Source organism: Klebsiella terrigena (genome assembly GCF_006539725.1).
In the GTDB taxonomy this organism is placed as follows: domain Bacteria; phylum Pseudomonadota; class Gammaproteobacteria; order Enterobacterales; family Enterobacteriaceae; genus Klebsiella; species Klebsiella terrigena.
Window position 1 is genome coordinate 1 of record NZ_BJNO01000013.1, and the last position, 112,961, is coordinate 112,961.

Consider the following 112,961-nt stretch of genomic DNA (forward strand, 5'->3'; position numbering starts at 1 on the left):
GGCACCGGGACCGCATGTTCTGCCAGACGTATGGTGAACGGAACACCTCCGACTGACTGACTGACTGACTGACTGACATCCGCACCGGCCACAAACGTAAAAAAGCCCGCTCTAAGAGCGGGCTTTTAAATTTGGTCGGTGATAGAGGATGACTTCGCCACTACGTGGCTCGCCCTGCGGGCCGTTGCTAAAGCAACGTTCTCTCGCTGCGCTCGAGTCGAACCTCTGCCCCCGGAGGTTCTCATCCTCGTCGGGCCACAAACGTAAAAAAGCCCGCTCTAAGAGCGGGCTTTTAAATTTGGTCGGTGATAGAGGATTCGAACCTCCGACCCCTTCGTCCCGAACGAAGTGCGCTACCAGGCTGCGCCAATCACCGAATGCGGGCGCATCTTACTGCTGAGACCCACACCCGTCAATGCCTTATTATGAAAAAATCACTCAAGCGGCGAGAAACTCATCACTCTTGCGACTCCTTCACGGCTTTGCTCGCACCGGGAACGCGACACCAGTTGTTATTCTCGTTAATCCCGCCGTCCGGCGAGGTGTAGCCGAGACAGCCCATAATAGTATCGTACAGCTCAACGTGACGACGCGGGACCTTCATCGCCGCCTGCTGCTTGAGTCGGGCAAACGAAGCCGCATGGTCGGGCGCTTCCAGATACTTATCCGACATCCACACCATCATCGGCACGCGGAACTGCTCCGGCGGCGCCATCTTGCGCGGCGTGCCGTGCAGGTGCTCGTGCTCGTTAATCGACTCACCGTGATCGGCGGCATAGAAGACAATCGCTTTCTTATCGCGCAGCTGATCCAGCACGCTAACAATAAAGTGGTCGACATAGCTCACGCTGTTATCGTAGGAGTTAATCAGCTCTGCTTTCGAACATTTGCTATCCACGCCAACGCACTCCGGCTTCCACTGGGCAAAGCTGCGCGGGTAGCGCTGGGTATAGTTAAAGTGCGAACCCTTGGTATGCAGAATAATCAGGTGCTTGCCGTGGGTGTTCTTCACCATCGAGCGCTTAACTTCATCGATAAGCAGCATGTCATCAACGCTCTTACCGCGGTTACGCGGCTCGGCGCCAATCTGCTCGCGATAGGCGATGGTGTTCACCATCGTATTGCTGTAGAACCACATCTCGCTCTGCATGGCGTAGAGATCGCCGGTGAAGCCCAGCTGGTGCAGAACGGAAAACACGTTTTGCTCTTTCAGCGTACGCTGGGGGTTATCTTCCGCCCCGCCTTCGCGAACGAACATACAGCGTAACGAGAGCTTGGTCGCGGTATCGCAGGAGTAGCCGCGGAAGGCCACGAGATTTTTCTCCTGGGCCAGCTTCGGCGTGGTGTTGCGGCTATAGCCCAGAATCCCCATGTGATCCCAACGGGTCGTCTCGCCGATGATAAACACCACGTAAGTATCATCCAGCCCCTGCGGCGCAACGTAGGTGAATTTCTTCGCCGGGTTAATCAGGGAGCCGTTATCGGAGGATTCATCGACCTGCGCCCAGGCGTACAGCCCCAGCGCGGAGAGCCAGTTCGAGGGCAGATAGGAGTTCGCAATCACCCCGCCGTAGCTCGGCATATCCACTTCTGAATTTCGCTCAACGTTCTTCTGGCGAACCTCAAGCAGGCGAATCGGACCCCAGACCATCAGCCCGGCGAGCAGCACAATGGCAATATTCTTCACCCTCTGGCCCGGCGTGCGGATCTGCCGCAGCAGGGTGTCGCGGCAGCGGTTATTCCAGATAAACAGCAGCGGCAGCGCGCTAACCAGCACCAGCCAAAGAACCAAATGCCAGCCGATCACTTCCTGGGAAAGATCGATATCCGTGGTCATCACCGAGGCAATAATACCGTAGCCAATGACCACGTTGAGGAAGGTCATATAGTAGCTGGCGGCGGCGGAGAACAGCACCACCAGCGTGGCTAATATTCGCCATAACCGCCGTCCCGTCAGCGACAGAATACGCAGCAGGAAGAAGGTCACCAGCACGGTCGCAACCAGTTCCACAAGCCCGGAAAGTCCTTTCCAGAAGGTAAATTCCTGAGCATAACCGTCGAAGCGACGGATAAAAACGGCAACGTTCATAAACCAGCCGATGTACAGCGCCAGCCATATACTGAGCGTCTGCTGCGTCATCGTTCTAATATATTTCATGCAAGAAAACCTGGAAAAAGATGAGATAGAACACCCCTCACTTACGCGATATAAGCAAGCAGGTTAATAGAGTGCGTTAAGGTTGGTTATGAGAAACCTCTACAAAGCGCGGTAAGTAGACCACAGAGGAAGGGAAAAGTATCAGGAGGGAATGTGATCCAACCAAATATTTACAAAATATCTGGTCGGATTGGCATTATTAGCTTAGTGAATTGGTAGCCCGTCGCCGAATGACACGCCGTCAGGCGTGTGCAGCGCTGTAAACTTCATTTTTTGGCTGGCGGATCGTCGTGGAAAGCGCCAGCGAAAGAATCAGCAGCGCGAAGATCACGCAGAAGGTGACGTAGAATCCGCCGAACAGGGACGCAATCAGCGACCCGCAGATGCTGCCGATACCGAAGCCCAGATAAATCACCCCGTAGTTTTTCGCCAGGTTGTTCAGGCCGAAGAATTCGCTGATCAGGGACGGGAACACGGTGATCGTACCGCCGAAGTTAAAGGCCACGCAGGCAATCGCGGCAAAGAAGGTTGTGGCGTTCAGCGGGGCGAACAGCAGCGCCGCCATGCCGACCAGCGAAACGACCTGACCGATAGTGATCACACGGATGCGGGAAATTTTATCCGACAGGATCCCCAGCACCAGGCGTCCGCTCAGGTTAGCGATAGAGATAATGGTCACCGCATTCGCCGCCGTCGCCACGTCCAGATGCACCATCCCCTGCGCAATATCCTTCGCCACGCCGATAACGTACAGGCCGCTCATGCAGGCGGTCAGGAACATCACCGCGAGCATCCAGTACTGTGGTTTACGCATCGACTGCGCCAGCGTGAAGTCATTCTCCACCACCCCATTGCGGGTGCTGGCGGTATGGTTCGGCGCATCTTTCATCAGCGTGGCGCCAAAAACAATCATCACCAGCACAATCGCGCCCCAGATGATAAAGGTCTTCTCCAGCCCGACGGTGGCCAGCAGATGGCTATCAATAAATTTAAACCCGAGGCTGCCGAGGCCGTAGGCGCCGATGGAGAAGGCGGAAATCAGCCCTTTACGCTCGGGGAACCACTTCACGCAGTTGGAGAGCGTCAGCAGATAGCCGGCGCCGTCGGCCAGGCCCACCAGCAGACCGGCGCTCAGCCACAGCATCATCAGGCTGTTGGCGTGGGCGGTGAGGAAAAAACCGAGCCCGAGCAGCACGCCGGACGCCATCGTCACGCGTTTTACGCCAAAGCGTTCCTGCAGCTTACCGGCGACGGAGGAAGAGAGCGCCAGGCCAAGACTCAGCAGGCCAAAGGAGAACGCCACCTGGCTTACCGGCTCGTCCAGCTTTGCGGAAAGAGAACTATTGAACAAACTCCAGGTATAAACCGATCCGAGCGCGAACTGCGTCACGATCGTGCCGAACAGCGTGAGCCAGCGGGTATATTGAGTAGTGGTAGCGTTCATGGCAGATGTCCTGAAATATTAACTGCCGCCACAATAGCGAAGTCCCCAAAAGTCCAGGGGAGAAAAAGCATGAAATGCCGTCAGCAGGGAATGAAATGCATAAATGCCGGAATGAATGACATGGAGAAACGGGCGCGGGCTCGACGGCAGGGAATAAGTTAGTGCCTGCTATCTCACCACGCCGCGCCAGTTCTGTGATCGCGAAGTTAAAAAGTGGTGCCAAACATGCTACATATGGACGACATAATTCACATTACAGAAGCAAAATAGCCACAGCGTAGCCGAGCGGCACGCCCGGCGATCTTATGCCAGCGGCGTGCGCGCAGGTCGCCGGAAGCCGTCCGGAAAGAGGGCTTAAAAATTGGCGCTGACCCCCATCAGGTACTGATAGTTTGCCCCGGTTGGCAGGTTATCCGCCTGCGAGAGCGCCGCCCATGCCGCAAGGTGCGAATTGAGCGACATATCCGCCCCAAAGGTGACATCCCGCCAGCCGCCGTCCTGGGTACGGGTTGGCCAGGGCAGCTCTGAAGAAAGCGCCTGGTTGTAGCTCACCTGCGCCCAGGGATGAATACCCCACAGCTGCTGATAATCCACGCGCCAGCCGAGCGTGTTCACGTAGCTGCTTTCCGCCGCTCGGCGAACGGGAGGCGGCTGCAGATCGCTGCGCAGGCTTGCCACCGGCCCTGAAGTCACGCCGTTGGCTAAGGTAAAGTTCCAGCCCACGCTCATGCCGTGCCCGGTATCCGGCGGTGCCAGCGCCTGGTTAAGGGCGAATCCGGCGGCCTCGCCGGTTGAATTGATGCGCTCAGCCAGAATGTCCTCATAGCGCGGTTGGTGATCGCTATCCCACGTATAGCGTTCAGGTGTATTACTTTTTGTATCGATAGCGATATATTCCTGTTGCCAGGCATTCGCCGTACTGACGCACGATACCCACACGGATACGCACGCCGGGAGGAAGTATCCCCACAAGCCATTGCATTTCTTTATTATCATTAAAGCGACTCCATAAAGAGCCAAACCGGAAGTATTGCTGTGTTTTTTATGGGATCTGATACCCCTGTATTTGGGAGTGGTATCCCTGTATTAACTATTATCTTTATCTTTCAGCCGTCAAGGTGAACGCGTAAGTTTTATTACTAAGGGAGAAAGACATGCAGCGTTGCGGATGGGTTAGCCAGGACCCTCTCTATATTCAGTATCACGATAGCGAATGGGGCGTAGAGCAAAGAGACGCCCGGAAGCTGTTCGAAATGATCTGCCTTGAAGGCCAGCAGGCCGGGCTTTCATGGATTACGGTGCTAAAAAAACGTGAGAACTATCGCCGTGCGTTTCACCAGTTCGACCCGGTTCGCGTCGCCGCGATGGATGAGGCCGACGTCGAGCGTCTGCTGCTGGATGCCGGTATTATTCGCCATCGCGGAAAAATTCAGGCCATTATCGGCAACGCGCGGGCCTTTCTTGCGCTGGAAGAAAAGGGCGACTCCTTCAGCGATTTTGTCTGGTCCTTTGTCGATAACCACCCGCAGATATCGCACGCCGCTACGCTGGCGGAAATCCCAACGACAACCCCCGCCTCCGACGCGCTGTCGAAGGCGCTGAAAAAACTCGGCTTCAAGTTTGTCGGTTCGACTATCTGCTACTCCTTTATGCAGGCCTGCGGGCTGGTGAACGATCACGTCACGAGCTGCTTCTGTTACCCCGGAGGTGCGGATGATCCGCAAGTGGGAAACTAAAGAGATCGGCCCGCTGCTGGCGCTATGGCTGGAAAGCACGATTCATGCGCATCCGTTTATCAAAGAGGCCTACTGGCATGAAAGCGTTGCGGTCGTGCGCGACGTTTACCTTCCCGCCGCCAGTACCTGGGTGTGGGAAGAAGACGATGAGATAAAAGGCTTTATCAGCGTGCTGGAGTCACGCTTTGTCGGCGCGCTTTTCGTCGCCCCTACGGCTCTGCGCCGGGGGATCGGCCGCGCGCTGGTGGACGAGGTCAAGCGGCACTATGCCTGGCTGAGTCTCGAGGTGTACCAAAAAAACCTACAGGCGGTGAATTTCTACCATGCGCAGGGCTTCCGGATAGAAGACTGCGCATGGCAGGACGATACCCTGCAGCCGACGTGGATTATGCGTTGGCCGGTGGATCAAACGCCGTTAACGTAAGCGCCGGGCCGGTGTATTTCTCCAGCCACGCCAGCGCCGTGTTTCCGGCGCAGCCGTTACCGAGGCGCGAAGTCGGAATATCTTTGGTCAACACGTTCACCGCGCCATTTTTACAGATCCCTACCTGCGGGTCGATATCCGGCCAGGCGCCCTCATGCAGGCAGATAACCCCGGGGCGGATCCCCTCCGTCACCACCGCGCCGGCCAGAACCTGGCCGCGCGAATTCCATACCCGCACCAGATCGCCGTCGGCAATCTGCCGCGCCTCGGCATCCAGCGGGTGAATGGTTAACGGCTCGCGGCCGGCAACCGCGTACTGCTCCCGCAGAGCCGTGTGATTCAGCTGGCTGTGCAGACGATGCGCCGGATGGGCGGAGAGCACCTGCAGCTGGCCCGGCTGCGCGTTGCCGTGCCATTCGTCCGGCGCCAGCCACATCGGGTGCGGCGGGCAGTCGGGATAGGCAAAACCGGCAATCGTCGGTGAGTGGATCTCGATTTTTCCGCTCGCCGTTTTCAGCGGATTAGCCTGCGGATCGGCGCGGAAGGCGGCAAAGCGGGCGAAACGGGCGTTGTCGGGATTTTCCGGCATCTCAATCAGCTGATTATCCTGCCAGAACTGCTCGAACGGCGGCAGCGTAATCTGCTGGCTCGCGCCGCGCTGGGCCGCGGTGCGGTAGAAGCTTTCCAGCCACTGGATATCGCTTTTCCCCTCAGTAAAACGCGCGCGGCCGCCCTCTTCCCAGCGCTCGCTGAGATCGGCAAACACCTCAAAGTCATCCCGGGCCTCGTCGCGCGGCGCAACCACGCGTTTCATCGGCACCAGATGCTGGTTGCTGTAATCGCCGGTCATGGTCATGTCGTTGCGTTCAAATGAGGTCGTCGCCGGCAGGACGATATCAGCGTGGCGGGCCGCAGCGGTCCAGAAGCATTCCGAAATAACGATAAGCTCCGGCTTCTGCCAGGCGCGGATCAGGCGGTTGGTATCCTGATGATGGGTAAAATTGGCGCCGCCCGCCCACCAGATAAAGCGAATATCCGGGAAGCATCGGTCCATGCCGTTGTGCTGATAGGGCGCGCCGGGGTTTTCCAGCGCTTCGACAATGCGCGCCACCGGAATTTTTTCCACCGCCTCAATACCGTCCGCCACGCAGCCCTGCATGGAGGCCAGTACCGCCGCCCGCCGGGTCGGATTGCCGCCGTTAGCAAAATGGTAGGAGAGGCCAAAACCGCCGCCCTGGGTGCCAATTTGCCCCAGCATCGCGGCCAGCGTGACCAGCATCCAGTGCTTTTGCTCGCCGAACTGCTGACGCTGCATGCCCCAACCGGACATCAGCATCGTCGTATTTTCATGGAAGAGTTTCGCCAGTTCGCGGATTTTAGCCGCACTTACGCCGCAAATCTCTGCGGCCCACTCGGCGGTTTTCGCCACGCCGTCGCTTTCGCCGGTCAGGTAGCGGGCGAAAATCTCATAGCCGCTGGTATAGCGCGCCAGGAACGCATCGTCCTGCCAGCCGTTTTCGACCAGAGTCGAGGCGATCCCGAGCATCATCGCCACGTCCGTTCCCATATGCGGGGCCACCCAGTCGATATCCTCGCCAAAGAAATCAACGGTTTCCGATCGCATAGGATCGATGCAGATCACCCGCTTGCCGCTCTTGCGCAGCCGATCGAACCACGTCACTCCCTGCTCATCGGAGGCATTCCAGGCAATCTTCAGCGTATTCAGCGGATTAGCACTCCACAGCACCACCACGTCGCTATGTTCCAGCACCATTGGCCAGCTGGTTTGCTGCTGATACACCTCATTTCCGCCCACCACGTACGGCATGATCGCCTGCGCCGCGCCGGTGGAGTAATCCCCGAGGTGGCCGGTATAGCCGCCGGCCAGGCTCATGTAACGCTGCAGCAGCGTCGCCGCTTTATGCAGTACGCCGTTTGAACGCCAGCCGTAGGAGCCGGCAAAGATCGACGTCGGGCCGTAGCTCTCGCGGATCCGCTGATGCTGGGCATGAATAAGATCCAGCGCCTGCTCCCAGCTCACCCGGACAAACTCATCCTGTCCGCGTACGCCCTGCGGGCTATCCGGCGAGGCCAGAAAGCCTTTTCGCACCATCGGGTAGCGCACGCGGGTCTTGCTATGAACCTGGTCCCGCACGGCGGTTTGCAGAGAGTTTGCGAAGGGGGTTTCCAGCGCGCCGCGGGAGGAGAGGACATTTTCACCATCGGTTTCAACCAGCATCGGTCCCCAATGGGCCGCGGTGAGGATGGTTTCAGTTGCAGATGAGGTTGGCAAAGCGAGCTCCTGGTTAGCGAATGCAGGTGTTGTGGCGGCCTGTTATTCGGCCGTTCAAGGTTACTTACAAATAGAGACGTTATCCGGGGAATTTTCTCCGCATCCGGGCGTCATAATCAACCGTCACGCGCGCTGTGACAAAGAATAAAATGGATTAAGGAAATAATATGAAAAAACGCGTACTGATGATTGCGGCTATGGTTAGCGGCACACTGGCCATTTCTGGCTGTACAACCAACCCCTATACCGGCGAACGTGAAGCAGGAAAATCCGGCGTCGGCGCGGGCATCGGCTCCCTGGTCGGCGCAGGTATTGGCGCGCTCTCCTCTTCCAAACACGACCGCGGTAAAGGGGCGCTGATCGGCGCGGCGGCGGGCGCGGCGCTTGGCGGCGGCATCGGCTACTACATGGACGTACAGGAAGCCAAACTGCGCGAGAAAATGCAGGGAACCGGGGTCAGCGTGACGCGAAATGGCGATAACATCGTGCTGAATATGCCCAATAACGTCACCTTTGATAGCAGCAGCGCCAACCTCAAACCGGCGGGAGCCAATACGCTCACCGGCGTCGCGATGGTGCTGAAAGAGTACGAAAAGACGGCGGTTAACGTGGTCGGCTATACCGACAGCAGCGGCGGCCAGGATCTGAATATGCGCCTCTCGCAGCAGCGCGCGGATAGCGTTGCCAGCGCCCTTATCACCCAGGGCGTGGCGGCAAACCGTATCCGTACCAGCGGCATGGGCCCGGCCAATCCGATTGCCAGCAACGGCACTGCGGAAGGCAAAGCGCAGAACCGTCGCGTGGAAATTACCCTCAGCCCGCTGCAGTAATCCCGTTTCATCGCTCCCTCCTGCGCCCGGTAAGACACGCTTACCGGGCAAAATGCTTGATATAGCGAATTTTCGCGCTAAGGTGTTCTCCAGATTTCAGCAAAGGAAGCCATCATGGCGAAAGCGGCGCGAGCAACCATTAGCGATGTGGCAAAAGCCGCAAAGACCGGTAAAACCAGCATTTCACGCTACCTCAACGGCGAAAAGCATCTGCTTTCCGATGACCTGCTGGCGCGCATTGAAAAGGCAATTGCCGAACTTAACTATCGCCCCAGCCTGATGGCCCGCGGCCTTAAGCACGGCCGCACCCGGCTGATTGGCCTGATCATCGCCGATATTACCAACCCCTACTCGGTTAACGTGCTGAGCGGCATCGAGGCCGCCTGCCGCGAAAAAGGGTTTACCCTGCTGGTCTGTAACACCAACAACGAGCTGGACCAGGAGCTGCACTATCTCGACCTGCTGCGCAGCTATCAGGTTGAGGGGATTGTGGTCAACGCCGTCGGCATGCGCGAAGAGGGGCTCAATCGCCTGCAGCAGTCGGCGCTGCCGATGGTGCTAATCGACCGAAAAATTCCCGATTTTGCCTGCGACGTGGTCGGGCTGGATAACACCCAGGCCGCCACCACCGCCACCGAGCATCTGGTGGAAAAAGGCTTCGAGGCGCTGCTGTTTCTGAGCGAGCCGCTGGGCTCCGTCAACACGCGGCGCGAGCGGCTGAGCGCCTTTCGCACCACCCTTCAGCGCCACGCCGGGATCGTCGCGGAAAATGCCGAAGTCCCGCTCAACGACGGCGCGATGCTGGACAGCGTGCTGCGCCAGTTTCACTCCGGCCATCGCGGGATGCGCAAAGCGGTTATCTCCGCCAACGGCGCCCTGACGCTGCAGGTCGCACGCGCGCTGAAGCGAGTTGACCTGATTTGGGGAAGCGATATCGGCCTGCTCGGGTTTGACGAGCTGGAGTGGGCGGAGCTGGCGGGCGTCGGCATCACCACCCTCAAACAGCCGACGTGGCAAATAGGCTACGCCGCCGTTGAGCAGGTGGTACGCCGCATCGAAGGCAGCCATGAGCCGATCTGTGAGCGGGTATTTTCCGGGGAGCTGATCGTCCGCGGATCGACCTCCCGTTAGCTCTCCTTCGTGATGGTGATCATAAATTAGACATCCTCCCCTTTCCTTTGGAACCGGTCCCATCTAGCGTAATAGAGAGATTCGCTACAGAACCACCGGGAGTTTGTCAGATGGCCAGAAAAATCATTGTCGTGACCGCCGCTTATGGCAACGATCGCGTTAGAGAGCTTGGCGGACAGTCCGCCGTACTGCCGTTCATTGCCGGTTCCGGCGCCGACGGCGTGGAGATCCGCCGCGAGTTATTCAGCGCAGAGGAACTGAACCGGCTGCCGGCCCTCGCCGCGGAGATTGAAAGCCACGGCCTGCTGGTCTGCTACTCCGCGCCGGAAGCCCTGTTCGCCGCCGACGGGTCGCTTAACCCGAACCTCGCGGCGCTGCTGCAGGAAGCGCAAACCCTCAACGCCTTATGGTTAAAACTCTCCCTCGGCCACTTCATCCATAACCATCAGCTGGAGACCCTGCGCAGCACGCTGCAGGCGAGCGGGATGGCGCTGGTGGTGGAAAATGACCAGACCGATTGCGGCCAGCTGGCGCCGATGCAGCGGTTTAAAGCCATCTGCCGGGTCAATAACCTACCGGTGACGCTGACGTTTGATATGGGCAACTGGCTGTGGGTCGGCGATTCGCCGGAAGAGGCCGCCCGCCATCTCGCGCCCGCCGTCAGCTATATTCACGTTAAGGCGGCCCAGCCGCATCACCAGCAGTTCCGCGCCGTTCCGCCCGATGAGGCCGCTCCGCGCTGGCTGGCGCTGCTGGATAACCTGCCTGCTGATGCCCCGCGCGGTATCGAATTTCCGCTGGTCGGCCATGACCTGACGGCCGTTACCCGCCGCTATGTCAATCTTTTACGCGAGGATTAAGCCATGGAAAACAACCTGGATGTCATTACCATCGGCGAAGCGATGGCTATGTTTGTGGCGACCCAAACCGGGGATCTCGCCGAGGTTGAACGCTTTATCAAGCGCGTCGCCGGTGCCGAGCTGAACGTCGCCACCGGCCTGGCTCGCCTGGGGCTGAAGGTCGGCTGGGTCAGCCGCGTCGGCGAGGATAGCTTCGGTCGCTTTGTGCTTAATTCTCTGGCAAAAGAAGGGATTGACGCCCGCGGCGTAGCCCAGGACTCGCGCTACGCAACCGGCTTCCAGATGAAATCTAAAGTCGAAAATGGAACCGATCCCATTGTGGAATATTTCCGCAAAGGCTCGGCGGCCAGCCACCTGTCGCCGGATGATTTCCACCCCGATTACTTCGCCAGCGCTCGCCATCTGCACCTCAGCGGCGTCGCCGCCGCGCTGTCGGAGAGTTCATATGCGCTGCTGGATCGTGCCGCTGGCGCGATGAAGGCTCAGGGAAAAACCATCTCCTTCGACCCCAACCTGCGCCCGGTGCTGTGGAAAAGCGAAGGCGAAATGGTGGAGAAGCTCAACCATCTCGCCTTCCAGGCCGACTGGGTTTTACCCGGCCTGAAGGAGGGGACAATCCTGACGGGTCAGCAAGCGCCGGAGGCTATTGCGGACTTCTATCTCAACCGCGGCGTGCGCGCCGTGATCATCAAAACCGGCTCCGACGGCGCCTGGTATAAAACCGCCGCGGGTGAGCAGGGTGCCGTCGCGGCCGTTAAGGTCGATAACGTCGTCGATACCGTCGGCGCGGGCGATGGCTTTGCCGTCGGGGTCATTAGCGCCCTGCTGGAAGGCAAAACCCTGGATCAGGCGGTACGGCGCGGGAACAAAATCGGCTCGCTGGCGATTCAGGTTCAGGGCGACAGCGAAGGATTACCGACGCGCGACGCGCTGGGCGAATAACGTTTAATGCAACGATGGTAGCCACTCTGTACCCTACATACAGCGCGGCATAAGACACCTTCTATCGGTGAGTGTTACCTCACATACAGAGGCAAGCCTATGAACAGCTTAACCAATGCAACAAAACGCTGGTGGTACATCATGCCTATCGTGTTTATCACGTATAGCCTGGCGTATCTCGACCGTGCCAACTTCAGCTTCGCCTCCGCGGCGGGCATTACCGAAGATTTGGGGATCACTAAAGGGGTCTCATCGCTGCTGGGCGCCCTCTTCTTCCTCGGCTACTTCTTCTTCCAGATCCCTGGGGCAATCTATGCTGAACGCCGCAGCGTGCGAAAACTTATCTTTATCTGCCTGATCCTGTGGGGTGCCTGCGCTTCGCTGACCGGCATGGTGCACAACATTCCGGCCCTGGCCGCTATCCGCTTTATTCTCGGCGTCGTCGAAGCCGCGGTGATGCCCGCGATGCTGATTTACATCAGCAACTGGTTTACTAAATCCGAACGCTCGCGCGCCAATACCTTTTTAATCCTCGGTAATCCGGTCACGGTGCTGTGGATGTCGGTGGTGTCCGGCTACCTGATTCAGTCCTTTGGCTGGCGCGAGATGTTCATTATTGAAGGCGTGCCGGCGGTGCTCTGGGCCTTCTGCTGGTGGGTGCTGGTAAAAGATAAGCCGTCGCAGGTGAACTGGCTCTCCGAGAGCGAAAAAGCCGCGCTGCAGGAGCAGCTGGAACGCGAGCAGCAGGGCATCAAAGCCGTGCGTAACTACAGCGAGGCCTTCCGCTCACGTAACGTCGTGCTGCTGTGCATGCAGTATTTTGCCTGGAGTATCGGGGTGTACGGCTTCGTGCTGTGGCTGCCGTCAATTATCCGCAGCGGCGGTGAAAATATGGGCATGGTTGAGGTTGGCTGGCTCTCCTCGGTACCTTACCTCGCGGCAACGATTGCGATGATCGTCGTCTCCTGGGCCTCGGACAAAATGCAGAACCGTAAGCTGTTCGTCTGGCCGCTGCTGCTGATTGGCGGGCTGGCCTTTATCGGCTCCTGGGCGGTCGGCGCGAACCACTTCTGGGCGTCTTATACCCTGCTGGTGATTGCCGGCGCGGCGATGTACGCCCCCTATGGCCCCTTCTTCGCCATCATCCCGGAGATGCTGCCGCGCAACGTAGCGGGCGGCGCAATGGCGCTGATTAACAGCATGGGCGCGCTAGGCTCCTTCTTTGGCTCGTGGTTTGTCGGCTACCTGAACGGTTCGACCGGCAGCCCGTCCGCCTCGTACATTTTCATGGGAGTGGCGCTTTTCGTCGCGGTATGGCTTACTTTAATTGTTAAGCCTGCTAATAATCAAAAACTTCCGCTTGGCGCTCGTCACGCCTGACATCCTAATACTACGGAGATCCGCATGAAGCCGTCCGTTATTCTCTATAAAACGCTTCCCGACGACCTGCAGCAGCGTCTGGAAAAACACTTTGCCGTCACCCGGGTGAAAAACCTGAGCGCCGAAACCATCGCGCAGCACGCCGAGGCGTTTGCCCAGGCCGAGGGCCTGCTGGGCTCCAGCGAAAAAGTTGATACCGCGTTACTGGAGAAAATGCCCAATCTTCGTGCGGCCTCAACGGTCTCCGTGGGCTACGACAACTTCGACGTCGCGGCGCTGAATGCCCGCAGGGTCCTGCTGATGCATACGCCCACCGTGCTGACCGAAACCGTTGCCGATACGGTGATGGCGCTGGTACTCAGCACCTCGCGCCGGGTGGTGGAAGTCGCTAATCGCGTGAAGGCGGGTGAGTGGACCAAAAGCATCGGGCCGGACTGGTTCGGCAGCGACGTGCACCACAAAACGCTGGGTATCGTTGGCATGGGACGCATCGGCATGGCGCTGGCCCAGCGCGCGCATGCCGGCTTCGGGATGCCGATCCTCTATAACGCGCGCAGCCAGCATCCGCAGGCGGAAGAGCGCTTCAACGCTCGCTACTGCGATCTCGATACGCTGCTTGAGGAAGCCGATTTTGTCTGCCTGATCCTGCCGCTGACCGCTGAGACTCATCATCTGTTCAATGCGGAGAAGTTCGCCAAAATGAAGCCATCCGCCATCTTTATTAACGCCGGACGCGGTCCGGTCGTTGATGAGAAAGCGCTGGTTGCCGCGTTGCAGAATGGCGAAATCCATGCCGCCGGTCTCGACGTGTTTGAACAGGAGCCGCTGGCGCAGGACTCCCCGCTGCTCAGCATGCCTAACGTCGTCGCGCTGCCGCATATTGGTTCCGCCACCCATGAAACGCGCTACAACATGGCGGCCTGTGCGGTGGATAACCTGATTGATGCGCTGCAGGGCAACGTCGATAAGAACTGCGTGAACCCGCAGGTAAAATAGGCAGGAAAGGGACATTCTCGCCCGGCTGAGCGTCGCGTCAGCCGGGAAGAAACCCGGATGATGGCGCGATAAGCGCCTTCACCGGGCTCGGTCAGCGGCTAGCGCGTCGCGTTAACGGCTGCCGTCCACGCCTGATTGAACGCCTGGTGCTGAGCCGCCAGCGGGCCAATCAATGCGTTGTACTGGCTGGCCTGCTGCGAGGTCGGGAACTGGATCCCGTTTGCCACGAAGCTCACCTGGGTATTTTGCTGGGCAACAAAATCACCCACCTGCACCAGCTGCTGAGTAAAGACCTGCGCCGCAGGGATCAGCGGCTGCAGGGCATTTGCCGGGCCGGTAACCACTTTGTTGTAAACCTGGTCAAAGACCGGCTTGAGATCGTCACCCTGCTTCAGCGCGCTATGCGCACCGTCGGCCTGCATTTTGGCATTTTCCAGCTGCTGGCTCAGTACGCCGAGCGCGCCGTTTGCCTGACGCAGCGGTTCACGCTGGGTGATATAGTCCTGCGGGACGCGAATCGCGTTCACGCTGTCTACCACCGGGCGCAGACCCGCATCCATCGCCTGACTTACCTGCTGCGAATAGCCGTAAATCACCGCATAATCGGACACAAAAGGTCCGAACTGTTTTTTCTGATCGGCGGTCAGCGTCGGCAGACGTTCGCCGCTCCGCATAGCCGTATTTTGCAGGAAGTCGATGAACGCTTTGCGCTGATCGCCTTCTTTATCAAAACACCCACTCAGGCTAACCACCATTAATAAGGCCGCAACAGCCGCAAACCAGCGAGAGCAGGACTTTCCTGTCGCCATTTTTTTACTCCTTTCAGCCAAAAAAAGCGCAAACAGACACACACGTGCCAGACGCTGACAAGGATAGTCCAGGTCAGCCTCGCAGGATACACTTTCCTGACAATCTTCCGCAGGAAATAGCCCGCTGGCGGCGTTTTATCGACAACCGCTATCGTCTGTTAAGCACATCACAATTACCGCCATAACCAAAATCTCAAAAATAAGATACAACACATTGATTTAATTATACTTAATTTTCAACCATTGCGTTTAAATCCCTGAAAAGAACGATAATCGCACGCTTCCTGGCCGGACCGCGTTGCCTGCTGTCGGGTTCAGTGTTTTGATTAATGAGCGATTAACGGCATTGCGTTCGATTATCGCACAAATACGATTAACGACAGCGAGGGAGGCGTGAACAGCCGTTTCGTCCCCCGCTCTGCCTGCCAGGAATGCCGTATGAATAAGACAACCATCGATATTCAGGCTTTTATCAATGAACATCCGTTCACGAAGTACCAGTGGATGATTCTGGCCTTATGTTTTATCACCGTTGCTATGGACGGTTTCGATACCGCGATAATCGGTTTCATCGCCTCAGACCTCGTGCAGGAGTGGGGCGTAGAAAAATCGGCATTGGGCCCGGTAATGAGCGCTGCGCTGGTCGGCCTGGCGGTGGGCGCCTTGACCGCGGGGCCGCTGGCCGACCGCATTGGCCGCAAGAAGGTCCTGCTGATGTCGATCGTGGTGTTTGGCAGCTTTAGCCTGCTTACCGCTTTCGCTACCAGCCTGAACCAGCTGACGCTGCTGCGCTTTCTGACGGGGCTGGGGCTGGGGGCCGCGATGCCGAACGCCGCGACGCTGATGAGCGAATACGCGCCGGAGCGCCGCCGGGCCTTAATGGTCAATCTGATGTTCGTTGGGTTCCCGATGGGATCGTCGCTGGGCGGTTTTCTTTCGGCCTGGATGATCCCGCATTACGGCTGGCAAAGCGTGCTGGTACTGGGCGGCGTGATGCCTCTGCTGCTCGCCGTGGCGCTTATCTTCCTGCTGCCGGAATCGGCGCGCTACATGGTCGTTAAGCGCCAGCCCGCACAGCGTATTGCGGCAATCCTCCGGCGTATTGCGCCGCTGCCGGAAGGGGTGGAGTTTGAGCTGCGTGAGGCCGGCCAGGTTAAAGAGAAATCGGCTCTGGCGGTCATTTTCTCTCCACGCTATCTCGTCGGTACCGTGATGCTGTGCCTGACCTACTTTATGGGCCTGCTGATCTTCTATCTGCTGACCAGCTGGCTGCCGCTGCTGATTCGTGAAACCGGCGCAACCATGAGCCAGGCGTCGATTATCACCGCGCTGTTCCCGCTGGGCGGCGGTATTGGCGTGCTGATCCTCGGCGCGCTGATGGATAAGATCAACCCCAATAAGGTCGTCGCCGTCGGCTGGCTGCTGACCGGTATTTTCGTTTGCCTCGTGGGCTTCTCCACCGGCAGCCTGGTGCTGATGGGGGTGATGGTATTTATCGCCGGCAGCATTATGAACGGCGCGCAGTCTTCTATGCCGGCGCTGGCGGCCGGGTTTTATCCCACTCAGGGCCGCGCCACCGGCGTCGCATGGATGCTGGGGATCGGGCGCTTTGGCGGCATTCTCGGCGCCTTCAGCGGCGTATTCCTGATGCAGGCGCAGCTCTCTTTCACGACTATTTTCAGCCTGCTGGCGATCCCGGCGTTTTTATCCGCCCTCGCCCTGCTGGTTAAATACAAAATGAGCCTGCGTCAGCCTGCCCCGCCCCAGGCCGATGCTGAAAATCTGCAGAAAGCCTGACCGCAAGGCCAGCGGGAAGCCGCTGGCCTCGCTTTTTCTCTGCCGTTTACAAATATTTTCCAAAGCCGCGCGTATGATGATTAATCATCGGCTTACCCCCCGCTGCCGCTGGGCTATCCGACGGTAAACGAAAGCCTGCTGGCATATAATCACCCCCGTTACCGTTCTTGACGCTTTTTCCTGACTATTCTTAATAAGCAGCGACAAACCCTACCCTTTACTGTACGACAGGAAGGAGTTCTCAATGGAATATAAAGATCCAATATTTGAATTACTGAGCAGTCTGGAACAAATTGTTTTCAAAGATCTGCCCCGAACGACCGCCCCAGCCCGCAAGCCAACCGCTTTCAGCGAATTTGACCTGCTCCGTAAAGGGACCGGGCTGAAAATTGACGATTTCGCCGATGCCATGGGCGTCAGCGTGTCGATGGTTCAGGAGTGGGAATCAAGACGCATCAAGCCCTCTTCGACTGAGCTCAAGTTAATGCGTCTGATCCAGGCAAGCCCAAAGCTTTCAAGGCAGATTCTCGAGTGAAGTTCTATAATGTTATTGGACACTGATTACGGTCCTGATTTGGGACCGTTTTAATTTCTATGAAAAAAACGTTTGCTATCGCACCTCAAAAATGAGTTAATGCTCGCAGGTTTGATGTACAGACCACAGAGCATTAGTATAGAGTAGTCCTTGAGCGGTTATCCTAGATACCCCGGTAGTGAACTTTCCCTTTATAGCTTCAAATCTGTAGTCCAGACCGTATCGCCGAAAGGTTAATTTATTATTTAAAGGTATTTCGCTATGTCCGGTAAAATGACTGGTATCGTAAAATGGTTCAACGCTGATAAAGGTTTCGGCTTCATTACTCCTGATGACGGTTCTAAAGATGTGTTCGTACACTTCTCCGCTATCATGAACGATGGCTACAAATCTCTGGATGAAGGTCAGAAAGTTTCCTTCACCATCGAAAGCGGCGCTAAAGGCCCGGCAGCTGGCAACGTTACCAGCCTGTAAGCTTAAATAAGCTCAGAATTCAAGATCCCTGCCTCGCGGCGGGGATTTTTTTTATCTGAATATCAGGAAACCGCCACTTCGCATGGCGGTTTTTTCGTTTTAATACGGCTCAAGCTGCCAGCCGCCGTCTCGCCACGCTAAAGCGTGGGTAAGCTTCAGCCCCTGCAGGAATGCCTCGTCATGCGACACCACCAGCATCGCGCCGGGGAATCCCCCCAGCGCCGCTTCAATGGCCTGGGCTGAGGCTAAATCCAGGTGGTTAGTCGGCTCATCGAGCAGCAGAAGCTGAGTCGCGTCCCGCCGCCACAGTACGCAGGCCAGCGCCGCCTTCAGCCGTTCTCCGCCGCTCAGGGCCGCCAGCGGCAGATTGATTTTATCCGCCCCCAGCTGCAGCTGTGCAAGCCGGCTGCGCAGCACGCCCTCTTCCAGTGGCGTATCGTCAAGATTAAGGTGCGTTAAAACCGATAGCGACAGGTCCAGCTGCGTCAGGTGCTGATCCAGCCACGCCGCATGAACCGACAGTCGGCACGCTCCAGAAACCGGCTGCTCGAGACCGACCAGCGTTTTCAGTAACGTAGTTTTTCCACAGCCGTTAGGCCCGCGCAGCGCTACGCGCATCGGCCCATCAAGACGCCAGCTCAGCGGCGCTGCAGCCGAGTGTGCCAGGCGTAGATCCTCCAGCACCAGGACCTGTTTACCGGCGGCGATCTGACTTCCCGGCAGAGTGAACATCACGGATGCCTCATCTTCTACCCGCTCGTGCGCCTGAGCGACGGCGGTATTGAGCGCGCTATTTTGTTCCCGATGCTGCCGATGGAGCGTTCCGGGGCGCTCCTTAGCCGCGCCTTTGTACTTCACGCGTTCAAACGAGGCAATATTCAGCGTATCGACAACCCGCAGCGTCTGCGCAGATCGCCGCTGGCTGGCATCATGCTCTTTTTGCATTCGCGCCCGGGTGCGGCGGCGTTCGGTCGCGGCATGCTCCAGCGCGGCACGTGCGGCCTGCTGCTCGGCATCGCGCTGCTGCCGATAGTCGGCGTAGCTCCCGCCATAGCTTCGCAGCGCCGTCGGCGTGAGCTCAAGGATGCGCGGCATTCGCGCCAGCAGTTCACGATCGTGGCTGGCGATAATTCCCCCGCCGCGCCAGCGCTCCAGCTGCCGATACAACCATTCGCGGCCCTGCCCGTCGAGGTGGTTGGTCGGCTCGTCCAGCAGCAAGTAGTCCGCGCCCGAGAGAAAGGCCCCGCACAGCAGCGCTTTCACCCGCTCGCCGCCGCTCAGCGACGAGGCGAGACGCTCGGGAGAAAACGCCGGCAGGCCGGCATCGGCGAACGCCGCGCTCAGACGCTCGCGCAGATCCCAGAAACCCTCCAGGCTCTCGACGTCGTCAGCGAATCCTTCCCCGCGCTCAAGCCGCCGCAGGGCGGAGAAGACGGGCTCGTAGCCCAGCAGGTCGGCCAGGGTAGTGCTGGAAGCAATTGCCGGATGTTGGGCAACATAGGCCAGCGAGGTAAAGCGTTCGATATGTCCGCCGGAAGGAGAGTCGACGCCCGCCAGCAGCCGAAGCAGGCGAGTTTTGCCGACGCCATTACGGCCGACCAGGCCGCAGAACGATGCCTCTAACGATAAATTTAGCGGGCCAAACAGCGTGTCTCCCGTCGCAAACTGACAGGTGAGCTGATGAAAAATAAAAGCGGGGGATTGGGCACAATGGGCCATAAGCACTCCTGAATGAAATCGATACTTCCCCTGCCGCACATGGTGCTGGCAAGGAGTGAATTCAGCAGGCGTGGTTATCCATTTTCGGTGTGCTCTCAGTAAGACGAGGGATTCGTCGGGACACAGAATAGCCACACCGTCCCCCACATTTCAAGATTATTTTTTCAGCGCCCGCGCCGGTACGGGGCAAAAGTAGCCGCGCCGATGGGCCAACTGACGGACACATTTATCGCCGGTCATAACGATGAGCGCCCGGGATTTATCGATCAAATTTTGTTCTATTTTTTTGAACAAGATACGCAAATTGTTCCGATTTTAATCACCCGACGATCGGTCTATTATTTATCACATCAGGGCACAACGCCCTATTACAGACAAACAACCACAGGAATACGACCATGAAATCTATCAAAACTTTCGTTGCAGTTACCGCACTTTCTCTGATGTCCTTCGGCGCATTTGCTCAGAGCATCAGCACCACCGCCTCTACCCTGGACCGTGCAGAAGCTAAAATTGCTGCCCAGGCCGCTGAGCAGGGTGCGTCCTACAAAATTACCAGCGCCCAGTTCAACAACCGCGTTCATATGACCGCAGAACTGACCAAATAAGTCGCATTGATGGCGCTTTTTGAGAGTGCCGGCCGCCGGAATCAAGCATACAGGCGACAACGACAACACGATGAAAAGGAATCTAAAATGAAAAATATCAGCGTGATGACCGCCCTGTTTCTGGCAGCCTCACTATCAACCGGCGTCATGGCAGCAGAACGTCATGCCGTACCGCCGGAAGCGGGCTCCAGCATCGATACGTCGATGCATCAAAACCGCATTAACGTCAGCCATGCTTTCGATAAAGAGAGCCTGACGGCAGGCAACCTGGAGTAGTTAAGGGCCAGCCTGTAGGCGAGCAGATGGCGCCATGAGCATCTTCGCGCCATAAAAAAACCTGCCAGAAGGCAGGTTTTTTTGTTGCCAAAAGGCGCTTACTGCAGCAGAGAAATATCCGCTACCTGCAGGAAAAGCTCGCGCAGTTTGGACAGCAGCGTCAGTCGGTTGATACGCACGTCCCGATCTTCGGCGTTGACCATCACGTTCTCAAAGAACTCATCCACCGGTTCACGCAGTGAGGCCAGCTCGATCAGCGCTTCCTGGTAGCGGCCTTCGGCGAAGAACGGCTGCAGCTTATCGCGCAGCACGACCAGATGGGTAGCCAGCTTGATCTCTGCGGTTTCTTTCAGCACGGAGGCGTGAACGGTATCGTTCAGCGTCTCTTCAGATTTTGCGAGGATGTTGGAGACGCGCTTGTTGGCTGCCGCCAGCGCCGAGGACTCTTCCAGCGTACGGAAGTGCGAAACCGCCTTCATGCGCGCATCGAAATCAGCCGGACGGGTCGGGCGACGAGCCAGTACCGCCTGGATGGTATCAACGCCGTAGCCTTCGTCCTGGTACCAGGCACGGAAGCGACCGAGCATAAAGTCGATAACCTCATCAACAACCCTGGCGTTAGTCAGCTTGTCGCCATACAGACGTACCGCTTCTTCGGTGAGGGTTTGCAGATCCAGAGAGAGGTTCTTCTCAACGATGATACGCAGCACGCCCAGCGCAGCGCGGCGCAGTGCGAACGGGTCTTTGTCCCCTTTCGGGTGCTGACCAATGCCGAAGATACCGGCAAGCGTATCCATCTTATCGGCAATCGCCACCGCACAGGCAACCGGGTTAGACGGCAGATCGTCGCCGGCAAAACGCGGCTGATACTGCTCGTTCAGCGCCACGGCAACGTCTTCCGCTTCGCCATCATGGCGCGCGTAGTGCATGCCCATCACGCCCTGAGTATCGGTGAACTCGAAGACCATATTGGTCATCAGGTCGCACTTCGACAGCAGGCCCGCGCGGGTCGCGTGGTTGACGTCTGCGCCAATCTGACCCGCAATCCAGCCGGCAAGGGCCTGAATACGGTCAGTTTTATCGCGCAGGGTGCCCAGCTGCTGCTGGAACAGGACGGTCTGCAGACGCGGCAGATGATCTTCCAGGCGCTTTTTACGGTCGGTGTTGAAGAAGAATTCGGCATCGGCCAGACGCGGGCGCACAACCTTCTCGTTACCGGAGATGATCTGCTGCGGGTCTTTGGACTCAATGTTTGCCACGAAGATGAAGTTCGGCAGCAGTTTGCCGTCGTCAGCATAAACCGGGAAGTACTTCTGATCGCCTTTCATGGTGTAAACCAGGGCTTCAGAAGGCACCGCGAGGAATTTTTCTTCGAATTTCGCCGTCAGCACCACCGGCCATTCCACCAGCGAGGTGACTTCTTCCAGCAGGCTTTCGCTCAGATCGGCGTTGCCGCCAATCTTGCGGGCCGCTTCTTCCGCGCCAGCTTTAATGGTGGCTTTACGCGTTTCGTAGTCAGCAATAACTTTACCGCGCTCCAGCAGGATTTGCGGATACTGTTCGGCGCTATCGATGGTGAACTCCGGCTCGCCCATAAAGCGATGGCCGCGGATCACGCGATCGGAGTCGATGCCGAGAATGGTCGCCGGCACGACTTTGTCGCCAAGCAGCAGGGTCACGGTGTGAACCGGGCGCACGAACTGCACGTCCGACGCGCCCCAGCGCATCAGTTTAGGGATAGGCAGCTTGCCGAGGGAGGTCGAGACCATGTTCGGCAGCAGCGCTTCCGCGCTTTCGCCTTTCACATGGGCGCGATACAGCAGCCATTCGCCTTTATCGGTCGCCAGACGCTCGGCCTGCTCGACGGTGATACCGCAGCCGCGCGCCCAGCCTTCGGCCGCTTTGCTCGGTTTACCTTCCGCGTCAAACGCCGCAGAAATCGCCGGGCCGCGTTTTTCGATTTCGCGATCCGGCTGGGAAGCGGCCAGATTAGCCACCTTCAGCGCCAGACGACGCGGGGCGGCAAACCACTCAACGGTGCCGTGGGCGAGGCCAGCGCTATCCAGTTCCGCGGTAAAGTTCGCAGCAAAAGACTCAGCCAGGCTGCGCAGGGCTTTTGGTGGCAGCTCTTCGGTGCCGATCTCCACCAGGAAAGTTTTCTCAGACATGGCCGCCTCTTATTTGTTTTTGTTGCACATCGGGAAGCCAAGGGCCTCACGGGAAGCGTAGTAAGCTTCTGCCACCGCTTTCGTCAGGGTGCGGATGCGCAGAATATAGCGCTGACGCTCGGTGACGGAGATGGCTTTACGCGCATCCAGCAGGTTGAAGCTATGGGCGGCCTTCAGAATGCGCTCGTAGGCGGGCAGCGGCAGCGGATTTTCCAGCGCCAGCAGCTGCTGCGCTTCTTTCTCATACTGCTCAAAGCAGGAGAACAGGAAGTCCACGTCAGCGTATTCAAAGTTATAGGTTGATTGCTCGACTTCGTTCTGATGGAACACGTCACCGTAGGTCGTTTTACCCAGCGGGCCGTCGCTCCATACCAGGTCGTAAACGCTGTCTACGCCCTGAATGTACATCGCCAGGCGCTCCAGACCGTAGGTGATCTCGCCGGTGACCGGCTTACATTCCATACCACCCACCTGCTGGAAGTAGGTGAACTGCGTCACTTCCATACCGTTCAGCCACACTTCCCAGCCCAGACCCCAGGCACCCAGCGTTGGGTTTTCCCAGTTGTCTTCCACGAAGCGGATATCATGAATAGTCGGATCCATACCCAGCTCTTTAAGAGACCCGAGGTACAGCTCCTGGATGTTGTCCGGCGATGGCTTAATGACCACCTGGAACTGATAGTAGTGCTGCAGGCGGTTCGGGTTTTCACCATAGCGGCCGTCGGTCGGACGACGCGAAGGCTGCACGTAGGCAGTCGCCATCGGCTCTGGCCCCAGCGCGCGCAGGCAGGTCATTGGGTGGGAGGTGCCGGCGCCAACTTCCATGTCCAGTGGTTGAACAATGGTGCAGCCCTGACGAGCCCAGTAATCCTGTAAGGTCAGGATCAGGCCCTGGAAGGTCCTGGTATCAAACTTTTGCATATTATTTCGTGCTGGATACGTGTGGATTTAAAGGAAGGGATCAGTATACCCGCTGGCTGCGAGATATACAGTACGAAACGGCGTTGTTTAAGCAAAATTGGGGAAATTAACGCCATCATGCGGCAGCTGCGGGGCATTTAGCGCATAGAAAGATGTAAAAACTGCCCGTCTGGATCGAAAGAACAGATAAAGCGCTCATTCTGCTCGGTATGGCCCGACAGCTCATAGCTTCCCTGGAACTGTTCAAAATGGCTGACGTCAACCAGCCGGGTCCCGGTGCTGTAGCGTCTTGCCGCCTGATCCTTACACAGCTGCTCCATATTCAGGGTAATTTGCGGCGTAATCCGCGCTCTTTGCGCTTTTTGTGGCGGCTGAGACGGCGTCTGGCTGCAGCCGGCGAGCACAAGCAGCAGCAGTCCAGAAAAGAAACATTTCATCACCATTTTCCTCGACCGCCTTGTTAGCAAATTGTTATCGTTCAGATTACGTGAAATCACCCGGACATTGTGCGAATCTCTCCACATCTCTACAAGCATGCGGCGGCAAACTCAGAATATTCCATTGCGACACCGCGGTATCAGGGAAGTCAGACCCTGTTTAAGAAGGAACCACTGAGGTACTGATGCAGGAAAAAATAAACTGGATTACGAGTTTGCGCGGTATCGCATGCATGATGGTGGTGATGATCCACAGCACCACCTGGTACATCACCCATCCCCACGCCATCAGCCTGGTGGAATGGGATATGGCCAACCTGCTCAACTCCGCCTCTCGCGTCAGCGTCCCGCTCTTCTTCATGATGTCTGGGTACCTGTTTTTCGGCGAACGCAGCGCCCAGCCGCGGCACTTTCTGCGTATCGTGCTGTGCGTGCTGTTTTACAGCGCCGTGTCGCTGCTCTACATCGCCCTGTTTACCCATATCAACGTCGAGCTCTCGCTAAGAAACCTGCTGCAAAAGCCGGTGTTCTATCACCTGTGGTTTTTCTTCGCGATTATCGTCATCTATCTGCTCTCGCCGCTTATTCAGGTTAAGCAGGCCAGCGGTAAAATGCTGCTGGCGCTGATGCTGGTCATCGGCATCCTCGCCAACCCCAATATGGTCAGCGTAAAAGCGGGTGGTATCGAATGGCTGCCGCTCAATCTCTATATCAGCGGCGATGCCTTTTACTACGTGCTGTACGGCGTACTTGGCCGGGCGATTGGCATGATGGAGACGGATAAAAAATGGCTGACTCTGCTGTGTGCCGCGCTGTTCGTCAGCGCCGTCTGGGTGATATCGCGCGGAACGCTGCATGAGCTCAAGTGGCGCGGCGACTTCGGCGATACCTGGTATTTATACTGCGGGCCGGCGGTGTTTGTGTGCGCGGTAGCCCTGCTGACGCTGGCGAAAAACACCCTTAACGCGCGTCAAATCCCCATTCTGGCGCTCATCGCCCGCCACTCTCTGGGGATCTACGGCTTTCATGCGCTGATTATCCACGCGCTGCGGGCCAGCGGCCTGGAGCTCACCCGCTGGCCGCTGCTGGATATTCTGTGGATCTTTAGCGCCGCCCTGCTGGGCAGCCTGCTGCTGTCGGCGCTGGTGCAGCGCATCGACACGCGTCGGCTGGTGAGCTAGCGCCACGGTCAAACCCGCTCCCGCGCGGGAGCGGATCGCCGCTACGACATCAGCGGGAGAAGCTGCTGATAAATCTGGCGGAAGGTTTCGCGACGCGGAGCATAGAGCGCGACGCGTTCGCTATTCGGACGGTGAGCCTGCTCAAGCGGCAGCTGGGGCAGCAGATCCGCCCAGGACTCCCCTTGATGCAGCGCCAGCTGCGCGAGTCTCGCGGCGCCCAGCGCCGGTCCAACGTCGCCGCCGGTACGGTAATCCAGCTGCTGTCCGCTGATGTCAGCCAGCATCTGCCGCCACCAGGGGCTGCGCGCGCCTCCGCCAATCAGGGTGATGCTCTCGGGCCTGATGCCGCAGGCGTGGACCGCATCCATACCGTCCGCCAGCGCATATCCCACCCCTTCCAGCACCGCACGCGCCAGCTCCGCCGGGCCATGCTGATGCGTCAGGCCGAAAAAGACGCCCTTCGCCTGCGGGTTGTTATGCGGCGTACGCTCGCCGGAAAGATAGGGTAGAAACCACACCGGGCCCGCGCGCTCATCGGCGGATTCGGCCGCGCCGATCAGCGCCGGAACCGTACCCAGGCCGGTCAGCTTAGCCGCCCAGTCGAGGCAGGATGCCGCGCTGAGCATGACCGACATCAAATGCCAGCGCCCGGGAAGCGCGTGGCAGAAGCTGTGCACCGCGCTTTCGGGTTTGCTGAGAAACCCTTCGCTGACGGCAAAGTAAACGCCGGAAGTCCCCAGCGATAGCATCGCCTGTCCCGCGTCCGCCATGCCCACGCCAACGGCACCGGCGGCGTTATCCCCGCCGCCGGCCACCACCAGCGCCTGCGGCATATTCCACGCCCCGGCGATAGCCGGGCGCAGCGCTCCCGTCACCTCGCTGCCTTCAAATAGCGCGGGCATGTTATCGCGGCTCAGGCCGCAGGCGGCGAGCATCTCGTCGCTCCAGTCGCGCTTTGCCACGTCCATCCACATCGTCCCGGCAGCGTCAGACATATCGCTGGCGAACTCGCCGGTCATGCGTAAGCGTAAATAGTCTTTCGGCAGCAGGACCTTATCAACCTGGCTGAAGACGTCCGGCTCGTGTCGCTGAACCCACAGCAGCTTCGGCGCCGTAAAGCCGGGCATCATCAGGTTGCCGGTGATCTGCCGCGACCGCCCGACCCGCTCTTCCAGCAGGGCGCACTCTTCGCCGCAGCGCCCGTCGTTCCATAAAATGGCCGGACGCAGCACCCGCTGCTGCTTATCCAGCAGCGTGGCGCCATGCATCTGCCCGGCGATACCGATAGCCTTCACGTCGCGCAGGGAGTGCTGCTCTCCCAACGCTTTGATCGCGCTATCCGTTGCCTGCCACCAGTGCTCGGGATCTTGTTCGGACCATAAAGGGTGCGGGCGCGATACGCTGAGCTTTTCCGTGTGCGAAGCCAGTACCTCACCCTGCTCATTGAGCAAAATGGCCTTCACGCCCGAGGTACCTAAATCAATCCCGATGTACATACCGACTCTCCTGAACAGCGCGCCACGGCTGAGCGTGGCGCGAAAAGCGTGCTAAATAGCCTATGCCCGGACGCGCCGGGCATTGTCATCACTTATCAAAAAGATAGTGATTCACCAGATTTTCCAGCTGCTCCTGGTGTCCACTCTGGTGCTGCGGTGCCAGATTATGCTGCGCGGCATGCTGAGCAATTTCCGTCAGCGTCATCTGCCCCTTGAGGATTTGCTGGCCCAGATCGCCGTTCCAGCCGGCATAGCGTTTTGCTACGCGCTTATCCAGCTCACCATCTTCAATCATCCGCGCTGCCACCTTCAGCGACAGGGCCATCGTATCCATCGCCCCAATATGACCATAGAACAGATCGTACTTATCGGTGCTTTGACGACGTACTTTGGCATCGAAATTCATCCCGCCGGTCGTGAAACCGCCGGCCTTGAGAATTTCATACATCACCAGGGCGTTTTCTTCCACGCTATTCGGGAACTGATCGGTATCCCAGCCCAGCTGCGGGTCGCCGCGGTTGGCATCGACGGAGCCAAACAGGCCCAGCGCGATGGCGGTGGCAATCTCGTGGTGGAAGCTGTGACCTGCCAGCGTCGCGTGGTTCGCTTCGATATTCAGCTTAATCTCTTTTTCCAGGCCGAACTGCTTGAGGAAGCCATAGACGGTGGAGGCGTCGTAGTCGTACTGATGCTTGGTCGGCTCCTGCGGCTTCGGCTCAATCAGCAGCGTCCCCTGGAAGCCAATTTTATGTTTGTGCTCAACCACCAGCTGCATAAACCGGCCAATCTGCTCACGCTCCTGGCGCAGGTCGGTATTGAGCAGCGTCTCATACCCTTCGCGGCCGCCCCACAGGACGTAGTTTTCCCCGCCCAGCTTGTGGGTGGCATCCATGGCGGTCACGACCTGCGTCGCCGCCCAGCTGAACACTTCCGGATCCGGGTTAGTTGCCGCACCTGCGCCGTAGCGCGGGTTAGTAAAGCAGTTCGCGGTGCCCCACAGCAGCTTCACGCCGCTGTGCTCCTGTTTTGCCGCCAGCACATCGACCATCTGTGCGAAATTGTTGAGATACTCCTTCAGCGACGCGCCTTCCGGGGAGACGTCAACGTCGTGGAAGCAGTAGTACGGGACGTTCAGCTTGTGGAAAAACTCAAAGGCGACATCGGCTTTACGTTTTGCCATTTCCAGGGCGTCGCCCGGCTGCTGCCACGGACGGTTGAAGGAACCGACGCCAAACATATCGGCCCCGTTCCAGCAGAACGTATGCCAGTAGCAGGCCGCAAACCGCAGGTGTTCTTCCATGCGTTTACCCAGCACCAGCTCATCCGGATTGTAGTGACGGAAAGCCAGCGGGTTAGTGGATTTAGTGCCTTCATAACGAACGCGATCGAGTTGATCGAAATAGGTCTGCATAATGAACTCCATATTCAGGGATGCGGCGGGTAATAATTCATAAGCCAATATAGAATTGCTGTTTTACTTTCCTCAATTACGTTATTTCACACCGCCGTTAAGAGAATCCGCAAACGTGCGCCAGATCGCAAAAATAACCGGCTTATTCGCTATTTATGGCCTATCCCAATGAAAGATCGGCACAATCCCTGAGGCCTTAAAGATTAAAATAAGATCGCGGTCATAAATCAGCAAATAAACTAAATTTCATAACGCCAAAATAAGCACAGGTAATTGCCAGCACCCATTTCCCCGTTAAGAATCTTCAGCGTATCAGGCCGTCTGCTTTTACCGCTCGTTTTATCCTGCACTTTACAAAAAGGTATTATTATTATGAAGATAAAGAACCTTTGCCTCACGCTCTGCGCTTCACTCATTCTGACCAGCATGGCGGGTATTGCTAAAGAAGTTAAAATTGGTATGGCCATTGACGATCTTCGACTGGAGCGCTGGCAGAAAGATCGCGATATTTTTGTCAACAAGGCTGAATCATTAGGCGCAAAAGTATTTGTACAGTCTGCCAACGGCAATGAAGAAACGCAAATGTCGCAAATTGAAAATATGATAAATCGCGGCGTTGATGTTCTTGTCATTATTCCTTACAACGGTCAGGTGTTAAGTAACGTTATTAAAGAAGCGAAGCAGGAGGGAATCAAAGTTCTCGCCTATGACCGTATGATTAATAACGCAGATATTGATTTCTATATTTCATTCGATAACGAAAAAGTCGGCGAAATGCAGGCCAAAAGCCTGGTCGATAAAGTCCCCCAGGGAAACTATTTCCTGATGGGCGGCTCGCCTGTAGATAATAACGCCAAGCTCTTCCGCGCCGGGCAAATGAAGGTGCTCAAGCCCTATATCGATCAGGACAAAATTAAAATTGTCGGCGATCAGTGGGTCGACGGCTGGCTGCCGGAAAACGCGTTAAAAATAATGGAGAACGCGCTGACCGCCAACAATAACAAAATTGATGCGGTCGTGGCCTCAAACGATGCCACCGCCGGCGGGGCAATCCAGGCGTTAAGCGCCCAGGGGCTGGCGGGGAAAGTGGCGATCTCGGGTCAGGACGCCGACCTCGCCGGAGTGAAGCGCATTATCTCTGGTACCCAGACGATGACGGTTTATAAGCCCATCGTGACGCTTGCCACCACCGCGGCAGAAATTGCCGTTGAGCTCGGTAACGATAAGGTGCCGCACGCTGACACTACCTTAAACAACGGCCTGAAAGACGTCCCGTCGCGTCTGCTGACGCCAATTGAAGTGAATAAAGACAATATTGAACAAACGGTGATTAAAGACGGTTTCCACAAAAAGAGCGAACTGTAACCCCCGACGCCCCTTAACCGGGGCGTTATTCTCGTCCAGCCGGATATCGCTTATGCGGAGCATCTATGTCCTGGTTACTTGAAATGAAGAACATTACCAAATCTTTCGGCGCGGTGAAGGCCGTTGATAATGTCAGCCTGCGGCTTAACGCCGGGGAAGTTGTCTCATTGTGTGGCGAAAATGGTTCCGGAAAATCCACCCTGATGAAGGTGCTGTGCGGCATTTATCCGCACGGCAGCTATGAGGGCGAGATTATTTTCTCTGGCGAAACCCTGCAGGCTGCCCATATTCGCGACACCGAGCGTAAGGGCATTGCCATCATTCACCAGGAGCTCGCGCTGGTAAAACATCTCACGGTGCTGGAGAATATTTTCCTCGGCGCTGAAATTTCCCGTCACGGCCTGCTGGATTATGAAACCATGACCCTACGCTGCCAGAAGCTGCTGGCTCAGGTCAATTTGGCGATATCACCCGATACGCGCGTCGGGGATTTAGGTCTTGGCCAGCAGCAGCTGGTTGAAATTGCCAAAGCGCTCAACAAGCAGGTGCGCTTATTGATTCTCGATGAGCCCACCGCTTCATTAACCGAACAGGAAACGGCAATCCTGCTGAACATTATTCGCGATCTGCAAAATCACGGCATCGCCTGTATTTATATCTCCCACAAGCTCAACGAAGTCAAAGCGATCTCCGACACCATCTGCGTGATTCGCGACGGCCAGCATATTGGTACCCGCGACGCCAGCGGCATGAACGAAGATGATGTTATTACCATGATGGTCGGCCGCGAGCTGACCGCCCTTTACCCCAGCGAGCCGCATACCCGCGGCGACGAGATTTTGCGCGTTGAGAATTTAACCGCCTGGCATCCGGTCAATCGCCATATTAAACGAGTAAACGATATCTCCTTTTCGCTGCATCGCGGTGAAATCCTCGGCATTGCCGGACTGGTCGGCGCCGGGCGTACCGAGGCCGTCCAGTGCCTGTTTGGCGTCTGGCCGGGCCGCTGGGAGGGAAAAATCTATATCGACGGCCAGCCGGTGGCGATTCATCACTGCCAGCAGGCGATTGCTCAGGGTATCGCTATGGTGCCGGAGGATCGTAAAAAAGACGGCATCGTGCCGGTGATGGCGGTCGGCAAGAACATCACCCTGGCCGCGCTGGACCAGTTTAGCGGCCCGCTAAGCAGCCTCGATGACGCCGGGGAGCAGCTGTGCATTCAGCAGTCTATCCAGCGCCTCAAAATCAAAACCTCATCGCCGGATCTGGCCATCGGCCGGCTCAGCGGCGGCAATCAGCAGAAGGCGATCCTCGCCCGCTGCCTGCTGCTGAACCCGCGCATTTTAATTCTTGATGAGCCAACTCGCGGCATTGATATCGGCGCGAAATACGAAATCTACAAGCTGATTAATCAGCTGGTGCAGCAGGGGATCGCCGTTATCGTTATCTCGTCGGAGCTTCCGGAGGTGCTCGGGCTCAGCGATCGGGTGCTGGTCATGCACGAAGGCAAACTGAAAGCCAACTTAATCAACCAGGGTCTAACCCAGGAAAAGGTAATGGAAGCCGCATTGAGGAGCGAACACCATGTCGAAAAACACGCCGTCTGAGATAAAACTGGCCCCATCAGCCTCCGCCGCCCTGCCCGGATTAAAGAGCCTGAACCTTCAGGTTTTCGTCATGATCGCCGCCATCGTGGTCATCATGCTGTTCTTTACCTGGGTTACCGACGGCGCCTACCTGAGCGCGCGCAATATTTCTAACCTGCTGCGGCAGACGGCCATTACCGGGATCCTCGCGGTGGGAATGGTCTTCGTGATTATTTCCGCCGAGATTGACCTCTCCGTCGGCTCAATGATGGGGCTTCTCGGCGGCGCGGCGGCCATCTTCGACGTCTGGCTCGGCTGGCCGCTGCCGCTCACTATTGTGGTGACGCTGGCGATGGGGCTGCTGCTGGGCGCCTGGAACGGGTGGTGGGTCGCCTATCGCAAGGTGCCCTCGTTTATCGTCACTCTTGCCGGCATGCTGGCATTCCGCGGGATTCTGATCGGCATCACCAACGGCACCACGGTCTCCCCGACCAGCCCGGCGATGTCGCAAATCGGCCAAAGCTACCTGCCGGACGGCATTGGCTTCGGTATCGGCGTTGTCGGCATGGCCGCCTTTATTATCTGGCAGTGGCGCGGCCGCCTGCGCCGCCAGGCGCTGGGGTTAACCACCTCCACCTCAACCGCTGCCGTCGGCCGCCAGACTCTTACCGCCGTTTTTGTCCTCGGCGCAATCTGGCTGCTGAACGACTATCGCGGCGTCCCTACGCCGGTGCTGATCCTCGCCGCGCTGCTGCTGGCCGGTATGTTTTTGGCCACCCGCACCGCCTTTGGTCGGCGGATTTACGCCATCGGCGGCAACATTGAGGCCGCCCGCCTGTCGGGCATCAGCGTAGAGCGGACCAAGCTGGCGGTATTCGCCATTAACGGCCTGATGGTGGCGATTGCCGGGCTGATCCTCAGCTCGCGTCTGGGGGCCGGCTCTCCGTCCGCGGGCAACATTGCCGAACTCGACGCCATCGCCGCCTGCGTTATCGGCGGCACCAGCCTTGCCGGCGGCGTAGGCAGCGTGGCCGGGGCGGTGATGGGAGCCTTTATCATGTCCGCGCTGGATAACGGCATGAGCATGATGGACGTCGCCACCTTCTGGCAATACATCGTTAAAGGCGCCATTTTGCTGCTGGCGGTGTGGATGGATTCCGCCACCAAGCGGCGCGCCTGAGGCGCTGGACAGCAGAATGCCCGAATTATTTGCGCTACCGCCAGATTTACGCATAAGTAGCTTGTAATAGTTCGGGCATTGGCCGGTATTGTATGGCCAGCAAGAGAGACCAGGGAACGAGATTATGTTTGAAAAGCGTCACCGTATTACGCTGTTATTCAACGCCAACAAGGCCTACGATCGGCAGGTTGTGGAAGGCGTTGGCGAATATTTACAGGCGTCGCAGCTGGAGTGGGACATTTTTATCGAAGAGGACTTCCGCGCCAGGATAGAGAACATCAGAGAGTGGCTGGGAGACGGGGTGATCGCCGATTATGACGATCCCGAAATTGAAAAGCTGCTGGCCGGCGTCGAGGTACCAATCGTCGGCGTGGGCGGCTCCTACTATCGCCCTGAGGACTACCCGCCGGTTCACTATATCGCTACCGACAACGCCGCCCTGGTTGAGAGCGCCTTCCTGCATCTGAAAGAGAAAGGGGTTCATCGTTTCGCCTTTTACGGGCTGCCGACCTCCAGCGGCAAGCGCTGGGCCGTCGAGCGCGAGCACGCATTTTGCCAGCTGGTGGCAAAAGAGAAGTATCGCGGCGTGGTTTATCAGGGGCTGGAGACGGCGCCGGAAAACTGGCAGCACGCGCAGAACCGCCTGGCGGACTGGCTGCAAACGCTGCCGCCGCAAACGGGGATTATCGCCGTTACCGACGCCCGCGCGCGCCACGTTTTGCAGGCCTGCGAGCTGCTGCATATTCCGGTACCGGAAAAGCTGTGCGTCATCGGCATCGATAACGAAGAGCTGACCCGCTACCTGTCGCGCGTGGCGCTATCGTCAGTGGCCCAGGGAACCCGCCAGATGGGCTATCAGGCGGCAAAGCTGCTGCACCGCCTGCTGGATAAAGAAGCGCTGCCGCTGCAGCGCAGGCTGGTTCCCCCCATGCGGGTCATTGAGCGACGCTCGACGGACTACCGCTCCCTCTCCGACCCTTCGGTTATCCAGGCCATGCACTACATCCGCAATCATGCCTGCAAGGGCATCAAGGTTGAGCAGGTGCTGGACGCCGTCGGGATCTCGCGATCGAACCTTGAGAAGCGCTTTAAAGAGGAGGTGGGCGAAACCATTCATACGGTCATTCACAGCGAGAAGCTGGAGAAGGCGCGTAGCCTGCTGGTTTCGACGACGCTGTCGATTAATGAAATCTCGCAGATGTGCGGCTACCCGTCGCTGCAGTATTTCTATTCCGTGTTTAAGAAAGAGTACGACGTCACGCCGAAGGAGTACCGCGACCGGCACAGCGAAGTGATGATGTAGCGGGAAAAGAGCGAAAAAAATGCCCGGGCAAGCGCACCGGGCATTTTTCATTATAGGGTTTGCATTACATATGTGCGGCAATCAGACGCTGGTTATCCTGATACATCGCGAAGAGATAGTTGTTATAGCTCGACCCTTTGGTCGAATAACCCTTCAGCTTATGAATCATCGTGCTGGCGGTCACTTCCTGGTCCGTTTTACGCAGCTGCGCGCGGGAGGTGCGGAAGGATTTGTACGCCGGATGCGTGTTCAGGTTGGTCACGTAGGCCTGCACCGACTGCTCTACAGAATCAAACTGAGAATAGCCTTTCATCGCACCGCTGCAGTTGCCGCCACCGCACTTCATACCAAACAGATTGTTGTTTACGCGCGCCAGCTTAGACGTACCCCAGCCGCTTTCGGCCGCCGCCATGGTGGCAACCATGCTGTTAGGAATAATGTCGACGCGATCCATCAGCGTATTCCAGGGAATACGGCGCGTGTTGCCAGACCATTTCACCTTATAGCGAGAGGTTATATCTTTCAGACGCGTGCGCTCGCTCGGCGACCAGCGGGAATCATACTGCTTGGTAACAAGCCAGTTACGATCGGCGGTAATCACCTGATTCTGTTTGGTAATATAAGGCATCACTGTCCGGAGAAACGCTTTTTTCCTTGGTGTTCCGGAAGGGTATTTTCGCAAATCAGGAAGTGAACTGCTCTTTACACTATTGCGAGAATACTCTTGTTTACTGCTGACCTTAACACTACTGCTTTTCTTTACTATCGGGGCTTTATGACTCGTTGTTGCCGTGTGGGTTGTTGCCAACACACTACCTGAAAATATGCAGGTAAGTAACATGAGTATCGCAGCCCCATATCGTCGAATGGGAATCGATATCATTAGATCTCCTGGTCGGATATATGCATTCCAACACCTTGTTTTATGCGAAAAAACGTTAATTGAATCGCGAATAGTATCAAAAATACCCAGTGAGAGCACTAACAGAAATAGTCCAATTCCTAAAAGCTGTCACCTGAAATCGGTTTCCGTACGCTGAAAAGGTCGCGAAAATGCTAGCGCCGTCGCATTTTTTGGCTATTTTTTGAACTGAATCACTCACCCCTTTTCATCCTCCCCGTAAAAGCACGAGTGGGATGAGTTCATCCCGCGGTCGGACGGGCAAACTGAACAAAAAACCGCTTACAGGACTTCGGCATGAAACTCGCTGCTCTCGCGTCGCTACTGTTGCCTGGGATGGCCTTCGCCGCCTGGACCACCCCTGACTTTCCCACCTTTACCGAAGAAGGCACCGGCAGATTTATTAGCCAAAACGAGGTGGCGAAGGGTACACGTCCGCTGCAAATAAATTTTGACCAACAGTGCTGGCAGCCGGTCGGAACCATAAAACTCAACCAAATGCTCTCCATGGAGCCCTGCCGCGGCGCGCCCGCGCAGTGGCGAGTTTTCCGCGAAGGCCTGTACACCCTCGATGTCGATACCCGCTCCGGCACGCCGACGCTGATGATCTCCCTCAAAGAGACCGAAACGGCGTCAGCGGCGGCGCCCCAGCTGCGCCAGTGCCCGAAATGGCAGGGCCAGCCGCTGACGATTGCCGTCGGCCAGACCTTTGCAGAAGGCAGCAAGGTGCGTGATTTTTACAGCGGCAACATCGCGACGGTGAGCGGCGGGAAGGTTACCCTCCAGCCGGCCCCCAACAGCAACGGCCTGCTGCTGCTCGAACGGGCGGAAACCGACGCCACCGCGCCGTTTAGCTGGCATAACGCCACGGTCTATTTCGTGCTCACCGACCGCTTCGTTAACGGCAACCCCGCCAACGACAACAGCTACGGGCGGCACAAAGACGGCATGCAGGAGATCGGCACCTTTCACGGCGGCGACCTGCAGGGCTTGACCAGCCGGCTCGACTATCTCCAGCAGCTGGGCGTCAACGCGCTGTGGATAAGCTCCCCGCTGGAGCAGATTCACGGCTGGGTTGGCGGCGGAACCAAGGGAGACTTCCCGCACTACGCCTATCACGGCTACTACGCCCAGGACTGGACGAAGCTGGATGCCAACATGGGTACCGAAGCCGACCTCCGTCGCCTCGTCGATGAGGCCCATAAGCGCGGGATGCGCATCCTGTTTGATGTCGTGATGAACCACACCGGCTACGCGACGCTCGCCGATATGCAGGAGTTCAAATTTGGCTCCCTGTATCTGCAGGGCGATGAGCTGAAAAAGACGTTCGGCGAACGCTGGACCGACTGGAAGCCCGGCCCGGGCCAGAGCTGGCACAGCTTTAACGATTACATCAACTTTAGCGATAAGGCCGGCTGGGAAAAATGGTGGGGGAAACAGTGGATCCGTACCGATATCGGCGACTACGACAACCCCGGCTTTGACGATCTGACCATGTCCCTGGCCTTCCTGCCGGACCTGAAAACGGAATCGACAACCCCTTCCGGCCTGCCGAACTTCTATCATCAGAAAGCGGATACCGCCGCCAAAGAGATCCCCGGCTTCACGCCGCGCGACTACCTGACCCACTGGCTCAGCCAGTGGGTGCGTGATTACGGTATTGACGGTTTCCGCGTCGATACCGCCAAGCACGTCGAGCAGGCCGCCTGGCAGCAGCTGAAAACCCAGGCGACCGCGGCGCTGGCGGAGTGGAAAAAGGCCAACCCCGATAAGGCGCTGGATAACGCGCCGTTCTGGATGACCGGCGAGGCCTGGGGCCACGGCGTCATGCAGAGCGACTACTATCGCCACGGTTTTGACGCGATGATTAACTTCGATTATCAGGATCAGGCGGCGAAGGCCGCCGATTGCCTGGCCAATATGGACCTGACCTGGCAGCAAATGGCGGACAAGCTGCAGCAGTTTAACGTCCTGAGCTACCTCTCATCGCACGATACGCGCCTGTTCCGCGAAGGCGGCAGCTCGGCGGCCGAACTGCTGCTGCTCGCCCCTGGCGCGGTACAAATCTTCTACGGCGATGAGTCCTCGCGGCCCTTTGGCCCGACCGGCTCAGACCCGCTGCAGGGCACGCGCTCGGATATGAACTGGCAGGACGTCGCGGGCAAAGCCGCGCTTAGCGTGACGCACTGGCAGAAGCTCGGCCAGTTCCGCGCCCGCCACCCGGCTATCGGTATGGGCAAGCAAACCACCCTCACCCTGCCGCAGGGCTACGGTTTTGTACGCGAAAACGGCGATGATAAAGTGATGGTCGTTTGGGCAGGCCAGCGCTAGCCCACGGATAAGCGGCACCTTCGGCTATCGAGGGTGCCGCAACAGAATAAATCGCTATAAAAAACAGACAACTCAGCACAATAACAAAACCCTCTCCATTTCCGCAGATTTGCACCTCGCCAACGCTGGCGTTATGGTTACCCACTTTCCAGACATACCGACAGATTATTCGCGATGACATTTTCACTTTTCGGCGACAAATTCACCCGCCATTCGGGCATTACCCGTTTGATGGAAGACCTTAATGACGGCCTGCGTACGCCGGGTGCAATCATGCTGGGTGGCGGTAATCCCGCGCAAATCCCGGAAATGAATGACTACTTCAAGGACCTGCTTGCCGACATGCTGGCTAACGGTAAAGCCCTTGATGCGCTTTGTAATTACGACGGTCCGCAGGGCAAAAGCGAACTGCTAAGCCTGCTGGCGCAGATGCTGCGTGATGAACTCGGCTGGGAGATTGAACCACAGAATATTGCACTGACAAACGGCAGTCAGAGTGCATTTTTCTACTTATTTAACCTCTTTGCCGGACGCCGTGCTGATGGCACCACCCGTAAGGTGCTGTTCCCGCTGACGCCGGAATATATCGGCTACGCCGATTCGGGTCTCGAAGAGGATCTGTTCGTCGCCACCCGCCCGAATATCGAACTGCTGCCGGAAGGCCAGTTTAAATATCATGTGGATTTTGAGCATCTGCAGGTGACGGAAGAGACGGGGATGATTTGCGTCTCCCGCCCGACTAACCCTACCGGCAACGTGATTACCGACGAAGAGCTGATCAAGCTGGATGCGCTGGCCAATCAGCACGGCGTGCCGCTGGTCATTGATAACGCCTACGGCGTTCCCTTCCCGGGGATTATTTTCAGCGACGCCAGGCCGCTATGGAACCCCAATATCGTGCTGTGCATGAGCCTCTCCAAGCTCGGTCTGCCGGGCAGCCGCTGCGGGATTATCATCGCCAACGAGAAGATCGTTACCGCCATCAGTAATATGAACGGCATTATCAGCCTTGCTCCGGGCGGCATGGGCCCGGCGATGATGTGCGAAATGATTAAGCGCAACGATCTGCTGCGCCTGTCGGAGTCGGTAATTAAGCCGTTCTATTACCAGCGGGTTCAGGAAACCATCGCCATTATTCGCCGCTATCTGCCGGCGGAGCGCTGCCTGATCCATAAGCCGGAAGGCGCCATTTTCCTCTGGCTGTGGTTTAAGGATCTGCCGATTTCCACCGAGCTGCTCTATCAGCGCCTGAAAAAGCGCGGCGTGCTGATGGTGCCGGGCGACTACTTCTTCCCGGGCCTTGATAAGCCCTGGCCGCACACCCACCAGTGCATGCGGATGAACTACGTGCCGGACCCGCAGAAAATTGAAGCAGGCGTGAAAATTCTCGCCGAAGAAGTTGAACGCGCGTGGGGCGAACAGGACGCGTAATCGCGCGCTGTCGTCCCGCTACATCGCCAGCGCCGTCAGCCGACGGCGCCCGGCGCTTAATCTCTCCAGCTCCTCCGCCGTCATGCAGCGCAGCGCCTGGGTCGGACAGGCCGCCACGCAGGCCGGGCCGTCCTCGCTATGGCTGCACAAATCGCACTTCAGCGCCTGCACGCCATCGTCGGTCATCATGACGGTCATCGCGCCGTACGGACAGGCCACCATGCAGCTTTTGCAGCCAATACAGCGCCGCTGATCTACCCGCCACACCGCGTTTTCCCGCCGGATCGCGCCCTGCGGACAAACGTTGGCGCAGGGCGCATCTTCGCACTGTCGGCACAGCGTCGCCGTGGAGAGCTCACCGCTCTTTACCACCCGAATGCGTGGCGCAAACTGCGTTGCAGAAACGGTCGAACAGCTTCGGTCGTGCTGATGGGAGACCACGCAGGCCACTTCGCAGGTACGGCAGCCGATGCATTTGGCCGAATCCGCAGTGATAAAACGGTTCATTTTCCACCCCGCATAACGTTGATTACCGTCAGAGTGCCAGAAAATGAGCCACCTTCGCTTTGATCCCGGCGGGGATTGTTGCCAGATCTGTCATCTGCCTAACGACATCCGGCTTTTTGCCTACACGCGCAAGGTAAATCCCAGCTCGTCGTACATCGCAGGTAGCCCCGTAATGGTGTTGCGCGTCAGCGGCGGCATATGCTGGCCGATATAGGCGCGGGTACGCAGCATCCCGGTCGTCGGTTCCAGCTTATAAATCAGAATGGCGTGATCGTCCTCGCGACTGGAGAAGTTGATGGTTTCCCCGGTAGAGAGGTTTAGCGCTTCAAGATGCGGCGCAGCCACGTGGATAATATTCAGCGAGGTCAGGGCTTTTTGCCCAACGGCGATAAATTTGGTGATTAAGCGGTAACTCCCGGCGGCGGGCGCGGCACGCGCCTCCTCCGGGAATTAGCCGGTGACGCTCAAAGAAACAGCGCCTTATCGCGCAGAATATGATCGTTTCCGCGCCGGCGGGTGAAGCCAATGCGGTCAAAATACTCGAGAATTTGGATCGCCAGCTTTCTGCCGACGTTCAGCTTATCGCGGAAATCAGCGGCGCAGGTCGATCCCCTTTCGAGATCCAGCTCGCGGATCAGCCCGGCGAATTCAACAATCCGATCGTTACGGTAATAACGATCCTTAACGATCGCGGTAATCATGCCCTGCTGTGCCGCCTGGCGCAGCACCGCACGCATTAAGGACTCTTCAACGCCGCTCTCTTTTGCCAGATCGCGTACCCACCAGGGCTCATCGGCAAACAGATCGACCACCCGGAGCCAGATGGCCTGCTGCTCATCGGTAAAGCCCGCCTTGTGCTCCGGCAGATGCAGCCAGCCGTGGTGGCTGTGGATAACCCCGCTTTCGCGCATCTGCTCAATCAGCAGCAGCACCAGCCCTTCGTCCTCCATCGGCAGGGCAATGCGCCGCAGGCGCTCGCGCCCCGTACCCGGCTCATCGCGATGCTGATCGTGATAGCGCGTCAGCGCGTCGATTAATTTGCTCTGCCAGCGCGCCGCCAGCGGGGCGCTGAGCAGGCTGCTGCCCGCCTGAAGATAGCCGGGCTGGCCCATCAGCGCGGCCAGACCGGTTTCGCTAAGCTGCCGGGCCCAGGCAAACTCGCCGAGACGCACCGCATCACGCTGAAGATGCACCTCCAGCGCCAGGGCATCGTCGTCGGCGCTCGCCAGCGTATGCAGCCACTGCAGGTATTCCGGCTTACGCTTGCCGCGGCGCGGCGGATTGAGCGTCACCACTCTGGCGCCAGCCAGGGTGCTGCGGGCGGAGATATCGCGCAGCACCAGGCGATCGTTATCCGCCAGCCACAACGGGCTATCAAGCACCAGCTCGGCCAGCTCCCCCTCCAGCAGCGACACGCGGCCGGTAATATGCCGGGCGGCATGATGGATATGTAACGACTGCCACTGGGTGAGCGGCGCGTGGCGCTGCAGTTCGACAATCACCCGCTCGGACGGTTCGGGAGGCTGAACCGACAGCAGCCAGTCGCCGCGGTTTAGCGCCTCTTTTTGCGCATCGCCAACGATATTGAGCGCAATGCGCTGGCCGGCCCACGCCTGCTCGACCGGCTGGTTCTGCGCATGCAGACCGCGCACGCGCACGGGCTTATCGACGCCGGTAAGCCACAGCGTGTCGCCGACCTTCACTTCGCCGCTGAGCGCCGTACCGGTGACCACCAGCCCCGCGCCCTTAACGGTAAAGGCGCGGTCGATCGCCAGGCGAAAGCGCTGATGCTGCGGATACCCGCGCTCAGAGAGCTGCAGCAGATGCTCACGCAGGGCGCTAATTCCGCGCCCGGACGGTACGGCGGTGACAAACAGTGCGGCGGGCGTAAAACCAAACTCCGCCAGCACCGCTTCTGCGTCGGCGCGCACCTCGTCCACGCGCTGCGCCTCCACGCGATCGGCCTTGGTTAGCGCAACGGTCAACGACGGTTTTCCCGTCAGCTGCAGGATCGCCAGATGCTCGCGGGTCTGCGCCATCACGCCATCGTCACAGGCCACCACCAGCAGCGCGTGATCAATACCGCCCACCCCCGCCAGCATATTGGACAAAAACTTTTCGTGGCCCGGCACGTCGATAAAGCCCAGCACCCGGCCATCGGGCTGCGGCCAGTAGGCGTAGCCCAGATCGATAGTCATCCCGCGGGATTTCTCTTCCGGCAGGCGATCGGCATTCACGCCGGTAATCGCCTGCAGCAGCGTGGTTTTACCGTGGTCAACGTGTCCGGCGGTAGCAATAATCATGGTAATAACATCTCCATAAACCTCGATTCATCTTCAAGGCAGCGCAAATCCAGCCACAGGCGGCCATCGCTAACTCGCCCAATCACCGGCACCGCCAGCGTCCGCCAGCGGGCTGCCAGCGCCTCCAGCCGGCTACCCCGGCCATCGCGCGGGGTGAAGGTCAGCGCCGCGCCGGGCAAGCGATCCACCGGCAGCGAGCCGCTGCCGATTTGTGACAGGCAGGGCTCTATCCGCACCTCAAAGTCAGCGTAGTGCGCGGCAAGCCGCGGCTGCAGGCGCTCCGCCTGAGCGTGGATGGCTTCGGCGGTGCGGGTCAGCAGGCGCAGCGTGGGCAGGCGCTCGGCAAGGGTTTCCGGATGCAGGTAGAGGCGCAGGGTGGCCTCCAGCGCCGCAAGAGTCATTTTATCGGCGCGCAGCGCGCGCTTGAGCGGGTGCTGCTGCAGGCGGGCAATCATCGCCTTTTCACCGACGATAATCCCCGCCTGCGGGCCGCCCAGCAGCTTGTCGCCGGAGAAGCTCACCAGGCTGACCCCGGCGGCAATCATCTCCTGCGGCATTGGCTCCTTCGGCAGGCCGTACTCGCTCAGGTCCACCAGCGAACCGCTGCCCAGATCGACCACCAGCGGAATATCCAGCTCGCGTCCCACCGCCGCCAGCTCCGCCTCATCCACGGTTTTAGTAAAGCCTTCAATGCTGTAGTTGCTGGTATGCACCTTCATCAGCAGGCCGGTATTCTCCCCCACGGCCTGGCGATAATCTTTCGCGTGGGTGCGGTTGGTGGTACCCACCTCGTGTAAAACGCAGCCCGCCTGACGCATCACGTCAGGAATGCGAAACGCGCCGCCAATCTCCACCAGCTCGCCGCGCGAGAGAACGACCTCTTTGCCGCCGGCCGTTGCTGCCAGCATCAGCAGCACCGCCGCCGCGTTGTTATTGACGATGCAGGCATCTTCCGCGCCGGTCAGGCGGCACAGCAGATCCGCCAGCGCGCGGTCGCGGTGGCCGCGTCCGCCGTCGTCGAGGCTATATTCAAGAGTAACCGGCGCCCGCATCGCCTGCGTAACCGCCTCCACCGCGGCCTCGGCCTGAATCGCGCGGCCTAAATTGGTGTGCAGTACCGTTCCCGTCAGGTTGAAAACCGGGCGCAGCGCGCTTTCCGTCGTTTGCGCCAGCCGCCGTTCGGCCTCCCGCGCCCAGTCGCCGCACCAGTCGGGCAGCGCCTGGCTCAGGCGAATATGCTGCCGCGCCTGCTCCAGCATCTGGCGCAGGAGGGCGACAACCTGGGCATGGCCATATTGAGCCAGCACGGATGAAAAGGCGGGATCGCGGAGCAGACGGTCGGTGGCCGGAAGTTGGGTGTAAAGCGCACGAGTATCGGTTGTCATGAATGAGCCTGGCGATAGGTTATTTTCCCCCCTCCCGACGGGAGAGGGAGTCAACAATTGAGCGACGATTGTAACGCCTGCACGCGCAAACTGTTACCTGCCTGGGTCAAGTCCTTGGCGGTTCCGTGCGGGCAAAGCTGGCGCGCTGAAAGAGCGCCTCAACCAGCGCAATCAGCCGAGGCCTCGTCGCGCACCAGCCCGGCGCCACGCGGCGGAAGTTAAGATAGGCGATAGCACAGGCCGCTGAGATCGACGCCAGGTTAATCTCATCGCCGCGCAGGGTGCCGTCGGCCGCGTACCCCTCCAGCGCATCCAGGCCGCGGGCCACCTTCTCGCGCTGGCGCAGCAGCTCCGTTTCCGACTGCTGCGCCGGCGGACGCGCCTTTTCTCGCACCAGCGCCTGCGCCGCCTCCATCACGCCGTCAGCCAGCGCCTCCAGCTGGCGTATTTTCAGCGCCGCCTTCGGATCGCTCGGCAGCATATCCGGCATCACGCCGAGCAGTTCCAGATATTGCGCGATAATCGGCGAGTCGAACCAGCACTCACCGTCATCGGTGACCAGCGCCGGGACCTTGCCTAACGGATTATATTTTGCGACGCCGCTGGCCTCGCTGTAGGGAAATTCATTGACGAACTCGAAGGGAATATCTTTTTCCAGCAGTATGACGGAAATTTTGCGCACAAAGGGACTGGTGTAGCTGCCGATCAGTTTCATTGCCTGCTCCTTTCGCCAACAAAAATCTAAGTATGGTTCAGGAGCAGGCAAATGGCAGGGAGACTTCGCGCCCGCCTGCCGGGACTCGCCTTAATGGTCCAGATAGAGATAGTGCATCCAGCTGGTCATACGCAGCAGGACTTTTCGCATCACCGAAACGTGGGTGAAATGGTCAGAGTAGACCGCAACCTGGGCAAAAATACCGTCCGGGAGCGCCTCGACGTCGGCATTCGGATCGAGCTCAATCGTTGCCAGAACGCCATCGGAGCCCGGCGTCATGGTCAGCGACTGCAGCGCGCCCTGCGCCTGATAGCTGCCGCCGGGCACCACCGGTAAAATAGCGGTCAGCTTGCCGTGAAAGACCTGCCCTGGCAGGGCGCTAAAGACCACCTCAGCGTCATCGCCGTTTTTCAGCCGCAGCAGCGAGTTTTGCCGGAACTGCGCCACGATCAGCCGCTTCTGTTCGGGGATAAACACCATCACCGGGCGCAGCGGTAGCGACGCCGCGTAGGTTCCGGGACGAATCAGCACCTGGGTGATGTAGCCGTTGCTCGGCGCGCGAACAACGGTCTGATCGAGGTTATATTTTGCCTCGGTCAGCTGCGCCCGCAGGCTGACGACCTGCGACTGCTCTCCGCCAACCATACTGTCCAGCTGGCTTTGTATCTGCGCCTGTTCCGCCACCGAGCCTTTCACCATCGCATCCTGAGCGAGGTAGTTTTGGCGGGCGTTATCAATGTCGCTTTCAGAAAACGGATTCACCCGCGCCTGGCTGCCTTTCAGGTAGCGCTGATAGTCTTTGTAAAGCCGGTCACGTTCTGCGGAAACGCGAACGGTATTGGCCTGCGCCTCCGAGAGCTGCGCCTTGAGGTTGTTAATACCGTGCAGCGCGGTGACCAGATCGGCCTGCAGCCTGTCCACCCTTGCCTGATAGCGCACGGGGTCGATAGTGAAGAGCACCTCGCCTTTACTCACCCGCTGGTTCGCTTTATCCGTCACGCTGCTGACCACGCCGGTGACCTGGGGCGTAATAGGGATAGAGACAACCGCCTTCTGCGCGGTGAAAGTATAGGGATGGTTGTAGTTCATTAATAAGATTAGCGCACTAACAATAAATATACCGCCGAGCGCTGCGGTGGGTACCGTCCATTTATTTACCGGGATTTTAAATATTTTAAATATTGACCAGGCGAGCGCCACGTACGTCAAAATAATCAGCAGATCCATGGTTATTTCTCCGGGGATCGGGCGGAAGAGTGGCGTTCAGCGACTCTTTTCTCAAGGTCGGCAATACGCTGCTGGAGCTGCGCCAGGTCCTGTTCTTCTGTCGTTTCTGCAAGGCTTCCGTCCGGGCGATGCTGCATGCCCCAGCCGCGCTCGGGCCGATAGAGCGTGGCCCAGATCCACAGGAATGGCCAAATAACGTGGAGGGTAAAAAGGCTTACCCAGCCGGCGACGTGAATAGCATCTGCATGTGGGTGGTTACGCTTCTTCGCGATCAGGTAAGGAATATCATGCAGGATGATAATTCCATAAAAGATGACCAGAAATACGAAGATCAGAACGCCCAGCGCAAAATAATTGAGAAACATATTTTCCTCGAATTTACGCTAATAAATTATATCAATGTGTAGACAGTCAAATAGAACCCTGACTGATGATTTGATCATAATTCACGCATCTCATTTTTACCATATGGCGCAAAAAATCGATCGCCAGCGCGAGGCGGGTTGCCGTTACATTTCGACGGATGAAACGATGGCGAATCTGTCTGAGATCACAGGCGCTAAAAACAAGTCACGATATTTTGTGATTAACATCACATATAAACAATTATTCACAGATACAAAATTGCGATCTTTGTCACATTAAAGCGCATTTTCGGCACCAAATTATCCCTAAGCCGCTTTTTTGCACAGCCATTATGTGACGAATGTCACTATATACACCGCGCGATAGCCTATATTCACGTGACACAGATCACACAAAGACCCGGTCACTGGACAGTTCTCCGATTCAGTGCCAGATTTCGCTTTATCAATCAGGGCCCGGCTTCCTCTGCCGCCACATTAACAACAAGCCTCAGGCTTTTAGCCTACGCGATAAGCAAAACAGAAAAAGGGGTGTTTTATGTCATCCGATATCAAGATCAAGGTGCAAAGCTTTGGTCGTTTCCTTAGCAATATGGTGATGCCAAATATCGGCGCGTTTATCGCGTGGGGTATCATCACCGCCCTATTCATTCCGACAGGATGGCTGCCAAGCGAAACGCTGGCGAAGCTGGTCGGCCCGATGATTACCTACCTGCTGCCGCTGCTGATCGGTTACACCGGCGGTAAGCTGATTGGCGGCGAGCGCGGCGGCGTGGTCGGCGCGATTACCACTATGGGCGTGATCGTCGGCGCGGATATGCCGATGTTCCTCGGCGCAATGATTGCCGGTCCGCTGGGCGGCTGGGCGATTAAGCATTTTGACAGCTGGGTAGACGGTAAGATTAAGTCCGGCTTCGAGATGCTGGTGAACAACTTCTCCGCCGGCATCATCGGGATGATCCTGGCGATTCTGGCGTTTCTCGGCATTGGCCCTGCGGTTGAAGTCCTGTCCAAAATACTGGCGGCGGGCGTTAACTTCATGGTGGTGCACGACATGCTGCCGCTGGCGTCTATCTTCGTAGAACCGGCGAAAATCCTGTTCCTCAATAACGCCATCAACCACGGTATCTTCTCGCCGCTGGGCATTCAGCAGTCCCACGAGCTGGGCAAATCAATCTTCTTCCTGATTGAAGCGAACCCGGGTCCGGGGATGGGCGTGCTGCTGGCGTACATGTTCTTTGGTCGCGGTAATGCCAAGCAGTCAGCAGGCGGCGCGGCAATCATCCACTTCCTCGGCGGTATTCACGAAATTTACTTCCCGTACGTGCTGATGAATCCGCGTCTGATCCTCGCCGTTATCCTCGGCGGTATGACCGGCGTGTTCACGCTGACTATCCTCAACGGCGGCCTGGTGTCTCCGGCTTCTCCGGGCTCCATCCTGGCGGTGCTGGCAATGACGCCGAAAGGTGCCTATTTTGCCAACATCGCGGCGATTGTTGCCGCTATGGCCGTCTCCTTCGTGGTCTCCGCCATTCTGCTGAAAACCAGCAAAGTGAAAGAAGAAGATGATATCGATGCGGCCACCCGCCGTATGCAGGATATGAAGTCAGCTTCCAAAGGCGCGGCGACTCCGCTGGCCGCCGGCGATGTTGCTAACGACCTGAGCCACGTGCGCAAAATCATCGTTGCCTGCGACGCCGGTATGGGTTCCAGCGCCATGGGTGCAGGCGTGCTGCGTAAGAAAGTACAGGATGCGGGACTGGGCAATATCTCCGTCACCAACTGTGCGATTAACAACCTGCCGCCTGACGTTGACCTGGTGATTACCCACCGCGACCTGACCGAGCGCGCCATGCGCCAGGTACCGCAGGCTCAGCATATTTCGCTGACCAACTTCCTCGACAGCGGCCTGTACACCAGCCTGACCGAACGCCTGGTCGCGGCGCAGCGTCATACCGATAACGAAGAGAAGGTTCGCGGCAGCCTGCAGGACAGCTTTGACGCTGCCGATACTCACCTGTTCAGGCTCGGGGCGGAAAATATCTTCCTCGGTCGTCACGCGGCGACCAAAGAAGAAGCCATTCTCTTTGCCGGTGAGCAGCTGGTTAAAGGCGGCTACGTTGAACCGGAATACGTGCAGGCGATGCTGGATCGCGAAAAGCTGACCTCCACCTATCTGGGTGAGTCCATCGCGGTACCGCACGGCACTATCGAAGCGAAAGATCGCGTTCTGAAAACCGGCGTGGTGTTCTGTCAGTACCCGCAGGGCGTGCGTTTTGGCGAAGAGGAAGATGACATTGCCCGTCTGGTCATCGGCATCGCCGCCCGCAACAACGAACACATCCAGGTCATCACCAGCCTGACCAACGCGCTGGACGATGAGACGGTGATTGAGCGCCTGACGCACACCACCAGCGTAGAAGAAGTGCTGGCGCTGCTGAACAAAGCGTAGCCCGTTGCCCGGACGCCGGCGTCCGGGATAACGAGAAAGAGACAAGCCTCTCTCCGCATGCGGAGAGAGGGTTAGGGTGAGGGAAAAGCCTCACCCCAGCCCTCTCAGGTAAAAACATTAATTGAAGGTTAATACTATGAAAGCATTACATTTTGGCGCAGGTAATATCGGGCGTGGCTTTATCGGTAAACTGCTGGCCGACGCGGGAATCACCTTAACATTTGCCGATGTGAATCAGGTCGTTCTGGATGCCCTTAACGCCCGTCATAGCTATCAGGTTCACGTGGTCGGCGAAAATGAGCAGGTGGATACCGTATCCGGCGTCAACGCCGTGAGCAGCATCGGCGATGAGGTCGTTGAGCTGATTGCCAGCGTTGACCTGGTCACCACCGCCGTCGGCCCGGTCGTGCTGGAGCGCATCGCCCCGGCCATTGCTAAAGGGCTGGTAAAGCGCAGGGCGCAGGGGCTTGAAGCCCCGCTGAACATCATTGCCTGTGAAAATATGGTACGCGGAACCACCCAGCTGAAGGGCCACGTCTTTAACGCGCTGGCCGAAGAAGACAAAGCCTGGGTTGAAGCCCACGTTGGCTTCGTCGATTCCGCCGTTGACCGTATTGTGCCGCCGTCCGCGTCCGCAACCCACGATCCGCTGGAAGTCACCGTGGAGACCTTCAGCGAATGGATTGTCGATAAAACCCAGTTTAAGGGCGCTCTGCCCGCCATTCCGGGCATGGAGTTAACCGACAACCTGATGGCATTTGTCGAGCGTAAGCTATTCACCTTAAACACCGGACATGCTATAACCGCCTACCTCGGAAAACTGGCGGGTCACCAGACGATTCGCGACGCGATCCTCGATGAGAAAATTCGCGCCGTCGTCAAAGGGGCCATGGAAGAGAGCGGCGCGGTACTGATCAAACGCTACGGCTTTGATGCCCAGAAGCACGCCGCCTATATCCAAAAGATTCTTGGTCGTTTCGAGAACCCGTATTTGAAAGATGACGTTGAGCGCGTTGGCCGCCAGCCGCTGCGTAAACTCAGCGCGGGCGACCGCCTGATTAAGCCGCTGCTCGGCACGCTGGAATACGCTCTGCCGCACCGAAACCTGGTGCAGGGGATCGCCGCTGCGATGCACTTCCGCTGCGCTGAAGACCCGCAGGCGCAGGAGCTGGCGGCGCTGATTGCCGAGAAAGGCCCGCAGGCTGCGCTGGCACAGATTTCCGGTCTGGATGCCGCAAGCGACGTGGTGCTGGAGGCCGTTAACGACTATAACGCCATCAAATGAGGCACGAACAGGCGCGGCACGAACCGCGCCCACTACTACTCCTGTCAGATATGCAGGCAATAATGGAAGAAACACAGGCATTTGAAAACCGCGTGCTTGAGCGTCTGAATGCTGGCAAAACCGTACGAAGCTTCCTGATCGCCGCCGTCGAGCTACTCACTGAGGCGGTTAATATCCTGGTGCTTCAGGTATTCCGCAAAGATGATTACGCGGTGAAATACGCAGTGGAACCGTTGCTGGACGGCGACGGGCCGCTGGGCGACCTTTCCGTACGCCTGAAGCTGATTTACGGCCTTGGGGTGATTAGTCGCGCCGAATACGAAGACGCCGAGCTGCTTATGGCCCTGCGCGAAGAGCTCAACCACGACGGCAACGAGTACAGTTTTACCGACGACGAGATCCTCGGGCCTTTTGGTGAGCTGCACTGCGTCAGCGCGCTGCCGCCTCTGCCGCTGTTTGATGAAAGTGATGAAGAACTGCTGGCAATGCAGAAGCTGCGCTACCAGCAGGTTGTACGCTCAACGATGATGCTGTCTCTGACCGAGCTGATTTCGAGAATCAGCTTAAAAAAAGCTTTTCAGAAACTAACGCTCTGACTCCCGCTCATGCTCATCGCAGGTTGGCCGATACAGCTGCCTGTAATACTCCAGACGACTGAGAAACAGCGCCTCTTTATTTTGCGGAATATCGCGCGGCACGTGCTGCAAGCGCGGGCATTTCTTCAGATACTCCATAAAAGCCTGGCTTGAAGCCATAAAATCAACCGTCTTATCGATAATATGCGGTACGCCGTCGCCAATTTTCGCCATTATGCCCTCCTCTTCTTAAGGATACTCTTATTAAGAATTAGCTAAAAAAAGGGTCGAGGTTAAGGAAAACGTGCTTATGTTTCGTCGAGCTTCACAGAATCGAAACTCAGCGCTATTTTATTAATAATACTTTTAGTATTCAAGTGATTAGAATTTACTTTGCAGGATACTTCGCGGGGAAAAGCCGCGGGATTTCGATAAATAACTACCCACAACAGCACTCACAGCCCATACTATATGGCGTCGAACCCCCTTTATTAATAGATTAAATCACCATGAATGAAGTCGAAAAGAATGAAATCAAGCGTTTGAGCGACCGTCTCGACGCCATCCGTCATCAGCAGGCCGATATGTCGCTGGTTGAAGCTGCGGACAAATACGCCGAGCTGGACAAAGAAAAAGAGACCATTGAAGCGGAAATCGAGCGCCTGCGCGACGTTCAGGGCCAGAAGCTGAGCAAAGAAGCGCAAAAGCTCATGAGCCTGCCGCACCGCCGCGCGATCACCAAAAAAGAGCAGGCCGATATGGGCAAGCTGAAAAAAAGCGTGCGTGGCCTGGTTATCGTGCACCCGATGACCGCGCTGGGTCGCGAAATGAAGCTCACGGAAATGACCGGCTTCTCTAAAATCGCCTTCTGATCCCCCTTCCCTCTCCGCCCGGAGAGGGGATTTTCCATTCTCAAGACGCTCCCTCTTCACACCGCTCTGATTGGCCCAACCAATTATTTCTTAAACCGTCAAATAGTTCACATATCCATCATTTTTCGTCACAACCATATTGCTCATTAATAACATTTGGTTAACCATTCGTTGTCGCTAACCCTACAACCCCCTATTGGCTGGGCCAATTTTACAAACGATGTGACCTGCAAGGAGCGCAGACTCAGCACAGCATCGTGGTGGCCCGATGGAGACCTGCATGAGCATCTGGCAACAAAATTACGATCCGGCCGGTAATATCTGGCTCTCAAGCTTTATCGCATCGCTACCGATTCTGTTTTTCTTTTTTGCCCTGATAAAGCTCAAGCTCAAAGGGTACGTTGCCGCTACCTGGACCGTCGCGATTGCGCTGTCGGTGGCGCTGCTGTTCTATAAAATGCCGGTCGATCGCGCGCTGACCTCGGTGGTTTACGGCTTCTTCTACGGCCTGTGGCCTATCGCCTGGATTATTATTGCCGCCGTATTCGTCTACAAAATTTCGGTGAAGACCGGGCAGTTCGAGATTATCCGCTCGTCCATTCTCTCCATTACCCCCGACCAGCGCCTGCAGATGCTGATCGTCGGCTTCTCCTTCGGCGCCTTCCTTGAAGGGGCGGCGGGCTTTGGTGCCCCGGTGGCGATTACCGCCGCGCTGCTGGTGGGCCTCGGCTTTAATCCTCTGTACGCCGCGGGCCTGTGCCTGATCGTTAACACCGCGCCGGTCGCTTTCGGGGCGATGGGGATCCCCATTCTGGTCGCCGGCCAGGTCACCGGTATCGACAGCTTCGCCATCGGCCAGATGGTCGGACGCCAGCTGCCGTTCCTGACGATCATCGTGCTGTTCTGGATTATGGCGATTATGGACGGCTGGCGCGGCGTCAAAGAGACCTGGCCTGCGGTCATGGTCGCCGGCGGCTCCTTTGCGATTGCGCAATACCTCAGCTCAAACTTCCTTGGCCCGGAGCTGCCGGATATCATCTCCTCGCTGGTGTCGCTGGTCTGTCTGACCCTGTTCCTCAAGCGCTGGCAGCCGGTGCGCATCTTCCGCTTTGGCGATATGGGCGCCGCGCAGGTCGATCAAACCCTGGCGCGCACGCATTACACCGCCGGACAGATCGTTCGCGCCTGGTCGCCGTTCCTGTTCCTGACCGCCACCGTCACGCTGTGGAGCATCCCGCCGTTCAAGGCCCTGTTTGCGCCGGGCGGGGCGATGTACGACTTCGTGATTAATATCTCCGTGCCGTTCCTCGATAAGATGGTCGCGCGCATGCCGCCGGTGGTCAGCGCCGCGACGCCTTACGCCGCGGTGTATAAATTCGACTGGCTGTCGGCGACCGGTACCGCCATTCTGTTCGCGGCGATACTTTCCGTGGTCTGGCTGCGCATGAAGCCGAAAGATGCGCTGATCACCTTTGGCAGCACGCTCAAGGAGCTGGCGCTGCCGATTTACTCCATCGGCATGGTTCTGGCGTTCGCGTTTATCTCCAACTACTCCGGACTGTCGTCGACGCTGGCGCTCGCCCTGGCGCATACCGGCCACGCGTTTACCTTCTTCTCGCCGTTCCTCGGCTGGCTGGGAGTGTTCCTGACCGGTTCAGATACCTCGTCGAACGCGCTGTTCGCCGCGCTGCAGGCCACCGCGGCCCAGCAAATTGGCGTCTCCGATATCCTGTTGGTTGCCGCCAACACCACCGGCGGAGTCACCGGGAAGATGATCTCCCCGCAGTCCATCGCCATCGCCTGTGCGGCGGTAGGCCTGGTGGGCAGGGAGTCCGACCTGTTCCGCTTTACCGTCAAACATAGCCTGATCTTTACCTGCATGGTCGGCGTCATCACCACGCTGCAGGCCTACGTCTTAACCTGGATGATCCCGTGATAGTGATGCCAAAGCGCCTCGCCGACGACGTAGCCCAGCGCGTGCGGGAGCTGATTGAAGAACAAAACCTCGAGGCGGGCATGCGACTGCCCGCCGAAAGGCAGCTGGCCGCCCAGCTCGGCGTGTCGCGTAACTCGCTGCGCGAGGCGCTGGCGATGCTGGTTAACGAAGGGCTCCTGCTGAGCCGGCGCGGCGGCGGAACCTTTGTCCGCTGGCAGCACGAGGCGTGGTCGGAACAGAATATCGTGCAGCCGCTGAAAACGCTGCTCGCCGACGACCCCGACTACAGTTTTGATATTCTCGAAGCCCGCCACGCCATTGAGGCCAGCACCGCCTGGCATGCCGCGATGCGGGCAACCGATGCTGAAAAAGAGAAAATCCGCCTGTGCTTTGAAGCCACCCAGAGCGAAGACCCGGATCTGGCCTCCCAGGCCGACGTCCGCTTCCATCTGGCGATTGCCGAGGCGTCGCACAACGTGGTGCTGCTGCAAACCATGCGCGGCTTTTTCGACCTCCTGCAGTCGTCGGTCAAGGAGAGCCGCCAGCGGATGTACCTTGTGCCGCCGGTTTTCGCCCGCCTGACCGAGCAGCATCAGGCCGTGATGGACGCGATTTTTGCCGCTGACGCCGAGGGCGCGCGGCAGGCGATGATGGCCCATTTGGGCTTCGTGCACGCCACGATTAAACATTTTGATGAAGACCAGGCCCGCCAGGCGCGCATTACCCGCCTGCCCGGTGACCACAATGAAAATTCCAGGGAGAACTCGTGATGATTATTTCAGCCGCCAGCGACTACCGCGCCGCCGCCCAGCGTATCCTGCCGCCGTTCCTGTTCCACTATATCGACGGCGGTGCCTACGCCGAGCACACGCTGCGTCGCAACGTTGAGGACCTCTCCGACGTGGCGCTGCGCCAGCGGGTGCTGAAAAATATGTCGGACCTGAGCCTGGAAACCACGCTGTTCAAAGAGAAGCTCTCCATGCCGGTGGCGCTGGCGCCGGTCGGGCTGTGCGGAATGTACGCCCGTCGCGGTGAAGTGCAGGCGGCGGGTGCGGCGGATGATAAAGGCATTCCCTTTACCCTTTCTACCGTTTCCGTGTGCCCGATTGAAGAGGTCGCCCCGACCATCAAGCGGCCGATGTGGTTCCAGCTGTACGTCCTGCGCGATCGCGGCTTTATGCGCAACGCGCTGGAGCGCGCGAAGGCTGCGGGCTGCTCCACGCTGGTCTTTACCGTAGATATGCCAACGCCGGGAGCCCGTTATCGCGACGCCCACTCCGGAATGAGCGGCCCAAATGCGGCGATGCGCCGCTACTGGCAGGCGATGACCCACCCGCAGTGGGCATGGGACGTTGGCCTGAACGGCCGCCCGCACGACCTCGGCAATATCTCCGCCTATCTCGGTAAACCGACCGGCCTTGAGGACTATATCGGCTGGCTGGCCAACAACTTCGATCCGTCAATTTCATGGAAAGACCTGGAGTGGATCCGCGAATTCTGGGACGGCCCGATGGTGATCAAGGGGATCCTCGATCCGCAGGATGCGCGCGATGCGGTGCGCTTCGGCGCCGACGGGATCGTGGTTTCTAACCACGGTGGCCGCCAGCTCGACGGCGTTCTCTCATCCGCCCGCGCGCTGCCCGCCATCGCCGACGCGGTGAAGGGCGATATCGCTATTCTTGCCGACAGCGGAATTCGCAACGGTCTCGACGTGGTGCGGATGATTGCGCTGGGCGCCGACAGCGTGCTGCTCGGCCGCGCCTATCTGTACGCCCTGGCGACGCACGGCAAGCAGGGGGTCGCGAATTTGCTGAACCTGATTGAGAAAGAGATGAAGGTGGCGATGACCCTGACCGGAACCAAAACCATCGGCGAAATCAGCCGCGATTCGCTGGTGCAAAACGCCGAAGCGCTGCAGACCTTCAGCGCGCTCAAGCCGGGTAACGCCGCGTAATCCGCCCGCCCGGCGCTCTCCCGCAGGGATGAGGGCCGGGGAAATATCTGCTATTCTGCCCTCGCCATCAAGAGCCTAATGAGACAGGGCAGCATGCTGAACATTGTACTATTCGAACCAGAGATCCCGCCGAACACCGGCAATATTATCCGCCTGTGCGCCAACACCGGCTTTAGCCTGCATATCATCGAGCCGATGGGCTTCGCCTGGGACGATAAACGTCTGCGCCGGGCCGGACTGGATTACCACGAGTTTACCGCCGTTCAGCGGCATCGCGACTATGCGGCGTTTGTCGACAGCGCCAGGCCGCAGCGCCTGTTTGCGCTGACCACCAAAGGCACGCCCGCCCACAGCGCGGTGAGCTATCAGGACGGTGATTTTTTGCTGTTTGGCCCGGAAACGCGCGGTCTGCCGGCCAGCATTCTTGATGCCCTGCCGGCGCAGCAGAAAATCCGTATTCCGATGATGCCGGACAGCCGCAGCATGAACCTGTCAAACGCGGTGTCGGTGGTGGTGTATGAAGCCTGGCGCCAGCTGGGGTATCCGGGCGCGGTGCTGCGTAGCTAAGCTGGGCCATTCCTCGACTGCGGCGCGCTGCGCGTTATGCGGGTTAAGTCGCCCGCCCGCAATGCTCGGCGCAGTCAGATTGAAAGGGGCCGCGCATCGCCGCCACGTGCACGCAACGCGTAAGGATGGCGAGCACCGCCCGGGTTCAGGCGGGCAGCTAAGATAGCCTGACGCTAGATCCCGTCGCCGTACTCAAACGTATGGTGGATGCCGTTAAAGTGCTGATCCATATCCATCGCCGGCTTATCGCTCTCCGGCTTGCCGACGATGCGCGCCGGAACGCCGGCGGCGGTGGTATGCGGCGGAACCGGCTGCAGCACGACGGAACCGGCGCCGATTTTGGCCCCGCGTCCCACTTCGATATTGCCGAGGATCTTGGCTCCGGCGCCAATCATCACGCCTTCACGGATTTTCGGATGGCGATCGCCGCTGGTTTTACCGGTACCGCCAAGGGTAACGGATTGCAGAATTGAGACGTCGTTCTCGATCACCGCCGTTTCACCAACCACAATGCCGGTGGCGTGGTCGAGCATGATCCCACGGCCAATATTCGCCGCCGGGTGGATATCGACCTGGAAGGAGACTGAGACCTGGTTTTGCAGGAAAATGGCCAGCGCACGCCGGCCCTGATTCCACAGCCAGTGCCCGATGCGGTAGGCCTGCAGCGCGTGGAATCCTTTGAGGTACAGCAGCGGCGTGGAGTATTTATCGACCGCCGGGTCGCGAGTACGCACGGCCTGAATATCACAGGCGGCGGCGGCGATCATTTCCGGGTCGGCGGCATAGGCCTCTTCCACCACTTCACGAATCGCGATGGCGGGCATAATCGGCGAGGCCAGCTTGTTCGCCAACATATAGCTCAGGGCGCTGCCGAGGTTTTCGTGCTTAAGCAGCGTGGCGTGGTAGAAACTGGCAAGCATCGGCTCACAGTCAGCTAAAGCCCGGGCTTCGGCTTTAATATTATTCCAGACGATATCCAGTTCTTCACACGGCATTGCTGACTCCAGGCGATAGCATAATGACCGGCCAGTTCTATGCTGACCGGGTCATCGAGGTGACAAAGGTTCCTTTAAGGCTAATTGCTGCGCTCGTCCTTGCGTGCGCGACCTAATAGGGTCAATGCTGCCTCGCGCGCAATTTTTCCGCAATACAATACCTGATAAATTTCCTCGGTTATTGGCATTTCGACACCTAAACGCTGTGCCAGAACGCGAACTTCCTTGGTATTGCGGTAGCCTTCAACCACCTGACCAATCTTATCCTGCGCGCTTTGTACATCCATACCCTCACCGAGCATCATGCCGAAGCGACGGTTACGCGACTGGTTGTCGGTACAGGTCAGTACCAAATCGCCCAGACCCGCCATCCCCATAAAGGTTTCCGGATCGGCGCCCAGCGCCGCGCCCAGGCGAGACATCTCGACCAGACCACGGGTAATCAGCGCGGTACGCGCATTGGCGCCAAAGCCGATACCGTCGGACATCCCGGCACCAATGGCGATAACGTTTTTCACCGCGCCGCCAAGCTGGACGCCAATAAAGTCCGGATTGATATAGACGCGGAAGCTTTTACCGCAGTGCAGCAGGTGCTGGAGATCGTCGGCAAACTGCGGATCCGTCGCGGCCAGGGAGATGGCCGTCGGCAGCCCTGCGGCCAGCTCTTTCGCAAAGGTTGGGCCGGAGATCACCGCCAGCGGAATATCTTCCCCCAGCGCTTCCCGCGCGACGTCCTGCAGCAGGCGACCGGTTTCAGCTTCGAGACCTTTCGTCGCCCACACCAGGCGCGCATCGGCACGCATCAGCGGCTTAATCTGGCGCAGAACCTGACCAAATACGTGGCTCGGAACGACAACCAGAATATCGCGACTGGCGGCCAGGGCGGTCGACAGATCGCTCTCCAGATGCAGCGTATCGGGGAAGGAGACGTCGGGAAGAAAAGCGGCGTTGCAGCGATCGTTTTGCAGAGTCGCGATGTGCTTAGGGTCATGGCCCCAGAGCACAACGTGATGGCCATTTCTTGCCAGGGTGATGGCAAGAGCGGTGCCGTAAGAGCCGGCACCGATCACAGTCATTGCAGCATTAAGTTCGTTCATCAGGCATCCTGATGTTGTTCGGCACCTTCGCCAGCCTGCTGCTGCAGATAGTTCATGAACAGCGCATCGAAGTTCACTGGCGCAAGGTTCAGTTGCGGGAAGGTACCGCGAGAAACCAGGCTGGTAATGCACTCACGCGCATACGGGAACAGGATGTTCGGGCAGTATGCACCGAGGCAATGTGCCATCTGGTTGCCGTCAATGCCTTCGATGGAGAAAATGCCGCCCTGCTGTACTTCACACAGGAATGCGGTTTCTTCGCCCAGCGCGGCGGTTACGGTCACACGCAGCACCACTTCATAGACGCCTTCAGCCAGCTGGCTGGAAGCGGTATCCAGATCAAGTTTAACTTCCGGCTGCCAATCTTTCTGGAAAACTTGCGGAGCATTCGGCGCTTCGAAGGAGATATCCTTGGTATAAATACGCTGGATCTGGAAAGTCATTTCGGTGCTGTTTTGTTCTGACATAGTAAAACCCTTTCGTGTTGTCCTTAAATACGCCTACCCGGCCTGGGTGGACGCAAAATTAGCGCAGCAGGGGATCAAGTCCACCACGTGAATCAAGCGCATACAAGTCGTCACAGCCGCCAATGTGCTGTTCATCAATAAAAATCTGCGGGACCGTTGTCCGACCGCTGCGTTGGATCATCTCTTCACGCTTCGTCGCGTTGCCATCGATCGGCAGCTCGTTGAACGTCACGCCTTTGCTGTTCAACAGTGCTTTAGCACGCACGCAGAACGGGCAGGTCGCTTTGGTATAGATATCAATATTGGCCATGACTTCACTCCTGTTTTTACCCTGAGGATTTTAGGCCGCAGGCAAGGCGCTCCCCCAGCGGCTAGCCGCAAGGAGGGAACCCTGCTACGTCATAAAGGCGTGGGGTAAATTATTTGCCGCGTACCAGCGGAAGGTTTTCACCACTCCAGCCGGCAATGCCTTCTTTCAGTACAAAGACCTTCTCGAATCCGGCTTTATTCAGCGCGCTCGCAGGGTCTTGCGCCTGCATACCGGAACCGTCTACCACTATAATGGGTTGTGCTTTGTGCTTTTCCAACTCACCCACGTTATTTGCCTTGATATCGCTCGGCAGCAGGTTGAGGGAACCGGCAATGTGGCCTTTACGGAAATCGTCACGCTGACGCAGGTCGACAACGACCGCATCTTCTTTGTTGATCAGACGCGTCGCTTCACCACGGGTAATGACTTTAATTTTCGACGTCAGCCCTTTAAAGGTGGTGAACAGCACCGCACCCAGCAGCGCGATCCACGCGATGCTCAGGACGGGGTGACGGCCGACGAATTGCATAATTTCTTGCATGGGGGGTTACAACTCCCGACTAAGTGATAAAAAAACCAGGCAAGGAGTATACCTGTGCATTGCGGCAAATACAGCCAGTGAGCGTGATGTAATGCATTTTCTGCGGCACGCCACGAAAAAAATTCCCCCTTGCCGCTCCCCTGCGGCGCGGCCGCTCTCTTTCTTTGATCTTTTACGGTGATTTGATCGATTCAGCTGTAGTAAAATTACGCAAATTTTCTGTCTTTGAGCATGAGGTTGTCGCAATGTCGGTTTCTAAAAAACCTATGGTACTGGTCATTCTGGATGGCTATGGCTACCGTGAAGAGCAGCAGGATAACGCTATTTATAGCGCAAAAACCCCCGTTATGGACGCGCTGTGGGCGAAACGCCCTCATCTGCTGATTGATGCTTCAGGCCTCGAAGTGGGCCTGCCGGATCGCCAGATGGGCAACTCCGAAGTGGGCCACGTTAACCTTGGCGCCGGTCGTATCGTTTACCAGGACCTGACCCGTCTCGATGTTGAAATCAAAGAGCGGACGTTCTTTGCTAACCCGGTACTGACCGCGGCGGTAGACAAAGCGACGGCTGCGGGCAAAGCGGTTCACATCATGGGCCTGATGTCTCCCGGCGGCGTTCACAGCCACGAAGACCACATCATGGCGATGGTTGAACTGGCAGCGGAGCGCGGCGCGGAAAAAATCTACCTGCACGCGTTCCTCGACGGCCGCGATACTCCGCCGCGCAGTGCGGAAAAAACGCTGGCGAAGTTCGAAGAAAAATTTGCCGCCCTCGGCAAAGGCCGCGTGGCCTCTATTATCGGTCGCTACTACGCAATGGACCGCGACAACCGCTGGGATCGCGTCGAGCAGGCGTATAACCTGATGACCCTGGCGCAGGGCGAGTTCCAGGCCGATAGCGCCGTTGCCGGTCTGCAGGCCGCCTACGCCCGTGATGAAAACGACGAGTTCGTTAAAGCCACCGTGATCCGCGCCGCCGGCCAGGCCGATGCGGCAATGGAAGACGGCGATGCGCTGATTTTCATGAACTTCCGCGCTGACCGCGCCCGTGAGATCACCCGCGCCTTCGTCAACGCTGATTTCGACGGCTTTGCGCGTAAGAAAACGGTTAAGCTCGATTTCGTGATGCTGACCGAATACGCCGCGGATATCAAAGTCGCCTGCGCCTACCCGCCGGCTTCTCTGGAAAACACCTTCGGCGAATGGATGGCCAAAAACGATAAAACGCAGCTGCGTATCTCCGAAACGGAAAAATACGCGCACGTCACCTTCTTCTTTAACGGCGGCGTCGAAGAGCCGTTTAAAGGCGAAGAGCGTATTTTGATCAACTCCCCGAAAGTCGCGACCTACGATCTGCAGCCGGAAATGAGCTCCGCCGAGCTGACTGAAAAACTGGTTGCGGCCATCAAAGGCGGCGAGTACGACACCATCATCTGCAACTATCCAAACGGCGATATGGTCGGCCACACCGGGGTCATGGAAGCGGCGATTAAAGCCGTTGAAACGCTGGATAACTGTGTCGAACAGGTGGTTAACGCAGTCGAAGCCGCTGGCGGCCAGCTGCTGATCACCGCCGATCACGGCAACGCTGAGCAGATGCGCGACCCTTCTACCGGACAGGCTCATACTGCCCACACCAACCTGCCGGTACCGCTGATCTACGTCGGTGATAAAACCGTGAAAGCGGCCGCAGATGGCAAACTTTCCGATATCGCGCCGACCATGCTGTCGCTGATGGGAATGGAAATCCCGCAAGAGATGACTGGCAAGCCGCTGTTCATCGTGGAATAATCCTTCCCCATGAGGGGAAAGGCGACTTATTCAAATACATGGATCGCAACCACGGTGCGATCCGTTCTTTACGCCAGCGCGTTCAGCGCTGGCGTATTGCTGTGCGCCGTACCTGCCCACGCGGACGATCGCGATCAGCTAAAATCCATTCAGGCCGATATTGCCGCTAAACAGCGTGCGATACAGCAGCAGCAACAGCAGCGCGCTTCCCTGCTCGCTCAGCTAAAGAGCCAGGAAGAAGCCATCTCCGCCGCCGCCCGCAAGCTGCGCGAAACCCAGGCCACCCTGACCCAGCTGAACAAGCAGATTGACGAGATGAACGCCTCTATCGCCAAACTGGAGCGTCAGCGCGCCTCGCAGGAGCGCAACCTCTCCGCCCAGCTGGACGCCGCGTTTCGCCAGGGGCCGCACACCGGCATGCAGATGATCCTCAGCGGCGAAGAAGGCCAGCGCAACCAGCGTATCCAGGCCTACTACGGCTATCTCAACCAGGCCCGCCAGGAGACCATCGCGCAGCTGAAGCAAACGCGTGAAGAAGTCACCGCGCAAAAGGCCGAGCTGGAAGAGAAGCAGAGCCAGCAGCAAACGCTGGTCTACGAGCAGCGCGCGCAGCAGGCCAAGCTTGAGCAGGCGCGTAACGAGCGTAAAAAGACGCTTTCCGGCCTCGAATCCTCCATTCAGCAGGGGCAACAGCAGCTGGGCGAAATGCGGGCCAACGAATCGCGTCTGCGCGGTCGCGTTGCCCAGGCAGAAGCGGCGGCTAAGGCTCGCGCGGAGCGCGAAGCCCGCGAAGCGCAGGCGGTCCGCGATCGCCAGCAGGACGCCTCCCGCAAAGGCACCACCTACAAACCATCTGAAAGCGAACGTTCGCTGATGTCCCGTACCGGCGGACTGGGTTCGCCGCGCGGCCAGGCCTACTGGCCGGTTCGCGGCACGCTGCTTCACCGCTATGGCGAACAGCTGCAAGGTGAACTACGTTGGAAGGGGATGGTTATCGCCGCGTCTGAAGGCACCGAGGTCAAAGCGATTGCCGATGGCCGGGTGATCCTCGCCGACTGGCTGCAGGGCTACGGCCTGGTGGTGGTCGTTGAGCACGGTAAAGGCGATATGAGCCTGTACGGCTATAATCAAAGCGCGCTGGTCAGCGTCGGGACTCAGGTCCGGGCGGGCCAGGCAATTGCCCTCGTCGGCAGCAGCGGCGGTCAAGGCCGTCCGTCGCTCTATTTCGAAATTCGTCGCCAGGGTCAGGCGGTCAATCCACAGCCGTGGTTGGGAAGATAAGTTTTGCTTCAATTTCGCAGAATTGCACTCGCGGTAGCCGGTACGCTGGCTTTCGCAGCGCCAGCTTTTGCTGGCAAACTCTCCATTGTTATTGACGACTTTGGCTATCGTCCACAGACGGAAAATCAGGTGCTGGCGCTGCCGGCCACCGTCTCCGTCGCCGTGTTACCTAATGCTCCGCACGCCCGTGAAATGGCGACCAAAGCGCACGGCCTCGGCCATGAGGTGCTCATTCACCTGCCGATGGCGCCGCTCAGCAAACAACCGCTGGAAAAAGACACCCTGCGCCCGGATATGAGCAGCGCGGAGATCGAGCGCATCATCCGTGAAGCCTATGGCAAAGTGCCGTACGCCGTGGGGCTGAACAACCACATGGGCAGCGCAATGACCTCCAGCCTGTTCGGTATGCAGAAGGTGATGCAGGCGCTGGAACGCTACAATCTCTACTTCCTCGACAGCGTGACCATTGGCAATAGCCAGGCGATGCGTGCCGCGCAGGGTACCGGGGTGAAGGTGATTAAGCGCAAGGTGTTCCTCGACGATACGCAGAATGAAGCGGATATCCGCGTTCAGTTCAACCGGGCGATCGCCCTGGCGCGGCGTAACGGTTCGGCGATTGCTATCGGCCACCCGCACCCCACCACGGTGCGCGTGCTGCAGCAGATGGTCTATAGCCTGCCGTCGGACATTACCCTCGTGCGCCCGAGCAGCCTGCTCAACGAGCCGCAGGTGGATACCTCCACGCCAAATACCGCGCCGCCGTCGCAGACCGTGCCGCCAACGAAGCCGCGTAATCCGTTCCGCGGCGTGAAGTACTGCAAGCCGAAGCATCCGCCTGAACCGGTGTACGCCAGCCGGTTCTTTAGTATCCTCAGCGAAAGCATTAGCCAGAGCGCGCTGGTGCAGTATTACCAGCTGAAATGGCAGGGCTGGGATACGCCGACGAACTAGAGAGATCGGGAACCCGGGCGCTTTTTCGCCACGGGTTCCCGTTTATCCCCCTCGGCATACCAGGCTTTAAAATATTTCAGGAAGCTGTAGAAGGTGGCGTATAGCCCGGTCACCAGCCCTACTTTCCCACGACGCCACGCCCCGCTGAACAGATACCACTTAAAAAACGCACCAATCGCGCTGATAGCGGCGCGGCTCAGCGAGGGCCTGATCTTCTGGTACTTCACCAGCCGGGTGGTATAGCTATTGAGCTTATGAAAGACTTCATGCAGCGAGTAGAAGGTATCGTGACGCACGTGGCCGGGCAGCCTGATTGAGCGGCTGTGGCCGACGACGCGATCGTCCACCGGGCGATCGTTAAAGGCCGCCACGGTGCGGTTGAATAAGCGGACCGGGTAATCCGGCGATGAAACGGGGTAAATGGTTCTGACCGCCTCCCCCAGAACATACCAGTAGCGCGGCAGACGCCAGGCGCAGTCAGGATCGATCGCCTCCCCGGCTTTGAGCCTTAGAATGGCGGCAACCGCCTCGGCATCAAGGATTTCGTCACTGTCCATACACAGCACCCAGTCATGACTGGCCAGCGCCGTGGCGTAGTTCATCTGCGCTCCGTGGGCAGTATAGGCGTGGTGATGAACCTGCAATCCAAACTGCCGGCAGATATCCAGCGTCGCATCCGTGCTGCCTGAATCAACGACAATACACTCGTCCGCCACTTCTAATAGCGGGGGCAAAACCTCCCGCAGCAGGCGGGCGGAATCACAGGTCAGCAGGCATACAGTGAGTTTAAGCATAGTGTTTATAAGGTTTAGCGGTGATTAAACAAAATGTATAAACGAACAGGCCGAAAATCGATTTAGAAATAGTGCTTTTACGATGAAGTACGCTTGAAATGTTATCCAAATCTAAATAAAAAAAAGCGCCCGCAGGCGCTCAGAATATGCGTTAGCAAAACGGGTATCGGTCTGCTAACGCGGCGGACAACGGACCTTTAATCCCAGCTCAGAATCACTTTACCCGACTGGCCGGAGCGCATCGCGTCAAAGCCCTGCTGGAAATCATCAATGCCGAAACGGTGGGTGATAATCGGCGACAGGTCTAAACCTGACTGGATCAGCGCTGCCATCTTGTACCAGGTTTCAAACATCTCGCGACCGTAAATCCCCTTGATGAATAGGCCCTTAAAGATGACCTTGGTCCAGTCGATGGACATATCGGATGGCGGAATACCGAGCATCGCAATACGGCCACCGTGGTTCATGGTGTCCAGCATGGTGCGAAACGCCGGCGGCGCGCCGGACATCTCCAGACCCACGTCGAACCCTTCGGTCATGCCCAGTTCGGCCATCACGTCGGCAAGGCTCTCCTGCGCAACGTTAACCGCGCGGGTAACGCCCATCTTACGCGCCAGGCCCAGACGGTATTCGTTGACGTCGGTGATCACCACGTTGCGCGCGCCGACGTGCTTAGCGACCGCCGCCGCCATGATGCCAATCGGGCCGGCGCCGGAAACCAGCACATCTTCGCCGACGAGGTCGAAGGAGAGCGCGGTGTGGACAGCGTTTCCAAAGGGGTCAAAAATCGACGCCAGATCGTCAGAAATATTGTCAGGAATTTTGAAGGCGTTGAAGGCCGGGATCACCAGATACTCGGCAAAACAGCCGGGACGGTTAACGCCAACCCCAATGGTGTTGCGGCACAGGTGAGTACGCCCGGCGCGACAGTTACGACAGTGGCCGCAGGTAATATGACCTTCGCCGGAAACGCGATCGCCCAGCTTAAAGCCGCGAACTTCCTGACCGATACCCACGACTTCACCGACGTATTCGTGCCCTACCACCATCGGCACCGGGATGGTCTTCTGCGACCACTCGTCCCAGTTATAGATGTGTACGTCGGTACCGCAAATTGCGGTCTTACGGATTTTAATCAGCAGATCGTTGTGGCCGACTTCCGGTTCCGGTACGTCGGTCATCCAGATGCCTTCTTCCGCTTTCAGTTTGGATAACGCTTTCATCTCACACCCTCAGGCAATGACGCCCAGTTGTTTGCCGATGCGGGTAAAGGCTTCCACCGCACGTTCAATTTGTTCAGGGGTATGCGCCGCAGACATCTGGGTACGAATACGCGCCTGGCCTTTTGGTACCACCGGATAGAAGAATCCGGTGACGTAAATACCTTCTTTCTGCAGCTCGCGGGCAAAATTCTGCGCCACGGTCGCTTCGCCGAGCATCACCGGAATGATGGCGTGATCGGCGCCCGCCAGGGTAAAGCCCGCAGCGGTCATTTTTTCGCGGAACAGGCGCGCGTTGGACCACAGGCGGTCGCGCAGTTCGCCGCCGGACTCCACCATCTCCAGCACTTTGATGGAGGCGGCGACGATCGCCGGGGCCAGCGAGTTGGAGAACAGATACGGGCGTGAGCGCTGGCGCAGCCACTCAACCACCTCTTTGCGCGCCGCGGTATAGCCGCCGGACGCGCCGCCCAGCGCCTTACCGAGGGTGCCGGTGATGATATCCACCCGGCCCATCACCTCGCAGTACTCGTGGGAGCCGCGGCCGTTTTCGCCGACAAAGCCGACGGCGTGGGAGTCGTCGACCATGACCAGCGCGTCGTATTTATCCGCGAGATCGCAGACGCCTTTCAGGTTGGCAATCACGCCGTCCATGGAGAACACGCCGTCGGTGGCGATCAGCACATGCCGCGCGCCGGCTTCACGCGCCTCTTTCAGCCGCGCTTCCAGCTCCTGCATATCGTTGTTGGCGTAGCGCAAGCGCTTCGCTTTACACAGGCGCACGCCGTCGATGATCGACGCGTGGTTCAGGGCATCGGAGATAATGGCGTCTTCCGCGCCCAGCAGGGTTTCGAACAGGCCGCCGTTGGCGTCAAAGCAGGAGGAGTAGAGAATCGCATCTTCCATACCGAGGAACTCGGCCAGCTTCTTCTCAAGCGCTTTATGGCTGTCCTGGGTCCCGCAAATAAAGCGCACGGAGGCCATACCGAAGCCGTGACTGTCCATACCGGCTTTCGCCGCGGCAATCAGCTCCGGGTGGTTGGCAAGGCCGAGATAGTTATTGGCGCAGAAGTTAATCACGCTGTTGCCGCCGACGGTGATATCCGCCTGCTGCGCCGATGTGATAATGCGTTCTTCTTTAAACAACCCCTCCGCGCGAGCGGTATCCAGGCTATTGGTTAACTGTTGATAAAAATCACCACGCATTGCAACTCTCCAGATTCGGCAAAATTTGGCACATATTACCCAAAGCTATACGCTGATACGAGATGATGCATGCCTGAATGAATTATTTGCAGCATAAATCACGCTCGCCCAGCACCTTTTTTGCGAAGGGCTGAAGCCTGTCTCATGTGGTGATATGATAGAAGCATTCATGTCCGGATTATCTCTGGACTCCATACTTCAAAGGTTACTGTTATGATCATCGTTACCGGCGGCGCAGGGTTTATCGGCAGCAATATCGTCAAGGCCCTGAATGACAAAGGCATTACCGACATTTTGGTCGTAGATAATCTGAAAGATGGCACCAAGTTTGTGAACCTGGTTGACCTGAACATCGCGGATTACATGGATAAAGAAGACTTCCTGATTCAGGTTATGGCGGGCGAAGAGTTCGGCGACGAAATTGAAGCGGTATTCCATGAAGGCGCCTGCTCCTCCACCACGGAGTGGGACGGCAAGTACATGATGGACAACAACTATCAGTACTCCAAAGAGCTTCTTCACTACTGCCTGGAGCGCGAGATCCCGTTCCTGTACGCCTCTTCCGCAGCCACCTACGGCGGCCGTACCAGCAACTTTATCGAATCCCGCGAATACGAGCAGCCGCTCAACGTCTACGGCTACTCCAAGTTCCTGTTTGACGAATACGTACGCCAGATCCTGCCGGAAGTTGACTCGCAGATCGTCGGCTTCCGCTATTTCAACGTCTACGGGCCGCGCGAAGGCCATAAAGGCAGCATGGCAAGCGTGGCGTTCCACCTTAATACCCAGCTGAATAATGGCGAAAGTCCGAAACTGTTCGAAGGCAGCGATAGCTTCAAGCGCGACTTCGTCTACGTCGGCGACGTGGCGGCGGTCAACCTGTGGTTCTGGGAAAACGGCGCGTCCGGTATTTTCAATCTCGGCACCGGCCGGGCAGAGTCCTTCCAGGCGGTAGCCGATGCCACCCTGGCGTACCACCAGAAGGGCAGCATCGAATACATTCCGTTCCCGGACAAGCTGAAGGGCCGCTACCAGGCATTTACCCAGGCAGACCTCACTAACCTGCGCGCGGCGGGTTATGACAAACCGTTCAAGACCGTCGCCGAAGGCGTAACGGAATATATGGCCTGGCTCAACCGCGACAGCGATACAAATTCACAAAATCATTCGGGCAGCTAAGTGAATCTCCGGGAGCTGACAAAAGCAAGTGACCGGAGTGAACGCAGGTAGCCAACGCAGAGACCGTTTGAAGGATAAAGTGAATGAAAATACTGGTGATTGGCCCGTCATGGGTGGGCGACATGATGATGTCGCAAAGTCTCTATCGCACGCTCAAGGCGCGCTATCCCCAGGCAATCATCGACGTGATGGCGCCCGCGTGGTGCCGTCCGCTGCTGTCACGGATGCCGGAAGTCAACGAGGCGATTCCGATGCCGCTCGGCCACGGCGCGCTGGAGATCGGCGAACGGCGCAAGCTTGGGCAGAGCCTGCGCGAGCGCCGCTACGATCGCGCCTACGTGCTGCCAAACTCGTTTAAATCGGCGCTGGTTCCCTTCTTCGCCAACATCCCGCACCGCACCGGCTGGCGCGGTGAGATGCGCTACGGCCTGCTGAACGACGCCAGAACGCTGGATAAAGACGCGTGGCCGCTGATGGTTGAGCGCTACGTGGCCTTAGCCTACGACAAAGGCGTGATGCGCTGCGCGAAAGATCTGCCGCAACCGCTGCTCTGGCCGCAGCTGCTGGTGCATGAAGGGGAGAAATCGCAGGTCTGCAACGCCTTCAGTATTTCTGCCCATCGCCCCATTATCGGCTTCTGCCCCGGGGCCGAATTTGGTCCAGCCAAGCGCTGGCCGCACTACCACTACGCCGAACTGGCCAAACAGCTGATCGATGAAGGCTATCAGGTGCTGCTTTTCGGTTCGGCCAAGGACCATGAAGCGGGCAACGATATTCTGGCCGCTCTCAGCACGCAGCAGCAGGCATGGTGCCGTAACCTGGCCGGTGAAACCCAGCTTGAACAGGCGGTGGTGCTGATTGCCGCCTGCACGGCGGTTGTCAGCAACGACTCCGGCCTGATGCACGTTGCCGCCGCGCTCAACCGCCCGCTGGTTGCGCTGTATGGCCCAAGCAGCCCCGACTTTACGCCGCCGCTGTCGCATAAGGCGCGGACCATCCGCCTGATAAGCGGCTACCACAAGGTGCGTAAAGGAGATGCGGCAGAAGGGTATCATCAGAGCCTGATCGATATTACGCCGCAGCGCGTCCTGGAGGAGCTGAATCAGCTGCTGCAGAACGAAGCCGAAAAAGAGGAAGCGTAGCGGATGCGGGTACTGATCGTTAAAACCTCGTCCATGGGCGACGTCCTGCACTCGCTGCCCGCGCTGACCGACGCCGCGCAGGCCTTCCCCGGAATTCGCTTCGACTGGGTGGTCGAGGAGGGCTTCGCCCAGATCCCCTCCTGGCACCAAAGCGTTGACCGCGTGATTCCGGTGGCCATTCGCCGCTGGCGCAAGGCCTGGTTTTCCGCACCGGTTAAGGCCGAGCGTAAAGCCTTCCGCCAGGCGCTGCGGGCGGAGAAGTACGACGCTATCATTGACGCCCAGGGGCTGGTGAAAAGCGCGGCGCTGGTTACCCGACTGGCGCACGGCGTGAAGCACGGCATGGACTGGCAGACGGCCCGCGAGCCGCTGGCAAGCCTGTTCTATAACCGCCGCCACCACATTGCTAAGCAGCAGCACGCCGTTGAGCGCACCCGCGAGCTGTTTGCCAAAAGCCTCGGCTACGCCAGGCCAGAATCCCAGGGCGACTACGCGATTGCCCGCCACTTTCTGCGTCAGGAAGAAGCCGGTGCAGCACCCTATCTGGTCTTCCTGCACGCCACCACCCGCGATGATAAGCACTGGCCGGAAGAGAACTGGCGGGCGCTTATCGCGCTGCTCGCCGACCGCGGCCTGCGGATTAAGCTGCCGTGGGGCGCCCCGCACGAAGAGGCGCGGGCCAAACGGCTGGCGCAGGGACATGATTTTGTCGAGGTGCTGCCGCGCATGAGCCTGGAGCAGGTCGCCCAGGTACTGGCCGGCGCCCGCGGCGTGGTCTCCGTCGATACCGGCCTGAGTCATTTAACCGCCGCGCTCGATAAGCCTAATTTTACCCTCTACGGACCGACCGATCCGGGTCTTATCGGCGGCTATGGGCAAAACCAGTACGTCGTGCGCCCGGAAAACGGCGGCGGCACGGGGGATATTAGCGCCTCACGGGTTCTGCAACTGTTGACCTCCCAGGAACTGGCCTGATGGGCTCCTTATTTAAGCAAATCTATCGCTACACGCATCCGCGTGCCTTTCGCCATAATGAGAACCTGTGGCCGTGGGCAAAGATAACCCGCGCGCCTGGCGGTGAAATCCGCAGCCTGCAGTACAAAGGAAAAACGGTCCCGCTGGTCGATCTCAGCGAGATGAAGGACAGCATGCACGGCGAAGTGCTGCTGACCGCAACCGGCCCCTCCACCCGCAGCATCGATTTTTCGCTGCTGCCGAAAAGCATTCCGGTGATGGGGGTTAACGGCGCGTGGCACCTCTCTGACAGGATTAAATTTTCTATCTATACCATCGTCGATATGGAGTTTTACGATAGAAAACCGGACATCATCCGCGCCGTCATCAGCCAGCCCGATCTCGTGCTCTTTACCACCCTGCACGGTATCGCAAAAATTCTCGACCGCCACGGCGAAGCGCTGCGCTGCCGTTTGGCGTTAATTGAAGATGCCTGTTATAAAATTTATCGGCCTAAAGTCGCGAAAAACCAGGTCCGTCAGGCCTGGCAAGCGGTCGAGGCGATACGCTTTCACCCTCAGCGCGAGGATATTTGCTTTAGTACCGATATCCGGCACGGCATTTTTGATGCCGGAACCGTTGTCTACTGGGCGCTACAAATTCTGATGTGGTTGGGGTTCAAAACGATTCTAATAAGCGGACTGGATATGACTAATTTCAACCAGCCGCGATTCTACGAAACGGATCGGGATAAACTCCCTTCCTGGCTGGAAAATAAGGTGGATGACCTGGTCATGCCGTCCTTTTCGCACGCCGCTAACGTGCTGCAACAAAACCATATCCGGGTCGTTAACTTCTCTTTAGAAAGCGCGGTTCCGGAAACGATTTTCGAAAAGGTTTCTTTTGATGAGTACTTTAAAAATCAGTAACTACGCCAGGCAGGGTTACACCGTTGTCTTTCCTTTGTTTCTGTTTTTCAGCGCAATTTTTTGTATATCGACCAGGGCAAACAACCTTCTTCATCTCTCTATTTTGCTGTTTCTGCTGTCACTGCTTAATAAAGACCATCGCCAGCAGCTGGCGGATAAGACGCGTCAGCAGTGGCCGGTTTATGCGCTGCTGCTGATATTCTTCGTCTACTATGCGCTGAGCAACATTTGGGGCCAGACGCCGCAGCATATCGACTCTCCCCTGACCCATGGGACGTATTTGCTGTTCTATCTGCTGCTGCTGACGACTCTGCTCGGCTCCCCGCAGACCCGACGCCTGGCGCTGATGAGCGTGGTTGCCGGCATCACGGTCATTTCCATCTGGACCATGGTCATCGACCATACTCTGGTCCTGACTGAACGCGCGGTGTCACCGGGTAACCCCGGCCCGACCAACGTTATCGACCTCGCGGGTTATTGCGGTATTGGTATTCTCATTTGCGCCATGCTGCTCAAAGAAAAAGGCAGCCACCTCCTGTATGTGCCGATGGCAATCATGCTGGTCATGATGGTTCTGACCCAAAGCCGGGGCCCGATTATCGCCCTGCTGGTGGCCTTTTTCTGCACCCTGCATCTGCATGTCTTTACGCGCCGCAACGTGCTGATCGTCGCTGCATTAGCGCTAATTTTAGGCCTGCTTTTCTTCTTCACGCCGGTGGGCGACCTGCTGCTGGCGCGCTTTGAAGAGCTCGGGACGCAGAGCGGGCTGCGCATCAGCATCTGGCGCCACACCCTCGAAGAGGTCTCCAGCCAGCCGTGGCTGGGACGCGGTTTTGACTACGACCTCGACTTTACGAACTACAGCGGCGAGCATATCACCACCACCCATAGCGTCTATCTCGGCTCGCTGCTGAAAGGCGGCATTATTGGCCTGCTGCTGCTGTTTGCGGTTATTGCCGGCGGGTTGTGGCGGGCGTGGAGTAAACGGCGGGAGGATAGCCGCTACGGGCTGGCGATTTTCGGCTACGCGCTGATTTTTATGGCCTCACAGGGGATGTTTATCATCAGCAATCCCCGGGAAACCTGGCCCCTATTCTGGCTGCCGCTGGGCATTGCGCTGAGCAGTAGCCTGAAGGTTAAGCGCTAAAAAAAGGGCCCTGGCGGGGCCCTTTTTTATGCCTGTCCGGCGGAAGCCACCAGGCTATCCACCTGCACTTTGATAACGGGCCAGATGGCATCAATCGTCATATCGGCAACGTTAACTTCTTCGCAGACGACTTGCTTCGCCTTGTCATATCCCGGCGCCCAGATGGTGTATCCCGGCAGGCCGGTATCTTTGAGTTTGCGCTTGTTGTAGACCGCCACCATCGGCTTATCGAACGCCCTGCCGATATGGACGATCGCGGTATCCGCGGTGATAACAAGATCGCAGCAGCGAATCACCTCTACCGCTGAATTAATATTGCTATCAGGGAGATACAGCGCCGTATCCAGGTTCAGCTGGCGAATTTTTTCGCTATGCCCAACCATTACCACGCTCACTTTGTAAGGCAGAGCGTGCAGCCGCTCAATCAGATCCGCGACCTGGTGACGGCAAAAGTCCTTATCGACTGAGGCGGTGAAGGGGTTTATGGCGATACAAATTTCGCGGCCCTTTTCCTGCGCCAGTAAATGCTCCACTCTCTGCCGCTCGGCGGCATCGCCGGGGAGATGATAGTGGTAATGCTCATTGACGATGCCAAATAGCCTGGCCACCTCTTTATAGCGGGCAGAAATATGGCGCTGGCTGTCGAAAAAGGCAATTGACCAATCGTAAAGCTTATATTCGTCTTTATTAAAACCGATATTGCAGCGGGCGCCTAAATCCGCGAGTAATTTAAAACGCTCGTAGGTTTTCACGTCATCAAAATCAACGACGGCGTCAAAACCTGCCGCGCGTAATTCATCCAACGCCATCCGGGGTTGATACAAATAGACCCGCTCAAGGAAGTCTGCGCCGGCCAGCATTTGCCGGCATATCGGCCCGGTAAGCACGGAAACCTGATAGCCATGCTCGGACAGCAGCTTTGCGCAGCCGGTGGTCACCACCATATCGCCGACCTTGTCGTCCAGGCGTAAAAATAAAACGCGCTGAATCTGCGCAGGATTAAACGGCTGACGCTCACGCTTATTTCTGTAACGATAGTTAATTAAATTAAATTTAATTTTGCGAAAGAAAGCGTTTTTCTTCCGCGTCAGCTGTTTAAACATACCCATACGATCCCTGCTTATGGCTTTTTAGCGCGATGCTTGTTTGTGTTGGTAGTACTCCGCCAACGTCATCCCTTTGACCTGCGGCGCCAGCCAGCTGAAGAAGCTTTCGAGGTCCGCATACAAACGTTCGATATCCTGCTCGTTTTTAAACGTCGGGCTGCCGCCGGGCATGTACTCAGAAGAGTGGAGCATATATTCGACGTAGTCGCTGCCCTGAGTCAACGTTTGTTCGACGACCTTTTTCATCGTCTCAACGTTACCGCCCATCGGCCGCAGCCAGTGAACCGACGGCGAGCGCACCTTGCCTCGCAGGCGGTCATAGCCCTGCTTAATGCCGTTCATCAGGGCGCTGTGTTTGTACTGGATGCTCATCGGCACCTCCAGCAGCGAAGAGCGTCCTTCCCGGCTGATGTCGTTCTCGTCGAGGAAATAGGCGTGCTGCGGGAAGCGACGATAATCGGTGCCGCCATCGCCCTGCGGGGCGCCTTTCGCCGTTTTCCAGTTGACCCGGGGCGTCACCGAACAGTCGACCTGATAGCCATGCTCCACCAGCAGGCGCGCATAGCGCTCATCAAACGCCCAGCGTCCGGCGCGATGGCTGACCATTTTGGTCTGGAAGGTCTCTTCCAGCAGGCGGGTCATATAGGCGACCTTTTCACGCATCGCCGCATCGCTGTATTCGATAAGATAGGGCTTATATCGCCAGTCATCGGCGGTCAGCGGGTCGGTCGGCGGGCTGTTCCAGGCATGCAGGTGCATGCCGATTTCGGCGGTGCCGCGGGCAATCACATCTTTAGCGAATTCGATATAGAATGGATCTATCGCCATCTCGTAGTTGGTTAAATAGACCGGTTTAAAACCATACTTTTCGCAAAGCTGCTGAAAACGCGGTAAATAACGCGCATTCTCAGTGGTGATGCTGTCATGTTTTTGCCAGAGGTTATCACCCTCGGTATCAATCGTGATGAGAAATGCGGGATTGTGCACGAAAACGTCCTCAGACCATACGTATCGGGTCATGGTAGAGCAAGACAACGCTTCTCTCAATCTATCTGATCCCCTAGAATCGGAACCCTGATACTGAATGAAGAACAGAGAATGACGCCTGAAACCCGCTCTCCCGGTGCCGTGAACCCGGCGCGCATCCTGGTCATCAAGCTACGCCATCATGGCGATATGCTGCTGATCACGCCGCTCGTTCACGCCCTCAAACGGCAGTATCCCGCGGCCAGCGTTGATGTGCTGCTTTATGAAGAGACCCGGGATATGCTCGCGGCGAACGCGGATGTTAACCAGATTTACGCGATTGACCGCCGCTGGAAAAAGCAGGGAACCGGCCACCAGCTCAAAATGGAGCTGCGGCTGATCCGCACGCTTCGCCAGCAGCGCTACGACATGGTGCTCAACCTTGCCGATCAGTGGCCGAGCGCCATTATTACCCGCTTAACCGGCGCCGCCACGCGCATCGGCTTTGATTTCCCGAAACGCCGCCATCCGGCCTGGCGCTTCTGCCATACCGCCCTGGCCTCCACCCAGCAGCATCAAAGCATGCATACGGTGGAGCAGAACCTCTCCATTCTGGCCCCTCTCGGCCTGGCCGTTAACGACGCTCCGGCGCGCATGGGCTACAGCGAACAGGACTGGGAGAGCAGCCGCGCGCTGCTGCCGGCGGGGTTTGAGGGTAACTATATCGTCATTCAACCCACCTCCCGCTGGTTCTTTAAATGCTGGCGGGAAGAGCGGATGAGCGCGCTGATTAACGCGCTGTCGGCGGCGGGGCATGCCGTGGTGCTAACGTCGGGGCCCGATGAGAAAGAGAAGCGCATGGTAGAGACCATTATCGCCGGCTGCCCGGACGCCCGCCTGCACTCTCTTGCTGGTCAGCTGAGCCTGCGTCAGCTGGCGGCGGTCATCGGCCACGCCCGATTATTTGTCGGCGTTGATTCTGTACCCATGCATATGGCTGCCGCCCTCGGCACGCCGCTGGTGGCGCTGTTCGGCCCGTCAAAGCTGACCTTCTGGCGCCCGTGGCAGGCGAAGGGTGAAGTCATCTGGGCCGGAGATTTTGGCCCTCTGCCCGACCCTGACGACATTGATACCGGTACAGAAGAGCGCTATCTCGATTTAATTCCCGCCGACGTGGTGATTGCGGCGGCTAAAAAGGTGCTGGCATGAGCAAATTCAGGCTCGCCCTGGTGCGACAGAAATATCGCCCCGACGGCGGCGCGGAGCGTTTCGTTTCCCGCGCGCTGGAGGCCCTCGATAGCAGTAATCTTGAGCTGAACGTCATCACCCGCGAATGGCAGGGGCCGGTGAAGCCCGAGTGGAATATTCGCATCTGCAACCCGCGCAAATGGGGACGCATCAGCCGTGAACGCGGCTTTGCCGACGCCGCACGCCGGCTGTGGCAGGCCGAAAATTTCGACCTGGTTCAGAGCCATGAGCGTATTCCGGGCTGCGATCTGTATCGTGCCGGCGACGGCGTCCATCGCCGCTGGCTGGAGCAGCGCTCGCGCATACTGCCCGGCTGGAAAAGCCGCCTGCTGTTTGCCGATCGCTACCACCGCTACGTCATGCAGGCTGAACGCGAGATGTATCACGACCCGCACCTGCGCGGAGTCATCTGCAACGCGGAGATGATTAAACAGGAAATTATTGCAGACTTCGGCCTGCCGGCGGAGAAGATCCGCGTTATCTACAACGCGATTGATAACCAGCGCTTCCTGCCGCCAACGGAAGAAGCCTTTATCACGCTGCGTGACCAATGGAACCTACCGCGCCAGGCAACCTGCCTGATCTACGTGGGCTCCGGCTTTGAACGCAAGGGGCTGGAGGCGGCGATCCGCGCCATCGCCCCCACCGACCGCTACCTGCTGGTGGTGGGCAAGGATAAAGACCAGAGCCGCTATCAGGCGCTGGCTAAAACGCTGAACTGCGGGGAGCGGGTACGCTTCTTCGGCATGCAGTCAGAAACTCTGCCCTTCTACCAGATGGCCGACGGGCTGCTGCTGCCCACGCTGTACGATCCGTTCCCTAACGTTATCCTTGAAGCGATGGCCTGCGGCCTGCCGGTGATTACCACCACCGGCTGCGGCGGATCGGAGTTTATTATTGAGGGCAGCAACGGTTTCGTTTGCGACGCGCTGGATATTTCGGCGCTGCAGCAGGCGGTGGCCGCGCTCCCGGCCCGCGCACTTGGTTCTGCGGAAGGCGGCCGGGCGCGCGAACGCATTATGACCTGCACCAGCGAGCGGCTCTCAGCGCAGCTGCTCTCTTTCTATCAGGACCTGGTAAAATAGCTATGCGCATACTGTTTGTCATCGACGGCCTGCCCGGCGGCGGAGCGGAAAAAGTGGTGCTCACGCTGGCGGAACATTTTTTGCGCCAGGGAGAGCGCGTCTCGCTGTTTTCACTGCGCGACGTTTGCGACTACCCGCTGCCTGAAGGGCTGGATTACCGCGTGATTAGCGACCACTGCCGAAAGCCGTGGCGCAAGCTGACCGAGCTGTCGCGCCGCGCGGGCCAGCTTGATGCGGCCATCGCCGAGTCTGAGCAGCAGGGCAATTTCGATCTGGTGCTCTCCAATCTGCATAAAACCGACCGCATCGTCGCCCGCAGCCGCGCGCTCGCGCAGCGTAACGTCTGGTTCTGCCTGCACGGCGTCTTCTCTACCTCCTATCTTGGCCACCGTACCGGCTTCGATCGCTGGATGAAGCAGCAGAAAATCAAGCGAGTCTATCAGGGACGCAACGTGGTGACCGTCTCCGATGCGGTCGGCGAGGATCTGGTTAGCCAGTTCGCCATTCGCCCGGCGCAGCTGAAAACGATTTATAATCCGTTTGATATCGCCGCCCTGCGGGCCGGCGCGGAGCTACCGGGCGAGCAGCCTGCCGGGGACTATATTATCCACGTCGGGCGTTTTCACCCCGGCAAGCGCCACGATCGGCTGATTGAGGCCTATGCCCAAAGCGGTATCCAGGCGCCGCTGGTGCTGCTGGGACAGGGCAAGCCGGAGCAGGAGCAGCGCCTGCGCCAGCTGGCAGAGCGGCTGCAGGTCGGCGATCGCGTGCTGTTTAAAGGCTTCCATAAAAACCCGCTGCCGTGGATTAAACACGCCAGGATGCTGGTGCTCAGCTCGGATAGCGAAGGCTTTGGCAACGTTATCGTAGAGGCGCTGCTGCTGAACACGCCGGTTGCCAGCACCCGCTGCCCGGGCGGCGTGACGGAGATCCTTACCGGCGAATTAGCCCGCGGCCTTGCCGATCTCAACGGCCCGGCGCTGGCTCAGACGATGCAAAGCATTTACCATAACCCGCCTGTCATCGAACAATCCGCGCTGGAAAAGTTCAGCGTCGATACGATTTGTCAGCAGTACCGTCAGCTGCGCCGTGCCTGACGCCGTTATTTAACCAGGATCGAACGATTTATGAGTCAAACGCCTTTACTGAGCATCGTGGCCGCCGTCTACAACGGCGAAAAATTCCTTGCGCAGTTCTTTGAATGCCTTGAGCAACAGCAGCTGGAAAGCTATGAACTGATTCTGGTGAACGACGGCTCGACGGACGGCAGCCTCGCGGTTATCGATGCGTGGAAAGCGCGGCTACAAAACGTCAGGGTGCTGGAGCAGGAAAACCAGGGCGTCTCGGTCGCGCGCAACACCGGCCTGGCGGTAGCCAGCGGTAAATACCTGGCCTTCCCGGATATCGACGATAAGCTCTATCCCGGCATGTACCGCACGCTGCTGGCGATGGCGGAGCAGGGCAATCTCGATGTCGCCACCTGCAACGGCCGCTACGTCTACGAGAGCAAAAATGATATCCACCCGATCCTTCCTCCGGATCGGCTGCCGTCTACCGGCGTGCTGCCGGGCCACGTATGGCTAAAACAGGCGCTGGATTCGCGTAAGTTCCTGCATGTGACCTGGCTGAACATCTATCGCCGCGAATTTATCATGCAGCATCGTTTTCACTTCGAGCCGGGCCTACGCCATCAGGATATTCCCTGGACCACCGAGGCGCTGCTGGCGGCCGAGCGCGTGCAGTACACCAGCGAGCAGTTTTACGATTACTATATCCATTCAGAATCGGTATCGCACAAGCCGGATAACGACGACACGCTGATGCGGTCTGCCCGCCACTACATGAAGATTCTGGAGATGCTCGACGCCATTAACCAACGCTATCCGGATAAGGTGCGCCATATTTCCGCCTGCCGCTGGCAGATTGCGAAAGAGGGGCTGGGAATTATTCATACCTTCGATAGCATGAAAGATGAATCAAAAAAGCATATTATCATTAAAGAGTTCTTCGACCGCGGCATCTGGCACCTGATCTGGAAAAATGCCAGAACGTTCCGCTTACGCTGGCGCCTTGGGCGGCGCTACCTGCGTATTAAGCGCTATCGCAACGCGGCCTGACGCTGAATCCCTTTGTTTCCGCCAAAGGGATAGCTTTACATGGGCTAAATGCTTAGAATTTGCCCGCTAAAACATAAAACGGATAAATCGCTTGGAATTGCTTTATACCACCCTACTCTATCTTATTCAGCCGCTGGTCTGGCTGCGACTGCTGCTGCGCAGCCGTAAGGCACCCGCCTACCGCAAACGCTGGGCTGAACGTTATGGCTTTTGTCAGAACAAGGTAGCACCGGATGGGATTCTGCTGCATTCCGTTTCCGTGGGTGAGACGCTTGCTGCCATCCCGCTGGTACGCGCCCTGCGCCACCGTTATCCCTATCTGCCGATCACCGTCACCACCATGACGCCGACCGGCTCCGAGCGCGCGATGTCCGCGTTCGGCAAAGACGTTCACCACGTCTACCTGCCTTACGACCTCCCCTGCGCGATGAACCGCTTCCTCAACACCGTGCAGCCGAAGCTGGTTATCGTGATGGAAACCGAGCTGTGGCCGAATATGGTCGCCGCTTTGCACAAGCGTAAAATCCCGCTGGTTATCGCTAACGCCCGCCTCTCCGAGCGCTCGGCGAAGGGCTATGCCAAACTGGGCAAGTTTATGCGCCGCCTGCTGAGCCGGATTACGCTTATCGCCGCGCAGAATGAAGAAGACGCCAGCCGCTTTATCGCCCTCGGGCTGAAGCGCAACCAGCTGGCGGTCACCGGCAGCCTGAAGTTTGATATTTCCGTTACGCCGGAGCTGGCCGCACGCGCCATCACCCTGCGCCGCCAGTGGGCGCCGCACCGCCAGGTGTGGATCGCCACCAGCACCCACGACGGTGAAGAGCAAATCGTCCTGCAGGCGCATAAAAAGCTGCTGGAAACCTTCCCTGACCTGCTGCTGATCCTCGTCCCTCGCCACCCTGAACGCTTCGGCGACGCGCGGGAGATGGTGCAGAAAGCGGGTATGAGCTTTACCCTGCGCAGCACCGGCGAAATCCCGTCAAATAGCACCCAGGTGGTGATTGGCGATACCATGGGCGAGCTGATGCTGCTGTACGGCATTGCCGATCTCGCCTTTGTCGGCGGCAGCCTGGTCGAGCGCGGCGGTCATAACCCGCTGGAGCCAGCGGCGCACGCCATCCCGGTCCTGATGGGCCCGCACACCTTCAACTTCAAAGATATTTGCGCCAAGCTGCAGCAGGATGATGGTCTGATCACCGTGACCGACCTCAATTCACTGGTCACCCAGGTTTCTAACCTGCTGACCGACGAAGATTACCGCCTGTGGTACGGCCGTCACGCGGTGGAAGTCCTGCATCAAAACCAGGGCGCGCTCTCCCGTCTGCTACAGTTACTGCAACCCTATCTGCCACAGCGGAGCCACTAATGTCGACCCGACTGTCCGTCGTGATGATCGCCAAAAACGCGGCGGATCTGCTGCCGGACTGCCTGGCGTCGGTAAGCTGGGCCGATGAGATAGTGCTGCTGGATTCTGGCAGCAGCGACGGCACCGTCGAGCTGGCTCGCAGCCTGGGCGCTCAGGTCTACATCAACACCGACTGGCAGGGCTACGGCGTTCAGCGCCAGCGCGCCCAGGATTACGCCACCGGCGACTATGTGCTGATGATTGATACCGACGAGCGCGTCACCCCGGAGCTGGCACAGTCCCTGCGCCAGGTGCTGGCGGCGCCAAAAGAGGGCGCGATCTACAGCATTGCCCGGCGGAACTATTTCCTTGGCCGCTTTATGCGCCACAGCGGCTGGTATCCCGATCGCGTGATGCGCCTGTACCCGCGCCTTGGTTATCGCTATAACAATAATCTGGTACACGAATCTCTCGACGCCAAAGGCGCGCAGATTATCGAACTGACCGGCGACCTGCTGCATCTGACCTGCCGCGACTTCTCCGGCTTTCAGCAAAAGCAGCTGGCCTACGCCACCGCCTGGGCGCAGGAACGCCATCAGAAGGGGAAAAAAACCTCGCTGATGAGTATCTTCGGCCATACGCTGGGGGCATTTGTGAAAACGCTGCTGCTGCGCGGCGGCGTGCTGGATGGTAAACAGGGCTGGCTGCTCGCCGTGGTCAACGCGCAGTATACGTTTAATAAATACACCGAGCTGTGGGCGCTGAGCCGCGGCTACTCGGAGAGAGTGTAATTATGAGCACAAAAGCGATTTATCCGGGTACCTTCGACCCTATCACCAACGGTCATATCGATATCGTCACCCGCGCGGCCAGCATGTTTGACAAAGTGCTGCTGGCGATTGCCGCCAGCCCGAGCAAAAAGCCGATGTTCAGCCTCGACGAACGCATTGCGCTGGCGCAGCAGTCAACCGCGCACCTGGTCAACGTTGAGGTCATTGGCTTTAGTGATTTGATGGCCAATTTCGCCCGCGCGCAGCAGGCCAACATTTTGATTCGCGGCCTGCGGGCGGTGGCGGATTTCGAATACGAGATGCAGCTGGCGCATATGAACCGCCATCTGATGCCGACCCTCGAAAGCGTCTTCCTGATGCCGTGCAAAGAGTGGTCGTTTATCTCCTCATCGCTGGTCAAGGAGGTCGCGCGCCATCAGGGCGACGTTTCCCACTTCCTGCCGGCTAACGTGCACCAGGCGCTGCTGAAAAAGCTCTAATCTTTGCGCTTTCGGGGCGATGCCCTACTTCTGACAGTGGCGACAATAAAACGTCGCCCGCTGGGCGTGCTTGCTGGCGATAATCGGCGTACCGCAGGTACGACAAGGCTCGCCTTTGCGTCCGTATACCTGCAGCTCCTGGGCAAAATATCCCGGCTTACCGTCGCTTTGCAGGAAATCCTTCAGCGTGGTGCCGCCCTGTTCAATCGAGCGTAGCAGCACGGCTTTAATCACCTTCACCAGCCGCTCGCACTCTTCATGCGATAGCGACGATGCCAGCCGGTCGGGATGGATCCCGGCGGAAAACAGCGATTCGCTGGCGTAGATATTGCCGACGCCCACCACCAGCTTGTTATCCATCAGCCAGGGCTTAATGGCGGTTTTCTTTTTCGCGCACCTCAGCTGCAGGTAAGCGCCGTTGAAATCGTCACTCAGCGGCTCTGGCCCGAGATGCGCCAGCGCAGGATGTCCTTCCAGCTCTTTGGTCCAGAGCCAGGCGCCAAAGCGTCGAGGATCGGTATAGCGCAGCACCTTGCCGTTGCTCATCACCAGGTCGACATGGTCATGCTTCTCTGCGGGCAACTCTTCGCTCAGAATGCGCAGGCTTCCTGACATGCCGAGGTGAATGATAATCCAGCCGCCCGGCAGCTCCAGCAGCAGGTATTTAGCGCGTCGACGTACGCTGAGCACCGGCACGTCGCTCAGACGGTAGATCTCTTCAGAAACCGGCCAGCGCAGGCGTCCATTGCGGATAGCGGCGTGCAGAATAGTAGCGCCAACCAGATGCGGTTCAATCCCGCGTCGGCTGGTTTCCACCTCAGGTAGTTCAGGCATAGCGTCTCCGGCTGTATTGCAGATGTCTTTATTATGGGGATGGCCAGAAAACAAAAAACCCCGCCAGGGCGGGGTTTTTTTTACATCGAATCTAAAATTATTTGATTTTAGCTTCTTTGTATAAAACGTGCTGACGGACAACTGGATCGAACTTTTTCAGTTCCAGTTTTTCCGGCTTAGTACGCTTGTTCTTCGTGGTGGTATAGAAGTGACCAGTACCAGCAGAAGAAACCAGCTTGATTTTCTCACGAATACCTTTAGCCATGATTTATTTCCTCTTAGTACTTAGTACTTTTCGCCACGGGCACGCAGTTCGGACAGAACTGTATCGATGCCTTTCTTATCAATAACACGCATACCTTTAGCAGATACGCGCAGGGTGACAAAACGCTTTTCGCTCTCAACCCAGAAACGGTGAGAGTGCAGGTTCGGCAGGAAACGGCGTTTGGTCGCGTTCAGTGCGTGGGAACGGTTGTTACCGGTCACCGGACGCTTGCCAGTAACTTGGCAGACTCGGGACATGTCTATTCTCCAAAAATCAAATTAGCTCGAGCTTCGTATGGGGTATTGGCGCCTCGTCAGGCTTTACAGCCCGGTCATCGCAGTTCTACACGTCATTCTTCATGCCGCCTTGATGCAACCTGAAGAGTGGGTGTCTAAGTGAACCATCGATTGCCAGGCCCAAATGCCAAACCCGAGATTCTCAAAGGTGGCGTAGTATACGCTGACTCGGCGATGTGCTCAAGTCCCGAACAGACAAAGATCCCGCAGGATCGCGTGATCGGGGCTAAATCCAGCCGCGCTCCGCAAAAGATACGTACGCACCGCGGCCGATAACAAGGTGATCGAGCACGCGTATATCCATGAAACCACAACACTTTATCACTCTTTCGGTAATCAACCTGTCGGCCTTACTCGGCTCGGGGCTACCGGATGGATGATTATGTGCCAGGATCACCGCAGCGGCGTTCACTTTGATGGCTTCGCGTACAATTTCTCGCGGATGCACCTCAACGTGGCTAAGAGTACCAGAAAAAAGCCGGCTATGTTTCAATACCCGATTCTGATTATCTAAAAAGATCACCATAAAGATCTCCCGCTCCTCGTCCATCAGCTGGCTTTGCAAAAATTCCCGCGTCATCAGCGGCGTTACCAGAGAAGGTTCTTCAACTATCCGTCGGCTAAAATAGCGCCGCGCCAGCTCGGCGACGCCTTTTAGCTGGGCGAACTTCGCGAGACCTATGCCGTCGATCTTGTCAAACTGCACCTTGTCCGCCGATAGCAGGCCGTATAGCGAGCCAAAGCGTGCGAGCAGGTCGTGCGAAAACGTCATCACGTCCTGCTCGCGGGTGCCGGTACGTAAAAATAGCGCCAGCAGCTCAACGTCCGACAGCGCTTCGATACCGTAGAGCAGCATTTTTTCCCTTGGCAGCAGGGGTTCCAGTAAGTCCATCGCAGCCTCTCTTTTCCAGTGCGCCCCGCATTGTGACATAGCCTTTCGCCGCTTCCGACGGCCGGCTTTTACCCGTGCGTAGCGGCTCGCAAAGTCAATTCCAGGCAGGCACACGACGCCGACGGGATTGTGGTAAGATGCGCGAATTCTGGTGTACTCCAACAGGAAAAAATCATGATGAGTCTGGCTGGTAAAAAGATCGTTCTCGGCGTCAGCGGCGGCATCGCTGCCTACAAAACGCCTGAACTGGTACGCCGCCTGCGCGAGCGCGGCGCCGACGTACGGGTCGCCATGACGGAAGCCGCGAAGGCCTTCATTACGCCACTCAGCCTACAGGCGGTGTCAGGTTATCCGGTTTCCGATAGCCTGCTCGATCCGGCAGCAGAAGCCGCGATGGGCCACATTGAGCTGGGAAAATGGGCCGACCTGGTTATCCTCGCCCCCGCAACCGCCGATCTGATCGCCCGCGTTGCTGCCGGCATGGCGAACGACCTGGTCTCCACTATCTGCCTCGCGACGCCGTCTCCAATCGCGGTAGTGCCCGCCATGAACCAGCAGATGTATCGCGCCGCCGCGACGCAGCATAATCTTGAGGTCATCGCCTCACGCGGCCTGCTGGTCTGGGGCCCGGACAGCGGAAGCCAGGCCTGTGGCGATATCGGCCCGGGCCGAATGCTGGATCCGCTGACCCTCGTCGATATGGCGGCCGCGCATTTTTCGCCTGTCAAAGATTTGCAACATCTCAACATCATGATTACCGCGGGCCCCACCCGCGAGCCGCTGGATCCGGTACGCTATATCAGCAATCAAAGCTCCGGTAAGATGGGCTTCGCTATCGCTGCCGCTGCGGCAAAGCGCGGCGCCAACGTCACGCTGGTCAGCGGCCCGGTTTCGCTACCGACGCCGCCTTTCGTGCAGCGGGTTGACGTCACCACCGCGTTGGAAATGCAGGCCGCGGTCGACAGCGGCGTTCGGCAGCAGCATATTTTTATTGGCTGTGCGGCCGTCGCCGACTACCGCGCCATCAGCGTTGCTGAGAAAAAAATCAAAAAGCAAGATGATGAATTAACAATAAAAATGATCAAAAACCCGGATATCGTTGCCGGGGTCGCTGCGCTAACGGATAGCCGACCTTACGTCGTTGGGTTTGCCGCCGAAACGAATAATGTGGAAGAATACGCGAGGCAAAAACGCGACCGCAAAAATCTTGATCTGATCTGCGCCAATGATGTATCTAAGCCAAATCAGGGATTTAACAGCGACAGCAACGCATTACACCTTTTCTGGCAGGATGGAGATAAGCGCTTGCCACACGAGCGCAAGGAACTCCTGGGCCAATTATTACTCGACGAGATCGTGACCCGTTATGATGAAAAAAATCGACGTTAAGCTTCTGGACCCGCGCGTTGGCAAGGAGTTTCCGCTGCCAACCTATGCCACCTCCGGTTCTGCCGGACTTGACCTGCGGGCCTGTCTCGACGCCGCCGTAGAGCTTGCGCCGGGCGCAACCACCCTGCTGCCAACCGGCCTGGCTATTCATATCGCCGATCCCTCGCTGGCGGCGGTCATCCTGCCGCGCTCCGGACTGGGCCATAAGCACGGCATCGTGCTGGGCAACCTGGTCGGCCTTATCGATTCCGACTATCAGGGGCAGCTGATGGTTTCCGTCTGGAACCGCGGCCAGCAGAGCTTTACTATTGAACCCGGCGAGCGCATTGCTCAAATGGTATTTGTACCCGTCGTACAGGCGGAATTTAACCTGGTGGAAGATTTTGACACCACCGAACGTGGCGAAGGTGGCTTTGGTCACTCAGGGCGCGCATAGGCCGTCCACACAAAACCCGCATTCCAAAGCGCAATAATGCAATAACATCGCCGCAAATGACCGTTTGCGGCCGCTTTGTGGATGTCTGCCTGACAAGTGCTTATTTTCAGGGGTATTTTAAAACATGGCAGAAAAACAAACTGCGAAAAGGAATCGTCGCGAGGAAATACTTCAATCTCTGGCGCAAATGCTTGAATCCAGCGATGGTAGTCAACGTATTACCACGGCGAAACTGGCGGCGTCCGTCGGCGTGTCCGAAGCGGCGCTGTACCGTCATTTTCCCAGCAAAACCCGCATGTTCGATAGCCTGATTGAGTTTATCGAAGACAGTCTGATTACGCGCATCAATTTGATTTTAAAAGATGAGAAAGACACATCCGCGCGCCTGCGCCTGATCGTGCTGTTGATTCTTGGGTTTGGTGAGCGTAATCCTGGGCTGACGCGAATTCTGACCGGCCACGCGCTGATGTTTGAACAGGACCGCCTGCAGAACCGGATCAACCAGCTCTTTGAACGCATTGAGGTTCAGCTACGCCAGGTCATGCGCGAGAAGAAAATGCGCGAAGGTGAAGGCTTCGTCACCGACGAATCTTTGCTGGCCAGCCAGCTGCTGGCGTTCTGTGAAGGCATGCTGTCGCGCTTTGTGCGCAGCGAGTTTAAATATCGTCCGACGGACGATTTTGACGCCCGCTGGCCGCTGGTCGCCTCACAGCTGCAGTAATCCGAAGCCCGGAGGCATAACGCCCCGGGCTTTGTTACCTATACGCCAAACTCTTCGCGATAGGCGCGTACCGACGCCAGATGTTCGGCCATCTCCGGCTTCTCTTCCAGATAGCTAATCAGGTCCTTGAGGGTGACGATAGAGATCACCTTGCAGCCGTAATCGCGCTCAACTTCCTGAATCGCGGAAATTTCGCCGCGACCGCGTTCCTGACGATCCAGAGAAATCAGCACGCCGGCGAGCTCAGCCCCGTTGGCCTGGATAATCTCCATCGATTCGCGAATGGCGGTGCCTGCGGTTATCACATCGTCGACCAGCATGACGCGACCCTGCAGGGCGCTGCCAACCAGATTGCCGCCTTCGCCGTGCGTTTTGGCCTCTTTGCGGTTAAAGCAGTAGGGTAAATCCAGGTCGTGGTGTTCAGCCAGCGCAACCGCCGTGGTGGTCGCAATGGGAATGCCTTTGTAGGCCGGCCCAAACAGCAGGTCAAAATCAATTCCGGAGTCGACCAGCGCCTCTGCATAGAAACGGCCCAACAGTGCCAGATCGCGCCCGGTGTTAAACAGGCCGGCATTGAAGAAATAGGGGCTCTTGCGCCCGGATTTCAGCGTAAATTCGCCAAACTTAAGAACCTGCTTGTTAAGCGCAAACTCAATAAACTGGCGCTGATATGGTTTCATGGATTCGCTCCTCATCATGCTTTCTATGGATCTACGGACAAAAAAAAGGCGACTTCTCAGTCGCCTTAAAAACTAGTTTTCCAACGCCGCCTTCTGCGTCGTGACAATGGATTCGATCCCCCCTCTGGCCAACGCCAGCAGAGTCAGGAGCTCTTCGTGGGTAAACGGCTCGCCTTCCGCCGTGCCCTGCACCTCGATGATGCGACCATCTTCGGTCATCACCACGTTCATATCGGTTTCCGCTGCGGAATCTTCCACGTACTCCAGATCGCAAAGCGCTTCGCCGTTGACGATGCCGACGGAAACGGCAGCAACCATGCCTTTCATCGGGTTGGTTTTCAGCTTACCGGCGGCGACCAGCTTGTTCAGAGCGTCGGCCAGCGCCACGCAGGCACCGGTGATTGATGCGGTACGAGTGCCGCCGTCGGCCTGTAGCACATCGCAATCGAGAGTAATGGTGAACTCGCCAAGCGCCTTCAGGTCTACCGCAGCGCGCAGCGCGCGGGCGATAAGACGCTGGATTTCCATGGTACGACCGCCCTGCTTACCTTTGGCAGCTTCACGCGCGTTACGGGTATGCGTCGCGCGCGGCAGCATGCCGTACTCTGCGGTGATCCACCCCTGGCCCTGGCCTTTCAGAAAGCGCGGCACGCCTTCATCAATCGACGCGGTGCACAGCACTTTGGTGTCACCAAATTCGACCAGCACGGAGCCTTCTGCGTGTATGGTATAGTTACGGGTCAGGGTTACGGGACGCACCTGATTAGCGCTACGGCCTGCTGGACGCATGATGTTCTCTCCGGCTTGAAACGAATATGGCTGCGCATTATACGGATAATGCTTGCTTATTCCTATCCTGATAAGGCCCTGAAAGCTATAATCCCCCCCACTCTCCTTTAAAAACAGGAACGTCTATGATCCGCAGTATGACCGCCTATGCCCGTCGTGAAATTAAGGGCGAATGGGGCAGCGCCGCGTGGGAACTGCGCTCGGTAAACCAGCGCTACCTGGAAACCTATTTCCGTCTGCCGGAGCAGTTCCGTAGCCTGGAGCCCGTGGTGCGTGAGCGTATTCGTGCGCGTCTGACCCGCGGCAAAATCGAATGTACCCTGCGTTTTGAACAGGATCCAAGCGCTCAGGGTGAGCTTATCCTGAACGAAAATCTGGCAAAGCAGCTGGTCAACGCCGCTAACTGGGTAAAAATGCAGAGCGACGAAGGGGAAATTAACCCGGTTGATATCCTGCGCTGGCCCGGCGTCATGGCCGCTCAGGAGCAGGATCTCGACGCCATTGCCTCCGATATTCTCACCGCACTGAACGGCGCGCTGGACGACTTTATCGTCGCCCGCGAAACCGAAGGTCAGGCGCTGAAGACGCTTATCGAACAGCGCCTGCAGGGCGTCAGCATCGAAGTCGGTAAAGTTCGCAGCCATATGCCGGAAATCCTGCAGTGGCAGCGCGAGCGCCTGGTCTCCAAGCTGGAAGACGCGGAAGTCCAGCTGGAAAACAACCGTCTCGAACAAGAGCTGGTGCTGATGGCGCAGCGTATCGACGTTTCCGAAGAGCTGGATCGTCTGGAAGCGCATGTCAAAGAGACCTACAACATTCTGAAGAAAAAAGAGGCCGTTGGCCGCCGCCTGGACTTTATGATGCAGGAGTTCAACCGCGAGTCGAACACCCTGGCGTCAAAATCGATTAATGCGGAAGTCACCAACTCTGCCATCGAGCTGAAAGTGCTGATTGAGCAGATGCGCGAGCAGATTCAGAACATCGAGTAACCGCCGGCACCTCGATTAAAGGCTGGTTTTTCCAGCCTTTTTTATCCCTTCAGTTCAGAACCTGTACTTTCCGTCCAGTATCCGACAGGTGATAAAAGCACCCGCAGCGCACAGCAGCGTGGGGGCCAGATAGCTATGGTCCATATGGGTAAACTCCATCACCAGCGCAACCGCCGTCAGCGGCATCTGCATTGACGCCGCCAGAAAAGCCGCAGCCCCAACCAGCGCAAAGCTGCCGGTGTCGCCGCCGGGCACCAGCTGCTGCCAAAGCATACTCAGCAGCAGGCTCACCAGGCCTCCCACCGCCAGGCCAGGGGTCAACAGTCCTCCCTCCGCACCGCCGCGCAGCACCGCCAGAATAACGATCGCTTTCAGGGCCAGAAGCACCAGCGCGCTATGCAATCCCAGCCCGTCGCCGATCGCAAGCTGCATCGGGCCTTTGCCATTGCCGGGCAGCTGTGGAAAATAGAGGCTCAGCCCGGCAAGGAGGGTAAACGCCAGCAGGCAAAATAGCGGCATCTGCCAGTTTGTCCTGACCCGCGCACGCGCGGCGCTGGTTGCCTGACGAAACAGCCACGCCGCCGCGCCAAGCAGCGGGCTGACGATTATCGCCCACCACATAAACGCGTGCGGGAGCGCGCCGGAGATAAAATGGTACTGGGACTCATCCCCCAGCCCGAGCGCTGCCGTCCAGGCAGCAACGGCCGACGTCACCACGGCCGCCAGCGTTTTCTCCCAGCTAAACGACAGCAGCATCACTTCAAGGGTGAACAGGGCGCCAGCCAGCGGCACGTTATATACCGCCGCCAGCCCGGCACCGGCGCCGCAGGCAATCAGCGTGCGGGTCTCATCGTCGTGCAGGCCCATTCTGCGCGCCACGATACCGGCTCCCAGCGCCCCCATCTCTCGCGGAGCAACCTCCCGACCGAGCGGGGAGCCCAGCGCCACGGTGACTATCTGCAACAGGGCGTGCAGGGTTGTCGTACCCGCCGGCATCGGCACCGCGGGCGAGGCGACGGCGGCGGAAATCGACACCCGCTTCTGACCGTAGCGGCCCAGCAGCCACCAGCCAAACCCGGCAATCGCGCCGCCGGCGACAATGGCCGTAAAGCGTCGGGGCCAGGAGGCGTCCGTTACGCCCTGTAAAAACGACTCCGTGCCGATAAGACGATCGAGGCTGTATCCAAAAGCAAGGTGCTGAATAGCGTGCAAAATCATCGCCAGAACCATTCCCGACAGGCCGGCAAGGACCCCGGTCAGAACGACGGCCGCCAGGCGCAGCAGGTAGTTTTTCTCGCCGGTTACTCCGGTCATATTCTTAGGCCCTGAAAGAGGAAAATAAAATGATAAGCGTAGCGAGTTAAATATTACGTATTTGTCGCGTATATTCCTGACCAGCACCGGCCCGACCTTACTCATTACTTTTTCTAATCTAAAAGTTAAAATAAAAAACCTGATAACCCCGCAGATAAAGGCCATAGAGATAATCAGACATTATTTTTTAAAGGCGTAACCCGTTCACCTTAGAAAATCTCAGTCGTGATCCTGCGCACAAATCGCTAACCTGCCCGCTCTCATCGTGGGGGATCTATGCTGCTTCATATTCTGTATTTAATTGGTATTACCGCGGAAGCGATGACCGGCGCTCTGGCGGCCGGACGCCGTCGTATGGATACCTTTGGCGTTATCATTATTGCGACCGCCACCGCGCTGGGCGGCGGGTCGGTGCGGGATATTCTGCTCGGCCACTATCCTCTGGGCTGGGTCAAGAACCCGGAATACGTCATCATTGTTGCCGTCGCCGCGGTGCTCACCACGATTGTCGCGCCGGTTATGCCCCACCTGCGTCGGCTGTTTTTAGTCCTCGACGCCCTCGGCCTGGTGGTGTTTTCAATCATCGGCGCGCAGATTGCCCTCGATATGGGAGAAGGCCCGGTTATCGCCTCTATCGCGGCGGTCATCACCGGCGTATTCGGCGGCGTGCTGCGCGATATGTTCTGTAAGCGCATCCCGCTGGTGTTTCAAAAAGAGCTGTACGCCGGGATCTCTTTTGCCGCCGCCATTCTGTATATCGCCCTGCAGCACTATGTCAGCAGCCACGACGTGGTGGTCATCGCCACCCTGCTGTTTGGCTTCACCGCCCGCATGCTGGCCCTGCGCTGGAAGCTGGGTCTGCCGGTCTTCCACTACAACCATAACGCGCACTGATCGGGCTAAAACCCGGAGATACCCTGCCCGCTGAGCCACTGCGCCAGCGCGGCAACGTCCGGATGCCGCAGAAAGGCCACCAGCTGACGCGCTTTTTCATCCCCCACTCCCGGCAGGCGCCGCCACTGCTCTTCGCTGCGCGCCAGCAGCTGCGACCAGCCCTCTCCGGTCAGGCCCGCCATCGCCGCCTGCGGCACCGGCACTCCCAGAGCCTGCACCCAGCGCAGAAAGGGCTGCTGGCGGGCAAGGTTAAACTGGTGCCAGAGCCGCTGACCGCGTCGCGCAGAGATCCCCGGGACTGACTGCAGCTGCTGAGGGGTAAACGCCAGCCACGAAAAAAGGTGCTCCATACGCAGAGTGTGATGGACGGCGCGCCACGCGGACTCACCGACGCTGCCGAGGTCCAGTACGGGCTTTGACGACAGCCAGACCAGCCTTGCAAGAAACTGTCCGCCGCACTCGGGGGAGAAAAAATAGCAGGTCAGGGCGTTAAAATGCGCCGGAGGCGGTTGAGGCTTGCTGCGCTGGACCGTTCGCCACACTACGCTATCTATCCTCGGGATCCCCTGTCCCGCCAGGCTGATTTGCAGCTGATCGCCAATCGCAATATCCAGGCTTTGCCAGCGGGCCACCGACCCTACGCTCACGCGCTTAACCTGCTTATCGTCCAGCTGCTGCGGTTCGAGCCCTGCCACCACGGCAATTTTCCCGCTACGCCCGACGTAAAAGCGAAGGTCGCGCACCTCCATGATGCGGATGGCCGGGGGATACTTCCACGCCGCGACCCAATCCCCCAGCCCCGGTGACCAGAAGCGCCCGGCAGGCGCCTTCCCAAGGCGTACGACAACGCCATCGGTAGCAAAAGGTAGCGTTGACGTTAACCAACGTTCACGCCAGCGCGCAACCTGCCCCACGTCCGCCACCGGTTGAGAAAAGCCGCGGCTTTCGCTAAACCCGGCCTGCTGCAGCAGAGCCTGCCGTTGATGCATCCCCTCGGGCCCATCCGGCCATGCCCAGATAAAGACGCCCAGTTCCGCTAACGATGTCGACATATCCCGCCGCATCATGGCGCCAGCGACCGTCGCCCGGGCATTCACTCCCCCCATCCGCTTCTGGATATGTCCGGCGCGGCGCAGAAAAAGCTCCCCCTGCAGCACGCTGTTTGCCAGCGCGCCCTTCGTCACCCTCGGCACGCCGGGAATCTGCCGCACTTTTGCCGTCCAGTCTTCACCGGCTCGCCCATCTCCCCGGCTGATGGCCTGCACCAGCCGTCCGCGGCGGTAAACCAGCGTCACAGCAACGCCATCCACCTTTGGCTGCACCCACAGATCGGTTTTGCCCCGCATCCAGCGCGCCACGTCGGCTTTTTCCGCCAGCTTACGCACGCCGGTGTGGGCAACCGGATGCCGCATCTCGCCCCGGGGCGGCGGTAAATCATCGATTATTGGCGTTTTGATGGCAAAACAGCGCCGCCACTCGACTAACCGGGCGAAAAGCCGATCGTAGACGTCATCAGCGACTTCGCTGCTGCCGCGCAGCCAGTAGTCGTTTTTCCACCCGGCAACCTGCTGATTGAGGCGGCTGACCTCCTGTTCGGCCTGCGCCTGCGTCCACGCGGGGCAGGCCGACTGGCCGTATCCCGCCGTTATCCCTATGCCTATCGCCCAAAGCCATTTTCGCACTGTGCTGCCCTCCTTTTTGCCCACCGGCATTCTGCCGCCGCCGGGGCATTACCGGCGATAAGGGCTTTTCCGTGCCGCGATCCAGCTTCCAGGGTTTGTAGTTGATTGCGGCAACGCACAGAGAAATCAGGGAAACGGCAGGCAAAATGAAAGAAACAGAGGGAAAAAGTGTGACAGGGACTACGTCACAGCGCGGCGGCGTGTATAATAGGCTCGTATGTAGTTTCTCTTTCGACCATCACATACAAAAGACTCTCATGGCTCAAGGCACGCTTTATATTGTTTCCGCCCCAAGTGGCGCGGGTAAATCCAGCCTGATTCAGGCTTTATTAAAAACCCAACCGCTGTACGACTCTCAGGTCTCTGTTTCGCATACCACGCGCGCGCCGCGTCCTGGCGAAGTGCACGGTGAACACTATTTCTTTGTTAATCACGACGATTTCAGAACGATGATTGGTAAAGACGCATTTCTTGAGCATGCGGAAGTCTTTGGCAACTATTACGGCACCTCGCGCGAAGCGATCGAGCAGGTACTGGCAACCGGCGTTGATGTCTTCCTCGATATCGACTGGCAGGGCGCTCAGCAAATCCGTCATAAAATGCCGGGGGCGCGCAGCATTTTTGTTCTGCCGCCGTCCAAAGATGAGCTTGACCGTCGCCTGCGTGGCCGCGGCCAGGACAGCGAAGAGGTGATCGCGAAACGTATGGCGCAGGCTGTTGCAGAAATGAGCCATTACGCGGAATATGATTACCTTATTGTGAATGATGATTTTGATACCGCCCTTGGCGATCTGAAAAACATCATCCGCGCCGAACGTCTGCGCATGAGCCGCCAAAAGCAGCGACATGGCGCTTTAATCACCAAACTGTTGGCAGACTGAACCCACATTCAGTATCATGCCCAGTCATTTCTTCATCTGTGGAGCATTTTAAGTATGGCACGCGTAACTGTTCAGGACGCTGTAGAGAAAATTGGTAACCGTTTTGACCTGGTACTGGTCGCCGCGCGTCGCGCTCGTCAGATGCAGGTTGGCGGAAAAGATCCGCTGGTAGCGGAAGAAAACGATAAAACTACCGTTATCGCACTGCGCGAAATCGAAGAAGGTCTGATCAACAACCAGATCCTCGACGTGCGCGATCGTCAAGAACAGCAAGAGCAGGAAGCCGCTGAATTACAAGCAGTTACCGCTATTGCTGAAGGTCGTCGTTAATAACGCAGCGGGTCGCCCTTGTATCTGTTTGAAAGCCTGAATCAGCTGATTCAAAACTACCTGCCGGAAGAGCAAATCAAGCGTCTTCGGCAGGCGTATCTCGTTGCACGTGACGCTCACGAGGGTCAGACACGTTCAAGCGGTGAACCCTATATCACGCACCCGGTAGCGGTAGCCTGTATTCTGGCCGAGATGAAACTCGACCACGAAACGCTGATGGCCGCCCTGCTGCATGACGTGATTGAAGATACCCCCGCCACCTACCAGGACATGGAGCAGCTCTTTGGTAAAAGCGTTGCCGAGCTGGTAGAGGGGGTATCAAAACTTGATAAGCTCAAGTTCCGCGATAAGAAAGAGGCGCAGGCCGAAAACTTTCGCAAGATGATTATGGCGATGGTGCAGGATATCCGCGTCATCCTCATCAAGCTTGCCGACCGCACCCACAACATGCGCACCCTGGGCTCACTACGCCCGGATAAACGCCGCCGCATCGCCCGCGAAACGCTGGAAATCTACAGCCCGCTGGCCCACCGTTTAGGTATCCATCACATTAAAACCGAGCTCGAAGAGCTGGGCTTTGAAGCGCTGTATCCCAATCGGTATCGCGTCATTAAAGAAGTCGTTAAAGCGGCGCGCGGCAATCGTAAAGAGATGATCCAAAAGATCCTCTCCGAAATCGAAGGACGTTTACAGGAAGCGGGGATCCCCTGTCGCGTCAGCGGTCGCGAGAAGCATTTGTACTCCATCTACTGCAAAATGGTGCTCAAAGAGCAGCGTTTTCACTCGATCATGGATATCTACGCCTTCCGCGTGATTGTCCACGATGCCGACACCTGCTACCGCGTGCTTGGCCAGATGCACAGCCTCTACAAGCCGCGTCCAGGGCGGATGAAAGATTACATCGCCATTCCGAAAGCGAACGGCTATCAATCTTTGCACACCTCGATGATCGGCCCGCACGGCGTCCCGGTTGAGGTACAGATCCGTACCGAAGACATGGACCAGATGGCGGAGATGGGGGTTGCGGCGCACTGGGCCTATAAAGAGCACGGCGGCGAGAGCAGCACTACCGCGCAGATCCGCGCCCAGCGCTGGATGCAGAGCCTGCTGGAACTGCAGCAGAGCGCAGGCAGCTCGTTTGAATTTATCGAGAGCGTCAAATCCGATCTGTTCCCGGATGAGATTTACGTTTTCACCCCGGAAGGGCGCATTGTCGAACTTCCCGCCGGTGCGACGCCGGTGGACTTTGCCTACGCGGTGCATACCGATATCGGCCACGCCTGCGTTGGCGCGCGCGTTGACCGCCAGCCCTATCCGCTGTCGCAGCCGCTCTCCAGCGGCCAGACGGTAGAAATCATTACCGCACCGGGCGCGCGTCCGAACGCCGCCTGGCTGAACTTTGTCGTCAGCTCGAAAGCGCGCGCGAAGATCCGCCAGCTGTTGAAAAACCTCAAGCGCGATGACTCCGTCAGCCTCGGCCGCCGGCTGCTCAACCACGCCCTCGGCGGCAGCCGCAAGCTGGCAGAAATCCCGCCAGAGAACGTTCAGCGCGAGCTTGAGCGCATGAAGCTGGCGACGCTGGACGATCTGCTGGCAGAAATCGGCCTCGGCAACGCGATGAGCGTGGTGGTTGCCAGAAACCTGCAGCAGGGAGAGACCGTCTCCGCGCCGGCGCAAAGCTCATCGTCGTCAGGCCACGGACATCTGCCGATTAAAGGCGCCGACGGCGTGCTGATTACCTTCGCCAAGTGCTGTCGCCCGATTCCCGGTGACCCGATTATCGCGCACGTCAGCCCCGGCAAAGGCCTGGTCATTCACCACGAGTCCTGTCGTAACATTCGCGGCTACCAGAAAGAGCCCGAGAAGTTTATGGCCGTCGAGTGGGATAAAGAGACCGCCCAGGAATTTATCACCGAAATTAAGGTGGATATGTTTAACCACCAGGGCGCGCTGGCGAACCTCACGGCCGCGATCAATACCGCCGCTTCCAATATTCAAAGCCTGAATACGGAAGAAAAGGATGGCCGCGTGTACAGCGCCTTTATTCGCCTTACCGCGCGGGATCGCGTGCATCTGGCGAATATCATGCGCAAAATTCGCGTGATGCCGGACGTGATAAAAGTCACCCGTAACCGAAACTAGCCTTATACACAAAATCATTCGGGCCAGGTCGCAAAACGCGCCAGCGTTTTGCACAGCGCTTGCGCTGGTCCCGAAAGGCGAGGCTGTAAGCCGGGGAGCCAGCGGCTCACGCCGAGGCAATTTGAAGGATGAAGTGTAATGAATTCACAGCGTTATGCGCGTATTTGTGAGATGCTCGCCAGGCGTCAGCCTGACCTGACGGTCTGCATGGAGCAGGTCCACAAACCTCATAACGTCTCTGCGGTTGTTCGTACCGCAGACGCCGTTGGCGTGCACGAAGTGCACGCTATCTGGCCCAGCAGCCGCATGCACACCATGGTCGCCGCCGCCGCGGGCAGCAACAGCTGGGTACAGGTCAAAACGCACCCTACCATTGGCGACGCCGTCGGTTACCTAAAGGGCCAGGGCATGCAAATCCTTGCCACCCATCTTTCTGACAAAGCCGTCGACTTTCGTGAAATCGACTACACCCGGCCCACCTGTATCCTGATGGGCCAGGAAAAAACCGGCATCACCGCGGAAGCCCTGGCGCTGGCGGACCAGGAGATCGTGATTCCGATGACGGGCATGGTGCAGTCGCTCAACGTCTCCGTCGCCTCCGCCCTGATTCTCTATGAAGCGCAGCGCCAGCGGCAGAACGCAGGCATGTATAAACGCGAAAACAGCATGCTGTCGGAAGACGAGCAGCAGCGCCTGCTGTTTGAAGGCGGCTATCCGGTGCTGGCAAGAGTGGCAAAACAGAAAGGCCTTCCCTATCCCCACGTCAACGGCCAGGGCGAAGTCGAAGCCGACGCCGCGTGGTGGGCCACAATGCAGGCAGCGAGGTAAACCGATGCAAAGCCGTCTGCTGGATACTGTCCCGCTCAACACGTTAACCGGCGTTGGCGCAGCGCAGAGCAGCAAGCTGGCGAAAATCGGCCTGCACACCGTGCAGGATCTGCTGCTGCATCTGCCGCTACGCTACGAAGACCGCACCCAGCTCTATCAAATCGGTGACCTGCTGCCGGGGGTCTACGCTACCGTTGAAGGCGAAGTGCTCAACAGCAACATCACCTTCGGCGGCCGCCGGATGATGACCTGCCAGATAAGCGATGGCTCCGGAATTCTCACCATGCGCTTCTTTAACTTCAACGCCGCGATGAAAAACAGCCTTGCCGCCGGCCGCCGGGTGCTGGCCTACGGCGAAGCGAAGCGCGGCAAATACGGCGCGGAGATGATCCACCCGGAATACCGCGTGCAGGGCGATATGAGCACCCCCGACCTGCAGGAGACCCTGACTCCGGTCTACCCCACCACCGAAGGTATCAAACAGGCCACGCTGCGTAAGCTGACCGATCAGGCGCTGGAACTCCTTGAGACCTGCGCTATCGCCGAGCTGCTGCCGCCCGAGCTGGCGCAGGGAATGATGAGTCTCCCGGAGGCGCTGCGCACCCTGCACCGCCCGCCGCCGTCGCTCCAGCTCAGCGAGCTGGAAACCGGTAAGCACCCGGCCCAGCAGCGCTTAATTCTGGAAGAGCTACTGGCGCATAACCTGAGCATGCTGGCGGTTCGCGCCGGCGCCCAGCGCTTTCACGCCCTGCCGCTCAGCGCCAACGATGGCCTAAAAAACAAGCTGTTGGCTTCCCTGCCCTTTAAACCAACCGGCGCCCAGGAGCGGGTGACCGCCGAGATCGAGCGGGATATGGCGCTCGACGTGCCGATGATGCGCCTGGTACAGGGCGACGTCGGCTCCGGCAAAACGCTGGTTGCCGCCCTCGCGGCGCTGCGGGCCATCGCCCACGGCAGGCAGGTGGCGCTGATGGCGCCGACGGAGCTGCTGGCGGAGCAGCACGCTGCCAACTTCCGCAGCTGGTTTGCGCCGCTGGGCGTTGAGGTTGGCTGGCTGGCCGGCAAACAAAAAGGCAAGGCGCGTCAGGCGCAGCAGGATGCCATCGCCAGCGGGCAGGTGCAGATGATTGTCGGCACCCACGCCATTTTTCAGGAGCAGGTCCAGTTTAGCGGCCTGGCGCTGGTGATTATCGATGAACAGCACCGCTTCGGGGTGCATCAGCGCCTCGCGCTGTGGGAAAAGGGCCAGCAGCAGGGCTTCCATCCGCATCAGCTGATCATGACCGCCACTCCCATTCCGCGCACCCTGGCGATGACCGCCTACGCCGACCTCGACACCTCGACGATCGACGAGCTGCCGCCGGGCCGTACGCCGGTCACCACGGTGGCCATCCCGGATACCCGCCGCAGCGATATTATCGACCGCGTGCGCAATGCCTGTACCCAGGAAGGGCGTCAGGCCTACTGGGTCTGTACGCTGATTGAAGAGTCGGACCTGCTGGAAGCCCAGGCGGCGGAAGCCACCTGGGAAGAGCTGAAGCTGGCGCTGCCGGAGCTCAATATCGGCCTGGTGCACGGCCGGATGAAGCCGGCAGACAAGCAGGCGGTCATGCAGGCCTTTAAGCTGGGCGAGCTGCATCTGCTTATCGCCACCACGGTTATCGAGGTCGGGGTGGACGTGCCTAACGCCAGCCTGATGATTATCGAAAACCCGGAACGCCTGGGGCTGGCGCAGCTGCACCAGCTCAGAGGCCGCGTCGGGCGTGGCGCGGTAGCCTCCCACTGCGTGCTGCTCTATAAGTCGCCGCTGTCGAAAACCGCCCAGCTGCGCCTGCAGGTCCTGCGCGATAGCAACGACGGTTTCGTCATCGCGCAAAAGGACCTCGAGATCCGCGGCCCGGGCGAGCTGCTCGGCACCCGACAGACCGGCACCGCCGAATTTAAAGTCGCAGATTTACTCCGCGATAAGGCAATGCTCCCCGACGTTCAGCGCATTGCCCGCCATATTCATCAACGCTACCCGCAGCAGGCCCAGGCGCTTATCGAGCGCTGGATGCCGGAAACCGAACGCTATTCCAACGCCTGACGCCTCTGCTCCCGCAGGAGCAGACGGCGCCGCGCGCAATTTTCCTTCAGAACGAGTGAATTATGAAACGAGAACTAGCCATCGAATTTTCGCGTGTTACCGAAGCCGCCGCGCTGGCGGGCTATAAGTGGCTGGGCCGCGGTGATAAAAACACCGCCGACGGCGCCGCGGTTAACGCCATGCGTATTATGCTCAACCTGATTAATATCGACGGCACTATCGTCATCGGCGAAGGTGAAATCGATGAAGCGCCGATGCTCTACATCGGCGAGAAGGTTGGCACCGGCAGCGGCGACGCGGTGGATATCGCCGTCGACCCGATCGAGGGCACGCGGATGACGGCGATGGGCCAGGCGAACGCGCTGGCCGTCATGGCAGTTGGCGACAAGGGCTGCTTCCTGAACGCGCCGGACATGTACATGGAAAAGCTGATTGTCGGCCCGGGGGCAAAAGGGGCGATTGACCTGAATCTGCCGCTGGCCGAAAACCTGCATAACGTGGCAAGCGCGCTGAATAAGCCGCTCAGCGAGCTGACGGTAACCGTGCTCGCCAAGCCGCGCCATGACGCGGTGATTGCCGAGCTGCAGCAGCTGGGCGTGCGCGTCTTCGCCATTCCCGACGGCGACGTGGCGGCCTCTATTCTGACCTGCATGCCGGATAGCGAAGTTGACGTGCTGTACGGTATCGGCGGCGCCCCGGAAGGCGTGGTTTCCGCCGCGGTTATCCGGGCGCTGGACGGCGATATGCAGGGCCGCCTGCTGGCCCGCCACCACGTCAAGGGCGACAGCGAAGAGAACCGCCGTATCGGCGAGAACGAGCTGGCGCGCTGTAAAGAGATGGGCATTGAAGCCGGTATCGTACTGCGCCTCGACGAGATGGCGCGCAGCGATAACGTGGTCTTTTCCGCCACCGGGATCACCAAAGGCGACCTGCTGGACGGCATCACCCGCAAGGGCAATATGGCCACCACCGAGACGCTGCTGATCCGCGGCAAATCACGCACCATTCGCCGCATCCAGTCCATTCACTATCTCGATCGCAAAGATCCGGATATCCAGCTGCACATCCTGTAAGCCATTCAGCCTGCGGTCGCGAGCGGCAGGCTGAAGCTGACGCTATTATTTGATCAATAGAGCTTTCCGGCCCCGTTGGGCTGGAAATCTTTGTCGTCTGCAACGAAGATAAGGCAACGCTTCGCAACGGGAGAAGATCATGGCGGACTGGGTTAGCGGCAAAGTAACAAAAGTGGAATTCTGGACCGACGCGCTGTTTAGTTTGCACGTACGGGCCCCTGTTCATCCGTTTACCGCCGGGCAGTTTGCCAAACTGGGCCTCGACGTTGACGGCGAGCGCGTCCAGCGCGCCTACTCCTACGTTAACGCCCCGAGCAATCCCGATCTTGAATTCTACCTGGTGACGGTTCCGGAGGGTAAACTCAGCCCGCGGCTGGCCGCGCTGAAGCCGGGCGATGACGTGCAGATCGTCAGCGAAGCCGCCGGCTTCTTCGTGCTGGAAGAGGTCCCGGATTGCGACACCCTGTGGATGCTGGCCACCGGCACCGCCATTGGCCCCTACCTGTCGATTCTCGAAGAAGGTAAGGACCTGGAGCGCTTTAAAAACCTGGTGCTGGTCCACGCCGCGCGCTATGCCGCCGATCTTAGCTATCTGCTGCAAATGCAGGCGCTGGAGGAGCGGTATAAGGGCAAGCTGCGCATCCAGTCGGTGGTCAGTCGGGAAACCGTACCGGGCATGCTAACGGGGCGTATTCCGTTCCTGATCGAAACCGGCGCTCTGGAAGAGGCGGTTGGCCTGGCGATGAACGCAGATAATAGCCACGTGATGCTCTGCGGCAACCCGCAGATGGTGCGGGATACCCAGCAGCTGCTGAAGGAGACCCGGCAGATGAGCAAGCATCTGCGCCGCCGGCCGGGCCATATGACAGCCGAACACTACTGGTGATCAGGACTCCGCCTTCCAGCGAACGTCCTGCGTCTCTTTACCAAATTTATTTTCGCCCTGGGTGCCGACGAACGCGCCCAGGTCGATCAGCATCATCACCATAATCAGCGTCGGCACAAACCGCCCGACAACCCACTGCCAGGCCCCCGGCAGCACCGCCCAGTTCCCGGCCAGCAGCATCCACGCCAGAACCATCAGCAGCGCCCAGAGACCCGACCTGCCGCGATCGTGCAGCCGTTTGATGGTGACCGCCGCCGTTGGCCAGAGCAGGCACACCAGCATAAAGGCCGCAGTCTGTAGATTCAGCAAATTTGACCCGGCGAGGGTGAACAGCGCGCTCATGGTCAATACCCAGATAACGATCCAAATCCAGAAATCCCGGCGTCCAATACGCCCTTTAATTGAGAACATCCACTGCTGTAGGGTCATGTTTTATTCCTTACCATCATCATTGGCGTAGTTTACCCTGAAGCGGTGACTTTTTGACAAGCGCGACGGTTCCCGTTTTAATCGTCAGCAGGAAAAAAAAGGAAGGACGGGTATGAAGAAGTGGGCAACCTTATGTTTGATTGGGCTGACAGCGTTATCTGTCGGCCATAAGGCGCTGTCCGCCGAGCCAGAATCCGCCTCCGCAGCGCCCTATTTGCTCTCCGGCGCGCCGGTCTTTGATATCTCCATCAGCGAGTTTCGCGAGAAATTCAACGCCGATAACCCCAAACTGCAGCTCAACGAATTTCACGCAATTAGCTCCAGCCGCGACCGGGCTAACCTGACCCGGGCGGCAAGCAAGATTAACGAAAACCTGTACGCCTCCACCGCCCTGGAGCGCGGCACACTCAAAATCAAATCGATGCAGATTACCTGGCTCCCCGTTCAGGGGCCGGAGCAGAAGGCGGCAAAGGCGAAAGCGCAGGAGTATATGAGCGCCGTTCTGCGCGCCTTCGTCCCGACATTAAGCCCGGCGCAAAGCGGGCAAAAGCTGCAAAAACTGCTCACCGCGGGCAAAGGGAAACGCTACTTCGCCGAAACCGAAGGCGCCATCCGCTATGTGGTAGCAGACAACGGCGAAAAGGGGCTTACCTTCGCTGTTGAACCGATTAAGCTAGCGCTATCTGAAACGCTGGAGAGCAATAATAAATGACAAAAAGCAAAGCCTTTCCAACGACGAAACTCTATACTGTTTGACAGACCATGCTGCCCCCAGGGGCGGCTATATTCCTTAATTCGCTTATAGCGTGGAGAATTAAAATGCGACATCCTTTAGTGATGGGTAACTGGAAACTGAACGGCAGCCGCCACATGGTAAACGAGCTGGTGGCTAACCTGCGTACCGAGCTGGCCGGCGTGACCGGCTGTGCTGTTGCTATCGCTCCGCCGGAAATGTATATCGATCTGGCTAAGCATGCGGCAGAAGGCAGCCATATTCACCTGGGCGCGCAGAACGTTGACCTGAACCAGTCCGGCGCATTCACCGGTGAAACCTCTGCCCAGATGCTGAAAGATGTCGGCGCTGAATACATCATCATCGGCCACTCTGAGCGTCGTACTTACCACAAAGAGTCTGACGAATTTATCGCGAAGAAATTCGCCGTCCTGAAAGAGCAGGGTCTGATCCCGGTTCTGTGCATCGGTGAAACTGAAGCTGAAAACGAAGCGGGCAAAACGGAAGAAGTTTGCGCACGTCAGATTGACGCCGTGCTGAAAACTCAGGGCGCAGCGGCATTCGAAGGCGTGGTTATCGCTTATGAGCCAGTATGGGCTATCGGTACCGGCAAATCCGCTACCCCGGCTCAGGCTCAGGCCGTACACAAATTTATCCGCGACCACATTGCTAAAGCGGACGCCAAAGTGGCCGAGCAGGTCATCATTCAGTACGGCGGTTCCGTTAACGCATCTAACGCCGCAGAGCTGTTCACCCAGCCGGACATCGACGGCGCGCTGGTTGGCGGCGCATCGCTGAAAGCAGACGCTTTCGCGGTCATCGTTAAAGCAGCAGAAGCAGCGAAAAAAGCGTAATTCAATACGCCGGTCACCCGGCGAGATGAACCCGCAACCCGGCTTAGCGTAGCGCTAGCCGGGTTTTTTTATAGTTGCCCCAGCAGCTGATACCACCCGTAGTTCAACGGCAGCAGCAGCAGATAGCTGACCGCCGCCAGCGCAATACACAGCAGCATCCCCGACCGCGCCGGAACTTTGCCCAGCGCCATCGCCACCACGATAGGCGATGCCTGATACGGCAGCAGCGGCGTCGAATAGCCCAGGACCTGAATCATAATGACGCTCAGCAGCGGAAAGCCGGTGGCGTCGGCAAAGCTCTGCGCAAAGGTGGTGTACAGCGCGGGTACGCCGTTGGCGGTCATAATAAAGTTCAGGGCGCTGGTGATGCCGGTGAGGGCAAGGAAGCTGGTAAAAGGACTCTCTTTATCGAGCGGCATAACGTGCAGCAAAGCGTTGCCGACCACGCCGCCAATCCCGGTCTGCGTGACGGTAATCGCCAGCCCGAGGATCCCGGCGACGTAAATACAGGTGCGAATATTCACCCCCGTGGAGAACTCTTCCCCGCTGATAAACCCCACCCGCGGCAGCAGCGTAATCACCGCCGCCGCCAGCCCCGTCCAGGCGGGACCAATCCCGTGCCAGCTCTCGCTTACCCAGAGGCTCAATACCACCGCCAGCAGCCAGGAGAGGCGCTTCTCATCCCGGCTCATCGGCGGCAGCGGCGTCCGCTCCCGCGGCGGATGCGGCCTGCCGGGGAATAGCCAGCAAATCAGCGCAACCAGCGCCGCGCCCTTCAGCCAGCCCAGCACCGGCGTGTGCAGCAGCAAATACGGCAGATAGTTGAGGTGAATACCGTACGACCCCTCCGCCGCGCCGCTCATCACTAAATTTGGCACGTTGGCGGGCAGGATCGTCGCCGACAGCTGGAAGGTGCCGAAGCCGACCGCCAGCGCCAGTCCGTACCAGGCGCGGGTGCCGTCCTCAATCCCGGCACGCTTCGCCATCGCCGTGACGATCGGCATCAGCAGCGCGATGCGCCCCATATTAGAGGGCATCACGAAGGCCAGGGCATAGCTGAACAGCACCACGCTGCCCACCATCAGCGGCCAGGAGTCCGTCAGCCTGGCCGACAGCGCCTGCGCCGCCCTGTCCGCCAGGCCGGTTTTACGAATCGCGATCCCGAGGACAAAGCCGCTGAACACCAGCCAGAACGCCGATGACGCGAAGCCGCCAAAGATAACCTCCGGCGGCGCTATTTTTGCCATCATCGCCGCGGCGAAAAACAGCAGCGCGGTAATAAATTCCGGCAGCAGGGAGGTCGCCCACAGCAGGATGGTAATGCCGACAATCAGGGAGGGAAGGAACAGAGGGTGAGAAAGCCAGAGCGACATACCTGTCTCCTGTCGTTTTTTTCAGCAAGAATACGACGCCGGGCCAGGCAGGTAAATGCCAGATATGGTGGGGTTATCGGCCGGCCGCCGGCGCTGGGGTTTATCGCGCTGCGCCGGGCGCGCGGCTAGTGGTAGTGAATTTCGCCGAAATATTCCGACAGCACGTAATAGCGGCAGTATTCGAAGGGGATATCCCGCCCGGCCTGAAACGTCTGACGTGCCACGGAAAGCAGCGGCTTGTTGGCGGCAACCTGCAGCTTCTCGCACAGCTCAGCAGAGGGCAAAATGGCGTCCACTTTTTCAATCGCCGAGTCGCTGGTGACGTTGAGCAGCGAATAGAGCGAGGTGTGCTCCAACGCCTCAGCCGTGAGCTCAAGACCGGGAAAGAAGCTCAGATCGAGATAAATCTTCTCATGGTTAAACGGGCGATTATTGAGGTAGCGAATGCGTGAGATAAAAAGATAATGCTGATGCGCGGGCAGGCTCAGGCCATCGGCCTGGGCGTCACGCGCACGACGCGGCGCGATGTCGAGGATGCGGTTTTCAACGGCGACGCTGGCATCCTGTAAATCGCGGGTAATTCCGCGAAAGGTATGGCCGTAGTTGACCCCTTCCGGCACGGCGCAAACCACCGAACCGCTCCCGCGCTGCGAGGAGATAATCCCCGCGTTGATAAGCTCGCTCCAGGCCTGCTTCACCACGATCAGCGAGACGTGATACTCCCGGGCCAGCTCCTTTTGCGTCGGCAGCTGGCTGCCTAAAGGCAAAGAGCCGTTCTGGATCCGCTGACAGATGATAAAAAATAGTTGCTTATAAAGCGGGGTAAAGCTCGTTTTATCAACCTGCAAACTACGCACCTCACGTCTTCGCCAGCAGGGGACGCGTTACCGTCCCCGGCAGGGTGAATTCGCTACCCTGCGATCTGTCTGGCCAGTTCTGCCAAATCGAAATGATTCATACGATCCACGGTCGTTAAATAATCGGCGGGAAGAGCGTCCACGCCATGGAATGCGCCGGAGATCGCCCCAACCATGGTGGCGACGGTATCAGTATCATTGCCGATATTAACGCCGGAGATAATAGCATCTACGGCAGAATTCGGACAACACGCGAACAGGCCGAAAGCCGCCGGTACGGCTTCGCTGACGTGCAGCCCGCTGCCGATGATGTCGGCAAGCTCCACCACCGCCGTTTCCCAATGGCGATGCCGCTTACCGATCGCCACGGCCAGCTCAATGCGCCGGGCAACGGACGGCCCGGCAACCATCATCGCGCCCCGCTCTTCGGCCAGCAGATAGCCCCGCTGCGCGCCGTAAACCCCTGCCGCGATAATGCTGTCGGCATCGGTCTGCGCCCTTAGCGCCTCGCTGGTGGCCGCGGCCATTGCCGCCGCGCCGGACATCGCCAGCACGTTGTTATGCGTAAAGCGACAAATCTGCAGCGCGCAGTCAATCGCCGCGTCAAGATTGCCGGGATGCAGCACCGCCGCAGGCCAAATCTTCATTGCCGCACCGTTCGTCGCCTCGGCGTTGCCCTTATTAATAATCTGTACGGACTGCTTTTCGCCCTCCAGCTCGCCCTGCAACGAGGCGCGGTTATCGTTAAATATCGCCTTCATCGCCGCCCGGGTGGTGGGGCCGGTAAAGTTGGCGTAGTAAGGGTAAGCCAGCCACTGCTGGAACGCCTCGCGCATCGCCTCGTCGCTGACCTCCCGCCGATGGCGCAGCAGCGCGTCCATGATGTACTTCGCCTGGATAAAATCATCGGTACACATCCCGGCCTCGTTGCAGCGGCCAAAGGTGTCGGCGGGCGGCTTTTGAAAGGTGGTGACCCAGCCGCCAAAATAGTCCTTTATTTGCTGCTGAGTGCGCACTTCCGTCGCCGCGCCCATTGCGTCCGCCGCGGCGGCGCCCACCAGGCATCCCAGTATTTTGTTTTGCTCAACGTGCATGATGACTCCTTATTTCACGGTCATGGCTTGTTCCAGCGCGTGGCTGGAGAGAAAAGTGTTTAGCTGGTCGGGGAACGGCAGCGCGGTCATCGCCCCTTTGGCCGTTACCGCCATCGCGCCGCAGGCGTTAGCCTGCCGAATAGCGGTGGCCAGCAGCGCGGCGTCCCAGCGATCGGCCTGCGAGAGGGTGTAGAGCAGGCCGCCGACAAAAGCGTCGCCGGCGCCGGTGGTATCGACAACCTCGACGCGGGGAGCGGGAAACCACTGCTCGCCCTCGGGGCTCACCAGCAGCGCGCCCTCGGCGCCTAATGAGATAACGGTGGTTTCGCAGCCCAGATCGCGCAGGTAGTAGCGGGCATCCTGCCAGCGGGCGGCGCCGCTCAGCTGGCAGAGCTCGTCGGCGGAGACCTTGCAGATTGAGGCGAGCGCGGCGGAGCGGGCTACCAGCGCGGGAATTTCGCCGGTATCGCGCCACATCTTGCTGCGTAAATTGACGTCGAACAGCACGTAGCCGCCGGCCTCACGCGCTCTTTTCGCCCCTTCCAGGCACGCCTCCCGCGTCGGCTGGTCCGTTAGCCCTATCGAGCTGAAGTAAAACCACTCGTGCGGGCGGAACGCCGGCAGATCCGCCGGCGACACGAAAGTATCGGCCCCCGGGTGCACCAGATAGGTGAAGCTGCGCTCCCCGTCGGATGCCAGATTGACAATCAGTACCGCGCTGGTGAGCGCCGCATCGTGCCTCAGGAAGGAGACATCCACGGCGTTATCCTGAAAAACCTGACGCAGGAAATGCCCCGCCTCATCGTCCCCGAGGCAGCCGATAAAGCCGCACCGCCCTCCCAGCCTGGCGACGCAGACGCTAACGTTCGCCGAGGCGCCGCCGGGGCACTTCAGGTAGCGATCCTGCTTTTCGGCAACCAGATCGACGGAAGCATCGCCGATAACCCAGACCTTATTCATGGCGTTCATCTGCGCCTCCTTATGCCTGCCGCTGCGCCAGCTGGCGCTGAATGTCGCGGTAGTAGTGGTTATTGATCAGATATTTTTTCATCAGCAGGCCCACCGCCAGATGGAACAGCGCCGGGATTAGCGTCATCATCAGCGCAATGCCGGTAAGCGAACGGGCGCTCTGCTCAACGTCGGCCTGATAGCCAAAATGGCTCAGCAGGAAGCCCAGCACGCCGCCCGCCACCCCCATGCCAAACTTCTGGAAGAAGAGAATGCCGCCAAACGCGAGGCCGGAGACGCGCAGTCCGGTTTTCTTTTCCCCGTAATCCACCGCTTCGGCGATAGATGACCAGAACACCGGCATTTGCATGTCGCAGAAGAAGTTGATGAGGAAATAGAAGGCAAATGCCAGCACGAGGTTTTCGCGGCCGACGCAGAAATACATCAGCGCGCTGAGGACGAAGGTGACAAGCTGGGTATAGCGGAACATCTTGATTTTGTCCCAGAAGCGGGTGACCCAGGTGGTGGCGATCATTGCCAGAATCGAGGCGACCACGCCGGTGGTCAGGAAGGGCGAAATCAGGCTATCGCCGCCGTTCAGGAAGTATTTCGCGTAGTAGGCCGCGACGGAGCCGCGGATCACGTAGCCGCACATCAGGAGTAAAATCACCGCGCCGAGGATAATCCACTGATCGTTACGCAGCAGATACTTAAACTGCTTGCCGACCGGGAGAGAGGTAATTTCCGGGACGCTGCGTTCGCGGGTGGTAAGGAAGCAGAAGATAAACAGCAGCGCGCCCATGGCGCCCATCAGCCCCATCGAAAACTGGTAGCCCAGCGCCTTGTTGCCCTGCCCCAGCCAGACGGCGAGCATCGGCACCACGATGGTCACCAAAAACGCGGCAATCTTGGTCATCACAAAGCGATAGCCGTTGGCGCTCAGACGTTCAACGGGGTCGTCGGTGATCACGCCGATCATCGAGATATAGGGAATGGTAATCGCGGTATAGACGAGGGTCATCAGAATATAGGTACCGTAGGCCCACGCCAGCTTGGCCATATACGCCATATCCGGGGTAATAAACATTAAATAGACGGCAAAGCCAAAAGGCACGGCAAACCACAGCAGCCACGGACGATAGCGTCCCCAGCGCGTATTAAGCTTATCGGTCAGGATCCCCATTGCCGGATCGATAATGGCATCGATCAACCGTACGACCACAAACAGCACGCCGACATCCGCGGCGCTCAGGCCGTAGATATCGGTATAGAAATAAGCGAGGAGCAGCTGCATAGCAATAATGACAACGTTTATCGCCATATCCCCTGCACCAAAGCCGATTTTTTCCACGATAGAAAGTTTCATATTGAAATTCCTTTACGCTCAAAAGCGCAAATCTGTCGAACAATTGATGATGTCACTACGTGAAATAAAAACGTTTTTATGGATAAGCCATCCAATAAGATGACTATGAGGAGAGTGTAACGATCCGCAAAAAGATATAAAGGTATACCTTTATATCTTTTGATCGAATTCACATAAATTTTACGTATGGATCCACACCCCGGCAGCAACCGGGATGGGAATCAATAAGATACCGGCAGGCGCGCCGATGGGGAGAAAATTACCGGGAGGTCAGGATCGCGCAGCTATGGTCCTGAATCTCTTCCGCAGAGGCGCGGTTGAGGGTCAGCAAATTGCGCTCGGTGGCCAGCAGCACCAGCGAACCGTCGCTCTGTTCGGCCATCGCCAGCGCGAAACGTCCCATATGTTGACGCGCCTCGGGCACCTCTTCCGCCAGCATCAGGAAGGGGCTGCGCTGGGCAAGCTCCGCTTCGGTCACCCGGCGCGCCAGATATTCGTGGCCGAGCAAACCGCCCGGCAGCGGCAGCCAACGGCTGCTAATCACCGAGGCCTCGCGGTCCAGCTGGGCGCGAACGTCCTGGCGCAGGCAGGAAATATGAATATGGAGATGGTTCTGGGTGCGCCCGCTGCGGGAGTTAATCGTCAGCGCAACCGCGTTATCGGGTATCGGCGAGCCGCGGCGTTCGCTCATAATTTCCCGGCCTTGCCAGGCCTGCCAGAAGAAGTTTGGCGTCAGCGGATTGAGCAGGAGCGGGCTCTCGGTACCGTTAATCCGATACGTCGGCATCAGCAGATACTGCAGCGGCCCGTTGCGGTCTTTAAACAGGACGTAGCCGCCTTTCAGATTCACCTCGGCGCAGGGGGCCGGGTTTTGCTGCTGCTGTTGATTGACCACGCACTGCTGCAAAACGATGTGCCGCAGCGCGTCCGGGTTGCCGGAGTGCAGCCAGTACCAGCCGCCTGCCGCAATCGCCGCAAGCACCACCAGCAGCCCCAATAAAAGGTATCGTACTCTTCGCATTATGTTTTCCTGTCTCAGCCAGAAACGGAAGAGTAGCGTAATTTGATGACCAAATGAAAACGCCCGGTTATTTAACCGGGCGTTGAAGGGGAGAGATTAACGCTGACTAATCTGGTCGAAGGTGCCGCCGTTAGAGAAGTGCTCCTTCTGGGCTTTGGTCCAGCCGCCGAACTCCTGGTCAATAGTAAACAGCTTCAGCTTCGGGAATTCGCTGGCATATTTGCTGGCAACGGCCGGGTCGCGCGGGCGATAGTAGTTCTTCGCCGCGATCTCCTGACCTTCCGGAGAGTAGAGATACTTCAGGTAAGCTTCTGCCACCTGGCGGGTGCCTTTTTTATCGACCACCTTATCCACGACCGACACGGTCGGCTCGGCCAGAATCGATTCGCTCGGGGTGACGATTTCAAACTTGTCTTTACCCAGCTCGTTTGCCGCCAGCAGCGCTTCGTTTTCCCAGGCAATCAGCACATCGCCGATCCCACGTTCAACGAAGGTATTCGTTGAGCCACGAGCGCCGGAATCCAGCACTTCGACGTTTTTAAACAGCGCCTTCACGAACGCCTGGGCTTTCGCCTGGTCACCGTGATTCTGGTGCAGGGCGTAGCCCCAGGCCGCCAGGTAGTTCCAGCGTGCGCCGCCGGAGCTTTTCGGGTTCGGCGTAATGACCGACACGCCCGGTTTAATCAGGTCGTTCCAGTCATGAATTTGCTTCGGGTTACCTTTACGCACGAGGAACACGATGGTGGAGGTATAGGGTGCGGAGTTATCCGGCAGGCGTTTCAGCCAGTTTTTATCAATGCGGCCGCGCTCGGCAATCGCATCGACGTCATAGGCCAGCGCCAGGGTGACGACATCGGCTTCAATGCCGTTAATGACCGACGTTGCCTGCTTCCCGGAACCACCGTGGGACTGACGAATCACCACGTTGTCGCCGGTTTCCTGCTTCCAGTGCGCGCTAAACGCTTTGTTGTACTGTTCGTACAGCTCGCGCGTCGGATCGTAAGATACGTTTAATAGCTGAATGTCTTTTGCCAGAACGCTGGCGGATGCCAGCAACAGAGTTAACCCCACGCCCCACTTATTCATCGCACCGCTCTCTATATGTCGTGTTGTGATGAACTAAGCGTGCCAGAAAGCGAATCAATGATTAAAGAATAAAAAAAGATTGGCTATAACTTGAGAGAATATACGAAGGGGTAAAGCTAACCCCCTCCCGAGCAGGAGAGGGTGAGGACGAGAGGGCTACACTTCTTCCATGCGGCCCAGCAGCGCCTGCAGACGATCCTGCCAGCCCTGCTGCTGCTCTCTCAGCTGGCCGTTTTCACGCTCCAGCTCTTCGCGGCTGTGCTGCGCGCCCTGAACTTCCTGCGCCAGCGTGTTGTTCTTTTCTTTCAGCTCTTCGATTTCCATCTGCAACAGCGTGATGGTATCAATCGCCTGCTGTACTTTTGACTCTAACTTCTCAAACACTTCTAATGACATCGTCATACCTCTCCTGAACTTGCAAGGCGTTGATAGAAACCGTCCGTTTCGTATACGCGTTGACGCCTTAACGAAAATAAGCGCACTACAGTGGTCATGCTGTCGATTGTATGAATCCCCGCCTTCCCTGTCCAGCGACAACCCGCGCAGATTGCGGTTTGCAACACTTTTCAGCCTTTACCTGGCGTATTCGGCGCTAATCCCCGGCACTTCTGCAGCAATTGTTAATCATTGGGTTCGTACCGCGCGTCCATAAACGCTCTTTAATGTGCTACAACACGCGTTTATGGCGCGAAAACGCTCATTTTCTTGACCTGGCACACACATTTAGAGTTCGATATTTCTCGTTTGTGTTCGTTAACGATAAATTAACACTATGCCTACATGGCAGCGTGGTCGACGACGACCTTCATACTTACAATAATCACCACTTTGTTTCAGGATTCGATTATGAGCCAAACATCAACACTAAAAGGCCAGTGCATCGCAGAGTTCCTCGGTACCGGGTTGTTGATCTTTTTCGGCGTTGGGTGCGTCGCTGCGCTCAAGGTCGCAGGAGCCAGCTTCGGTCAATGGGAAATCAGCATCATCTGGGGTCTGGGCGTCGCAATGGCGATTTACCTGACCGCGGGCGTGTCCGGTGCTCACCTTAACCCGGCGGTTACCATCGCGCTGTGGCTGTTCGCCTGCTTTGACGGACGTAAAGTTGTTCCTTTCATCGTTGCGCAATTCGCTGGCGCCTTTTGCGCTGCGGCATTAGTTTACGGGCTTTATTACAATCTTTTCCTCGATTTCGAACACTCGCATAATATGGTGCGCGGTAGCGTCGAAAGTCTTGACCTGGCAGGAATTTTCTCCACTTATCCGAACCCGCATATCAATTTCATGCAGGCTTTCGCGGTTGAGATGGTGATAACCGCTATCCTGATGGGCGTGATTCTGGCGCTGACCGACGACGGCAACGGCATCCCACGCGGCCCGATGGCGCCGCTGCTGATTGGCCTGTTAATTGCCGTCATCGGCGCATCCATGGGCCCGCTGACCGGCTTTGCGATGAACCCGGCGCGCGATCTTGGGCCGAAAACGTTCGCCTGGCTTGCCGGCTGGGGCGAGGTCGCCTTCACCGGCGGCAAAGATATTCCCTATTTCCTGGTGCCGCTGTGCGCGCCGGTGGTTGGTGCCGCGCTGGGCGCGTTCGGCTATCGCAAGCTGATTGGCCGCCACCTGCCTTGCGACATCTGCGAAGTCGAGGAGAAGGAGAGCACCTCCACCTCTACGACGCAACACAAAGCTTCGCTGTAATCTGACTACGAGACTCATACTATGACCGACAAAAAATATATCGTTGCGCTCGACCAGGGCACCACCAGCTCCCGGGCCGTAGTGATGGATCACAATGCCAATATCGTCAGCGTTTCTCAGCGTGAATTTGAACAAATTTATCCTAAGCCAGGCTGGGTTGAACACGACCCGATGGAGATTTGGGCCTCGCAAAGCTCCACGCTGGTTGAAGTGCTGGCGAAAGCGGATATCAGCTCCGACGAGATCGCCGGTATCGGCATCACCAACCAGCGTGAAACCGCCATCGTCTGGGAACGTGAAACCGGCAAGCCGATTTATAACGCCATCGTCTGGCAGTGCCGCCGTACCGCCGAGATCTGCGAGCAGCTCAAGCGTGACGGCATGGAAGAGTACATCCGTAAGGCCACCGGCCTGGTCGTTGACCCGTACTTCTCCGGCACCAAAGTGAAGTGGATCCTCGATCACGTTGAGGGCGCGCGCGAACGCGCTAAGCGCGGCGAGCTGCTGTTCGGCACCGTGGACACCTGGCTGGTGTGGAAAATGACCCAGGGCCGCGTGCACGTCACCGACTACACCAACGCCTCGCGTACCATGCTGTTCAACATCCATGAGCTGGACTGGGACGACAAAATGCTCGACGCGCTGGATATTCCGCGCGCCATGCTGCCGGAAGTGCGTAAGTCCTCCGAGATATACGGCCAGACCAACATCGGCGGTAAAGGCGGCACGCGTATTCCTATCGCGGGTATCGCGGGCGACCAGCAGGCGGCGCTGTTCGGCCAGCTGTGCGTCAAAGAGGGGATGGCGAAAAACACCTACGGCACCGGCTGCTTTATGCTGATGAATACCGGTGAGAAGGCGGTGGCCTCTACCCACGGCCTGCTGACCACCATCGCCTGCGGCCCGCGCGGAGAAGTTAACTATGCCCTGGAGGGCGCGGTATTTATGGCCGGCGCCTCTATTCAGTGGCTGCGCGACGAGATGAAGCTTATCAACGACGCGCTGGATTCTGAATATTTCGCCACCAAGGTGAAGGATACCAACGGCGTGTACGTGGTCCCGGCGTTTACCGGCCTCGGCGCACCGTACTGGGACCCGTACGCTCGCGGCGCGATCTTTGGCCTGACCCGTGGGGTGAATGCCAACCACATCATCCGCGCCACCCTGGAGTCTATCGCCTATCAGACCCGCGACGTGCTGGAAGCGATGCAGGCTGACTCCGGCATCCGTCTGCACGCGCTGCGCGTCGACGGCGGCGCGGTCGCCAACAACTTCCTGATGCAGTTCCAGTCCGATATTCTCGGCACTCGCGTAGAGCGCCCGGAAGTTCGTGAAGTGACGGCGCTGGGGGCGGCTTATCTGGCCGGTCTGGCGGTTGGCTTCTGGCAAAACCTGGACGAGCTGCAGGAGAAAGCGGTGATCGAGCGCGAGTTCCGTCCGGGGATCGAAACCACCGAACGTAACTTCCGCTACAGCGGCTGGAAAAAAGCGGTGAAACGCGCCCTGGCGTGGGAAGAGCACGAAGAGTAATCCCGCCAGCGAACTCCCCGGCGGCACGGCGCTGACCGGGGATGCGGCTTATGCGAACAGCAAGTTTAAACGCCCGGACGCGCGCACAGCAGCGCCCCCGGGCTTTTTTTTAGCCAAAAATCGGCAACAGCAAATACAGCTTAATCACTAACGCATTAACAATATCAATAAAGAATGCGCCGACCATCGGCACCACCAGGAAGGCCGTATGCGACGGCCCAAAGCGGTCGGTAATCGCCTGCATATTGGCAATCGCCGTTGGCGTCGCGCCGAGCCCAAACCCGCAGTGACCCGCAGCCAGCACCGCGGCATCATAGTTTTTCCCCATCATTCGATAGGTCACGAAAACCGCATACAGCGCCATCGCCACCGCCTGTACCACCAGGATAGCCAGCATCGGCAGCGCCAGCGATGCCAGCTCCCACAGCTTCAGGCTCATCAGCGCCATCGCGAGGAACAGCGACAGGCTAACGTTGCCCAGCACCGATACCGCGCGCTCAAACACGCGATAAAAGCCCAGCAGCGCCAGGCCGTTGCTGAGGATCACGCCGATAAACAGGACGCACACGAAGGTTGGCAGCTCAAACACGCTCCCCGCCAGCAGTTGCGCAACCACCCGCCCGACCGTGAGACAGATTGCGATCAGGGCAATGCTTTCAATCAGCACCAGCGAGGTGATCACCCGCCCAACGTCCGGCTTTTCAAAAGCGGTGGGCGTTACCTGATCGTCCGGCGAACCCTCCGGAGACGAGGAGTGCTTGACCAGGTAGCGCGCCACCGGGCCGCCAATTAGCCCACCGAGCACCAGGCCGAAGGTTGCGCACGCCATCGCCACTTCGGTGGCGTTGGCAAAACCGTAGCGTTCGACAAACAGCTTGCTCCACGCCGCGCCGGTCCCGTGGCCGCCGGAGAGCGTGATGGAGCCGGCCAGCAGGCCCATCAGCGGGTCGAGGCCCAGCAGCTTTGCCATCCCGATGCCGAGGGCATTTTGCAGCAGCAGCAGCCCCACCACCACGATCAGGAACGTCCCCACAACTTTACCGCCCGCCCGCAGGCTGGCGAGGTTGGCATTCAGGCCAATGGTCGCAAAAAAGGCCAGCATCAGCGGGTCTTTCAGGCTCATATCGAAATCAATTTCCCAGCCCATGCTTTTTTTCAG

106 protein-coding genes, 1 tRNA gene, 1 other RNA gene and 1 pseudogene (1 of these 109 running past the window's edge) are annotated in these 112,961 nt (G+C 58.2%); 59 read left to right on the plus strand and 50 right to left on the minus strand.

Going from position 1 to position 112,961, the window contains the following annotated elements:
* Positions 1–132: 132 nt before the first annotated feature.
* From RTE01_RS14950 to RTE01_RS14970, 5 genes are all read right to left on the minus strand, one after another.
* Positions 133–266, minus strand: a non-coding RNA gene (locus tag RTE01_RS14950) — RtT sRNA.
* Between the two features lie 33 nt (positions 267–299).
* A tRNA-Pro gene (locus tag RTE01_RS14955) sits at positions 300–376 on the minus strand.
* Between the two features lie 81 nt (positions 377–457).
* Entirely contained in the window at positions 458–2,158 is a 1,701-nt protein-coding gene (eptB, locus tag RTE01_RS14960) for a kdo(2)-lipid A phosphoethanolamine 7''-transferase (RefSeq protein ID WP_123552507.1), read from the minus strand.
* 241 nt (positions 2,159–2,399) lie between these two features.
* On the minus strand, positions 2,400–3,602 hold the full coding sequence (locus RTE01_RS14965; RefSeq protein ID WP_041143143.1) for an L-lactate MFS transporter: 1,203 nt from the start codon (positions 3,600–3,602) through the stop codon (positions 2,400–2,402).
* A gap of 354 nt (positions 3,603–3,956) precedes the next feature.
* A complete protein-coding gene (locus RTE01_RS14970) occupies positions 3,957–4,598 on the minus strand; it encodes a hypothetical protein (RefSeq protein ID WP_041143144.1) in 642 nt (213 codons plus the stop codon).
* Between the two features lie 158 nt (positions 4,599–4,756).
* Here RTE01_RS14970 and tag point away from each other — a divergent pair, with 158 nt between their 5' ends.
* Both tag and RTE01_RS14980 read left to right on the plus strand, forming a co-directional pair.
* A complete protein-coding gene (gene tag / locus RTE01_RS14975; RefSeq protein ID WP_041143145.1) occupies positions 4,757–5,338 on the plus strand; it encodes a DNA-3-methyladenine glycosylase I in 582 nt (193 codons plus the stop codon).
* Entirely contained in the window at positions 5,316–5,762 is a 447-nt protein-coding gene (locus tag RTE01_RS14980) for an N-acetyltransferase (RefSeq protein WP_041143146.1), read from the plus strand. Before tag ends, RTE01_RS14980 begins: the two co-directional genes overlap by 23 nt.
* Here RTE01_RS14980 and RTE01_RS14985 read toward each other — a convergent pair.
* Positions 5,725–8,055 (minus strand): molybdopterin guanine dinucleotide-containing S/N-oxide reductase, encoded by a 2,331-nt coding sequence (locus RTE01_RS14985; RefSeq protein WP_041143147.1) that lies wholly within the window; start codon positions 8,053–8,055, stop codon positions 5,725–5,727. The genes RTE01_RS14980 and RTE01_RS14985 overlap by 38 nt on opposite strands.
* Before the next feature lie 167 nt (positions 8,056–8,222).
* On the opposite strand from RTE01_RS14985, the gene RTE01_RS14990 reads away from it, so the two are divergent.
* From RTE01_RS14990 to ghrB, 6 genes are all read left to right on the plus strand, one after another.
* Positions 8,223–8,885: an OmpA family lipoprotein gene (locus RTE01_RS14990; protein ID WP_041143148.1), complete on the plus strand. Its 663-nt coding sequence runs from the start codon at positions 8,223–8,225 to the stop codon at positions 8,883–8,885.
* A 114-nt stretch (positions 8,886–8,999) separates the two neighbouring features.
* Positions 9,000–10,016 (plus strand): LacI family DNA-binding transcriptional regulator, encoded by a 1,017-nt coding sequence (locus tag RTE01_RS14995; protein WP_041143149.1) that lies wholly within the window; start codon positions 9,000–9,002, stop codon positions 10,014–10,016.
* 110 nt (positions 10,017–10,126) lie between these two features.
* Entirely contained in the window at positions 10,127–10,876 is a 750-nt protein-coding gene (locus RTE01_RS15000) for a sugar phosphate isomerase/epimerase family protein (RefSeq protein WP_041143150.1), read from the plus strand.
* A gap of 3 nt (positions 10,877–10,879) precedes the next feature.
* Positions 10,880–11,818 (plus strand): sugar kinase, encoded by a 939-nt coding sequence (locus tag RTE01_RS15005; RefSeq protein ID WP_134528101.1) that lies wholly within the window; start codon positions 10,880–10,882, stop codon positions 11,816–11,818.
* Between the two features lie 99 nt (positions 11,819–11,917).
* Positions 11,918–13,198 carry an MFS transporter gene (locus RTE01_RS15010; protein WP_041143152.1) on the plus strand — a complete coding sequence of 427 codons (1,281 nt, stop codon included), beginning with the start codon at positions 11,918–11,920 and terminating at the stop codon, positions 13,196–13,198.
* Between the two features lie 24 nt (positions 13,199–13,222).
* A complete protein-coding gene (gene ghrB, locus RTE01_RS15015; RefSeq protein ID WP_076946249.1) occupies positions 13,223–14,194 on the plus strand; it encodes a glyoxylate/hydroxypyruvate reductase GhrB in 972 nt (323 codons plus the stop codon).
* Positions 14,195–14,292: 98 nt separating this feature from the next.
* On the opposite strand, the gene RTE01_RS15020 is transcribed toward ghrB, so the two are convergent.
* Positions 14,293–15,003, minus strand: coding sequence for a DUF3053 domain-containing protein (locus RTE01_RS15020; protein WP_041143154.1), 711 nt, complete (start codon positions 15,001–15,003; stop codon positions 14,293–14,295).
* Between the two features lie 438 nt (positions 15,004–15,441).
* On the opposite strand from RTE01_RS15020, the gene RTE01_RS15025 reads away from it, so the two are divergent.
* From RTE01_RS15025 to cspE, 3 genes are all read left to right on the plus strand, one after another.
* A complete protein-coding gene (locus tag RTE01_RS15025) occupies positions 15,442–16,800 on the plus strand; it encodes an MFS transporter (RefSeq protein ID WP_076946250.1) in 1,359 nt (452 codons plus the stop codon).
* Between the two features lie 244 nt (positions 16,801–17,044).
* On the plus strand, positions 17,045–17,335 hold the full coding sequence (locus RTE01_RS15030; protein WP_041143156.1) for an HTH-type transcriptional regulator: 291 nt from the start codon (positions 17,045–17,047) through the stop codon (positions 17,333–17,335).
* Between the two features lie 261 nt (positions 17,336–17,596).
* Complete coding sequence (cspE, locus tag RTE01_RS15035) at positions 17,597–17,809, plus strand: transcription antiterminator/RNA stability regulator CspE (RefSeq protein ID WP_004868803.1); 213 nt, start codon at positions 17,597–17,599, stop codon at positions 17,807–17,809.
* A 99-nt stretch (positions 17,810–17,908) separates the two neighbouring features.
* Here cspE and RTE01_RS15040 read toward each other — a convergent pair whose 3' ends face one another.
* The gene (locus RTE01_RS15040; protein ID WP_141335140.1) at positions 17,909–19,528 is read right to left on the minus strand and encodes an ABC-F family ATP-binding cassette domain-containing protein; all 1,620 of its coding nucleotides are present in this window, start codon (positions 19,526–19,528) and stop codon (positions 17,909–17,911) included.
* Positions 19,529–19,926: 398 nt separating this feature from the next.
* Here RTE01_RS15040 and RTE01_RS15045 point away from each other — a divergent pair, with 398 nt between their 5' ends.
* Both RTE01_RS15045 and RTE01_RS15050 read left to right on the plus strand, forming a co-directional pair.
* A complete protein-coding gene (locus RTE01_RS15045; protein WP_041143158.1) occupies positions 19,927–20,136 on the plus strand; it encodes a YdgH/BhsA/McbA-like domain containing protein in 210 nt (69 codons plus the stop codon).
* 87 nt (positions 20,137–20,223) lie between these two features.
* Positions 20,224–20,412 (plus strand): hypothetical protein, encoded by a 189-nt coding sequence (locus RTE01_RS15050; protein WP_041143159.1) that lies wholly within the window; start codon positions 20,224–20,226, stop codon positions 20,410–20,412.
* Positions 20,413–20,510: 98 nt separating this feature from the next.
* On the opposite strand, the gene glyS is transcribed toward RTE01_RS15050, so the two are convergent.
* The 3 genes from glyS to RTE01_RS15065 form a co-directional block, all read right to left on the minus strand.
* The gene (glyS, locus tag RTE01_RS15055) at positions 20,511–22,580 is read right to left on the minus strand and encodes a glycine--tRNA ligase subunit beta (protein WP_041143160.1); all 2,070 of its coding nucleotides are present in this window, start codon (positions 22,578–22,580) and stop codon (positions 20,511–20,513) included.
* 9 nt (positions 22,581–22,589) lie between these two features.
* A complete protein-coding gene (gene glyQ / locus RTE01_RS15060; RefSeq protein ID WP_041143161.1) occupies positions 22,590–23,501 on the minus strand; it encodes a glycine--tRNA ligase subunit alpha in 912 nt (303 codons plus the stop codon).
* Positions 23,502–23,638: 137 nt separating this feature from the next.
* Entirely contained in the window at positions 23,639–23,944 is a 306-nt protein-coding gene (locus RTE01_RS15065) for a YsaB family lipoprotein (protein ID WP_041143162.1), read from the minus strand.
* Positions 23,945–24,123: 179 nt separating this feature from the next.
* Here RTE01_RS15065 and RTE01_RS15070 point away from each other — a divergent pair, with 179 nt between their 5' ends.
* Positions 24,124–25,119, plus strand: coding sequence for an acyltransferase (locus tag RTE01_RS15070; protein WP_134528104.1), 996 nt, complete (start codon positions 24,124–24,126; stop codon positions 25,117–25,119).
* A gap of 41 nt (positions 25,120–25,160) precedes the next feature.
* Here RTE01_RS15070 and xylB read toward each other — a convergent pair whose 3' ends face one another.
* The gene (gene xylB / locus RTE01_RS15075) at positions 25,161–26,615 is read right to left on the minus strand and encodes a xylulokinase (protein ID WP_141335142.1); all 1,455 of its coding nucleotides are present in this window, start codon (positions 26,613–26,615) and stop codon (positions 25,161–25,163) included.
* Positions 26,616–26,703: 88 nt separating this feature from the next.
* Positions 26,704–28,026: a xylose isomerase gene (gene xylA, locus RTE01_RS15080; RefSeq protein ID WP_041143165.1), complete on the minus strand. Its 1,323-nt coding sequence runs from the start codon at positions 28,024–28,026 to the stop codon at positions 26,704–26,706.
* A 372-nt stretch (positions 28,027–28,398) separates the two neighbouring features.
* Here xylA and xylF point away from each other — a divergent pair, with 372 nt between their 5' ends.
* From xylF to xylR, 4 genes are all read left to right on the plus strand, one after another.
* Positions 28,399–29,391: a D-xylose ABC transporter substrate-binding protein gene (xylF, locus tag RTE01_RS15085; RefSeq protein ID WP_134528107.1), complete on the plus strand. Its 993-nt coding sequence runs from the start codon at positions 28,399–28,401 to the stop codon at positions 29,389–29,391.
* 65 nt (positions 29,392–29,456) lie between these two features.
* Positions 29,457–30,998, plus strand: a complete 1,542-nt coding sequence (locus RTE01_RS15090; RefSeq protein ID WP_041143167.1) for a xylose ABC transporter ATP-binding protein — start codon at positions 29,457–29,459, stop codon at positions 30,996–30,998.
* Complete coding sequence (gene xylH, locus RTE01_RS15095; protein WP_141335144.1) at positions 30,976–32,157, plus strand: xylose ABC transporter permease XylH; 1,182 nt, start codon at positions 30,976–30,978, stop codon at positions 32,155–32,157. Before RTE01_RS15090 ends, xylH begins: the two co-directional genes overlap by 23 nt.
* Before the next feature lie 124 nt (positions 32,158–32,281).
* Entirely contained in the window at positions 32,282–33,460 is a 1,179-nt protein-coding gene (xylR, locus tag RTE01_RS15100; RefSeq protein WP_041143169.1) for a D-xylose utilization transcriptional activator XylR, read from the plus strand.
* Positions 33,461–33,524: 64 nt separating this feature from the next.
* Here xylR and RTE01_RS15105 read toward each other — a convergent pair whose 3' ends face one another.
* Entirely contained in the window at positions 33,525–34,343 is an 819-nt protein-coding gene (locus RTE01_RS15105) for a protein bax (RefSeq protein ID WP_071844863.1), read from the minus strand.
* 315 nt (positions 34,344–34,658) lie between these two features.
* Here RTE01_RS15105 and RTE01_RS15110 point away from each other — a divergent pair, with 315 nt between their 5' ends.
* Positions 34,659–36,692, plus strand: coding sequence for an alpha-amylase (locus RTE01_RS15110; RefSeq protein WP_141335146.1), 2,034 nt, complete (start codon positions 34,659–34,661; stop codon positions 36,690–36,692).
* A 174-nt stretch (positions 36,693–36,866) separates the two neighbouring features.
* A complete protein-coding gene (gene avtA, locus RTE01_RS15115) occupies positions 36,867–38,123 on the plus strand; it encodes a valine--pyruvate transaminase (RefSeq protein ID WP_134528110.1) in 1,257 nt (418 codons plus the stop codon).
* 18 nt (positions 38,124–38,141) lie between these two features.
* Here avtA and RTE01_RS15120 read toward each other — a convergent pair whose 3' ends face one another.
* From RTE01_RS15120 to RTE01_RS15150, 7 genes and pseudogenes are all read right to left on the minus strand, one after another.
* Entirely contained in the window at positions 38,142–38,630 is a 489-nt protein-coding gene (locus tag RTE01_RS15120) for a 4Fe-4S binding protein (RefSeq protein WP_041143173.1), read from the minus strand.
* A gap of 141 nt (positions 38,631–38,771) precedes the next feature.
* Positions 38,772–39,059 (minus strand): annotated as a pseudogene (locus RTE01_RS15125) (IclR family transcriptional regulator domain-containing protein); the annotation flags it as partial.
* A 35-nt stretch (positions 39,060–39,094) separates the two neighbouring features.
* Complete coding sequence (gene selB, locus RTE01_RS15130) at positions 39,095–40,933, minus strand: selenocysteine-specific translation elongation factor (protein ID WP_115191685.1); 1,839 nt, start codon at positions 40,931–40,933, stop codon at positions 39,095–39,097.
* Entirely contained in the window at positions 40,930–42,318 is a 1,389-nt protein-coding gene (gene selA / locus RTE01_RS15135; protein ID WP_134528113.1) for an L-seryl-tRNA(Sec) selenium transferase, read from the minus strand. Before selA ends, selB begins: the two co-directional genes overlap by 4 nt.
* 106 nt (positions 42,319–42,424) lie before the next feature.
* Positions 42,425–43,033 carry a glutathione S-transferase gene (locus RTE01_RS15140; protein ID WP_115191683.1) on the minus strand — a complete coding sequence of 203 codons (609 nt, stop codon included), beginning with the start codon at positions 43,031–43,033 and terminating at the stop codon, positions 42,425–42,427.
* A 90-nt stretch (positions 43,034–43,123) separates the two neighbouring features.
* Positions 43,124–44,260, minus strand: a complete 1,137-nt coding sequence (locus RTE01_RS15145; RefSeq protein WP_041143189.1) for an HlyD family secretion protein — start codon at positions 44,258–44,260, stop codon at positions 43,124–43,126.
* A gap of 2 nt (positions 44,261–44,262) precedes the next feature.
* The gene (locus RTE01_RS15150; protein WP_041143190.1) at positions 44,263–44,625 is read right to left on the minus strand and encodes a DUF3302 domain-containing protein; all 363 of its coding nucleotides are present in this window, start codon (positions 44,623–44,625) and stop codon (positions 44,263–44,265) included.
* 538 nt (positions 44,626–45,163) lie between these two features.
* On the opposite strand from RTE01_RS15150, the gene RTE01_RS15155 reads away from it, so the two are divergent.
* From RTE01_RS15155 to mtlR, 3 genes are all read left to right on the plus strand, one after another.
* The gene (locus tag RTE01_RS15155) at positions 45,164–47,077 is read left to right on the plus strand and encodes a PTS mannitol transporter subunit IICBA (protein WP_134528115.1); all 1,914 of its coding nucleotides are present in this window, start codon (positions 45,164–45,166) and stop codon (positions 47,075–47,077) included.
* Between the two features lie 136 nt (positions 47,078–47,213).
* The gene (gene mtlD / locus RTE01_RS15160; RefSeq protein ID WP_076946265.1) at positions 47,214–48,362 is read left to right on the plus strand and encodes a mannitol-1-phosphate 5-dehydrogenase; all 1,149 of its coding nucleotides are present in this window, start codon (positions 47,214–47,216) and stop codon (positions 48,360–48,362) included.
* Positions 48,359–48,958, plus strand: a complete 600-nt coding sequence (gene mtlR / locus RTE01_RS15165) for a mannitol operon repressor MtlR (protein ID WP_041143193.1) — start codon at positions 48,359–48,361, stop codon at positions 48,956–48,958. Before mtlD ends, mtlR begins: the two co-directional genes overlap by 4 nt.
* Here the strand turns inward: mtlR and RTE01_RS15170 are convergent.
* Complete coding sequence (locus RTE01_RS15170; protein ID WP_041143194.1) at positions 48,947–49,171, minus strand: hypothetical protein; 225 nt, start codon at positions 49,169–49,171, stop codon at positions 48,947–48,949. The two genes, mtlR and RTE01_RS15170, sit on opposite strands and share 12 nt — an antisense overlap.
* 275 nt (positions 49,172–49,446) lie before the next feature.
* Between RTE01_RS15170 and RTE01_RS15175 the strand changes: the two genes are divergently transcribed.
* From RTE01_RS15175 to trmL, 5 genes are all read left to right on the plus strand, one after another.
* Complete coding sequence (locus RTE01_RS15175; protein ID WP_041143195.1) at positions 49,447–49,809, plus strand: YibL family ribosome-associated protein; 363 nt, start codon at positions 49,447–49,449, stop codon at positions 49,807–49,809.
* Between the two features lie 280 nt (positions 49,810–50,089).
* Entirely contained in the window at positions 50,090–51,745 is a 1,656-nt protein-coding gene (lldP, locus tag RTE01_RS15180) for an L-lactate permease (RefSeq protein ID WP_041147484.1), read from the plus strand.
* On the plus strand, positions 51,742–52,515 hold the full coding sequence (gene lldR / locus RTE01_RS15185; protein WP_041143196.1) for a transcriptional regulator LldR: 774 nt from the start codon (positions 51,742–51,744) through the stop codon (positions 52,513–52,515). The genes lldP and lldR overlap by 4 nt, the downstream gene beginning before the upstream one ends.
* A complete protein-coding gene (gene lldD / locus RTE01_RS15190; protein WP_041143197.1) occupies positions 52,515–53,699 on the plus strand; it encodes an FMN-dependent L-lactate dehydrogenase LldD in 1,185 nt (394 codons plus the stop codon). The genes lldR and lldD overlap by 1 nt, the downstream gene beginning before the upstream one ends.
* A gap of 93 nt (positions 53,700–53,792) precedes the next feature.
* The gene (gene trmL / locus RTE01_RS15195) at positions 53,793–54,266 is read left to right on the plus strand and encodes a tRNA (uridine(34)/cytosine(34)/5-carboxymethylaminomethyluridine(34)-2'-O)-methyltransferase TrmL (protein ID WP_041143198.1); all 474 of its coding nucleotides are present in this window, start codon (positions 53,793–53,795) and stop codon (positions 54,264–54,266) included.
* A 173-nt stretch (positions 54,267–54,439) separates the two neighbouring features.
* Here the strand turns inward: trmL and cysE are convergent, their stop codons facing one another.
* From cysE to RTE01_RS15220, 5 genes are all read right to left on the minus strand, one after another.
* Positions 54,440–55,261 (minus strand): serine O-acetyltransferase, encoded by an 822-nt coding sequence (gene cysE / locus RTE01_RS15200; RefSeq protein ID WP_041143199.1) that lies wholly within the window; start codon positions 55,259–55,261, stop codon positions 54,440–54,442.
* 80 nt (positions 55,262–55,341) lie between these two features.
* Positions 55,342–56,358 carry an NAD(P)H-dependent glycerol-3-phosphate dehydrogenase gene (gpsA, locus tag RTE01_RS15205; RefSeq protein ID WP_041143200.1) on the minus strand — a complete coding sequence of 339 codons (1,017 nt, stop codon included), beginning with the start codon at positions 56,356–56,358 and terminating at the stop codon, positions 55,342–55,344.
* Positions 56,358–56,825 (minus strand): protein-export chaperone SecB, encoded by a 468-nt coding sequence (gene secB / locus RTE01_RS15210; protein WP_041143201.1) that lies wholly within the window; start codon positions 56,823–56,825, stop codon positions 56,358–56,360. Before secB ends, gpsA begins: the two co-directional genes overlap by 1 nt.
* Before the next feature lie 58 nt (positions 56,826–56,883).
* Positions 56,884–57,135, minus strand: a complete 252-nt coding sequence (grxC, locus tag RTE01_RS15215; RefSeq protein WP_041143202.1) for a glutaredoxin 3 — start codon at positions 57,133–57,135, stop codon at positions 56,884–56,886.
* Between the two features lie 109 nt (positions 57,136–57,244).
* Entirely contained in the window at positions 57,245–57,676 is a 432-nt protein-coding gene (locus RTE01_RS15220; protein WP_076946268.1) for a rhodanese-like domain-containing protein, read from the minus strand.
* A 245-nt stretch (positions 57,677–57,921) separates the two neighbouring features.
* Here RTE01_RS15220 and gpmM point away from each other — a divergent pair, with 245 nt between their 5' ends.
* The 3 genes from gpmM to RTE01_RS15235 are packed head-to-tail and all read left to right on the plus strand — an operon-like array spanning position 57,922 to position 61,698.
* Positions 57,922–59,466, plus strand: coding sequence for a 2,3-bisphosphoglycerate-independent phosphoglycerate mutase (gene gpmM / locus RTE01_RS15225; protein ID WP_134528119.1), 1,545 nt, complete (start codon positions 57,922–57,924; stop codon positions 59,464–59,466).
* 9 nt (positions 59,467–59,475) lie between these two features.
* Positions 59,476–60,747: a murein hydrolase activator EnvC gene (gene envC / locus RTE01_RS15230; RefSeq protein WP_041143205.1), complete on the plus strand. Its 1,272-nt coding sequence runs from the start codon at positions 59,476–59,478 to the stop codon at positions 60,745–60,747.
* A 3-nt stretch (positions 60,748–60,750) separates the two neighbouring features.
* A complete protein-coding gene (locus RTE01_RS15235; protein ID WP_123552537.1) occupies positions 60,751–61,698 on the plus strand; it encodes a divergent polysaccharide deacetylase family protein in 948 nt (315 codons plus the stop codon).
* Here RTE01_RS15235 and RTE01_RS15240 read toward each other — a convergent pair.
* The 3 genes from RTE01_RS15240 to kbl all read right to left on the minus strand — a co-directional run bounded on the left by RTE01_RS15240 (position 61,695) and on the right by kbl (position 64,918).
* A complete protein-coding gene (locus RTE01_RS15240; protein WP_134528122.1) occupies positions 61,695–62,492 on the minus strand; it encodes a glycosyltransferase family 2 protein in 798 nt (265 codons plus the stop codon). The genes RTE01_RS15235 and RTE01_RS15240 overlap by 4 nt on opposite strands.
* A gap of 197 nt (positions 62,493–62,689) precedes the next feature.
* Entirely contained in the window at positions 62,690–63,715 is a 1,026-nt protein-coding gene (tdh, locus tag RTE01_RS15245; protein ID WP_041143208.1) for an L-threonine 3-dehydrogenase, read from the minus strand.
* 9 nt (positions 63,716–63,724) lie between these two features.
* Positions 63,725–64,918, minus strand: a complete 1,194-nt coding sequence (gene kbl / locus RTE01_RS15250; protein ID WP_134528126.1) for a glycine C-acetyltransferase — start codon at positions 64,916–64,918, stop codon at positions 63,725–63,727.
* Positions 64,919–65,131: 213 nt separating this feature from the next.
* On the opposite strand from kbl, the gene rfaD reads away from it, so the two are divergent.
* The 5 genes from rfaD (at position 65,132) to RTE01_RS15275 (ending at position 70,269) form a co-directional block, all read left to right on the plus strand.
* On the plus strand, positions 65,132–66,097 hold the full coding sequence (gene rfaD / locus RTE01_RS15255; protein ID WP_041143210.1) for an ADP-glyceromanno-heptose 6-epimerase: 966 nt from the start codon (positions 65,132–65,134) through the stop codon (positions 66,095–66,097).
* An 83-nt stretch (positions 66,098–66,180) separates the two neighbouring features.
* The gene (rfaF, locus tag RTE01_RS15260; protein WP_115191678.1) at positions 66,181–67,239 is read left to right on the plus strand and encodes an ADP-heptose--LPS heptosyltransferase RfaF; all 1,059 of its coding nucleotides are present in this window, start codon (positions 66,181–66,183) and stop codon (positions 67,237–67,239) included.
* A gap of 3 nt (positions 67,240–67,242) precedes the next feature.
* A complete protein-coding gene (gene rfaC, locus RTE01_RS15265) occupies positions 67,243–68,214 on the plus strand; it encodes a lipopolysaccharide heptosyltransferase RfaC (protein ID WP_115191677.1) in 972 nt (323 codons plus the stop codon).
* Positions 68,214–69,122, plus strand: a complete 909-nt coding sequence (locus tag RTE01_RS15270; protein WP_076946276.1) for a sugar glycosyltransferase — start codon at positions 68,214–68,216, stop codon at positions 69,120–69,122. Before rfaC ends, RTE01_RS15270 begins: the two co-directional genes overlap by 1 nt.
* Complete coding sequence (locus RTE01_RS15275; RefSeq protein WP_166793760.1) at positions 69,100–70,269, plus strand: O-antigen ligase family protein; 1,170 nt, start codon at positions 69,100–69,102, stop codon at positions 70,267–70,269. Before RTE01_RS15270 ends, RTE01_RS15275 begins: the two co-directional genes overlap by 23 nt.
* Positions 70,270–70,295: 26 nt before the next feature.
* Here RTE01_RS15275 and RTE01_RS15280 read toward each other — a convergent pair whose 3' ends face one another.
* Together RTE01_RS15280 and RTE01_RS15285 are read right to left on the minus strand one after the other, a co-directional pair.
* Positions 70,296–71,378, minus strand: a complete 1,083-nt coding sequence (locus tag RTE01_RS15280; protein WP_134528129.1) for a glycosyltransferase family 9 protein — start codon at positions 71,376–71,378, stop codon at positions 70,296–70,298.
* 21 nt (positions 71,379–71,399) lie between these two features.
* Positions 71,400–72,362, minus strand: coding sequence for a polysaccharide deacetylase family protein (locus RTE01_RS15285; RefSeq protein ID WP_134528132.1), 963 nt, complete (start codon positions 72,360–72,362; stop codon positions 71,400–71,402).
* 111 nt (positions 72,363–72,473) lie between these two features.
* Here RTE01_RS15285 and rfaQ point away from each other — a divergent pair, with 111 nt between their 5' ends.
* The 7 genes from rfaQ to coaD all read left to right on the plus strand — a co-directional run bounded on the left by rfaQ (position 72,474) and on the right by coaD (position 79,406).
* Complete coding sequence (rfaQ, locus tag RTE01_RS15290; protein WP_134528135.1) at positions 72,474–73,550, plus strand: putative lipopolysaccharide heptosyltransferase III; 1,077 nt, start codon at positions 72,474–72,476, stop codon at positions 73,548–73,550.
* On the plus strand, positions 73,547–74,674 hold the full coding sequence (locus RTE01_RS15295) for a glycosyltransferase family 4 protein (protein ID WP_132512578.1): 1,128 nt from the start codon (positions 73,547–73,549) through the stop codon (positions 74,672–74,674). The genes rfaQ and RTE01_RS15295 overlap by 4 nt, the downstream gene beginning before the upstream one ends.
* Positions 74,675–74,676: 2 nt before the next feature.
* Positions 74,677–75,771, plus strand: a complete 1,095-nt coding sequence (locus RTE01_RS15300) for a glycosyltransferase (protein ID WP_123552545.1) — start codon at positions 74,677–74,679, stop codon at positions 75,769–75,771.
* Between the two features lie 30 nt (positions 75,772–75,801).
* Entirely contained in the window at positions 75,802–76,791 is a 990-nt protein-coding gene (locus RTE01_RS15305; RefSeq protein WP_134528138.1) for a glycosyltransferase, read from the plus strand.
* 91 nt (positions 76,792–76,882) lie between these two features.
* Positions 76,883–78,157: a lipid IV(A) 3-deoxy-D-manno-octulosonic acid transferase gene (gene waaA, locus RTE01_RS15310; RefSeq protein ID WP_041143221.1), complete on the plus strand. Its 1,275-nt coding sequence runs from the start codon at positions 76,883–76,885 to the stop codon at positions 78,155–78,157.
* The gene (locus RTE01_RS15315; protein ID WP_134528141.1) at positions 78,157–78,927 is read left to right on the plus strand and encodes a glycosyltransferase family 2 protein; all 771 of its coding nucleotides are present in this window, start codon (positions 78,157–78,159) and stop codon (positions 78,925–78,927) included. The genes waaA and RTE01_RS15315 overlap by 1 nt, the downstream gene beginning before the upstream one ends.
* A gap of 2 nt (positions 78,928–78,929) precedes the next feature.
* On the plus strand, positions 78,930–79,406 hold the full coding sequence (gene coaD, locus RTE01_RS15320; RefSeq protein WP_041143223.1) for a pantetheine-phosphate adenylyltransferase: 477 nt from the start codon (positions 78,930–78,932) through the stop codon (positions 79,404–79,406).
* 24 nt (positions 79,407–79,430) lie between these two features.
* On the opposite strand, the gene mutM is transcribed toward coaD, so the two are convergent.
* The 4 genes from mutM to radC all read right to left on the minus strand — a co-directional run bounded on the left by mutM (position 79,431) and on the right by radC (position 81,693).
* Positions 79,431–80,240, minus strand: a complete 810-nt coding sequence (gene mutM, locus RTE01_RS15325) for a bifunctional DNA-formamidopyrimidine glycosylase/DNA-(apurinic or apyrimidinic site) lyase (RefSeq protein ID WP_134528144.1) — start codon at positions 80,238–80,240, stop codon at positions 79,431–79,433.
* A gap of 97 nt (positions 80,241–80,337) precedes the next feature.
* Positions 80,338–80,505: a 50S ribosomal protein L33 gene (gene rpmG, locus RTE01_RS15330; RefSeq protein WP_003024094.1), complete on the minus strand. Its 168-nt coding sequence runs from the start codon at positions 80,503–80,505 to the stop codon at positions 80,338–80,340.
* 20 nt (positions 80,506–80,525) lie between these two features.
* On the minus strand, positions 80,526–80,762 hold the full coding sequence (gene rpmB, locus RTE01_RS15335) for a 50S ribosomal protein L28 (RefSeq protein ID WP_002436699.1): 237 nt from the start codon (positions 80,760–80,762) through the stop codon (positions 80,526–80,528).
* Positions 80,763–81,027: 265 nt separating this feature from the next.
* Positions 81,028–81,693, minus strand: coding sequence for a RadC family protein (radC, locus tag RTE01_RS15340; protein ID WP_041143225.1), 666 nt, complete (start codon positions 81,691–81,693; stop codon positions 81,028–81,030).
* 177 nt (positions 81,694–81,870) lie between these two features.
* On the opposite strand from radC, the gene coaBC reads away from it, so the two are divergent.
* The 3 genes from coaBC (at position 81,871) to slmA (ending at position 84,239) form a co-directional block, all read left to right on the plus strand.
* Complete coding sequence (gene coaBC / locus RTE01_RS15345) at positions 81,871–83,082, plus strand: bifunctional phosphopantothenoylcysteine decarboxylase/phosphopantothenate--cysteine ligase CoaBC (RefSeq protein ID WP_071844993.1); 1,212 nt, start codon at positions 81,871–81,873, stop codon at positions 83,080–83,082.
* On the plus strand, positions 83,060–83,518 hold the full coding sequence (dut, locus tag RTE01_RS15350) for a dUTP diphosphatase (RefSeq protein ID WP_041143227.1): 459 nt from the start codon (positions 83,060–83,062) through the stop codon (positions 83,516–83,518). The genes coaBC and dut overlap by 23 nt, the downstream gene beginning before the upstream one ends.
* A gap of 124 nt (positions 83,519–83,642) precedes the next feature.
* Positions 83,643–84,239 carry a nucleoid occlusion factor SlmA gene (gene slmA / locus RTE01_RS15355; RefSeq protein ID WP_134528149.1) on the plus strand — a complete coding sequence of 199 codons (597 nt, stop codon included), beginning with the start codon at positions 83,643–83,645 and terminating at the stop codon, positions 84,237–84,239.
* A gap of 38 nt (positions 84,240–84,277) precedes the next feature.
* Here the strand turns inward: slmA and pyrE are convergent, their stop codons facing one another.
* Both pyrE and rph read right to left on the minus strand, forming a co-directional pair.
* Complete coding sequence (gene pyrE, locus RTE01_RS15360) at positions 84,278–84,919, minus strand: orotate phosphoribosyltransferase (RefSeq protein ID WP_041143229.1); 642 nt, start codon at positions 84,917–84,919, stop codon at positions 84,278–84,280.
* Between the two features lie 72 nt (positions 84,920–84,991).
* Positions 84,992–85,708, minus strand: a complete 717-nt coding sequence (gene rph, locus RTE01_RS15365; RefSeq protein ID WP_041143230.1) for a ribonuclease PH — start codon at positions 85,706–85,708, stop codon at positions 84,992–84,994.
* Positions 85,709–85,833: 125 nt separating this feature from the next.
* Between rph and RTE01_RS15370 the strand changes: the two genes are divergently transcribed.
* Positions 85,834–86,697 (plus strand): YicC/YloC family endoribonuclease, encoded by an 864-nt coding sequence (locus RTE01_RS15370; RefSeq protein WP_134528152.1) that lies wholly within the window; start codon positions 85,834–85,836, stop codon positions 86,695–86,697.
* Positions 86,698–86,751: 54 nt separating this feature from the next.
* Here the strand turns inward: RTE01_RS15370 and RTE01_RS15375 are convergent, their stop codons facing one another.
* Entirely contained in the window at positions 86,752–88,011 is a 1,260-nt protein-coding gene (locus tag RTE01_RS15375; RefSeq protein WP_134528155.1) for a chloride channel protein, read from the minus strand.
* 276 nt (positions 88,012–88,287) lie between these two features.
* Here RTE01_RS15375 and RTE01_RS15380 point away from each other — a divergent pair, with 276 nt between their 5' ends.
* Complete coding sequence (locus tag RTE01_RS15380) at positions 88,288–88,905, plus strand: trimeric intracellular cation channel family protein (protein ID WP_041143233.1); 618 nt, start codon at positions 88,288–88,290, stop codon at positions 88,903–88,905.
* Positions 88,906–88,910: 5 nt separating this feature from the next.
* On the opposite strand, the gene ligB is transcribed toward RTE01_RS15380, so the two are convergent.
* On the minus strand, positions 88,911–90,587 hold the full coding sequence (ligB, locus tag RTE01_RS15385) for an NAD-dependent DNA ligase LigB (RefSeq protein WP_141335148.1): 1,677 nt from the start codon (positions 90,585–90,587) through the stop codon (positions 88,911–88,913).
* A 257-nt stretch (positions 90,588–90,844) separates the two neighbouring features.
* Here ligB and gmk point away from each other — a divergent pair, with 257 nt between their 5' ends.
* The 7 genes from gmk (at position 90,845) to fpr (ending at position 98,813) form a co-directional block, all read left to right on the plus strand.
* Positions 90,845–91,468 (plus strand): guanylate kinase, encoded by a 624-nt coding sequence (gene gmk, locus RTE01_RS15390; RefSeq protein WP_041143234.1) that lies wholly within the window; start codon positions 90,845–90,847, stop codon positions 91,466–91,468.
* A gap of 54 nt (positions 91,469–91,522) precedes the next feature.
* Positions 91,523–91,798 carry a DNA-directed RNA polymerase subunit omega gene (gene rpoZ / locus RTE01_RS15395; RefSeq protein WP_006817787.1) on the plus strand — a complete coding sequence of 92 codons (276 nt, stop codon included), beginning with the start codon at positions 91,523–91,525 and terminating at the stop codon, positions 91,796–91,798.
* An 18-nt stretch (positions 91,799–91,816) separates the two neighbouring features.
* Positions 91,817–93,940: a bifunctional GTP diphosphokinase/guanosine-3',5'-bis pyrophosphate 3'-pyrophosphohydrolase gene (spoT, locus tag RTE01_RS15400; RefSeq protein ID WP_041143235.1), complete on the plus strand. Its 2,124-nt coding sequence runs from the start codon at positions 91,817–91,819 to the stop codon at positions 93,938–93,940.
* 138 nt (positions 93,941–94,078) lie between these two features.
* Positions 94,079–94,768 (plus strand): tRNA (guanosine(18)-2'-O)-methyltransferase TrmH, encoded by a 690-nt coding sequence (gene trmH, locus RTE01_RS15405; protein ID WP_134528158.1) that lies wholly within the window; start codon positions 94,079–94,081, stop codon positions 94,766–94,768.
* 4 nt (positions 94,769–94,772) lie between these two features.
* Positions 94,773–96,854 (plus strand): ATP-dependent DNA helicase RecG, encoded by a 2,082-nt coding sequence (gene recG / locus RTE01_RS15410; RefSeq protein WP_134528161.1) that lies wholly within the window; start codon positions 94,773–94,775, stop codon positions 96,852–96,854.
* Between the two features lie 62 nt (positions 96,855–96,916).
* A complete protein-coding gene (gene glpX, locus RTE01_RS15415) occupies positions 96,917–97,927 on the plus strand; it encodes a class II fructose-bisphosphatase (protein ID WP_041143238.1) in 1,011 nt (336 codons plus the stop codon).
* Between the two features lie 139 nt (positions 97,928–98,066).
* Positions 98,067–98,813, plus strand: a complete 747-nt coding sequence (gene fpr, locus RTE01_RS15420; RefSeq protein WP_041143239.1) for a ferredoxin--NADP(+) reductase — start codon at positions 98,067–98,069, stop codon at positions 98,811–98,813.
* Here the strand turns inward: fpr and RTE01_RS15425 are convergent, their stop codons facing one another.
* Positions 98,814–99,242, minus strand: a complete 429-nt coding sequence (locus tag RTE01_RS15425; protein WP_041143240.1) for a DUF805 domain-containing protein — start codon at positions 99,240–99,242, stop codon at positions 98,814–98,816.
* A gap of 112 nt (positions 99,243–99,354) precedes the next feature.
* On the opposite strand from RTE01_RS15425, the gene RTE01_RS15430 reads away from it, so the two are divergent.
* Positions 99,355–99,954 carry a DUF1454 family protein gene (locus RTE01_RS15430; RefSeq protein ID WP_134528164.1) on the plus strand — a complete coding sequence of 200 codons (600 nt, stop codon included), beginning with the start codon at positions 99,355–99,357 and terminating at the stop codon, positions 99,952–99,954.
* 107 nt (positions 99,955–100,061) lie between these two features.
* Positions 100,062–100,829 carry a triose-phosphate isomerase gene (gene tpiA / locus RTE01_RS15435; RefSeq protein WP_041143242.1) on the plus strand — a complete coding sequence of 256 codons (768 nt, stop codon included), beginning with the start codon at positions 100,062–100,064 and terminating at the stop codon, positions 100,827–100,829.
* Positions 100,830–100,897: 68 nt separating this feature from the next.
* Here the strand turns inward: tpiA and RTE01_RS15440 are convergent, their stop codons facing one another.
* The 8 genes from RTE01_RS15440 to zapB all read right to left on the minus strand — a co-directional run bounded on the left by RTE01_RS15440 (position 100,898) and on the right by zapB (position 108,976).
* On the minus strand, positions 100,898–102,202 hold the full coding sequence (locus tag RTE01_RS15440) for an SLC13 family permease (protein ID WP_134528168.1): 1,305 nt from the start codon (positions 102,200–102,202) through the stop codon (positions 100,898–100,900).
* A 125-nt stretch (positions 102,203–102,327) separates the two neighbouring features.
* Complete coding sequence (locus RTE01_RS15445) at positions 102,328–103,050, minus strand: GntR family transcriptional regulator (RefSeq protein ID WP_041143244.1); 723 nt, start codon at positions 103,048–103,050, stop codon at positions 102,328–102,330.
* 62 nt (positions 103,051–103,112) lie between these two features.
* Complete coding sequence (locus RTE01_RS15450) at positions 103,113–104,153, minus strand: ADP-ribosylglycohydrolase family protein (protein ID WP_041143245.1); 1,041 nt, start codon at positions 104,151–104,153, stop codon at positions 103,113–103,115.
* Positions 104,154–104,162: 9 nt separating this feature from the next.
* Positions 104,163–105,122, minus strand: a complete 960-nt coding sequence (locus RTE01_RS15455) for an aminoimidazole riboside kinase (RefSeq protein ID WP_134528170.1) — start codon at positions 105,120–105,122, stop codon at positions 104,163–104,165.
* A 10-nt stretch (positions 105,123–105,132) separates the two neighbouring features.
* Positions 105,133–106,467, minus strand: a complete 1,335-nt coding sequence (locus RTE01_RS15460; RefSeq protein WP_134528173.1) for an MFS transporter — start codon at positions 106,465–106,467, stop codon at positions 105,133–105,135.
* A 259-nt stretch (positions 106,468–106,726) separates the two neighbouring features.
* Positions 106,727–107,488: a CDP-diacylglycerol diphosphatase gene (locus tag RTE01_RS15465; protein ID WP_123552555.1), complete on the minus strand. Its 762-nt coding sequence runs from the start codon at positions 107,486–107,488 to the stop codon at positions 106,727–106,729.
* A 96-nt stretch (positions 107,489–107,584) separates the two neighbouring features.
* Positions 107,585–108,574 (minus strand): sulfate ABC transporter substrate-binding protein, encoded by a 990-nt coding sequence (locus tag RTE01_RS15470; protein WP_041143249.1) that lies wholly within the window; start codon positions 108,572–108,574, stop codon positions 107,585–107,587.
* 156 nt (positions 108,575–108,730) lie between these two features.
* Positions 108,731–108,976, minus strand: coding sequence for a septal ring assembly protein ZapB (gene zapB, locus RTE01_RS15475; protein WP_095102595.1), 246 nt, complete (start codon positions 108,974–108,976; stop codon positions 108,731–108,733).
* Positions 108,977–109,420: 444 nt separating this feature from the next.
* Here zapB and RTE01_RS15480 point away from each other — a divergent pair, with 444 nt between their 5' ends.
* Positions 109,421–110,272 (plus strand): MIP/aquaporin family protein, encoded by an 852-nt coding sequence (locus RTE01_RS15480; protein WP_041143250.1) that lies wholly within the window; start codon positions 109,421–109,423, stop codon positions 110,270–110,272.
* Between the two features lie 21 nt (positions 110,273–110,293).
* Complete coding sequence (gene glpK, locus RTE01_RS15485; RefSeq protein ID WP_041143251.1) at positions 110,294–111,802, plus strand: glycerol kinase GlpK; 1,509 nt, start codon at positions 110,294–110,296, stop codon at positions 111,800–111,802.
* 109 nt (positions 111,803–111,911) lie between these two features.
* Here the strand turns inward: glpK and gltS are convergent, their stop codons facing one another.
* A protein-coding gene (gene gltS / locus RTE01_RS15490; RefSeq protein ID WP_134528182.1) for a sodium/glutamate symporter crosses the window boundary here: on the minus strand, positions 111,912–112,961 show its 3' portion. The gene runs 153 nt beyond the window's last position; 1,050 of the gene's 1,203 nt are visible here — the last part of the coding sequence; its start codon lies off the right edge, out of view; its stop codon occupies positions 111,912–111,914.

What these genes read in the sequence shown, in the direction of transcription:
- eptB (WP_123552507.1), bottom strand. Translation starts at nt 2,158, where the DNA reads ATGAAATATATTAGAACGATGACGCAGCAGACGCTCAGTATATGGCTG.
- RTE01_RS14965 (WP_041143143.1), bottom strand. Translation starts at nt 3,602, where the DNA reads ATGAACGCTACCACTACTCAATATACCCGCTGGCTCACGCTGTTCGGC.
- RTE01_RS14970 (WP_041143144.1), bottom strand. Translation starts at nt 4,598, where the DNA reads ATGATAATAAAGAAATGCAATGGCTTGTGGGGATACTTCCTCCCGGCG.
- tag (WP_041143145.1), top strand. Translation starts at nt 4,757, where the DNA reads ATGCAGCGTTGCGGATGGGTTAGCCAGGACCCTCTCTATATTCAGTAT.
- RTE01_RS14980 (WP_041143146.1), top strand. Translation starts at nt 5,316, where the DNA reads ATGATCCGCAAGTGGGAAACTAAAGAGATCGGCCCGCTGCTGGCGCTA.
- RTE01_RS14990 (WP_041143148.1), top strand. Translation starts at nt 8,223, where the DNA reads ATGAAAAAACGCGTACTGATGATTGCGGCTATGGTTAGCGGCACACTG.
- RTE01_RS14995 (WP_041143149.1), top strand. Translation starts at nt 9,000, where the DNA reads ATGGCGAAAGCGGCGCGAGCAACCATTAGCGATGTGGCAAAAGCCGCA.
- RTE01_RS15000 (WP_041143150.1), top strand. Translation starts at nt 10,127, where the DNA reads ATGGCCAGAAAAATCATTGTCGTGACCGCCGCTTATGGCAACGATCGC.
- RTE01_RS15005 (WP_134528101.1), top strand. Translation starts at nt 10,880, where the DNA reads ATGGAAAACAACCTGGATGTCATTACCATCGGCGAAGCGATGGCTATG.
- RTE01_RS15010 (WP_041143152.1), top strand. Translation starts at nt 11,918, where the DNA reads ATGAACAGCTTAACCAATGCAACAAAACGCTGGTGGTACATCATGCCT.
- ghrB (WP_076946249.1), top strand. Translation starts at nt 13,223, where the DNA reads ATGAAGCCGTCCGTTATTCTCTATAAAACGCTTCCCGACGACCTGCAG.
- RTE01_RS15020 (WP_041143154.1), bottom strand. Translation starts at nt 15,003, where the DNA reads ATGGCGACAGGAAAGTCCTGCTCTCGCTGGTTTGCGGCTGTTGCGGCC.
- RTE01_RS15025 (WP_076946250.1), top strand. Translation starts at nt 15,442, where the DNA reads ATGAATAAGACAACCATCGATATTCAGGCTTTTATCAATGAACATCCG.
- RTE01_RS15030 (WP_041143156.1), top strand. Translation starts at nt 17,045, where the DNA reads ATGGAATATAAAGATCCAATATTTGAATTACTGAGCAGTCTGGAACAA.
- cspE (WP_004868803.1), top strand. Translation starts at nt 17,597, where the DNA reads ATGTCCGGTAAAATGACTGGTATCGTAAAATGGTTCAACGCTGATAAA.
- RTE01_RS15040 (WP_141335140.1), bottom strand. Translation starts at nt 19,528, where the DNA reads ATGGCCCATTGTGCCCAATCCCCCGCTTTTATTTTTCATCAGCTCACC.
- RTE01_RS15045 (WP_041143158.1), top strand. Translation starts at nt 19,927, where the DNA reads ATGAAATCTATCAAAACTTTCGTTGCAGTTACCGCACTTTCTCTGATG.
- RTE01_RS15050 (WP_041143159.1), top strand. Translation starts at nt 20,224, where the DNA reads ATGAAAAATATCAGCGTGATGACCGCCCTGTTTCTGGCAGCCTCACTA.
- glyS (WP_041143160.1), bottom strand. Translation starts at nt 22,580, where the DNA reads ATGTCTGAGAAAACTTTCCTGGTGGAGATCGGCACCGAAGAGCTGCCA.
- glyQ (WP_041143161.1), bottom strand. Translation starts at nt 23,501, where the DNA reads ATGCAAAAGTTTGATACCAGGACCTTCCAGGGCCTGATCCTGACCTTA.
- RTE01_RS15065 (WP_041143162.1), bottom strand. Translation starts at nt 23,944, where the DNA reads ATGGTGATGAAATGTTTCTTTTCTGGACTGCTGCTGCTTGTGCTCGCC.
- RTE01_RS15070 (WP_134528104.1), top strand. Translation starts at nt 24,124, where the DNA reads ATGCAGGAAAAAATAAACTGGATTACGAGTTTGCGCGGTATCGCATGC.
- xylB (WP_141335142.1), bottom strand. Translation starts at nt 26,615, where the DNA reads ATGTACATCGGGATTGATTTAGGTACCTCGGGCGTGAAGGCCATTTTG.
- xylA (WP_041143165.1), bottom strand. Translation starts at nt 28,026, where the DNA reads ATGCAGACCTATTTCGATCAACTCGATCGCGTTCGTTATGAAGGCACT.
- xylF (WP_134528107.1), top strand. Translation starts at nt 28,399, where the DNA reads ATGAAGATAAAGAACCTTTGCCTCACGCTCTGCGCTTCACTCATTCTG.
- RTE01_RS15090 (WP_041143167.1), top strand. Translation starts at nt 29,457, where the DNA reads ATGTCCTGGTTACTTGAAATGAAGAACATTACCAAATCTTTCGGCGCG.
- xylH (WP_141335144.1), top strand. Translation starts at nt 30,976, where the DNA reads ATGTCGAAAAACACGCCGTCTGAGATAAAACTGGCCCCATCAGCCTCC.
- xylR (WP_041143169.1), top strand. Translation starts at nt 32,282, where the DNA reads ATGTTTGAAAAGCGTCACCGTATTACGCTGTTATTCAACGCCAACAAG.
- RTE01_RS15105 (WP_071844863.1), bottom strand. Translation starts at nt 34,343, where the DNA reads ATGATATCGATTCCCATTCGACGATATGGGGCTGCGATACTCATGTTA.
- RTE01_RS15110 (WP_141335146.1), top strand. Translation starts at nt 34,659, where the DNA reads ATGAAACTCGCTGCTCTCGCGTCGCTACTGTTGCCTGGGATGGCCTTC.
- avtA (WP_134528110.1), top strand. Translation starts at nt 36,867, where the DNA reads ATGACATTTTCACTTTTCGGCGACAAATTCACCCGCCATTCGGGCATT.
- RTE01_RS15120 (WP_041143173.1), bottom strand. Translation starts at nt 38,630, where the DNA reads ATGAACCGTTTTATCACTGCGGATTCGGCCAAATGCATCGGCTGCCGT.
- selB (WP_115191685.1), bottom strand. Translation starts at nt 40,933, where the DNA reads ATGATTATTGCTACCGCCGGACACGTTGACCACGGTAAAACCACGCTG.
- selA (WP_134528113.1), bottom strand. Translation starts at nt 42,318, where the DNA reads ATGACAACCGATACTCGTGCGCTTTACACCCAACTTCCGGCCACCGAC.
- RTE01_RS15140 (WP_115191683.1), bottom strand. Translation starts at nt 43,033, where the DNA reads ATGAAACTGATCGGCAGCTACACCAGTCCCTTTGTGCGCAAAATTTCC.
- RTE01_RS15145 (WP_041143189.1), bottom strand. Translation starts at nt 44,260, where the DNA reads ATGGATCTGCTGATTATTTTGACGTACGTGGCGCTCGCCTGGTCAATA.
- RTE01_RS15150 (WP_041143190.1), bottom strand. Translation starts at nt 44,625, where the DNA reads ATGTTTCTCAATTATTTTGCGCTGGGCGTTCTGATCTTCGTATTTCTG.
- RTE01_RS15155 (WP_134528115.1), top strand. Translation starts at nt 45,164, where the DNA reads ATGTCATCCGATATCAAGATCAAGGTGCAAAGCTTTGGTCGTTTCCTT.
- mtlD (WP_076946265.1), top strand. Translation starts at nt 47,214, where the DNA reads ATGAAAGCATTACATTTTGGCGCAGGTAATATCGGGCGTGGCTTTATC.
- mtlR (WP_041143193.1), top strand. Translation starts at nt 48,359, where the DNA reads ATGAGGCACGAACAGGCGCGGCACGAACCGCGCCCACTACTACTCCTG.
- RTE01_RS15170 (WP_041143194.1), bottom strand. Translation starts at nt 49,171, where the DNA reads ATGGCGAAAATTGGCGACGGCGTACCGCATATTATCGATAAGACGGTT.
- RTE01_RS15175 (WP_041143195.1), top strand. Translation starts at nt 49,447, where the DNA reads ATGAATGAAGTCGAAAAGAATGAAATCAAGCGTTTGAGCGACCGTCTC.
- lldP (WP_041147484.1), top strand. Translation starts at nt 50,090, where the DNA reads ATGAGCATCTGGCAACAAAATTACGATCCGGCCGGTAATATCTGGCTC.
- lldD (WP_041143197.1), top strand. Translation starts at nt 52,515, where the DNA reads ATGATTATTTCAGCCGCCAGCGACTACCGCGCCGCCGCCCAGCGTATC.
- trmL (WP_041143198.1), top strand. Translation starts at nt 53,793, where the DNA reads ATGCTGAACATTGTACTATTCGAACCAGAGATCCCGCCGAACACCGGC.
- cysE (WP_041143199.1), bottom strand. Translation starts at nt 55,261, where the DNA reads ATGCCGTGTGAAGAACTGGATATCGTCTGGAATAATATTAAAGCCGAA.
- gpsA (WP_041143200.1), bottom strand. Translation starts at nt 56,358, where the DNA reads ATGAACGAACTTAATGCTGCAATGACTGTGATCGGTGCCGGCTCTTAC.
- secB (WP_041143201.1), bottom strand. Translation starts at nt 56,825, where the DNA reads ATGTCAGAACAAAACAGCACCGAAATGACTTTCCAGATCCAGCGTATT.
- grxC (WP_041143202.1), bottom strand. Translation starts at nt 57,135, where the DNA reads ATGGCCAATATTGATATCTATACCAAAGCGACCTGCCCGTTCTGCGTG.
- RTE01_RS15220 (WP_076946268.1), bottom strand. Translation starts at nt 57,676, where the DNA reads ATGCAAGAAATTATGCAATTCGTCGGCCGTCACCCCGTCCTGAGCATC.
- gpmM (WP_134528119.1), top strand. Translation starts at nt 57,922, where the DNA reads ATGTCGGTTTCTAAAAAACCTATGGTACTGGTCATTCTGGATGGCTAT.
- envC (WP_041143205.1), top strand. Translation starts at nt 59,476, where the DNA reads ATGAGGGGAAAGGCGACTTATTCAAATACATGGATCGCAACCACGGTG.
- RTE01_RS15240 (WP_134528122.1), bottom strand. Translation starts at nt 62,492, where the DNA reads ATGCTTAAACTCACTGTATGCCTGCTGACCTGTGATTCCGCCCGCCTG.
- tdh (WP_041143208.1), bottom strand. Translation starts at nt 63,715, where the DNA reads ATGAAAGCGTTATCCAAACTGAAAGCGGAAGAAGGCATCTGGATGACC.
- kbl (WP_134528126.1), bottom strand. Translation starts at nt 64,918, where the DNA reads ATGCGTGGTGATTTTTATCAACAGTTAACCAATAGCCTGGATACCGCT.
- rfaD (WP_041143210.1), top strand. Translation starts at nt 65,132, where the DNA reads ATGATCATCGTTACCGGCGGCGCAGGGTTTATCGGCAGCAATATCGTC.
- rfaF (WP_115191678.1), top strand. Translation starts at nt 66,181, where the DNA reads ATGAAAATACTGGTGATTGGCCCGTCATGGGTGGGCGACATGATGATG.
- rfaC (WP_115191677.1), top strand. Translation starts at nt 67,243, where the DNA reads ATGCGGGTACTGATCGTTAAAACCTCGTCCATGGGCGACGTCCTGCAC.
- RTE01_RS15270 (WP_076946276.1), top strand. Translation starts at nt 68,214, where the DNA reads ATGGGCTCCTTATTTAAGCAAATCTATCGCTACACGCATCCGCGTGCC.
- RTE01_RS15275 (WP_166793760.1), top strand. Translation starts at nt 69,100, where the DNA reads ATGAGTACTTTAAAAATCAGTAACTACGCCAGGCAGGGTTACACCGTT.
- RTE01_RS15280 (WP_134528129.1), bottom strand. Translation starts at nt 71,378, where the DNA reads ATGGGTATGTTTAAACAGCTGACGCGGAAGAAAAACGCTTTCTTTCGC.
- rfaQ (WP_134528135.1), top strand. Translation starts at nt 72,474, where the DNA reads ATGACGCCTGAAACCCGCTCTCCCGGTGCCGTGAACCCGGCGCGCATC.
- RTE01_RS15295 (WP_132512578.1), top strand. Translation starts at nt 73,547, where the DNA reads ATGAGCAAATTCAGGCTCGCCCTGGTGCGACAGAAATATCGCCCCGAC.
- RTE01_RS15300 (WP_123552545.1), top strand. Translation starts at nt 74,677, where the DNA reads ATGCGCATACTGTTTGTCATCGACGGCCTGCCCGGCGGCGGAGCGGAA.
- RTE01_RS15305 (WP_134528138.1), top strand. Translation starts at nt 75,802, where the DNA reads ATGAGTCAAACGCCTTTACTGAGCATCGTGGCCGCCGTCTACAACGGC.
- RTE01_RS15315 (WP_134528141.1), top strand. Translation starts at nt 78,157, where the DNA reads ATGTCGACCCGACTGTCCGTCGTGATGATCGCCAAAAACGCGGCGGAT.
- coaD (WP_041143223.1), top strand. Translation starts at nt 78,930, where the DNA reads ATGAGCACAAAAGCGATTTATCCGGGTACCTTCGACCCTATCACCAAC.
- mutM (WP_134528144.1), bottom strand. Translation starts at nt 80,240, where the DNA reads ATGCCTGAACTACCTGAGGTGGAAACCAGCCGACGCGGGATTGAACCG.
- rpmG (WP_003024094.1), bottom strand. Translation starts at nt 80,505, where the DNA reads ATGGCTAAAGGTATTCGTGAGAAAATCAAGCTGGTTTCTTCTGCTGGT.
- rpmB (WP_002436699.1), bottom strand. Translation starts at nt 80,762, where the DNA reads ATGTCCCGAGTCTGCCAAGTTACTGGCAAGCGTCCGGTGACCGGTAAC.
- radC (WP_041143225.1), bottom strand. Translation starts at nt 81,693, where the DNA reads ATGGACTTACTGGAACCCCTGCTGCCAAGGGAAAAAATGCTGCTCTAC.
- coaBC (WP_071844993.1), top strand. Translation starts at nt 81,871, where the DNA reads ATGAGTCTGGCTGGTAAAAAGATCGTTCTCGGCGTCAGCGGCGGCATC.
- dut (WP_041143227.1), top strand. Translation starts at nt 83,060, where the DNA reads ATGATGAAAAAAATCGACGTTAAGCTTCTGGACCCGCGCGTTGGCAAG.
- slmA (WP_134528149.1), top strand. Translation starts at nt 83,643, where the DNA reads ATGGCAGAAAAACAAACTGCGAAAAGGAATCGTCGCGAGGAAATACTT.
- pyrE (WP_041143229.1), bottom strand. Translation starts at nt 84,919, where the DNA reads ATGAAACCATATCAGCGCCAGTTTATTGAGTTTGCGCTTAACAAGCAG.
- rph (WP_041143230.1), bottom strand. Translation starts at nt 85,708, where the DNA reads ATGCGTCCAGCAGGCCGTAGCGCTAATCAGGTGCGTCCCGTAACCCTG.
- RTE01_RS15370 (WP_134528152.1), top strand. Translation starts at nt 85,834, where the DNA reads ATGATCCGCAGTATGACCGCCTATGCCCGTCGTGAAATTAAGGGCGAA.
- RTE01_RS15375 (WP_134528155.1), bottom strand. Translation starts at nt 88,011, where the DNA reads ATGACCGGAGTAACCGGCGAGAAAAACTACCTGCTGCGCCTGGCGGCC.
- RTE01_RS15380 (WP_041143233.1), top strand. Translation starts at nt 88,288, where the DNA reads ATGCTGCTTCATATTCTGTATTTAATTGGTATTACCGCGGAAGCGATG.
- gmk (WP_041143234.1), top strand. Translation starts at nt 90,845, where the DNA reads ATGGCTCAAGGCACGCTTTATATTGTTTCCGCCCCAAGTGGCGCGGGT.
- rpoZ (WP_006817787.1), top strand. Translation starts at nt 91,523, where the DNA reads ATGGCACGCGTAACTGTTCAGGACGCTGTAGAGAAAATTGGTAACCGT.
- trmH (WP_134528158.1), top strand. Translation starts at nt 94,079, where the DNA reads ATGAATTCACAGCGTTATGCGCGTATTTGTGAGATGCTCGCCAGGCGT.
- recG (WP_134528161.1), top strand. Translation starts at nt 94,773, where the DNA reads ATGCAAAGCCGTCTGCTGGATACTGTCCCGCTCAACACGTTAACCGGC.
- glpX (WP_041143238.1), top strand. Translation starts at nt 96,917, where the DNA reads ATGAAACGAGAACTAGCCATCGAATTTTCGCGTGTTACCGAAGCCGCC.
- fpr (WP_041143239.1), top strand. Translation starts at nt 98,067, where the DNA reads ATGGCGGACTGGGTTAGCGGCAAAGTAACAAAAGTGGAATTCTGGACC.
- RTE01_RS15425 (WP_041143240.1), bottom strand. Translation starts at nt 99,242, where the DNA reads ATGACCCTACAGCAGTGGATGTTCTCAATTAAAGGGCGTATTGGACGC.
- RTE01_RS15430 (WP_134528164.1), top strand. Translation starts at nt 99,355, where the DNA reads ATGAAGAAGTGGGCAACCTTATGTTTGATTGGGCTGACAGCGTTATCT.
- tpiA (WP_041143242.1), top strand. Translation starts at nt 100,062, where the DNA reads ATGCGACATCCTTTAGTGATGGGTAACTGGAAACTGAACGGCAGCCGC.
- RTE01_RS15440 (WP_134528168.1), bottom strand. Translation starts at nt 102,202, where the DNA reads ATGTCGCTCTGGCTTTCTCACCCTCTGTTCCTTCCCTCCCTGATTGTC.
- RTE01_RS15450 (WP_041143245.1), bottom strand. Translation starts at nt 104,153, where the DNA reads ATGCACGTTGAGCAAAACAAAATACTGGGATGCCTGGTGGGCGCCGCC.
- RTE01_RS15455 (WP_134528170.1), bottom strand. Translation starts at nt 105,122, where the DNA reads ATGAACGCCATGAATAAGGTCTGGGTTATCGGCGATGCTTCCGTCGAT.
- RTE01_RS15460 (WP_134528173.1), bottom strand. Translation starts at nt 106,467, where the DNA reads ATGAAACTTTCTATCGTGGAAAAAATCGGCTTTGGTGCAGGGGATATG.
- RTE01_RS15465 (WP_123552555.1), bottom strand. Translation starts at nt 107,488, where the DNA reads ATGCGAAGAGTACGATACCTTTTATTGGGGCTGCTGGTGGTGCTTGCG.
- RTE01_RS15470 (WP_041143249.1), bottom strand. Translation starts at nt 108,574, where the DNA reads ATGAATAAGTGGGGCGTGGGGTTAACTCTGTTGCTGGCATCCGCCAGC.
- zapB (WP_095102595.1), bottom strand. Translation starts at nt 108,976, where the DNA reads ATGACGATGTCATTAGAAGTGTTTGAGAAGTTAGAGTCAAAAGTACAG.
- RTE01_RS15480 (WP_041143250.1), top strand. Translation starts at nt 109,421, where the DNA reads ATGAGCCAAACATCAACACTAAAAGGCCAGTGCATCGCAGAGTTCCTC.
- glpK (WP_041143251.1), top strand. Translation starts at nt 110,294, where the DNA reads ATGACCGACAAAAAATATATCGTTGCGCTCGACCAGGGCACCACCAGC.